The sequence below is a fragment of the Streptomyces sp. NPDC020965 genome, from assembly GCF_044333555.1.
GTDB lineage: Bacteria > Actinomycetota > Actinomycetes > Streptomycetales > Streptomycetaceae > Streptomyces.
Window position 1 is genome coordinate 1 of sequence record NZ_JBIRRE010000006.1, and the last position, 115,343, is coordinate 115,343.

General features: G+C 67.9%; 101 protein-coding genes, 1 tRNA gene, 3 pseudogenes and 1 CRISPR repeat array (1 of these 106 running past the window's edge). Of the genes and pseudogenes, 47 read left to right on the forward strand and 58 right to left on the reverse strand.

Annotated elements, in window-relative coordinates; translation table 11 throughout:
• Positions 1–89 precede the first annotated feature (89 nt).
• From ACH4S7_RS19060 to ACH4S7_RS19095, 8 genes are all read right to left on the reverse strand, one after another.
• A complete protein-coding gene (locus ACH4S7_RS19060; RefSeq protein WP_398522376.1) occupies positions 90–461 on the reverse strand; it encodes a hypothetical protein in 372 nt (123 codons plus the stop codon).
• Complete coding sequence (locus ACH4S7_RS19065; RefSeq protein WP_398522377.1) at positions 458–1,108, reverse strand: hypothetical protein; 651 nt, start codon at positions 1,106–1,108, stop codon at positions 458–460. The genes ACH4S7_RS19060 and ACH4S7_RS19065 overlap by 4 nt, the downstream gene beginning before the upstream one ends.
• Positions 1,109–1,112: 4 nt before the next feature.
• The gene (locus tag ACH4S7_RS19070; RefSeq protein ID WP_398522378.1) at positions 1,113–1,676 is read right to left on the reverse strand and encodes a hypothetical protein; all 564 of its coding nucleotides are present in this window, start codon (positions 1,674–1,676) and stop codon (positions 1,113–1,115) included.
• The gene (locus ACH4S7_RS19075; protein WP_398522379.1) at positions 1,669–2,835 is read right to left on the reverse strand and encodes a hypothetical protein; all 1,167 of its coding nucleotides are present in this window, start codon (positions 2,833–2,835) and stop codon (positions 1,669–1,671) included. Before ACH4S7_RS19075 ends, ACH4S7_RS19070 begins: the two co-directional genes overlap by 8 nt.
• Positions 2,836–3,192: 357 nt before the next feature.
• A complete protein-coding gene (locus tag ACH4S7_RS19080; RefSeq protein ID WP_398522380.1) occupies positions 3,193–4,716 on the reverse strand; it encodes a UvrD-helicase domain-containing protein in 1,524 nt (507 codons plus the stop codon).
• A complete protein-coding gene (locus ACH4S7_RS19085) occupies positions 4,713–5,189 on the reverse strand; it encodes a hypothetical protein (RefSeq protein WP_398522381.1) in 477 nt (158 codons plus the stop codon). Before ACH4S7_RS19085 ends, ACH4S7_RS19080 begins: the two co-directional genes overlap by 4 nt.
• Positions 5,190–5,192: 3 nt before the next feature.
• A complete protein-coding gene (locus tag ACH4S7_RS19090; protein ID WP_398522382.1) occupies positions 5,193–6,053 on the reverse strand; it encodes a DUF6083 domain-containing protein in 861 nt (286 codons plus the stop codon).
• 170 nt (positions 6,054–6,223) lie between these two features.
• The gene (locus tag ACH4S7_RS19095) at positions 6,224–6,487 is read right to left on the reverse strand and encodes a helix-turn-helix transcriptional regulator (RefSeq protein ID WP_037775690.1); all 264 of its coding nucleotides are present in this window, start codon (positions 6,485–6,487) and stop codon (positions 6,224–6,226) included.
• Between the two features lie 348 nt (positions 6,488–6,835).
• On the opposite strand from ACH4S7_RS19095, the gene ACH4S7_RS19100 reads away from it, so the two are divergent.
• The 4 genes from ACH4S7_RS19100 (at position 6,836) to ACH4S7_RS19115 (ending at position 15,139) form a co-directional block, all read left to right on the forward strand.
• Positions 6,836–7,696 (forward strand): hypothetical protein, encoded by an 861-nt coding sequence (locus tag ACH4S7_RS19100; protein ID WP_398522383.1) that lies wholly within the window; start codon positions 6,836–6,838, stop codon positions 7,694–7,696.
• Between the two features lie 265 nt (positions 7,697–7,961).
• Complete coding sequence (locus ACH4S7_RS19105; protein ID WP_398522384.1) at positions 7,962–10,436, forward strand: preprotein translocase subunit SecA; 2,475 nt, start codon at positions 7,962–7,964, stop codon at positions 10,434–10,436.
• A 775-nt stretch (positions 10,437–11,211) separates the two neighbouring features.
• Entirely contained in the window at positions 11,212–12,543 is a 1,332-nt protein-coding gene (locus ACH4S7_RS19110; RefSeq protein WP_398522385.1) for a hypothetical protein, read from the forward strand.
• A 424-nt stretch (positions 12,544–12,967) separates the two neighbouring features.
• Complete coding sequence (locus ACH4S7_RS19115; RefSeq protein WP_398522386.1) at positions 12,968–15,139, forward strand: CHAT domain-containing protein; 2,172 nt, start codon at positions 12,968–12,970, stop codon at positions 15,137–15,139.
• A gap of 1,983 nt (positions 15,140–17,122) precedes the next feature.
• Here ACH4S7_RS19115 and ACH4S7_RS19120 read toward each other — a convergent pair.
• The 4 genes from ACH4S7_RS19120 to ACH4S7_RS19135 form a co-directional block, all read right to left on the reverse strand.
• The gene (locus ACH4S7_RS19120) at positions 17,123–17,812 is read right to left on the reverse strand and encodes a LuxR C-terminal-related transcriptional regulator (RefSeq protein ID WP_398522387.1); all 690 of its coding nucleotides are present in this window, start codon (positions 17,810–17,812) and stop codon (positions 17,123–17,125) included.
• Between the two features lie 72 nt (positions 17,813–17,884).
• The gene (locus tag ACH4S7_RS19125; RefSeq protein WP_398522388.1) at positions 17,885–20,101 is read right to left on the reverse strand and encodes an MMPL family transporter; all 2,217 of its coding nucleotides are present in this window, start codon (positions 20,099–20,101) and stop codon (positions 17,885–17,887) included.
• A gap of 190 nt (positions 20,102–20,291) precedes the next feature.
• Complete coding sequence (locus ACH4S7_RS19130; RefSeq protein WP_398522389.1) at positions 20,292–20,903, reverse strand: TetR/AcrR family transcriptional regulator; 612 nt, start codon at positions 20,901–20,903, stop codon at positions 20,292–20,294.
• Positions 20,904–21,364: 461 nt separating this feature from the next.
• Entirely contained in the window at positions 21,365–22,333 is a 969-nt protein-coding gene (locus tag ACH4S7_RS19135) for a hypothetical protein (RefSeq protein ID WP_398522390.1), read from the reverse strand.
• A gap of 137 nt (positions 22,334–22,470) precedes the next feature.
• Here ACH4S7_RS19135 and ACH4S7_RS19140 point away from each other — a divergent pair, with 137 nt between their 5' ends.
• Positions 22,471–23,055, forward strand: coding sequence for a hypothetical protein (locus ACH4S7_RS19140; protein WP_398522391.1), 585 nt, complete (start codon positions 22,471–22,473; stop codon positions 23,053–23,055).
• A gap of 258 nt (positions 23,056–23,313) precedes the next feature.
• On the opposite strand, the gene ACH4S7_RS19145 is transcribed toward ACH4S7_RS19140, so the two are convergent.
• The 3 genes from ACH4S7_RS19145 to ACH4S7_RS19155 form a co-directional block, all read right to left on the reverse strand.
• Complete coding sequence (locus tag ACH4S7_RS19145) at positions 23,314–25,416, reverse strand: calcium-binding protein (RefSeq protein WP_398522392.1); 2,103 nt, start codon at positions 25,414–25,416, stop codon at positions 23,314–23,316.
• A 543-nt stretch (positions 25,417–25,959) separates the two neighbouring features.
• On the reverse strand, positions 25,960–26,274 hold the full coding sequence (locus tag ACH4S7_RS19150; protein WP_398522393.1) for a hypothetical protein: 315 nt from the start codon (positions 26,272–26,274) through the stop codon (positions 25,960–25,962).
• A 212-nt stretch (positions 26,275–26,486) separates the two neighbouring features.
• Complete coding sequence (locus ACH4S7_RS19155) at positions 26,487–26,735, reverse strand: hypothetical protein (RefSeq protein ID WP_398522394.1); 249 nt, start codon at positions 26,733–26,735, stop codon at positions 26,487–26,489.
• Positions 26,736–26,777: 42 nt separating this feature from the next.
• Here ACH4S7_RS19155 and ACH4S7_RS19160 point away from each other — a divergent pair, with 42 nt between their 5' ends.
• Together ACH4S7_RS19160 and ACH4S7_RS19165 are read left to right on the forward strand one after the other, a co-directional pair.
• On the forward strand, positions 26,778–28,415 hold the full coding sequence (locus ACH4S7_RS19160; protein WP_398522395.1) for a hypothetical protein: 1,638 nt from the start codon (positions 26,778–26,780) through the stop codon (positions 28,413–28,415).
• 348 nt (positions 28,416–28,763) lie between these two features.
• Positions 28,764–29,159 carry a lipocalin/fatty-acid binding family protein gene (locus ACH4S7_RS19165; protein WP_398522396.1) on the forward strand — a complete coding sequence of 132 codons (396 nt, stop codon included), beginning with the start codon at positions 28,764–28,766 and terminating at the stop codon, positions 29,157–29,159.
• Positions 29,160–30,042: 883 nt separating this feature from the next.
• Here the strand turns inward: ACH4S7_RS19165 and ACH4S7_RS19170 are convergent.
• The 4 genes from ACH4S7_RS19170 to ACH4S7_RS19185 form a co-directional block, all read right to left on the reverse strand.
• Complete coding sequence (locus tag ACH4S7_RS19170; protein WP_398522397.1) at positions 30,043–30,642, reverse strand: RICIN domain-containing protein; 600 nt, start codon at positions 30,640–30,642, stop codon at positions 30,043–30,045.
• Positions 30,643–31,116: 474 nt separating this feature from the next.
• A complete protein-coding gene (locus ACH4S7_RS19175; protein ID WP_398522398.1) occupies positions 31,117–31,716 on the reverse strand; it encodes an RICIN domain-containing protein in 600 nt (199 codons plus the stop codon).
• A 528-nt stretch (positions 31,717–32,244) separates the two neighbouring features.
• Positions 32,245–33,015 (reverse strand): hypothetical protein, encoded by a 771-nt coding sequence (locus ACH4S7_RS19180; protein ID WP_398522399.1) that lies wholly within the window; start codon positions 33,013–33,015, stop codon positions 32,245–32,247.
• A 1,014-nt stretch (positions 33,016–34,029) separates the two neighbouring features.
• On the reverse strand, positions 34,030–34,308 hold the full coding sequence (locus ACH4S7_RS19185) for a hypothetical protein (protein WP_398522400.1): 279 nt from the start codon (positions 34,306–34,308) through the stop codon (positions 34,030–34,032).
• A gap of 475 nt (positions 34,309–34,783) precedes the next feature.
• On the opposite strand from ACH4S7_RS19185, the gene ACH4S7_RS19190 reads away from it, so the two are divergent.
• Entirely contained in the window at positions 34,784–35,071 is a 288-nt protein-coding gene (locus ACH4S7_RS19190) for a hypothetical protein (protein WP_398522401.1), read from the forward strand.
• A gap of 336 nt (positions 35,072–35,407) precedes the next feature.
• On the opposite strand, the gene ACH4S7_RS19195 is transcribed toward ACH4S7_RS19190, so the two are convergent.
• On the reverse strand, positions 35,408–36,235 hold the full coding sequence (locus ACH4S7_RS19195; RefSeq protein WP_398522402.1) for a helix-turn-helix transcriptional regulator: 828 nt from the start codon (positions 36,233–36,235) through the stop codon (positions 35,408–35,410).
• Between the two features lie 124 nt (positions 36,236–36,359).
• Here ACH4S7_RS19195 and ACH4S7_RS19200 point away from each other — a divergent pair, with 124 nt between their 5' ends.
• The 3 genes from ACH4S7_RS19200 to ACH4S7_RS19210 all read left to right on the forward strand — a co-directional run bounded on the left by ACH4S7_RS19200 (position 36,360) and on the right by ACH4S7_RS19210 (position 38,175).
• Positions 36,360–37,097, forward strand: coding sequence for an SDR family oxidoreductase (locus ACH4S7_RS19200; RefSeq protein ID WP_398522403.1), 738 nt, complete (start codon positions 36,360–36,362; stop codon positions 37,095–37,097).
• Positions 37,094–37,600 (forward strand): nuclear transport factor 2 family protein, encoded by a 507-nt coding sequence (locus tag ACH4S7_RS19205; protein ID WP_398522404.1) that lies wholly within the window; start codon positions 37,094–37,096, stop codon positions 37,598–37,600. Before ACH4S7_RS19200 ends, ACH4S7_RS19205 begins: the two co-directional genes overlap by 4 nt.
• A gap of 200 nt (positions 37,601–37,800) precedes the next feature.
• A complete protein-coding gene (locus ACH4S7_RS19210) occupies positions 37,801–38,175 on the forward strand; it encodes a beta/gamma crystallin domain-containing protein (RefSeq protein WP_398522405.1) in 375 nt (124 codons plus the stop codon).
• A gap of 1,148 nt (positions 38,176–39,323) precedes the next feature.
• Here the strand turns inward: ACH4S7_RS19210 and ACH4S7_RS19215 are convergent.
• The 3 genes from ACH4S7_RS19215 to ACH4S7_RS19225 all read right to left on the reverse strand — a co-directional run bounded on the left by ACH4S7_RS19215 (position 39,324) and on the right by ACH4S7_RS19225 (position 42,543).
• Positions 39,324–39,962 carry a hypothetical protein gene (locus ACH4S7_RS19215; protein WP_398522406.1) on the reverse strand — a complete coding sequence of 213 codons (639 nt, stop codon included), beginning with the start codon at positions 39,960–39,962 and terminating at the stop codon, positions 39,324–39,326.
• An 885-nt stretch (positions 39,963–40,847) separates the two neighbouring features.
• Complete coding sequence (locus tag ACH4S7_RS19220) at positions 40,848–41,339, reverse strand: RICIN domain-containing protein (RefSeq protein WP_398522407.1); 492 nt, start codon at positions 41,337–41,339, stop codon at positions 40,848–40,850.
• A gap of 319 nt (positions 41,340–41,658) precedes the next feature.
• Positions 41,659–42,543 (reverse strand): serine protease, encoded by an 885-nt coding sequence (locus ACH4S7_RS19225; protein ID WP_398522408.1) that lies wholly within the window; start codon positions 42,541–42,543, stop codon positions 41,659–41,661.
• A 1,170-nt stretch (positions 42,544–43,713) separates the two neighbouring features.
• Between ACH4S7_RS19225 and ACH4S7_RS19230 the strand changes: the two genes are divergently transcribed.
• Positions 43,714–46,458, forward strand: a complete 2,745-nt coding sequence (locus ACH4S7_RS19230) for a hypothetical protein (RefSeq protein ID WP_398522409.1) — start codon at positions 43,714–43,716, stop codon at positions 46,456–46,458.
• A 304-nt stretch (positions 46,459–46,762) separates the two neighbouring features.
• On the opposite strand, the gene ACH4S7_RS19235 is transcribed toward ACH4S7_RS19230, so the two are convergent.
• A complete protein-coding gene (locus ACH4S7_RS19235; RefSeq protein ID WP_398522410.1) occupies positions 46,763–47,197 on the reverse strand; it encodes a hypothetical protein in 435 nt (144 codons plus the stop codon).
• Positions 47,115–47,552 (reverse strand): hypothetical protein, encoded by a 438-nt coding sequence (locus ACH4S7_RS19240; protein ID WP_398522411.1) that lies wholly within the window; start codon positions 47,550–47,552, stop codon positions 47,115–47,117. Before ACH4S7_RS19240 ends, ACH4S7_RS19235 begins: the two co-directional genes overlap by 83 nt.
• A gap of 370 nt (positions 47,553–47,922) precedes the next feature.
• Between ACH4S7_RS19240 and ACH4S7_RS19245 the strand changes: the two genes are divergently transcribed.
• Genes ACH4S7_RS19245 through ACH4S7_RS19255 form a run of 3 tightly spaced genes read left to right on the forward strand, consistent with a single transcriptional unit; the run spans position 47,923 to position 49,144 of the window.
• The gene (locus tag ACH4S7_RS19245) at positions 47,923–48,468 is read left to right on the forward strand and encodes a TetR/AcrR family transcriptional regulator (protein WP_398522412.1); all 546 of its coding nucleotides are present in this window, start codon (positions 47,923–47,925) and stop codon (positions 48,466–48,468) included.
• Positions 48,465–48,830, forward strand: a complete 366-nt coding sequence (locus ACH4S7_RS19250; RefSeq protein ID WP_398522413.1) for a DMT family transporter — start codon at positions 48,465–48,467, stop codon at positions 48,828–48,830. Before ACH4S7_RS19245 ends, ACH4S7_RS19250 begins: the two co-directional genes overlap by 4 nt.
• The gene (locus ACH4S7_RS19255) at positions 48,827–49,144 is read left to right on the forward strand and encodes a DMT family transporter (protein ID WP_398522414.1); all 318 of its coding nucleotides are present in this window, start codon (positions 48,827–48,829) and stop codon (positions 49,142–49,144) included. Before ACH4S7_RS19250 ends, ACH4S7_RS19255 begins: the two co-directional genes overlap by 4 nt.
• A gap of 40 nt (positions 49,145–49,184) precedes the next feature.
• On the opposite strand, the gene ACH4S7_RS19260 is transcribed toward ACH4S7_RS19255, so the two are convergent.
• From ACH4S7_RS19260 to ACH4S7_RS19270, 3 genes are all read right to left on the reverse strand, one after another.
• Positions 49,185–49,751 (reverse strand): DUF4291 domain-containing protein, encoded by a 567-nt coding sequence (locus tag ACH4S7_RS19260; RefSeq protein WP_398522415.1) that lies wholly within the window; start codon positions 49,749–49,751, stop codon positions 49,185–49,187.
• Between the two features lie 457 nt (positions 49,752–50,208).
• Positions 50,209–50,325 (reverse strand) — tRNA-Arg (locus ACH4S7_RS19265).
• Positions 50,326–51,079: 754 nt separating this feature from the next.
• Positions 51,080–51,802 carry a ribonuclease H gene (locus tag ACH4S7_RS19270; RefSeq protein WP_398522416.1) on the reverse strand — a complete coding sequence of 241 codons (723 nt, stop codon included), beginning with the start codon at positions 51,800–51,802 and terminating at the stop codon, positions 51,080–51,082.
• Between the two features lie 304 nt (positions 51,803–52,106).
• Between ACH4S7_RS19270 and ACH4S7_RS19275 the strand changes: the two genes are divergently transcribed.
• Both ACH4S7_RS19275 and ACH4S7_RS19280 read left to right on the forward strand, forming a co-directional pair.
• Positions 52,107–52,430 (forward strand): PqqD family peptide modification chaperone, encoded by a 324-nt coding sequence (locus tag ACH4S7_RS19275; RefSeq protein WP_398522417.1) that lies wholly within the window; start codon positions 52,107–52,109, stop codon positions 52,428–52,430.
• Positions 52,412–52,978: an EF-hand domain-containing protein gene (locus ACH4S7_RS19280; protein WP_398522418.1), complete on the forward strand. Its 567-nt coding sequence runs from the start codon at positions 52,412–52,414 to the stop codon at positions 52,976–52,978. Before ACH4S7_RS19275 ends, ACH4S7_RS19280 begins: the two co-directional genes overlap by 19 nt.
• A gap of 70 nt (positions 52,979–53,048) precedes the next feature.
• Here the strand turns inward: ACH4S7_RS19280 and ACH4S7_RS19285 are convergent, their stop codons facing one another.
• The 3 genes from ACH4S7_RS19285 to ACH4S7_RS19295 form a co-directional block, all read right to left on the reverse strand.
• Positions 53,049–53,606: a DinB family protein gene (locus ACH4S7_RS19285; RefSeq protein WP_398522419.1), complete on the reverse strand. Its 558-nt coding sequence runs from the start codon at positions 53,604–53,606 to the stop codon at positions 53,049–53,051.
• A 1,155-nt stretch (positions 53,607–54,761) separates the two neighbouring features.
• On the reverse strand, positions 54,762–55,631 hold the full coding sequence (locus ACH4S7_RS19290; protein ID WP_398522420.1) for a phosphotransferase: 870 nt from the start codon (positions 55,629–55,631) through the stop codon (positions 54,762–54,764).
• A gap of 912 nt (positions 55,632–56,543) precedes the next feature.
• Positions 56,544–57,488 carry a MerR family transcriptional regulator gene (locus ACH4S7_RS19295; RefSeq protein ID WP_398522798.1) on the reverse strand — a complete coding sequence of 315 codons (945 nt, stop codon included), beginning with the start codon at positions 57,486–57,488 and terminating at the stop codon, positions 56,544–56,546.
• Positions 57,489–57,611: 123 nt separating this feature from the next.
• Between ACH4S7_RS19295 and ACH4S7_RS19300 the strand changes: the two genes are divergently transcribed.
• From ACH4S7_RS19300 to ACH4S7_RS19315, 4 genes are all read left to right on the forward strand, one after another.
• The gene (locus ACH4S7_RS19300) at positions 57,612–59,132 is read left to right on the forward strand and encodes an alpha/beta fold hydrolase (protein ID WP_398522421.1); all 1,521 of its coding nucleotides are present in this window, start codon (positions 57,612–57,614) and stop codon (positions 59,130–59,132) included.
• Between the two features lie 181 nt (positions 59,133–59,313).
• Positions 59,314–59,568 carry a hypothetical protein gene (locus ACH4S7_RS19305; RefSeq protein ID WP_398522422.1) on the forward strand — a complete coding sequence of 85 codons (255 nt, stop codon included), beginning with the start codon at positions 59,314–59,316 and terminating at the stop codon, positions 59,566–59,568.
• An 808-nt stretch (positions 59,569–60,376) separates the two neighbouring features.
• Positions 60,377–60,883: a hypothetical protein gene (locus ACH4S7_RS19310; protein ID WP_398522423.1), complete on the forward strand. Its 507-nt coding sequence runs from the start codon at positions 60,377–60,379 to the stop codon at positions 60,881–60,883.
• Between the two features lie 451 nt (positions 60,884–61,334).
• Complete coding sequence (locus tag ACH4S7_RS19315; RefSeq protein ID WP_398522424.1) at positions 61,335–63,077, forward strand: exo-alpha-sialidase; 1,743 nt, start codon at positions 61,335–61,337, stop codon at positions 63,075–63,077.
• Positions 63,078–63,104: 27 nt separating this feature from the next.
• On the opposite strand, the gene ACH4S7_RS19320 is transcribed toward ACH4S7_RS19315, so the two are convergent.
• Positions 63,105–63,299, reverse strand: coding sequence for a hypothetical protein (locus tag ACH4S7_RS19320; protein ID WP_398522425.1), 195 nt, complete (start codon positions 63,297–63,299; stop codon positions 63,105–63,107).
• A gap of 846 nt (positions 63,300–64,145) precedes the next feature.
• On the opposite strand from ACH4S7_RS19320, the gene ACH4S7_RS19325 reads away from it, so the two are divergent.
• Positions 64,146–64,385, forward strand: coding sequence for a polyprenyl synthetase family protein (locus ACH4S7_RS19325; RefSeq protein WP_398522426.1), 240 nt, complete (start codon positions 64,146–64,148; stop codon positions 64,383–64,385).
• A 118-nt stretch (positions 64,386–64,503) separates the two neighbouring features.
• Here ACH4S7_RS19325 and ACH4S7_RS19330 read toward each other — a convergent pair whose 3' ends face one another.
• Both ACH4S7_RS19330 and ACH4S7_RS19335 read right to left on the reverse strand, forming a co-directional pair.
• A complete protein-coding gene (locus tag ACH4S7_RS19330) occupies positions 64,504–65,760 on the reverse strand; it encodes a cytochrome P450 (RefSeq protein ID WP_398522427.1) in 1,257 nt (418 codons plus the stop codon).
• A gap of 334 nt (positions 65,761–66,094) precedes the next feature.
• Complete coding sequence (locus tag ACH4S7_RS19335) at positions 66,095–66,256, reverse strand: hypothetical protein (RefSeq protein ID WP_398522428.1); 162 nt, start codon at positions 66,254–66,256, stop codon at positions 66,095–66,097.
• 379 nt (positions 66,257–66,635) lie between these two features.
• Between ACH4S7_RS19335 and ACH4S7_RS19340 the strand changes: the two genes are divergently transcribed.
• The 4 genes from ACH4S7_RS19340 (at position 66,636) to ACH4S7_RS19355 (ending at position 70,828) form a co-directional block, all read left to right on the forward strand.
• A complete protein-coding gene (locus tag ACH4S7_RS19340; protein WP_398522429.1) occupies positions 66,636–67,364 on the forward strand; it encodes an SDR family oxidoreductase in 729 nt (242 codons plus the stop codon).
• Positions 67,365–68,105: 741 nt separating this feature from the next.
• Positions 68,106–69,707 carry a hypothetical protein gene (locus ACH4S7_RS19345; protein ID WP_398522430.1) on the forward strand — a complete coding sequence of 534 codons (1,602 nt, stop codon included), beginning with the start codon at positions 68,106–68,108 and terminating at the stop codon, positions 69,705–69,707.
• A gap of 13 nt (positions 69,708–69,720) precedes the next feature.
• The gene (locus ACH4S7_RS19350) at positions 69,721–70,038 is read left to right on the forward strand and encodes a hypothetical protein (RefSeq protein ID WP_398522431.1); all 318 of its coding nucleotides are present in this window, start codon (positions 69,721–69,723) and stop codon (positions 70,036–70,038) included.
• A 400-nt stretch (positions 70,039–70,438) separates the two neighbouring features.
• Positions 70,439–70,828, forward strand: a complete 390-nt coding sequence (locus ACH4S7_RS19355) for a hypothetical protein (RefSeq protein ID WP_073797238.1) — start codon at positions 70,439–70,441, stop codon at positions 70,826–70,828.
• A 219-nt stretch (positions 70,829–71,047) separates the two neighbouring features.
• Here ACH4S7_RS19355 and ACH4S7_RS19360 read toward each other — a convergent pair.
• The 11 genes and pseudogenes from ACH4S7_RS19360 to ACH4S7_RS19410 form a co-directional block, all read right to left on the reverse strand.
• Positions 71,048–71,495, reverse strand: a pseudogene (locus ACH4S7_RS19360) (transposase).
• A 306-nt stretch (positions 71,496–71,801) separates the two neighbouring features.
• Entirely contained in the window at positions 71,802–72,719 is a 918-nt protein-coding gene (locus tag ACH4S7_RS19365; RefSeq protein ID WP_398522432.1) for an ArsR/SmtB family transcription factor, read from the reverse strand.
• Between the two features lie 49 nt (positions 72,720–72,768).
• Positions 72,769–73,551, reverse strand: a complete 783-nt coding sequence (locus ACH4S7_RS19370) for a hypothetical protein (RefSeq protein ID WP_398522433.1) — start codon at positions 73,549–73,551, stop codon at positions 72,769–72,771.
• On the reverse strand, positions 73,551–74,714 hold the full coding sequence (locus ACH4S7_RS19375; protein ID WP_398522434.1) for a phosphonoacetaldehyde reductase: 1,164 nt from the start codon (positions 74,712–74,714) through the stop codon (positions 73,551–73,553). Before ACH4S7_RS19375 ends, ACH4S7_RS19370 begins: the two co-directional genes overlap by 1 nt.
• On the reverse strand, positions 74,711–75,850 hold the full coding sequence (gene aepY / locus ACH4S7_RS19380) for a phosphonopyruvate decarboxylase (protein ID WP_398522435.1): 1,140 nt from the start codon (positions 75,848–75,850) through the stop codon (positions 74,711–74,713). The genes ACH4S7_RS19375 and aepY overlap by 4 nt, the downstream gene beginning before the upstream one ends.
• The gene (gene aepX, locus ACH4S7_RS19385) at positions 75,847–77,154 is read right to left on the reverse strand and encodes a phosphoenolpyruvate mutase (protein WP_398522436.1); all 1,308 of its coding nucleotides are present in this window, start codon (positions 77,152–77,154) and stop codon (positions 75,847–75,849) included. The genes aepY and aepX overlap by 4 nt, the downstream gene beginning before the upstream one ends.
• Before the next feature lie 28 nt (positions 77,155–77,182).
• Positions 77,183–78,178 (reverse strand): FomB family phosphonate monophosphate kinase, encoded by a 996-nt coding sequence (locus ACH4S7_RS19390; protein ID WP_398522799.1) that lies wholly within the window; start codon positions 78,176–78,178, stop codon positions 77,183–77,185.
• A 16-nt stretch (positions 78,179–78,194) separates the two neighbouring features.
• Complete coding sequence (locus ACH4S7_RS19395) at positions 78,195–78,995, reverse strand: hypothetical protein (RefSeq protein WP_398522437.1); 801 nt, start codon at positions 78,993–78,995, stop codon at positions 78,195–78,197.
• A 4-nt stretch (positions 78,996–78,999) separates the two neighbouring features.
• Entirely contained in the window at positions 79,000–79,632 is a 633-nt protein-coding gene (locus ACH4S7_RS19400) for a DUF402 domain-containing protein (RefSeq protein WP_398522438.1), read from the reverse strand.
• An 81-nt stretch (positions 79,633–79,713) separates the two neighbouring features.
• A complete protein-coding gene (locus ACH4S7_RS19405) occupies positions 79,714–80,307 on the reverse strand; it encodes a helix-turn-helix domain-containing protein (protein WP_398522439.1) in 594 nt (197 codons plus the stop codon).
• Between the two features lie 17 nt (positions 80,308–80,324).
• The gene (locus tag ACH4S7_RS19410) at positions 80,325–81,950 is read right to left on the reverse strand and encodes a B12-binding domain-containing radical SAM protein (RefSeq protein ID WP_398522440.1); all 1,626 of its coding nucleotides are present in this window, start codon (positions 81,948–81,950) and stop codon (positions 80,325–80,327) included.
• A gap of 559 nt (positions 81,951–82,509) precedes the next feature.
• Here ACH4S7_RS19410 and ACH4S7_RS19415 point away from each other — a divergent pair.
• Complete coding sequence (locus ACH4S7_RS19415; protein ID WP_398522441.1) at positions 82,510–83,094, forward strand: hypothetical protein; 585 nt, start codon at positions 82,510–82,512, stop codon at positions 83,092–83,094.
• Positions 83,095–83,244: 150 nt separating this feature from the next.
• Here the strand turns inward: ACH4S7_RS19415 and ACH4S7_RS19420 are convergent, their stop codons facing one another.
• Positions 83,245–84,465, reverse strand: coding sequence for an MFS transporter (locus ACH4S7_RS19420; RefSeq protein ID WP_398522442.1), 1,221 nt, complete (start codon positions 84,463–84,465; stop codon positions 83,245–83,247).
• Between the two features lie 48 nt (positions 84,466–84,513).
• Positions 84,514–85,515: a diiron oxygenase gene (locus ACH4S7_RS19425; protein WP_398522443.1), complete on the reverse strand. Its 1,002-nt coding sequence runs from the start codon at positions 85,513–85,515 to the stop codon at positions 84,514–84,516.
• 413 nt (positions 85,516–85,928) lie between these two features.
• Here ACH4S7_RS19425 and ACH4S7_RS19430 point away from each other — a divergent pair, with 413 nt between their 5' ends.
• The 3 genes from ACH4S7_RS19430 (at position 85,929) to ACH4S7_RS19440 (ending at position 87,785) form a co-directional block, all read left to right on the forward strand.
• Positions 85,929–86,390 (forward strand): NUDIX hydrolase, encoded by a 462-nt coding sequence (locus tag ACH4S7_RS19430; protein WP_398522444.1) that lies wholly within the window; start codon positions 85,929–85,931, stop codon positions 86,388–86,390.
• A gap of 18 nt (positions 86,391–86,408) precedes the next feature.
• A complete protein-coding gene (locus ACH4S7_RS19435) occupies positions 86,409–87,197 on the forward strand; it encodes an inositol monophosphatase family protein (protein ID WP_398522445.1) in 789 nt (262 codons plus the stop codon).
• A 108-nt stretch (positions 87,198–87,305) separates the two neighbouring features.
• Positions 87,306–87,785: a DOMON-like domain-containing protein gene (locus ACH4S7_RS19440; protein WP_398522446.1), complete on the forward strand. Its 480-nt coding sequence runs from the start codon at positions 87,306–87,308 to the stop codon at positions 87,783–87,785.
• 59 nt (positions 87,786–87,844) lie between these two features.
• On the opposite strand, the gene ectB is transcribed toward ACH4S7_RS19440, so the two are convergent.
• Both ectB and ectA read right to left on the reverse strand, forming a co-directional pair.
• A complete protein-coding gene (ectB, locus tag ACH4S7_RS19445; RefSeq protein WP_398522447.1) occupies positions 87,845–89,107 on the reverse strand; it encodes a diaminobutyrate--2-oxoglutarate transaminase in 1,263 nt (420 codons plus the stop codon).
• Between the two features lie 12 nt (positions 89,108–89,119).
• Positions 89,120–89,683, reverse strand: coding sequence for a diaminobutyrate acetyltransferase (ectA, locus tag ACH4S7_RS19450; protein ID WP_398522448.1), 564 nt, complete (start codon positions 89,681–89,683; stop codon positions 89,120–89,122).
• Between the two features lie 564 nt (positions 89,684–90,247).
• On the opposite strand from ectA, the gene alr reads away from it, so the two are divergent.
• From alr to ACH4S7_RS19465, 3 genes are all read left to right on the forward strand, one after another.
• Positions 90,248–91,276 (forward strand): alanine racemase, encoded by a 1,029-nt coding sequence (alr, locus tag ACH4S7_RS19455; protein ID WP_398522449.1) that lies wholly within the window; start codon positions 90,248–90,250, stop codon positions 91,274–91,276.
• Between the two features lie 27 nt (positions 91,277–91,303).
• Positions 91,304–92,236 (forward strand): D-alanine--D-alanine ligase, encoded by a 933-nt coding sequence (locus ACH4S7_RS19460; RefSeq protein WP_398522450.1) that lies wholly within the window; start codon positions 91,304–91,306, stop codon positions 92,234–92,236.
• An 89-nt stretch (positions 92,237–92,325) separates the two neighbouring features.
• Positions 92,326–93,456, forward strand: a complete 1,131-nt coding sequence (locus ACH4S7_RS19465; protein ID WP_398522451.1) for an MDR family MFS transporter — start codon at positions 92,326–92,328, stop codon at positions 93,454–93,456.
• On the opposite strand, the gene ACH4S7_RS19470 is transcribed toward ACH4S7_RS19465, so the two are convergent.
• Positions 93,422–94,063: a C39 family peptidase gene (locus tag ACH4S7_RS19470; RefSeq protein ID WP_398522452.1), complete on the reverse strand. Its 642-nt coding sequence runs from the start codon at positions 94,061–94,063 to the stop codon at positions 93,422–93,424. The genes ACH4S7_RS19465 and ACH4S7_RS19470 overlap by 35 nt on opposite strands.
• A gap of 110 nt (positions 94,064–94,173) precedes the next feature.
• Between ACH4S7_RS19470 and ACH4S7_RS19475 the strand changes: the two genes are divergently transcribed.
• Positions 94,174–94,455: a carbonic anhydrase gene (locus ACH4S7_RS19475; protein ID WP_398522453.1), complete on the forward strand. Its 282-nt coding sequence runs from the start codon at positions 94,174–94,176 to the stop codon at positions 94,453–94,455.
• On the opposite strand, the gene ACH4S7_RS19480 is transcribed toward ACH4S7_RS19475, so the two are convergent.
• The 4 genes from ACH4S7_RS19480 to ACH4S7_RS19495 form a co-directional block, all read right to left on the reverse strand.
• Positions 94,427–94,612, reverse strand: a complete 186-nt coding sequence (locus tag ACH4S7_RS19480) for a SpoIIE family protein phosphatase (protein ID WP_398522454.1) — start codon at positions 94,610–94,612, stop codon at positions 94,427–94,429. The two genes, ACH4S7_RS19475 and ACH4S7_RS19480, sit on opposite strands and share 29 nt — an antisense overlap.
• Positions 94,609–94,896 carry a SpoIIE family protein phosphatase gene (locus ACH4S7_RS19485; protein ID WP_398522800.1) on the reverse strand — a complete coding sequence of 96 codons (288 nt, stop codon included), beginning with the start codon at positions 94,894–94,896 and terminating at the stop codon, positions 94,609–94,611. Before ACH4S7_RS19485 ends, ACH4S7_RS19480 begins: the two co-directional genes overlap by 4 nt.
• 256 nt (positions 94,897–95,152) lie before the next feature.
• Positions 95,153–95,365: direct repeats of the CRISPR family, unit length 29 nt; unit sequence GTGGTCCCCGCGCACGCGGGGGTGTTCCC.
• 132 nt (positions 95,366–95,497) lie between these two features.
• The gene (locus tag ACH4S7_RS19490) at positions 95,498–95,677 is read right to left on the reverse strand and encodes a hypothetical protein (RefSeq protein ID WP_398522455.1); all 180 of its coding nucleotides are present in this window, start codon (positions 95,675–95,677) and stop codon (positions 95,498–95,500) included.
• A gap of 120 nt (positions 95,678–95,797) precedes the next feature.
• A complete protein-coding gene (locus tag ACH4S7_RS19495; RefSeq protein WP_398522456.1) occupies positions 95,798–96,772 on the reverse strand; it encodes a helix-turn-helix transcriptional regulator in 975 nt (324 codons plus the stop codon).
• 80 nt (positions 96,773–96,852) lie between these two features.
• Between ACH4S7_RS19495 and ACH4S7_RS19500 the strand changes: the two genes are divergently transcribed.
• Complete coding sequence (locus tag ACH4S7_RS19500; RefSeq protein WP_398522457.1) at positions 96,853–97,587, forward strand: alpha/beta fold hydrolase; 735 nt, start codon at positions 96,853–96,855, stop codon at positions 97,585–97,587.
• Positions 97,588–97,613: 26 nt separating this feature from the next.
• Positions 97,614–98,690, forward strand: a complete 1,077-nt coding sequence (locus ACH4S7_RS19505; RefSeq protein ID WP_398522458.1) for a winged helix DNA-binding domain-containing protein — start codon at positions 97,614–97,616, stop codon at positions 98,688–98,690.
• Between the two features lie 55 nt (positions 98,691–98,745).
• On the opposite strand, the gene ACH4S7_RS19510 is transcribed toward ACH4S7_RS19505, so the two are convergent.
• The gene (locus ACH4S7_RS19510; RefSeq protein WP_398522459.1) at positions 98,746–99,009 is read right to left on the reverse strand and encodes a hypothetical protein; all 264 of its coding nucleotides are present in this window, start codon (positions 99,007–99,009) and stop codon (positions 98,746–98,748) included.
• Positions 99,010–99,033: 24 nt separating this feature from the next.
• Here ACH4S7_RS19510 and ACH4S7_RS19515 point away from each other — a divergent pair, with 24 nt between their 5' ends.
• The 4 genes from ACH4S7_RS19515 (at position 99,034) to ACH4S7_RS19530 (ending at position 103,067) form a co-directional block, all read left to right on the forward strand.
• Positions 99,034–100,155 carry a site-specific integrase gene (locus ACH4S7_RS19515; protein WP_398522460.1) on the forward strand — a complete coding sequence of 374 codons (1,122 nt, stop codon included), beginning with the start codon at positions 99,034–99,036 and terminating at the stop codon, positions 100,153–100,155.
• Positions 100,115–100,402, forward strand: a complete 288-nt coding sequence (locus tag ACH4S7_RS19520; RefSeq protein ID WP_398522461.1) for a hypothetical protein — start codon at positions 100,115–100,117, stop codon at positions 100,400–100,402. Before ACH4S7_RS19515 ends, ACH4S7_RS19520 begins: the two co-directional genes overlap by 41 nt.
• A 238-nt stretch (positions 100,403–100,640) precedes the next feature.
• A complete protein-coding gene (locus ACH4S7_RS19525; RefSeq protein WP_398522462.1) occupies positions 100,641–101,351 on the forward strand; it encodes a hypothetical protein in 711 nt (236 codons plus the stop codon).
• Between the two features lie 903 nt (positions 101,352–102,254).
• Positions 102,255–103,067, forward strand: coding sequence for a DUF4253 domain-containing protein (locus tag ACH4S7_RS19530; protein ID WP_398522463.1), 813 nt, complete (start codon positions 102,255–102,257; stop codon positions 103,065–103,067).
• Positions 103,068–103,278: 211 nt separating this feature from the next.
• On the opposite strand, the gene ACH4S7_RS19535 is transcribed toward ACH4S7_RS19530, so the two are convergent.
• On the reverse strand, positions 103,279–105,243 hold the full coding sequence (locus ACH4S7_RS19535; RefSeq protein WP_398522464.1) for an FG-GAP-like repeat-containing protein: 1,965 nt from the start codon (positions 105,241–105,243) through the stop codon (positions 103,279–103,281).
• A 297-nt stretch (positions 105,244–105,540) separates the two neighbouring features.
• Here ACH4S7_RS19535 and ACH4S7_RS19540 point away from each other — a divergent pair.
• A pseudogene (locus ACH4S7_RS19540) lies at positions 105,541–105,693 on the forward strand (transposase); the annotation flags it as partial.
• A gap of 22 nt (positions 105,694–105,715) precedes the next feature.
• Positions 105,716–105,874, forward strand: a pseudogene (locus ACH4S7_RS19545) (hypothetical protein); the annotation flags it as partial.
• A gap of 56 nt (positions 105,875–105,930) precedes the next feature.
• Here the strand turns inward: ACH4S7_RS19545 and ACH4S7_RS19550 are convergent.
• On the reverse strand, positions 105,931–106,134 hold the full coding sequence (locus tag ACH4S7_RS19550) for a hypothetical protein (RefSeq protein WP_398522812.1): 204 nt from the start codon (positions 106,132–106,134) through the stop codon (positions 105,931–105,933).
• 91 nt (positions 106,135–106,225) lie between these two features.
• Between ACH4S7_RS19550 and ACH4S7_RS19555 the strand changes: the two genes are divergently transcribed.
• Complete coding sequence (locus ACH4S7_RS19555; protein ID WP_398522465.1) at positions 106,226–106,570, forward strand: hypothetical protein; 345 nt, start codon at positions 106,226–106,228, stop codon at positions 106,568–106,570.
• 88 nt (positions 106,571–106,658) lie between these two features.
• Here ACH4S7_RS19555 and ACH4S7_RS19560 read toward each other — a convergent pair whose 3' ends face one another.
• Positions 106,659–107,051, reverse strand: coding sequence for a hypothetical protein (locus tag ACH4S7_RS19560; RefSeq protein WP_398522466.1), 393 nt, complete (start codon positions 107,049–107,051; stop codon positions 106,659–106,661).
• Between the two features lie 735 nt (positions 107,052–107,786).
• On the opposite strand from ACH4S7_RS19560, the gene ACH4S7_RS19565 reads away from it, so the two are divergent.
• The 4 genes from ACH4S7_RS19565 to ACH4S7_RS19580 all read left to right on the forward strand — a co-directional run.
• On the forward strand, positions 107,787–110,978 hold the full coding sequence (locus ACH4S7_RS19565; protein ID WP_398522467.1) for a lantibiotic dehydratase: 3,192 nt from the start codon (positions 107,787–107,789) through the stop codon (positions 110,976–110,978).
• Entirely contained in the window at positions 110,975–112,294 is a 1,320-nt protein-coding gene (locus tag ACH4S7_RS19570) for a lanthionine synthetase C family protein (RefSeq protein WP_398522468.1), read from the forward strand. The genes ACH4S7_RS19565 and ACH4S7_RS19570 overlap by 4 nt, the downstream gene beginning before the upstream one ends.
• A gap of 41 nt (positions 112,295–112,335) precedes the next feature.
• On the forward strand, positions 112,336–113,346 hold the full coding sequence (locus tag ACH4S7_RS19575) for a thiopeptide-type bacteriocin biosynthesis protein (RefSeq protein WP_398522469.1): 1,011 nt from the start codon (positions 112,336–112,338) through the stop codon (positions 113,344–113,346).
• Between the two features lie 227 nt (positions 113,347–113,573).
• Positions 113,574–115,343, forward strand: partial view of an ATP-binding cassette domain-containing protein gene (locus ACH4S7_RS19580; RefSeq protein WP_398522470.1) — the 5' portion only. The gene runs 192 nt beyond the window's last position; 1,770 of the gene's 1,962 nt are visible here — the first part of the coding sequence; its start codon is at positions 113,574–113,576; its stop codon lies beyond the right edge, outside the window.

Below are 115,343 nucleotides of genomic sequence, written 5' to 3' on the forward strand. Positions count from 1 at the left end.
GACACCAAACTTTCCTGGCTTCCCAAGGGATCAACAACCCATGGGCAGAGACATTGGAATGAGAAGCATGCCGGGCAACGGCGTGAGAGTCAGCAGGCCGGTTCGTCGGGGTGGGCGAAGACACCGACGATGTAGCCGTGAGTGACCGGGGACGCCTGGTGAGCCTGGCCGACGCCTGCTGCGTCGGGGCGGAACAGGATGCCGCTGGCGTGCCGGCCCCCGTTGGTCTCCAGGCGCCACTGCGGATCGGCCAGCAGCAGGGAGACCGCGATGAGGAAGCTGGTCTTGCCGGAGCCGTTCGAGTCGTCTTTGGGGCCGAGACCGGAGATGGCGATGAAGGTCTCCGGGACGATCGGGACGGCGTGTGCCGTGAGCCGGGCGATGTCGAAGGCCTGGACAGCGATGAGCTGGCGGTCGCCGACGATGCCCCGGGACAGGTCGGAGGTGGGCAGGGTGGTCATGATCTGTCATGCACCTCGTAATCAAGAGCAGTGGCCGTCGGCGCGATGGGGCGGGCGCGGCGCCGGCGGATCGATTCGGCGAGAGCACTGTCGGGATCGGCGAGCAGGATCAGCTGTTCGAACAGTTCGGCGCCCACAGCCGGCGTCAGCCGCAGGAACTGGTGGCCCAGGACGTAGCCCGCTCTGGTCCGGCGGACCAGGTCGGCGTCGGTGAGGCGCTGCAGCGCGCTGGTGAGAACGACGTCGGACACCTGGCAGCCCCTGAGCTGGTCCCTGGGCACGGGGGTGCCCAGGGACCACAGCTGCTCGGGCAGGGCGGTGCCGGACGCTCGGGGAATGGCGACGCTGAACAGCAGGATCAAAGTGAGGACGGCGCGGTCGTCGCGCGGCAGGACTCCGATTCCTTCGTGCGCCAGACGTTGTCTGATCTCGTCGGTGTAACCGGAGAGGTAGCCGCCGCCGACCGCGAGCAGGGTGCGTCCGGATGCGGCCAGGACCTGTTCCACCACAATGCGCAGCGGGATCTCGGCGAGGGCACGGTAGTGGACGGATGGTACGGGGATCACGGCGGTCTCCACGGCGCAGACCGCCGCTCGGACATCGGCCCGCCGGTTGTGGGACAGGGCTTGCAGTGCCGGTACGTCCACGGGCTCACCCCTTCCTCGGAGCGGGCAGGATGTCGTAGCCATTGCGCAGTTCGGCCACATCGCGCTCGGACCACAGCGCGACCATGGGGCCGAGGCGGATCATGCCGTCGCCGACGTCTGCCGCGAGGTGTCCGCAGGCACGCAGGAACCGCAGGGCCGTCAGGAAGTGCCCGGTCTGCCCCAGCACGGCCGCGCCGTCGCGGGGCGCGAGGGTGTCCTGGAGAGGAGTCAGGGCGGCGAGGACGTCCTGCTGCGAGGCGGGTTGTCCCGGGTACAGCGGCTGGCCGGGGTCGGGCCAGCAGTGGCGGATGCAGCAGGCCAAGGTGAGCAGGCGGACAGGCGAGGCGGTTCGGTGGACGTCGCTGTCGCCCAGCGCGCCACTTGCCGGTTCCACATCGGGAGCCCAGCCGGTCATCAGCTCCTGGGTCCCGTCGGGGGTGACGACATCGACCAGCCGGCGCTCCACATCGTCGGCGGCGCAGCGCAGCTGGGTGAGTTCTGCGCGGTCCGCCGGGACAGGGACCGTGTGCAGGGCTCGGGCCCGTGCCAGCAGGTAGGGGTCACTCATGGGGGCTCTGCGGTGCGGCTTCGGTGTCGTCGTTCACGTCTTGTGGGCTGTCGGGAATGCGGTACACGGTCACCGGCGAGGCGTAGGTGACCGGTCCTGCGGCGTCCACGATGACCTCGCGGGAGATGTCGAGCATGAGCGGGATGGCGGGGTCGGCTGCGGCGCGCAGCATGTCGACCAGGTGCTTGACCGCTGCCTGCCAGGGCAGGGCACGCAGGCGGGCGGTGACGTCGGCTTCGTCCTTTCCGGCCATGAGCAGGGTCACGGTGGCCTCTCGCCGCTGCCGTGCGAGCGCGGCCTTGGCGCGTGCGGTCTCGACCGGATCCGGGCCGGGCGGCTGCGTCGGGGGGCGCGGCAGGCGCTGCCGCGGCGGCGGGGGCTGGTGGTCGGCTGCGGCGGTGAGGATCTGGCCCGTGGTGATCTGGACGTGGGGCGGATCGAAGACGGTCGTGGCGAACACCTGCGCGAGCGTTTCCGTGGAGGAGCGAAGGGCCGCAGTCAGGTACTGCTCGGGTAGGAGCATGCTGAAGTCGCGCCGGATGGTGGCTTGTTGCATAAGCCGGTCGTGGAACTCGTGGACGGCTCCTGTGTAGCGCAGGGCTTCCCGGATCAGGCGGGTACCGCCGGAACGCAGTGCAGGGTACTGCTCGGCGACGGCATGGACGAGGTGTTTCGCTTCCTCGAGCGATGTGGTGTGGGCGTGGTGGTGACGCTGGCCGAGCAGTTCTTCGATGGGCCTGGTGCGCACCAGCCGCAGCAGGTGGTTGGTGTAGTTCGCAAGGCTCCGCCGGGCCTGGGCGATCTTGGCGGCCAGTTGTTCCTCGGTCAGGGAGCCGTTCAGGATGCCTTCGCGGGCCCGGTCCAGCAGCATGGTGATCTCCTGGACACCGCCGGCCTCCCCCAGGCGCTCGTACACCAGCAGTGCGGCACCGCTGGTCGGGTTGAACACATACCGCTGGTCGTATGACTTGCCGTGCAGCGACTCCAGCAGACGAAGTTTGATGAAGACCCGGAATCTTGAATCGAACTTGTCGGCGGAGGCCACCGCGGCGCAGGCCTGGGCTATCTCCCCGCGGCTCAGACCGTGTTCAGAGCCGAAGTCGCCGAACACGTCCCGGACGGCCTCGGCGATGCGCAGTGCCACCGGATCGCGTGTCACTGCGCTCGGTGCAGCAGCGACCGGTGCCACGAATGGCGGTATGTGCTCTAGACCCTCCGCGTCGTCCTCCTGCTGCACGGAGAACAAGTCAGGCTGATCCGGCAAGTACCCCTCCACCCCCGCATCACGCGCGTCCCTGGACCAGCATGACCGCTACCGGGCTCAAAGGGCCTGGAAACCACAAAACTTGTCTTTGTCCTTCCCCAGCCCCAGCCGCAGCAGTGAGCGTGTGTCAGGCGCATCGGGATCGCCGAGGTGTCTATCGTCCGTCGCGCTGGAGCGGGGCCTCGCGTCGAGCCTGGCCGTCCCGGAAGGGGTGCGGGCCGGCCGGCAGGCCGATCTGGCGGCCACCCGGCTTCATGCCCTGGCAGCGGCAGGAGGCTGTGGCAGCGCCGGTGGACGGGGGCGGTCGTGGCCGACCGGGGGGCCGTCGGGATGGTCGTGGATCCAGGACAGTCCGCCCAGGTCGAGGCGTTGGCGGGTGCGGGTGACCGCTACATAGGCCAGGCGGGCTTCGGCGTCGTCGATGGGATCGGGTGTCGGCGGGGGGCCTGTCTGCTCGTCGGGCGTGTTGTCCTTGGGACGGGCGAAGTCGTCCGCGATGAGCACGCGGGACCATTCACGCCCTTTCGCCTTGTGGGCGGTGGAGACGGTGACCTGGGCGTGCGGCTCGGGGGCAAGGTGGGCGACGGCCGTGAGGATGGCCTCGGTGCCGTGGGTGTCAACAAGGTTGACCAGGGGCTGCAGGTCGCGGCCGGCCGGGTCGTGGGCGGCGTAGTCCTGCAGATCGCCCCATGAGGGGAAGAGGATCAGTTCGGGGTGGTGGGTGCGGCGGCCTTCCTTCAGGTCGCGGGCCGCGAGCGCCAGGGCCTGCAGGCTGTCCCCTCCCCCGGCCAGGGCGACCCGGCAGCTGGCCGCCATGAGGGTCATGACCTGGGCCATGGCGCCGACGTTGGTGCGGCACAGCACAGCGTCCGGCTGGGTGACGGGGCCAAGTTCGGTGGACACGGCAGGGGTGCCAGTGAGGCGGATCGGGGCATCGGCGAGATGCAGCCAGCGGTTGGCCTCCGCGGCGAGGTCGGGGCCGAAGCGGAAGGACTGGGAGAGGGTCAGCTGGGTGCCGTCGAAGCCGGTCATGACGTCTTTGGCGCCGCGCCAGTGGTAGATGGCCTGGGCGGAGTCGCCGACCATGACCAGCTGGGCGTGATCGCGCTGGGCGAGGAAGATCTGTTCGACGACGGGGTTGGTGTCCTGGGCCTCGTCCAGCAGCAGGAAGTCGGCCTGGATGCGCGGCCGGGCAAGAGCCCAGATCTTGAGGTAGTGGTCGTGGTCGAAGCGGACGGAGCCGCCGTCCGGGTACTGCAGGTCGGCCCAGGCCTTGCAAGCGAACGGCACGATGTGGGCGGCGAGTTGGGCGTGGAGATCAGGGTCGTCCAGGCCCCGCAGACGGGGGACGTGGTGGCGGGTGATGGCCTCATCCGCGGTATGACAGAAACGGGTGACGGTGCGCAGGGCGGCGTTGGACAGGGCGCGTTGGGAGATCTCGCGGTCGCCGATGCGGACGGCTTTGGTGAGGCCGAGGGCTTGACCGGTCTGCCAGGCCGGGCGGCGGGGTGCGTTCAGGCGGCGGGTGTAGCGGTGGCCGACGGCGGCGTAGGCGAGGGCGTGGGCGGTCTTGCACTGCACGGTGTTCGGGAAGCGGGCGGCTGCGTCCTGGGCGATGGCCCGGTTGTAGGCGAAGTAGCGGCCGCGGCGGGTGGTGGCGCGGGCGAGCAAAGTCAGGGTGGTGGTCTTGCCGGTGCCAGCGCCAGCCTGCAGGGCGAGGTGGTGGCCAGCGTGGAAGGCGTCGGCGGCTGCCGTCTGTTCGTCGGTGGGGTTCACGGGGTGGGCCTCTCGGGGAGCCGGGTGAGTGCGTGCCCGACAGCGGACAGCAGGTAGGCGGGGGTGGTGTGGGCCAGCAGTTGGGACACCGCGCGGTCGAGGCGGTCGGTCTCCCGGTCGGCGTGCTCGGCCAGGGCCCGGCGCACGGCCAGTTCCAGGAAGCGCTCGGGGTTCTGCCGGGCGCGGCGGGCGTCGGCGGTGAGGGCAGCGTGCACGGCGGGCGGGAAGGCGACGTTGAGCAGCACGCTGTGGTCGGCGTCCGGGTAGTGGGTGGTGATCACGTCGATGGGCAGCCGGGTGCCGAGGCGGTGGCGCAGCCGGTGGGCGGCGCGCTGCGGTGTCTTGGCGGCGACGAGGGCCATCAGGCGGGTGGCGTCGTGGTTGGCGGCGAGCGGCAGCAGGCGGGCGGCGCGGTGCAGGACGGGCGGGGGCAGGGGGCGGGTCAGTGTGATTTCCAGAGCGTGATGGGGCACGAGTCATCCCCTTCGGTGCGGGCGGGGCGGGGGGTGGGGCAGCCGGGTGTGGATGTGTGCCGCGTGCAGGAGGGGGTCGAAGGGTTCCCAGCAGGCCAGGGCGAGGTCGGCGGCGCCGGGGACGGCGGCGTGTGCCGGACAGCGCTGGGTGCGCCAGCGCAGCTGTTCGCCGTAGGAGAGGTGGCTAAGGTCGTAGATGGCCATCAGGGCATCAGGCAAGGCAAGTTGGCCGTGCCGGGCGGTGGTGGGCAGCAGTTTCCACATCCCGGCCGGGCCGACGGAGGCGAGAACGGGGTTGGGGCAGCGGTGACGGTGGCGGGTCTGGGCCACGCAGCGCAGGTCCTCGAGCCGCTGCTGGGCGAGGTAGCGGCACAGCAGCAGCTGGACGACGGGGCGGTCGGGTCCCCCGGTCGGGGGGACGGGCTGCGGGGTCGCGGGTGGGGCGGGGATGAGAACCCCAGTGTCGATGAGGCGGCGGGTGCGAACGGCGAGTTGGCGGCGGATCGCCTCGATGCGGGAGCCGGCCTGGCAGGTGGGGGTGCGGTGGGGGCAGAGCACGGCATGTGGGATGCGGCACCAGGCGCTGTTGTCGCCGTGCGGGTAGGCGATGCCGCCGCTGAGGTGCCAGCGGCAGGATTCCGGGACGTCGGCGGTGGCCAGTTCGGCAGGGTGCAGGGCGATGGGCCGCTGGCCGTGGCGCTGGTAGAGGTCGATGCGGTAGCCGCAGCGGCGGCAGCGGCCGGTTTGGCCGGCGCACAGCAAGCGGCTGGGGCTGGTGGTGGCCACCCGGAGCGGGCGGGGGCGGTGGGGGGCGCGGGGGCTGCCGTCCCAGTGGCGGCCGTCGGGGGCGGGCGTGGGGCACATGGCCCGGACCGTGCCAGGCGACACGCAGGCATGAGCAACGTGTCGGGGATATGTCCCACGGCCGGCCCAACGAGCCCGCACGCATGAGCGTTACTGCGGATGGCTGTTCTATGCCTGCTTGCCCGATCGGGTGATTCCCGGCGTGGTGCGCGGCGGGACGGAGCAGGGGTTCAGGAAGTGGCCGTGCCGGGCGGGGTGTGGTCGTCGCACAGGGCGCCCAGGAAGCGCTCGATGGGCACGTCGAAGGTATGGGCGAGGGTGTGCCAGGTGGTGACACTGCCGGTGGTGCGGCCGTGTTCGAGGTCGATGAGGGTGCGCCGGGCCAGACCGCTGCGGTCGGCGAGTTCGTCGAAGGTCCAACCGCGTTCGGCCCGCAGGCGCGCGAGCACGACGCGCAGCGCAGTGAGGTCGGGGTCGGGCGGCAAGATCGTCACCTGACCATCCGACGGTGCAGACCCCTGCCCCGTCAGTGCGGGTTTCTGCACTTTCGCCAGGGCAGAGGGAGGCGAAATCCACGGTGCGGGAATCTGCACTACAGTGCGTCCGTCCCGGGGGCCGTCATGGTGAACCCCGCCACGAGAAGGACAGACGGACGGGAGGACGACCAGCCCATGAGGCTCGGTGGCGCACATGCCGCAGTGCGGCGCATCTGGACAGTGGAACTGCGCCCGCAGGCGGACGGCCCTACACTCGTCTGCCCCTCGTGTGCCGCCCGCACCTTCCCCCTGCAGGCGTCCTCCGCACGGTCGGCCGCCCTGTCCCATCTGGCCTGCCACGCCCGTGTGGACGCGTTGCCGCCGCACCTGCGCAGCTGCCAGTGCCGGCTGCGGGGCTGCGTCTGGCATCCGCGTCATCGCGGCTGTGCCGGGCGGGTGCTGCTGGCCCTGACCCGCGACCTCAGCGGCCGCACCTGGCGGCTGGCCGACGCATGCGCGGCCTGCGCGGCGGCGACCAGCCACACCGCCGTCGTACCGGACACTCTGCTCAGCCCTCACCGACCGGCCGCATCAGCCCCCGTCCGGCCGCGGGCGCACGGAGACGAGCCGCAACGGGTACGGGAGATGCTCACCCACCTCGCCTCCGCACTCGGCTGCGTCACCTCCCCCGCCGCCCGGCTGCTGGCCCTGCAATGCGCCCTGCGCGCCGACACACACGGCTGCGCCCGGCTGCCAGTCGGCGTGCTGCGCGGCATGCGCCTGCACCGGCACACCGAGGCGTGGCAGGAGCTGGTGCAGGACGGCTGGCTCGACCTGCCCGATCCCCGGGCAGCGCCTTTGCAGGTGCGGCTGCTCGACGACGCGGCGCTGGACCAGGCCCCGGGCCGCAGCGCCCGTCGGCGCGCCGCCCATTGGGCCCTGCAGCCCACCTCACTCAGCGTTCCGGCGACGGCAAAGCCCGCAGAACGGCTGACTGCCTTGGTCCTGGCCGCCCACACCACCGCGGCCAGCCCCACAGCCGACATGGCCGTTGTTGCCCGTCTGTGCGGGCACTCCCCCCAGCAGACCGGAGTACTGCTCGACCGGCTGGTCGCTGGCCGTACCCTGGCGGCCTGGCACCATCAGCGGGACACCGACGAGGTGCACTGGCGGCCGGCTCCCTTTAACCGGCCCGTCTCCGGCTCCGCGGACTCGTCTGCGCGCTGACCGCCGCCAGGTTCGGTCAAAGAGCTTGGAGTAGAAGGCGATCGAGCCTTCCAGCTCGGCGAACGCAGGACCCATGACATGGCGGTCTTTCATCCAAGATGATGCTTCATCGACAGTCGATACAGCCTCTCTCAGTTGGGACCCCCAGCCCGGCCGCCGGTCGAATCCACGAGGCGAACGGGGAGAGCGGGCGTGGATGCACCGGCTGATCGAAGCGGATCCGAACCGTTCGCTGATCGGTCCCGATATGTGGTGAGGTTGGCTCATGGGTTCCCGATCGAAGCGCCGTAAAGCGCGCAACAGGAGGCAGCGCCGTTCCGGTCCGAAGTCGCCGGCGTTCGACCCGCACGCGCAAGTGATGGTGGACTCCTTGACTGCCTTGATGGCGCTCATGGCCACGTTCGCTGGCGATGATCCTGCGGCGGCGGTCGACGCAGCATTCGACAAGGCTGTCGACGAGTTCGTCGCGAAACTGGGGCGGTTCGACGCGATCCGGCTCATCGAGGTGGCTCGTCAGCGGTTCCTGCCGATGGCGCGCGAAGGCGAGACGCCCGTCACTGCGGAGGCGGGCGCCGCGTACCTGGAACTGCTGGCGCTGGTCGCTCTCGCCGCCCGGCAAGATTCGGCGACTGCTGGTGCCCCCGCAGTCGAGGACCAGGAGATGAGCCACTTCGTCTCCGAGGCGAAGGACGAACTCGACGGGATCCTCCGCCTTGCACAGATACGGTCCATCGCCGCCGTTGACCCGACCGACAAGCTTGCCCTCGTGTCCATGCTCATTCGTGGCGCCGAGGTATGGATGCGCAACTCGTCCTACCCGGAGATGGTCGCAACGACCAACCTGGCGCTTCTCGACGGCAACCCGAGCGTTCGCGCGGCGCTGAATGCCGAACTCGGCTTCGACGCGACCGACGCCCTGGCTGTCCTCGACGCATGCCACCACCTGCAGGAGGCCGGTCTGAATGACCGCCTCAAAGCGATGGGGGACGCAGTGCTGGACGCGATGGCCACGGAGGAGGCGGGCCGGGCGGACGACGGGCCGGCAGAACTCGCCAGGTCCAGTGTCATGTCGATGTTCGAGCCCGACGGCGACCAGGCCACGGTCGCGATCGACGACGTCGTCGCGCGCACGGGCATTGCTGTTGAACGTGTGGGGGCCGTTGTCGAACGGTTCCGCCTCGACCTCGGGACGGCCAACCCTGCGGACGTCATCGATGCGTTCACCACCGGCAGGAACCCGCTGCGTAGCCGGCCGCTCGTCGTCGCCGACAACGGGCGCTTCATGCTGCCGCACCCGGCGTTGAGCGTGTTCGCCGTCCGGGAGAACCTCGAAGAGCATCTGAAGACGTTGCCCGTATGGAGCCAGTACGCGAAGCATCGCGGAGACCTTCTCGAGTCCCGCACGCGCGACGCGCTCAACCGCGTACTCCCCGGGGCTCACTTCCGGGACGCGTTCGAGTACTACGTGCCCGCGAATGGCAACGAAGCCAAAACTGCTGATCCGGCGAAGTACACCAAGCGCGTCGAGGGCGACCACCTCATCGTCCTCGACGACGTCGCCCTCATCGTGGAGGACAAGGCCGTCGCGTTGAGCGCCCTGTCCCGCGGAGGGAAGACGACACGGATCCGTACTGATCTGACCGGCATCATCACGAAAGCAGCCGAGCAGTCCGGCCGCATGCGGGATGCAATCGAGCGGGACGGTGGCCTACGTATCGAAGACGAAGGCTGGGTCAACCTCAGCCACATCCGTGAGATCCACACCATCGCCGTCAGCCTCGACGACCTCTCGACCGTCCTGACCGCCACCGCAGAGCTGGTGCAGGCAGACCTGCTCACCCCCAACAACATCCCCTGGACGGTGTCCCTGCACGACCTTGAGCTGATCACCGAACTCGTCGCACGCCCGGCCGAGTTTCTCCTCTACCTGCGTCGGCGCCGCAACCCTGATGTCACCGTCATGTTCCATGCACCGGACGAACTGGACCTGTTCCTGTACTTCTTCGAGGCGGGCCTTTGGGTCGAACCCGACCCGGCACAGGTGTGTGCCGCGTTCCCGTTCCTCCCTGAGCCGACCACGGCCGAGCTGCGCCGCTACAGGGCACAGAAGCCGACCTTCCTGACCAGCCGAACCGACGTGCTCGACAAGTGGTTTCACACCAAGGGACGTGATGACACGGGTTCCGGATCCGCACCCAAGCCGGCGATGGTGCCCTCGCCACTCGCACCTCTCCTCGACCAACTGCAGTCATGGAACGTAACCGGATGGCTCAGCATCGGCGCGACGCTGCTATCCCTGGCAACGCCCGCCCAGCACAAGTTCGCGCGCCATGGTGACATCCTCCTCAACAACCCGCGCCCGAACGGCCAGGGCCGCAGCATGACGGTGCCCGTCACGGCCAGCGTCGATCCGGCCGAAGGATGGTTGTTCGTGTGGGCGACACGCCCAGCTGGACAGGACCCCGACGACGCCAAGAAGAGCCTCCGTGGCTACCTGCGAGCCAAGAAGCATCAGCTCGGCCTGCCGCGTGGCGTCGTCTTCCTCTACGACGAACCGACTCGCGATCTCGTCGGGGCCCTCTGCGACGGACACATCGGGCCGCTCGACGCCGCGCTGACCGCCACCTTGCAGTCGTTGCGGCCTGCGTCAGAACTTCAACGCTCGATCCACCCGAACGCCAAGCGGCCACCACGCGGCACGAAGGACACTCCCGAACAGAGGCAGAAGCGAAAGCAGTAGCCCCTCGCGCCAGGGCTGCCGAACATCACAGAAAAGTCATCTCGGCAGGCCGCCAAGGCAAGTGGCACGCGGCCAGCGCCCGTGCGAGGAGAGGCTCTGTCTCGCGCAAGGAGGCGGTGCTCCGGCCGGTGTTTGCGCGGCTCGGCCTGGACGCCCCCGCGCGGCGCGGCGAGCGTAAGTCAGGCGCGGCGCACCTGGTGAACCAGCCGCCGCAACAGATCAAACGTGGCCGGCCCGAACTGGCCGGTCTGCAGCTCCTGGAAAGCCCCGCTCGCCACAAGCCACCCCAACCCTCTGCTTCCCCGCTCGGCACCTGCAGCCACCGCCCTTCGAGTCTGCATACACCAACATCCACACCCCAGCTGTGCGACGCGCCCCGAAACTCCGCCACGCTGCTGTGGCCGCTCTGCCGCCAACCCGTGTACCGGGCAAGACGCCACGGAGACCGGAGAGTTGAAGGCTGTGCTCTGCGACCCGCTGCACCGGGCGTGGGGCAGCGGCCTACTGTCGGCGGGCGGGGAGCGCCCTGTCGTGGATGGAGGGTGCGGTCAACTGCAGCCTAGTCCCGGTGTGTCGCGACCCATCGGGCGGACCTGCCGGCCCGGCCGCCCGATGCAGCGGCGTGGCTCGTCCCGGGCTCCAAGGGCCGGGGCCCTCCCAGAACCGCAGCGTGACGTAGATCACTTGAAAAAAGTGCGGGGTGATTGCCGGTTCGCCTTCAGGCCGGCCCTTAGGGATAGCAGCCTCATCATGCGCTACAGGTAAGGAGCTTCACATGGTCCTGCTGTGTTACTCGGATCTCGAGGACGATGACCGCGTCGGCGTCCCAGCGCTTCATGCCGCGTTGGAGAGCTGGGTGCTTCGCCTGCTGGTCGACACCCAGGACCGGGCCACGCGCCTGCCTGCCCGCTTCGCCTCACCGATCGAGGACTGCACGCCCGAGGACGAGGCACTGGCGTTGCGGACCATCCGGTTCCTGCGCTACGCGCAGGAACAGCTGATGGACCGGAACGCCCGCCTTCGCTACCTCTGTCCGGACTGCCCCCGCGATGGGCAGGCGGGCTGTCCGGCTCTCAACCGGCCGAGCCCGAGGGGAAAGACCGTGCACGAGGCGGTGTATGCGGTGCGAATCAAACCGGTGCCCGTGCAGCACGGGACCTGGCTGGCGCAGGCTCGGCCTGCGGCCTCCCGGGTGCTCGAGCGGCTGCGCCGGATGGCCAGGCAAGTAACCACACCCGTGCCCGGCGCCGGTGAGGAAGCCCGCAGGGCTGTCGTGCGCCACCTGTATGAGATGGCGCGCATGTGGAGGGCACGGGGTCTGCCCGATGACGCCGTGAACGTCGACCAGGAACAGGACGGGGCCTTCTCCCAGGACGTCTGGATCGCCTTGATGGAGAGGGGGCGGCGGAGAAGGGACACCGACGCGAGGCACTCCCCCGTGAACTTCATCGCTGCCGTCCTGCACACGCTCGCCCAACAGCTCAGTGGACCAGAAGCATTCACCACCCGCGAAGCCGTCATGGCCGCGCTGGTGGCACGTAACGCCTGCATCGAGGGTGACACGGCAGCCGTGGACGAATTCTCTCGGACGTGGCTCCATCTTGGCCGACCGCACGCGTGGCGCGCGGCCGTGGAGATGGCCCTGCTGGGTGACTGGGTTGAGGCTCTTGGCCGGCACCTGAGTGGGGATGCCGAGATCATGGAGCTGCTCCACCGTCATACCGAACGGGAACATCGCTGTCTGCAGCCGCTCTGGGAGCGAAAATCCGGCGGCCGCACGGTGCGGCTGCTGGAGGCCCCGGTCGCGTCGGGAGTGTCCTTGAGAGATGTGGTCAGCGATGACCGGCGCCCGGAGAACGGCCTGTTGCACGGCGAGGTGGACGATTGCCGCGTCCTTGCCGTGCTCGCGGATCTGCCACCCATGGAGAGAGCCGTAGCCATGACCTACGGTGCGCAGCGCGTGACATGGGCCCAGGCCGCGGCTCTGGGCGGCGCCGACGATCCGGATGCGTTCGGCAACCGGGTGCGCCGCAAGCTGAGACGACTGGGGCTGCGCCACCGTGCTGCGGCAAGCCCGTCCACCCCGGTGCCGGCGGCCGGCCAGTGAACATTCTCGGCGCAGCCGCAGCCGAATATCTAGCGAGCCTTGCGGCAGCACTCACGCTGGTCGCAGCGCGCAGCGTCAGGCGGCGCTTCAGGCAGCGAACTGGTCTCGCTCCGGGCGCGCCGGCCGCAGATGCGACAGCCGAGCCCCACTCGGGACCGCGCTGACGCCCGGCTGCAGGATGTGTACGACGCCTCCCTGAGACAGGAGGCGTCGTACACCCGGGCTCGGCACCCTTATGTTCGCGCCGCCGGGTCCGCGTGGGCGCTGGACGACCTGAGGGCCGCAGTGTCACCGTGCTCGCGGGCGACCGAGGCACCTACCTCGCCATCGACGGAGGACCTCCGGCCGGAGGTGCCCTCCTTGCAGGATGCCGCAGGCGGATAGGTGAACCCCGGGAGCCCTTGCACAGCACTAGGCTCTAGGAGTGACGACACCAGCCCCGCAACCCCCAAATGCTGGCAGACATCTGCTCTACCTCGTGGTGTTCGACCCGGAGGACGGCACGGCTCCCTCAGAGATCTCGCCGGTCATCGACGCACCGCTTGAGGACCCCGATCAATTCGCCATCCCTCACGCACTGGCACGCGACGTGGCCCGGGCGTTGCCCGGGTTGTGGTACTGCCTGCATCTGCCGCAGTCACGAGGAGACCTGGTCGACCTTGAAGCGTGGAGGCTGAAGGGCCTGCAGCAGCTGGCGATGGGACATCACGTGATGCCCGTTCCCGTCACCGCGCTCGACAGCCTGGCTCTGGCCCCGTGGTGGCGGCCGATGCTGGCGTTGTGCCCGGACGAGCTCGTCGAGCGGACCGCACGGGGAGCGGTCGCGCTGGGCGTCGAACTCCCCGTCGCCTCCTTCTCATCTCTGGGCGACGCGAGTCTCGAAGAACACTGGCAGGCCATCCAGGAGCGCGTATACCCCGACGTCCCTCCGCTGGCGAGGAAGGTCAATCTCAGCCACCGCCTGGACCTGGCCGCGTTGGACCTGCCCTGGCGTCTCATGGCTCGCCGGATGGGCTGGGACATCGATGCGCCCGCCGATGAGGAACCACGTACGCTGCTTCATCGCACCCTGCAGGGGCACACGCTCGTCGCGGCCACCGCCCGACTGGAGCGTCAGGGACTGACTGTCGAAGAAGCCGAACCGGTCTTTGGACAGACGGTCGTTGAGGAGAAGGCACGACTACGGCTGCCGGTTGCTCTGGCGCTGCCTGGGGTCGCCCCCGCATACATACGCGGCGCCTACCCCCCTCAGCTGCGCAAAGCCCGCGTCCGCCCGCTCGCGGCCCTGGACGCCGGCGACACCTGGTCGACCGAGATCGGTGAACGCGATGATGCCCACGTCGAACGGGCGGCCATCGAGTACACGCTGACCCACCGGGCCGTCGCCAACGACAGCCTGGGACTGATGATGCCTTCCGTTCCCCCCAGCGCGTTCACGCTGCTGGCCGACCTGGAAAAGCACTTCCGGGACTCTGCCGCGGACCGCCCCCGCTCGGTGGAGAAACTGCTCAGCCGCCTCAACGCTGTCGTCAGGCCCTTGTTCACCGAACCGGTGATGGAGGCCATCAGCCGGGCGTCGATGCTCACGGTGCTCTCCAACTTCCCTCTGGGCCTTGCCACCCTGCCGGGCGACACCGCCCCGCTGGCGGCGCGCCTGCCCCTGACGTACGAGCCGCTGCTGCCGCTGACCCGCACCGTGCAGAAGGCCGGTGCCGTCGCCGTCGGTGTCGAGTGGAAGAACCGCATCCGTGTCCTGGTGGCGGAGTGCATCCCCGCCAGCGACCCGGTGGGCCGAATCTCACGAGACGGTTGGCGGATCACTCAGGACACCCTGAAAGACGTCGAAGGGCTGAGTATCCACGCGGTGCAGACGCTCTCCCTGGATGCCCTGCGCGAGGCCGTCAGCGAGCACACACCTGACCTGCTGATCATCAGCGCGCACGGCACCCTCGTTGCCAACACGGCGGCCATCGTCATCGGCGACGAACCGCACGTCGAACTCGGCCTGCAGCACACTCCACCCGTCATCGTACTCAGCGCATGTCACGTCGCTCCCCGGGGATCCAGCGCCGTCTCCATCGCCGATCTCCTGCTGCGCGAGGGCGCACTGGCCGTACTGGGCACGCAAGTGCCCGTGGACGTGCGCCGCAACATGATGCTGACCGGCCGCCTGCTGACCAATCTCGCCGACCATCTCATCAACCAAGGACGTCACGCCACACTGTTGGAGGTGTGGCATCACACCCAGACCACTAACACCGTCAACGACATCCTCATGTCCACACCGTCGCTCAGCAGTTGGGGACGGACCCCCGGCCCGGGTGGCGGGCTGGCCCCACTACAGGAATTCATGATCAGCAGATCGGCCGGGCGGCTGCGCGGTGCCCACATCTACCAGGACACCGAACAAGTCCTCGGCGAGATCGCAGATGATCAGGGACGCGGCGAACAGGTCCGCAACTGGTTCCGCCGCCCGGGCTACGTTCCGGAATCACTCTTCTACCTCTTCGCAGGCCGTCCGGAACGGATCCTCATCTCCTCCATGGAGGAACGCGTCGCGGCGCTCTGGCCGGACTCCGACACTCCGGGCAGATAACGCCACTGACCAGCGCAAACCCAGCAACCGCTATAGCAGTCTGCACGAGAACGACATGCCCCATCGTCAGTCATGTCAGTAGCAGATGAGCACCGCGCGTCAGCGCCAACCGCCAGGTCACCAGGCTTGCGCCACTGACACCTAAATGACGACGTCCAACTGACACTCCCCTGCAGACCAGCACCGGGACGGTTCGGCGTGCGATGCCGTGCGGACTGGTGCTTGCGCAGGGACCGGGGTCCCGGATCGCTGGCTACGGACAACGCCGCCAAGCTGGATGGCCTTGGTCTGGAGAGGGCAGCCACACCGGAACCAGTTCGATCACCTCGAAGGGACGGCGGTCATCTCCATCGCCTGCCCGATGGGGACCAGGCTACCGAACCCGCACGCTCCGAGTTGGCCCAGGTCAGCGAGCGTCCATATGTCTACCGGCCAAGAGAGTAGCGATCGGGGTTACTGACGTGGCGTCAGACCATCTTGTTCGGGGTCCACCAGGAAGACAGGGTTCTGGGGTATCGGAGACCGTCGTCCCCATGTGTGGGGCGGCGGTGACTGTTCAAGAAGGAGCATCATGAGGAACCGGATCGGTCTCGCTTCCCTGACACTTCTGGCCGCGGCACTTGCCGCTCCCCCGGCCGTGGCCCAGGCCAGCGGCCCCGGGGAACCGCCCAACTGGAGCCCCAACGGAGCAGCGAACTGTTCTTCCCACTCCCACCGCAACATCGACGACACCGGCGGGCTGACGACCGACGTCAATACGCTGCGCCGCAGCGGCCCCCATGCGGACTGCGGCAGCAACCGCGTAGGAACCCGAGACGTCGACTATCACTGCTACACGTATAACGAGTCCGGCAACTCATGGACCTACGTGACAGTCCGGGCCAGTGGCGCCCAGGGCTGGATATGGGACGGCAGCCTGACAAACGGTGGCAGTCAGAGGATGTGCTAGCCGACGCCGTGCCCGCCAGGTGAGTCAGCACGAGAAAGGGGGGTGGCCCCCCGGCCGGGGAACGGCACGGCCGGGGGGCCACTCCTCTTCTTTTCCGGCTCGTACGCCGCCGCTAGCCGCAGCGTACGAGCCATCAGCGAGGAGACACCGTGACGCCAGGTTCGCGGCGACGCTGCGCGGCGCGACCGGAGCAGCCCCACCACGGGCCCCGGGTGCACACGTGTGCGCCCGGGGCCCGTGGTGGGGCTGGGGTCAGCTCGGTGTCGTGCGGGTCGGTGAGCCAGTCGACGACTTCGGCGTCGGTCATGACGATCGCCTGCGTCTCGTGGATGGGCCTGTCGTGCTGGATGACGTGGAAGCGGCCGGGGTGCCTGCTCGGCTTCGGGACGGGCCGGGCGGCTGCTTCCACCAGCGCCGGCAGCGGCGTCGGCCCGCCGCGCCCGGCGCCCCTCTCCGGCGCCGGGATCGAAGTGCGCCATCCGGTCCACGCGCGCCTTCCAGGAAACGGGCGGCGGAGGCACGGGCGGTCTGCTCGATGGCGTCGGCCGCTGCTTGGACGCGGTCGCGGACCAGGGTCGGGGGTGTGGGCGGCGACGACCAGGAGGTCGACGGGCGCGGCGACCTCACCCGCACCTTCATCCTGCCCGCCGTGCCCAGGAGCACCGACGCTTCGCGGATCCGGTGCTCGGCCAGCGCCCGGGCGGCCGGAGTGACAGCGAGTTCGCGGCATTGGCGGACGCGAGGCGGGGGCAGGTCGTGGACGAGCGTCGATCCGGCGAACCATACGAGGCGGGTGCCGCCGTCGGCGCGGTCCGCCGGGGAGCACGACCGCGTACTCGACGGGGGTGCCGTCGTCGTCCCGGCGTTGGCGCACGCGCAGCCGGCGTCGCGGAGCCGGTCGAGGAATCCGTGTCGTCGTGGGCGAGCGCAGCGGCCTACCCGGCACCCACCGACCAGGACAACCACACCCCGATCCTGCTGACGCCCACCCGCTGCCACCTCACCACGCTCTCACCAGGAGAGAGCCGGCGGCTTCAAGAGTCCTGGTCAGGGCGGGGAGACCGGGTGCGGCTCCCGGCGCCTGCCGCCCCTGTGTCGGCCGGAGTGCCTGGGATGATCAAGCGGCCTTCGTAGGCGAGTACGACGAGCTGAGATCTGCTGGACGCCGCGAGTTTGTGCATGATCCGGTTGATGTGTGACTTGATGGTGAGGGGGCTTACGTCGAGCGCTTTGGCGATGGCGGTGTTGTCGGGCTGCGTAGCGATGAGCGTGAGCACTTCGCGTTCGCGCCGGGTCAGTGGTGTCAGTGTTCGGTGGACGGTGGGCGGCTGGGCTGTGTGGGCGGGCGCGGGCGAGATGACCATGGCGCCACCGCAGATGACATCGAGTGCGGTGAGGAAGTCGTCGGGTGCGAGGTAGGGGCCGAGCACGCCGGTCACACCAGCACTCGTGAGGAAGGACAGTTCGGCCGGAGGGACGTGTCCGAGCACAACGACTCGGGTGCACGCGGCGGCGTGGAGCAGCCGTATCTGGGCTGCGGCGGACGGACCTCGGATGAGTTCCTGGGTGTCAACGAGCAGAAGGTCGCAGGTGTTCAGCCCGGTCAGGGCATCGGTGAGGGTCGCTGTCTGGGCGGGGCGGGCGAAGGCGGGGGATGCGGCGATGACGCGTGCGTAGGCGTCCCGGACGAGGGTCGGGCCGCCCGCGAGGAGTACTCGGTGCATCGGCGCGTCCTTCGGTCAGGGGGCGGGCCCGCGGTGGCGTGGCGACCGCGGGCCCGTGGGGTGGTGGTGTTGTCAGTGGTTGTGGTCCGTGGAGCCCGCGTAGACCGGTCCCGGGACGGTGCGGGCGGCGGGGGCGTGCTCGGCGAGCTTTTCGCCTTCGATGTCGACGTTGGGGAGGATGCGGTCGATCCAGGTGGGCAGGGACCAGGCGCGCTTGCCGAGAAGGGCGAGTGCTGCCGGGATGATCGTCATGCGGACGACGAAGGCGTCGAAGACGACGGCGACAGCGAGGCCGAATCCGAGCGATTTGATCATGGCGTCGTGGGAGCCGACGAAGCCGGCGAAGACGCTGATCATGATGAGGGCCGCGGCGGTGACGACGGTGGCGCTGTGCTTGAAGCCCGTCTCGATGGCGGTGCGGGCGTCGGCGCCGTGGACGTACGCCTCGCGCATGCGGGTCACCAGGAAGACCTGGTAGTCCATGGCCAGGCCGAACACGATGCCGACCATGAGGACGGGCATCAGGCTCATGACGGGGCCGGTCTGTTCCAGGCCGATGAGGTCCTTCAGCCAGCCCCACTGGAAGACCGCGACCAGGGCTCCGAAAGAGGCCAGTACGGAGAGCAGGAACCCGAGGGCCGCCTTGACGGGGACCAGGATGGACCGGAAGACGAGGATCAGCACGAGGACGGCGAGGCCGACGACGAGGATGAGGTAGGGCACGATCGCGGCGCTGAACTTGTCGGAGATGTCGATGTTGAGGGCCGTGGTGCCGGTCACGAGGGAACGGGCACCGCTGTCGGACCAGAGGTCACCGGCCAGGGTGCGGATGTCGGTGACGAGGCCCTTGGTGGCGTCGCTGCCCGGTGCGCTCTTGGGGATGACGGTGATGATCGCGGTGTCGCCGCCCTCGTTGAAGGCGGCCGGGGTTACGGCGGCCACGTCCGCAAGGCCGGAGAGGGACTTGCCCATGTCCTCGGCACCGCTGCGGGCGACGTTCGGGTCCTGGTTGTCGATGGTCACGGTGAGGGGGCCGTTGAAGCCGGGTCCGAAGGACTCGGACAACATGTCGTACGCCTTGCGCTGGGTCGACGACGCGGCCTTGGAGCCGTCGTCCGGCAGTCCGAGTTCGAGTTGAGTGGCCGGGAGTGCGACCACGCCGAGAGCGACTACGGCCAGGAGGAGCATCCGGGTCGGCTTGCGCAGGACGTAGGAGATCCAGCGCTGCCCCGGCCCCGGCTTGGCGGGGTCGGCCACGGGGGCGGGCCTCTTTCGGTTCTTGCCGCGGACACGTTCGCCTGCGAAGCCGAGGAGGGCGGGGACCAGGGTGGTGGCGACGAGGACGGCGATGACGACGGCGCCGGCTGCGGCGAGGCCCATCGCGGTCAGGATGGGCAGGTTCACCACCGCGAGGCCCACGAGGGCGATGACGACGGTCAGTCCGGCGAAGACGACGGCGGAACCCGCTGTACCGTTGGCACGGGCGGCGGCCTCGCGGGCGTCGTAGCCGTCGGCGCGCTCCGAGCGGTAGCGGGAAACGATGAACAGGGCGTAGTCGATGCCGACGGCGATGCCCAGCATCGTGGCGAGGGCCGAGGCGTTGCTGTTGAGGTCGAGCGGGCCACTGAGAGCGGTGATGGCGGCCATGCTCACACCGACTCCGACGAGCGCGGTGAGTAGCGGCAGGCCGGCGGCGATCAAGGAGCCGAAGGTGATGAGGAGGATGACGGCCGCCAGGGCGAAGCCGATGACCTCAGCGGTGTGGCTTGCCTCGGGGGCGGCCAGCGCGTCGCCGGAGGCTTCCACTGTCAGACCCTGGTCACGGCCGGATTCCAGGGCCTTGTCCAGGCCGACATGCTCGCCGTCGGTGAGGTCGGATTCCTTGGCGGCGTAGGTGACCTGCGCGAAGGCGGTGTTGCCGTCCGCGCTGACTGCCGCAGAGGTGAAGGGGTTGCTGATCTGTCCGATGCGGGAAGAAGAGGCCTTGATGCCGGCCAGAGTCGCTTCGAGAGCGGCCTTGTTCTCCGGGGCGCTGATCTTCTCGCCGTCGGGTGCACGCAGCACGACGCGGGCCGTGGCTCCGCCTGCGTTGGCCGCCGGGAACTTCTCGCCCAGCAGGTCGAAGGCGCGCTGGGCTTCTGTGCCGGGCAGAGTGATGCTGGCACTGGCGGGGCCCGAGCTGGTGGAGGCGCCGATTCCCACGGCGCCCAGAACGAGCGCCCAGAGGAGGACGACCAGCCAGCGCCGCTTGAACGCGGCTCCGCCGATCTTGTGCAGGAAAGTTGCCATGAGGAAAACGCTCCTGGTCGAGGGTGTTTTCGGACGTGCGGTGCCCTGAGCCCGGCCTGTGGCGGACGCGGGCTTGAAAGGGCGTGCGGAAGGGGACGAACGGCGTCAGTCCGTCGTCAGGGGCGTGCGAGGTCGCCGGTAGCGCTGGAAGGCGCGACCGGGAGGCTGCAGGCGGTGGGCCGGGGTCGGGTCAGGCGGTGGCGGGCCGCGCGGTGAGAGCCGGCAAGAGCACCAGCTCGACAATGGCTTCCATCAGCTCAGGGGTCGCCTCGGTCCCGTGAACAATCATGTGTGCGATCCACGGGGCGAGCAGGATCTGGTCCGCCAGCTCGATGACGGGGTTTCCGGCCGCGATCTCTCCACGGGCGACCGCGCGCTCGAAGATCTGGGCCAGATCTCGCAGGACCGGGTGGATCAGGATCTCGCGCACGATCTCCATCAGTGCCTCGTCCTGGGCGATCGCCGCCGGCAACGAGGTGAAGGGTTCCTTGGCCGGATCATCGGCTACCCGGAACCGCGCGACCTCCATCAGGTCGCCACGCAGGCTGCCGGTATCGATGCTGGACAGGTCCTTCCTGGTCTCCGTGCTGAGAGCCTTCCACGCCGAGATCACCAGACGCGGCTTGCTCTCCCACTGCCGGTAGAGGGTCGCCGTGCTGCACTTCGCCCGCTGCGCGACAGCGGCCATGGTCACCTGCTCATAACCGACCTCGCCGACGAGTTGGGCTGTCACGTGCAGCAACTCACGCTCCCGCTCCGGAGTGAGTTTGCGGCGGCGCGATACCGCGGGTTCCTCGGTCATGGCTGCTCCTGATCCGACCCCTGGCTGACACAGGAACTGTAGCCACCCCATGAACCGAAAATCAAATTTTCGAAACATGCGTTTTCGAATCTGAGGTTTTCGATCAGGGTGGGGCCCGGCTCTACCGCCGCCCGGTGTGCTGTGCGCGGCCGCGCTGACCGCGGGTCCGGCGCGGGCGGCGGACCCGGCATCGTGCCGCCGCGTCTGCCCGAAGGAATGGAGGCGCGATGTCAGCAGGTTGCTCTCCTCTCCCACGACGATCCCGTCCCCGTCCGCGCGGAGGACGGCCTGGAACCACACCCCGGACCGGGGCCCCGCGGCTGCCGTTCTCTCCCCCGCCAGACCTTCAGGAGTTCTCCATGGCGTTCCGCCCCTCTGACGACGCGATCGCGATCGTCGGTACCGCCTGCCGGCTGCCCGGCTGGGATCAATGGCACCGATGGGCTGTGGGACGCGCTCACTCAAGGGCGTGACCTGATCGGCGAAGCCTCGCCGGATCGTTTCGACGCCTCGCGCCGGCTCGATGCGAACCGACAGCGTCCGGGGTCGGGGGCAAGGACGGCGAGTGGCCTAACCGGCCGCGGGGTCACGGCGAACCAGCTGTCATGAGTCAGGTGTCCCGCTTCGCTGGAGTTGAGGTACGGCGGCTGTCTGACCTGGTGTGTCTCAGGTTGAGTGAGATGCCGAGTGTCCGTCCGCCTCGCCCAGCTGACGTCTGAGTTGCGCTTCGTGGAGCATCCGCGTCCGGATCCAGGCTTGCTGGAAGGACTGGGCCGCACGGCCGTCGGTACCTGTAAAAGCCTTCGCCCGGGCCGCCGCCCGGATGATGAGGTGGCACGGTGATGAACCACCTCGTAGGCGCCGTCGCTGGTCAGGAGAAGCCGGCCGGGGCGGGCCGGGCCGTGGACGGATTCCACGGCGGGGTGGCCAAAGCGCTCTTCGGTCTCCTGGTCGTCCCAGCCGTCGCCGAGACAGGCGGTGAGGACGTTGCGGTCTCCGTAGCCGTTGTAGGCGCGGCGTTGGTTGTGGTCCTCGGTGATGAGGCGGAGGTGCCCGTCGAAGAGGAGGTAGGCGCGGGCGTCGCCGGACCAGGCGAAGGTCAGCATCCCACCCGTGCCGCCGGCTGCGGGGGTGTGGACGACGACGGCCGCGGCGCACGGCAGCTGGGGTCCGTGATCGCAGTGGCGGCCGGGTTCGGCGGCGTACCGGGCGCGCTCGGTACGCAGGCCGGCTTCGGGGTTGGCGTGGAGGGCGGCGGTGCGGGCCAGGCGGCGGGCGGCGGTCCGGGTCCAGGCCCGGACGGTGGGGGTGTCGCCGACACCGTCGAGGAGGACGTAGGCCCGAGCCCGGCTGGGGGCCGTCCACACGGCGGTCGCGTCGCACTGGTGGTCACGGTCACCGGGCAGTTGAGCGGTCCCATAGGAATCCACAGCAGGGTCCCCCTTCGTTCCTCTCCACCACCGCGAGCCGGCTGCGGGCGGTTTCGGTCTCTTCGGATGCGACGGGCCGGAAGGACGGGCTTCGCGGTGACAACGACCAGCGGACGGCGGTTGCCACGTCCCGGGCGGTGTTCGTCCGCTGCGATCGGGACGCCGTGGAGGCGCTGGACGCCGGCGCCATCCGGGCCGCGATGCCCGTCGCGCCCATCAGCGGACGCGCGGCGGCGGACCGGATCGCCGACGCGCTCGGCACCCCGAACCCCACCGCGTACGGCGAGAAGTCCCGGGTGACCGCGTTTGTCGTGCGCCGGTTCGTCGACCGCGGACTTCTGGTCGACCTGAGTGCGGACCCGGACGGGACGCTGCACCACCACGACCAGGTTGACCAGGTCTGCCGCCGCGAGGACTTGGCGGACCTGGTCGCCGCCGACACCCCGCTCGGCCCCGAACAGGCCGCAACCCGTCTCCGCGTGCGCCGTGCCGACTTCGACCACATGGTCCGGCTCGGCTGGCTCCGCTCCCCGCAGTCGGTCGAGGTCCGCTTCGGCACCAGCCGGGCCGGCGCCGTCGACGTCGCCCTCTACACCACCGCCTCCGTCGACGCGATCGTCCCCGACCACCCCGACATCGACTGGAAACAGCTCCGCGCGGTGGAGAAGGGCCAGCGCTCCCCGCTCGCCGCCCTGCACCCCGCCCGGGCAGCAGCCGCCTGAGCCAGCGGGTCCGGCACTACGCCCGCGCTGCTTTCCCCACCCGCCGCGCCCCAGCCGTCGAGGAAGGCGGCCAAGGCGCGGCGTTGCGTTTCCTCGCGGGCGAGGACGGTGCGGTCGATGTAGATAGAGGTCGACGGGCCGCCTGTGTTGGCTGCGGCACCGCGGTTGCGGGTTGGCCAGGTTCGGGCCCGGACCCGGCGGGGTGCCGTCGGGTCCGGGCCGGCCGGGCGTGGTTGCTGCGGCTGGTTGTGGTGGTGGTCAGCAGCTGGTTGTGGTGTCTCCGGTGTCGACGGTGCAGGTGTCGCTGCCGAGGCCGCCGTTGGCGGTGTCGCCGCCCGCGCCGTCCTGGACGTTGATGCTGTCGTTGCCGAGGCTGCCGCTCATGGTGTCGGTGCCGTCCGTGTCGACGAGGGTGTCGTTGCCGTTCTGGCCGTCGAGGTCGTCGTTGCCCGGCCCGCCGTAGACGTGGTCGTTGCCGTTGTCGAACAGGTGGAGCAGCGACCCGAGGAGGGTCTCGCCGTAGTTGGTGTCGTTGCCGGCCTCGCCGTAGAGGTAGTCGGCGCCGTTGCCGCCGCCCATGATGTCGTTGCCGCTGCCTCCGCGGAGGGTGTCGTCGCTGTTGCCTCCGTCGATGGTGTCGTTCCCGGGCCCGCCGTGGAGGGTGTCACTGTTGTTGCCGCCGTTGATGGTGTCGTCGCCGCCCAGGCCGCAGATGACGTCGCTGCCGTTGGTGCCGTTCAGGGTGTCGTTGCCGTTGGTGCCGGTGATCGTGCAGCCCAGGGAGTTGTCGACGGTGGTGTTCTGGGCGGTGGTGTTGTTGCCCGGGGCGGGGTCGCTCTGGTCGGCTTCAGCGTTCGCGGTCGCGGTGACCGTCCCGGTCGCGGCCGGGGACAACACGACAGTGATGGTCGCGTCGGCCGAGGAGGCGAGGGTGCCGAGCGAGCAGGAGACGGTGGGCGCGGACACGCTGCACGACCCCTGGGAGGAGGTGGCGGACACGATCCAGGCAGACGCTCCGGACAGGGTCACGGTCGTGGTGGTGCCGGTCGCGGTGGCCGGGCCGTTGTTGGTGACGGTGACCGTGTCGGTGAACGTGGTCCCGAGCGGGGCCGGGTCGGCGGAGTCGGCGACCGACACCGCCAGGTCCGCGCCGGGGACGACATAGGTGTACTCGCCGGCCGGGGCGGGGGTGCTGGTGCCGCCGGGGGTGGTGACCTGGACGTCCACGGTCCCAGCGGTCCCGGCTGGGGCGGTGGCGGTGCAGGAGGTGTCGGTGCATGACACGGCGGTGGCCGGGTTGCCCGGGCCGAAGGTGATCGCGGTGGCGCCGGTGAAGTTGGTGCCGGTCACCGTGACCACCGTCCCGCCTGCGGTGGTGCCGCTCGCGGGGCTGACCGAGGTGACGGTGGGCGGGTCCTGGGTGAAGACGAACACGATGGAGCCGTCGCCCGCGTTCGAGCCATTGACCAGGGTCGAGGTCGCGCCGGGGTAGGTGCTGGTGATCAGGCTGGAGCCGCCACCGCCGGAACCCCCGGCACCGGCGAAGGAATTGCCGTTGGCGGTGCCGGTGCTGCCGCTGCCGCCCTGGCCCCCGGCCCCGTAGCCGGCCCCGCCGCCCCCGCCCGCGCCCGCCGGGGAGGGGACGCCCAGCTGGCCGGGTTGGGCGTTGCCGTTGGGGAAGGTGCCGGAGGCGCCCGCGACCGAGGTGGTCTGGCCGATCCCGCCCGCGCCGCCGGCGCCGCCTGCGGTGGCGGTCCCGGCCTTGCCCGAGACGCCGCCACCCGCGATCCCCCCGGTGCCGCCGCCACCGAGGCCGTTGCCGCCACTGTTGGCGCCGACGGACCCGCGGGGGGAGAAGACGCTGCCGGTGCCGCCGCCGCTGGCTCCGCCGCCGGACCCGGCGGTCAGCAGCGGAGTGCCGGTGTCGCCGGTCACCGCGACCAGGTCCCCGCCGAGCCCGGCCGTGTTGGCCGCGGGCAGCCCGGATCCGGTGTCCAGGGCGCCCTTCCTGCCGACGGTCGCGTTCAGGACCTGCCCGGGGGTGACGGCCAGCGCGGCCACCACATGGGCGCCCTTGCCGCCGAGCACCCCGACCCCGTTGGCGGACCCCCCGGCACCGTCCAGTGTCACCACCACGCCGGAAACCGCCGGCGGAACGGTGACACTGCCGGTCCCCCCGGCCGAACAGGTGACCGTGGTCGTGGCACCCGAAACAACCGGAGTCCCGCACACCCCGTCCGCCGCCGCGGCCGGAGCCAGTGCCACCAGGCCGGCACCCGCGAGCGCGGACGCTGCGGCCAGGGCCACGATCCGTCCGGGCCATGACGTACGCAATGAACGGGTCCGTGCTGACGAAGTCATGGACTTCACCCCTCTCATCGGTCCGCACCGCGGGGGCGGGCAACCAGCGGGCTCCCCTTCAACCACTGCGGCGCGGCAGCGCAACGGCCGGAAGAACCACAGCCGCGAAGACAGGCGGGCACACCGGCCCTGGACATCAACTCGGCTGCACTACTGAGGACTTGGGCATCAGGGCCGTCCCACAGACCATGGCACGGACGCAACACCGGCCGGAGGGGAACAGCCATACCGGCCGACAGAAGTCAAACTGCCCCACAAGGCGGCAGCAAGCATTCACCAATTGCTCTCACCCGATCAGATAGCACCAGGCCCGACCACTCCCAACGGAGTGGGATCTCTGGCTCGGCGTACGGGACGGAAACCAGCGCGGCAGGGCCGCGACGCTCACCCCGGAACGGGCAGAGCAGCTGTCCGCGATCGGGATGCGGTGGGTGCAGCCGAAAGCGTGGAGGACTCGAAGTCACCGGCCTATGGTCGAAGCGTGAGCGCCTTCACCCCTTCCCCGAGGCTCTGCAAGCTGTTGTTTGGGCGCGCATCCCACCGCTACGACGTCCCGCCCGCCGCGCCCCAGCCGTCGAGGAAGGCGGCCAGGGCGCGGCGTTGCGCTTCCTCACGGACGATCTGTTCGTTGAGGACGGTGCGGTCGATGTAGGGGGTGACGGCGGCGAGGACCAGGCGCTGGAGTTCGTCCGGCTCCAGGGCCTCCACCTCCCACTGCACCGGGCGGGCGGGGTCGAAGCCGTAGCGGCGTGCGAAGCCGGGCCACCGCGGGGCGCCGCTCTTGCCCTCGGTCGCGGGCGGGGTCGTACCGCTGGACCTGTTCGCAGGTGAGCAGTACCCGCTCGCTGTTGCCCCCATGGAGGGCGCACTGCCCGGGGCTCAGGCGGCGACATTTCTATCCGTGCGGTAACGGGAGGCGGAAACCGGCTGCGCGGTGAGCGGCAGGTGGTACAGGGTCGGGGTGTGACGGGACTCGAGGGGCGCCGCCAGGGGCATGTGTGGCTGCTGGTGGGTGTGGTGTGTGCGGTAGTGGCGTTGGCGTGTGCCGGGTATGTGGGGCGGCAGCTGAGTCATGGAGGGTTGAAGGCATCCGATACGGCGGGGTTGGCTGCGGTCGGTTTGGCGGTGGTGGCGGGGTTGGTGGCGGTGGCGGCGTTGCGGAAGCAGTCGCAGGCAAATACCGCCGCGTTCGCGGACGTCGCGCTCGCCCGGGGCTGGGCCGGCACGCTGGCGAAGCAGGTGGAGACCGGGGAGGGCGCGGTGCTGCGGCGCTGCTGGGTGATGACACCCGGCGCATCAACCTCGTCTACCGTCTCCACCCCGCCGGGGCGCGCCCGGCTGTGGCGCCGGGCGCGGGGCAGTTGTTCGCAACCGGCCCCGGAGGGCCGACGCTGCCGGACATCGCCGGCTACTACCGGCAGACCCGGCCGGACCGTCTGGTGATCACCGGCGCCGGAGGGGCCGGGAAGACGGTGTTGGCGCTGGAACTCCTGCTGGCGCTGATCGAGGGGCGTGGGGAGGCGGATCCGGTGCCGGTTCGGGTTCCGCTGTCGCGGTGGGACACCGAGCGGCACGCGCTGCCGGGACTGCTGGTGGAGCGGCTGGTGGAGGCGTACGACTGGCCGCGGGGCATGGCGGAGGGACTGGTCCGGTACGGCCTGGTGCTGCCGGTCTTGGACGGCCTTGACGAGATGGATCCGCCAGGCCCCGACGGGATACCGGACCCGGCGGCGCCGCGGGCCACTGCGGTGGTGGAGGCGCTGAATGTGTATCAGCGGGGCAGGGAGGCCGGGCCGCTGATCCTGACCTGCCGCACCGAACACTACGACGTGCTTCATCCGCAGGCGGCAGTGGTGGACGCGGCCCGGATCGAAGTCGCGCCTGTCGGTGTCACCGATGCCCGGGAGTACCTGGCCGGCCGTGCACTCGACGAACTCCGGTGGCAGCCCTTGACCGACCATCTCGCCGCCGAACCCGCCGGGATGCTGGCCGGAGTGCTGTCGACGCCGTGGCGTCTCGGCCTCACCGCCACCGTCTACCACCGCGAAGGCGACCCCGGCGACCTCCTCGCGCTGCCCGACACCGGGGCGGTCGACGAACATCTCCTCGCCCGCTACATCCCCGCCGCAGTACGCACCGCCCCCACCCCGTGCCGGTACACGGCCGAACAGGTCCACCGGTGGCTCCACCACCTGTCGGTCCACCTCGACCCCACCGGCAGCCAAGCGGCACCAGGCACGCCGGGCACGGCAGGAGCCACCGACCTCCTCCTGCACGAACTATGGCCCCTCGCCGGACGGGCACGCGTTTGGGCAACCGACTTCCTCCTGAGCGCCCTCGCGGTCCTCACCGTCCTGGCCCTCACTCAAGCCCTCACGAACCCGCTTGGCTTGGTGATCACTGTAATAGCGGCAGGGGCATACGTCTTCGGGACGAACAGGCCTCCGCAGCGCTGGACGAGCCCGTTCCAGAGGGCCGGGGCCGTGCGCCGGATCGCGGGCGCGATCGTGTTCGGGACCGCGTTCGGGAGCGGGAACGGAGTCGTGGGCGTAATCGGAACCGGATTCGCCTTCGGGATCATGGCCGTAGTCACGGTCGGGATCGTGAACGAGCCGGGCACGAACCGCAGAACGAGGGCCGCTATGAGGAACGACGCCCTCCTCGGTATCGCGACCGGGGCCGCGACTGGAATCGCTCTCGGGCTCGTAGTGGGGATTGGGGGCAGGAGCTCGGACGGGATCAAAACGAGAATCGCGGTCGTGCTGATAATCGGGATCATGGTCGCGATCCCGGCCGCACTGGTGGCTGGTGCTTCACGCAGGTACCTGGCGTTCCTGGCCCTGTCCCGCGGCCGCCTGCCGTTCCGGCTCGCACGCTTCCTGGACTGGGCAGTAGGCGCTGGGCTGCTGCGGTACAGCGGAGCGGGGTACCAGTACCGCCACCGCGAACTCCAGCACTGGCTCCGCCGCGACCCAGTCCCGCCGCCCCGCCTGCCCTGACACAGCCCTTGGCTCACCGCAACGAGACACGGCAGACGCGACAGCAGCATGTGCCGACAGAGCCCGGAACCGGCACCGTGCGGCAGCACGCACGCCGGTTCCAGCCGGTACATCACCTGCCGCAGCGTCACACCGCCCTCGTAGCCCTTCACGGTCTCCCGCGCCCGGTCCACCACGACCGGCCACCGCACCGCTCACGCGCCATAGAGGTACATGTACCCAATCCTCGGAGGAGGGGCGGGGTGTGCAAGATCATGCCCTTGTTGGTGATCTTGGTCGGTAGCGTGAGAGGCGGCGCCGATGCGGTCCGCGCCGGTGCGTATCGCATGACGATCAGGAGGGTTCCCCATGGCCATTGAAGCGGGCAAGTGGGAGATGACCAGCAGTGACAACTACGGCGAATACCTGAAGGCCGTGGGCGTCGGCATGATCAAGGCGAAGCTGGCCGAGAAGGCCATACCCACCGAGGAGCTCACGACCGGGGACGGGCCTTGGGAGCTGTCCGTCACGTCTCCGCTGAAGTCCACCAAGCTGTCGTTCACGCTCGGCGAGCCCGTTGACAACACGACGGCGGACGACCGCGTCGTGACGTCGACGTTCACCACGGACGGGGACAAACTGATCCAGGTCGACCGCCTCCCGGAAGGGGAGAGCAAGGTGATCAGGGAGTACAGCCCCACCGGGATGGCCGCCACCTACAGTGGCAAAGGTGTGACGGCCACCCGCGTGTTCAAGCGCCTCTGAGTCCGTCCCGGCGTATGGGCTGCGGACACCCGCGCGGGGCAGGGCAATCTCACGGCCGGGCAGCGCGGCGTGCTCGCCGAACCCGGCGCGCAACGAGTTCGGCAGAAGGCCGAAAGGCCCGTCCCCGGCGGTCCGCCGGCTTGCGGAACCGTCAGGGACCGGCCGCGGGCCCCGGGGAGGCCGCGGACCCCGGCTGTCCGGCAGGTGCCCCTGATCGAGGGGCAGCGCGAGCCACTGAAGGCCGCTGACGGCGCCCCGCGGGGCCCGGGTTCGAACGTGCGCGCGGAGCCGTCCACAACGCCCCCGACGACTGGTGAGAGAACACGTTCACGGCGCCGCTTCCGGAGTGGTGCGGGCGGCGTCGTGAACACGGCGGCAAGGGGCCCGGGCGCGCTGTGCGCCCGGGGCTGTTTTGCTGCCTGGGGTCGGCGGCAGCCCGGCCCAGGGCCTACACACAGGTCAGGGCGATGCGGCTGCTCAGGGCCTGGCATCGCCCTGGTGTTCGCGTAGGCCCTGGGATCCTGGGGCCACTCCCCCACGTCGTGAACTGCGTTGCAACCGGGGAGGGTTCGGCAAGACGGTCCAGCCGCGTGCCGGGGGCCAGAAAGGCGGACGCGGTTCTGGGCGCGGCAGGCGGTGGCTTCCAGCGGCTGCGGATAGCCGTGCGTCGGCTTCGCGGAGGATGACTTCAGCGAGGGCGCCACGGCCGTCGCTCCTGGCAGGGCGGTCGTCCCGGCATGATCGTGATGCCGTGGGCATTAGCGGTTCGGCTGGGTGTCCCGGCCGGCCGCGTGGTGGCCGACCGGGACACCGCGGTGGCAGCGAGCTCGGACTTCCGGCCCAGGCCGGGCTGCTCACCGTGCGGAGTGCGGAGGGGGCGAGGTCAGACGGGCCGGAGTTCGAAGTACTGCCCCGGCCGGTTGCAGACGTTGAAGAGGAGAACCGCGCCGTCGTTGTTGCTGCCGCCCTGGACATGGAGGCACGGCTGCTGGAGTCCGCTGTTGATGGTGGAGATCATCCAGGTGCCGTTAGGCATGGCGTAGAAGTGAAGCCCAACCCGCTGCCACCATTCGCGGCAGCCGACGGTGCGGACGGGCTCGTCGATGGGCCAGCCCCCGGGACCCCCTCCTTCGGTGGCGCCCCAGCACCAGCCGGTGGAAGTACCGACGTAGTGATAGTCCCGTCCCTGATCCTCGCCGACCCGCACGATGTAGACGCGCTGGGTGGGCCGTCCGTCGCAGGGCTGCTGCACCAGCAGAATGCCCCACTCACGCCGGTCGTCCTCAGGACCGAGACACTTCCCGGAATGAGCCGCACGAATGGTGTACTCACCCTCCGCAGGCCCCTGCACAACCGCCCGCGGGACGGGAGCGGTTGTGGGTTCGGCGCCGACGCTGGGGGCGGCGGCGAGCGTGAAGGCAGCGAGGGCGGTCAGGGCGAGAGCGCAGGCGGCGGCGCGCCAGCGGGCGGGAACAAGGGACATGGCTCACTCTCCGGTTCAGGGGCAGGTGGTAGGGGCCCGGTGAGGGGTGACTCGGGGTTCCCTGCCGTGATGGCCGACGAAGTAGGGCGAAAGTTGGGCTCCGGCGGGTACGGGATGCGGAGCGATCCTGTTCGGATGGTTCCGGTGGTGATTGTGTGGCCTGCCCCGCTCGCACCGCTGGCGTCCACCCACCTGGCCGGGGTTGCCGACTCCCGCCCGTGTCCGTCCAGGCAGCGGGACACAGGCCGGGGCGCGGTGACGGCCGGCGCAGAACACGGCCGGGCCGTATTCCGTGTCCCCCGGTGGTCGGTGCTGTACGGGTGGGTGCTGATGAAGGAGCGGCGCGGCCGGGCGGCGCTGCTCCCGGTCCGGGAGTTCGGCCGTCCGCTCCGGCCGGGCGACGGGGCGGGCGCCCTGGTCCGACGCCTGTTGCGGGCCGGGGCCTGATGTCCCGGGCCGGAGCGTCAGGGCCTTCTAGACGGGCCGGAGTTCGAAGTACTGCCCATCCCGGTTGCAGAGGTTGTAGAGGAGGCCCGCGCCGTCGTTCATGCCGGCGTCCTGGACGTGGAGGCAGGGCTGATTGAATCCGCTGTCGACGGTGGAGATCATCCAGGATCCGTTGGGCATGGCGTAGAAGTGAAGCCCGACCCGCTGCCACCAATCGCGGCAGCCCATGGTGCGGACGGGCTCGTCGACGGCCCAGCCCCCGGGGGCCCCTCGTGAGGCACCGCCCCAGCAGTAGCCGGTGGAGGTGTAGACGTAGTGGTAGTCCTGTCCCTGGTCCTCGCCCATCCGGGCGATGTAGACGCGCTGGGTGCGGCGGCCGTCGCAGGGCTGCTGCACGATCAGGATGCCCCACTCACGCCGGTCGTCCTCCGGGCCGAGACACTTCCCGGAATGAGCCGCACGAATGGTGTACTCGCCCTCCGCAGGCCCCTGCACAGCCGCCCGCGGGACGGGAGCGGTGGAGGAAGCGGCACCGGCAGCCGGGGCGGCACCGAGCGTGAAAGCGGCGAGGGCGGTCAGGGCGAGAGCGGCACGGGCAGTACGCCGACGGGAACGAACAGGGAGCATGGGCACTCTCCAACAGGAGGAGAAAGGGGTGGGGGATGCGCAGCGGCGCTCCAGCCAGGAGGGACACCGCCCGGGGCTCCCGCTGAGCTGATATGAAGTATGGCGAGACCCGGGCTGCGGAGAGAGAGCGGCGGACAGTCCCCTTCGGGTGAATCCGGGGACGGGCGTACGACACCGCGGCAGCGGCGGCGAACACACCCGCAGCAGAACCGCCCGATCCGCACCCGTGACCACTCACACCCATCACACCGACACCGCCCGGACTCCGGGCCCCCATCCCCAGCGCGGACCTGCCCCCGGGTCTCGCTGGGCTTGTCCGCGCCGCCAGGTGGGGCCGGACCGGGAACAGTCAGGTGCGGAAGGGTGCGAGCCCGGCGGCCTTGCGGCGGAAGGCCCGGGGTTGCTGAAGGAACTGCAGCGCCCATCGTGTGCGCCACGGACCGGCGTTCCGTCGTGGAACAGGACAGTTCCACAGGGGCGGGCCCCGGGGATGGTGACTGATCCCCGGGCCCCTGGCGTGGCCGGGGGTCAGCTCTCGTTGTCGTGCGGGCCGGTGAGCCAGTTGACGACTTCCGTGTCGGTCATGACGATCGCCTGCGTCTCGTGGACGGCATCGTGATGGATGACGTGGAAGCGGCCCGGGTGCCTGCTCTGTTTCGGGGCGGGTCCGGCTATGGGGGCGAGCCTGCGCCAGGTGTCGGCCGTGAACCGCGAGAGGATCACCGTGGCGAACTGCTCGCGGACCTGCGTTCCGAGGACACCGGCGGTGGGGTGCCCGTCGGCGATGACATGGACGCGGGCCGCGCGTCCCGCCCAGAGGGCGTCCTGGAGCACGGTGACAGCCGGGGACATGGTCGGGTCGTCCTGCTGCCGGAACGACACCCGCGCAGCGAGGGGCAGTCCGTCGAAGGCGGCGAGTCGGTAGGCGAGGGTGCGGCGGAGCTCGCGTTCCTCATCGGTGACCCCGTCGGGGTGAGGGGGAAGACCGCGGCCTGGTAGACCACGATGGCGGCGAGGACCCCGTCGGCGATGCCCTCCGCATACCCGTCGGCCCCGTACCGCGAGAGCCACGGGCGTGGGCACGGGCTGGAGGAAGGTCGCCATGTGGCGGCGGGAGAGCCATGAGCCGATCCCCGCGCCCAGCCCGGCCACTCCCCCGGCCACCAGAGCCGCCGTCCGGCCGCCCCCCAGCTGCCCGAACACGGATCCGCCTGCCGCCCCGCACATCACCAGCACGAACATCATCATCAGGTGAATACGGGTCACGATCGAGAACGCCATGCCAGGCAGTACGCCCACCCGCCCCTCCCCCACCTCAAGCCCCCGGACTCACCCCACCGGCCCCGGCCCTCCCCTGGAGCTGGGCACACCATCCGTCCGGGAACCGGATTCAGGCAGCCGGGCAACAGGCGCGGGCAGACCCTTGTATCCGGGCCCGAGGCCACACCGCCTCGGCCGGGACCGCGACGCCGTCCCGGGACCGGTACAGACCACAGATACAGCCGCATCCCCGGACGCAGCGGTGTCAGCGTCCGCGGGGAGACCCAGCCGACGACGCGCCTCGGCGGTTGCCGCTATCACGGCCGCGAGCGCCTCCGCGGTCTCGGGGCTAATCCGGGAGAGGGCGGTGGCCAGCACGTCGATCGCGTCCAGCACGTCCTCGGCCGCCCGCCTCACTCCAGGCAGTGGGCATGACCGCGTCGACCAGATGACAGGCGCTCTCGACCGCCAGCTCGGCCCGGTGCTCCACCCCGTGCGCAGCCTGCGGGTTCAGTCCCATGCCCGGGTTCAACGATGCTGCTGGCGGAAATGATCGCCGCCTTCGCGCCGATACCGATCCGCTGTCCGAAGTGGTCACGCCGTCTCCGGCCGGGTAGACAGCCCGGCCGGAGACGGAAGCTGCCCCATGGCGATCCCGGCCGCGTGAGCAACAGTCAGGGCGTGTTGCCGGAGTAGTGGAAGCGGCACACCACACCCGGACCGCCCGGCGAGCGCGGGTCGTCGGGGAGCGAGTCGTACGGCGCCCAGCCGCCGGGCCACCCCCCAGCTCGGTCATCAGGGCGGCGCCGTCGTCTATCCCTTCCGGCCGCCAGCCGGTGATGTCGAGCAGCAGTCCGTCCAACGGCCCGCCGACCAGGACGGCGTACGTCTGGTGCGGCAGCGGGCCCGGGTGGGGATGGTCGCGGCCGCAGCCGTACACCCGGCCGCGCAGCAGCTGCTCGTCATCGGCGTTCATCCGGCCAGCCTCCCCGCCACCACCAGCAGGCCGCCGGCGCCCGAAAGTCCAGCCCTCCCGCCCGGCGGGCGTCAGGCTCAGGGCAGACGGTCGGGGACGGGCCAGTCGATGCACACTCCGCGGCGGATCAGCGCGGTGATGCTGTCGACCTGGCGCGCGGGCGGCTGCTCCTGGGCGAAGCGGCGCAGCGCCCGGTGGATGCCGTCACGCAGTTGGCCGTCGGTCATCGTGGGCGCCTGCTCCTGGAGGTCGTCGAGGAGCTGCGCGGCGCGGGCCGCTCGGGACAGTGCGGCGTCGGCGAGCGGTCCTTCGGCGAAGCCGTCGCGGACGTACAGGCCGGGCTCGATAAAGGTCATGGTGATCTTCCTTTCCGCCCGGCCGCGCGTGGTCTCCCGGGTGGGGACACGGTTCGCAAGTCCGAGCGAGCGGGAACGTAGAGCACCGAGTTCGTTAGCGTCGCGTCCTCGCGGCCGGCCCTGGGCCCGTGGGTAATCTCCCGTGCCTCACCGCGCCTTCGGCAGCGTGGCCAGGATGCGGCGCTCCTCGGCCGTTGCCGACGATCCTGAAGCACGGTGACGGCCGGGGACGTGGTCGGGCCGTCCTTGTGCCGGAACGTCTTCCAGTAGCGGGCGAGCTGCCGCACAGTGGCGTCGGCCTCGTCGAGCGCGACGATCAGGCGCGGCACACCGGTCAGGTCGCCGTCGAGGTCGAGGCGGCGCTCAAGTTTGGTGGCGAGGCCGGTCAGGGCGTCGTGGATGCCGGCGATGTTCCTGCGATGGGTGACCGTCGGCAGCGTTTTGGCCCACAGGTGGGAGATCCGCTTGGGCGGCTGTGCTGTCCGACCCGGAGGTGCAGGAGGCGCGGGCACAGGTCGAGGCGGCGGGGACGGAGTTCGGCAGGGAGCTGTGCGCCCGTCTCCAGCCGTTCCAGGACCGCTACGACCAGGCCGTGGCGGAGGGCGATGCGGACGGGCTCGCCGAGGTCTGTGCCGGCAGGCACGGCCGCTGGGGACGGATCTGCGGCCTGGACGACGGTCACGAGATGGAGGAGCCGCACTCGGGTCGTACCGGCGAGGGCCGGCCGGTCGCGTGGGTGGGCAGCGCACCCGACGACTGGTGAGAGAACACGATCGCGGTGCCGCTTCCGGACTGGTGCGGGCGACGTCGTGAACACTGCGGAAAAGAGCCCCGGGCGCGCTGTGCGCCCGGGGCCGTTTCGCTGGCTGGGGTCCGCAGCACCCTGTCCCAGGGCCTACACACACAGGTGCAATCCGGGACTGGTCGCCCCGGTGGGGCTCGGCAGCCCCAGGGCGGCGGTGGCGGAGGCGAGGGTGCGGGGGCGTGGTTGGTGAGGGTCACGGTGTAGTCGATGCGGCCGTTGAGCAGGCCGGGACGGGGCGTGGCGGTCAGTCCCACGCCGAGGTGGGCGGCGCTGCAACATCGGCCTCCGTTTGCGTCATTCCTGGTGCGTTGTGGTGTGCGTGGCCCCGAGGATCCTGAGGGCTTCGGCGCTGGGGCTGCCGAGTTCGGCGTGGTAAATGATCAGTTGCTGACCGGGTGCTTCGCGCACATCGAAGGCGTGGTAAGTGAGGGTGATGGCGCCGGCGTCCGGGTGGCGGAAGTACTTCTCCTCCCGGGTCTTGCCGCGCACCGTGTGGGTGCGCCACATCCGTGCGAAGTCCGCGCTGTGATGGTTGAGTTCGGCTATGAGTTCACGCGGCTGCGCGCTGCCTGGATCGATGCCGTACGCCTGGCGTAGATGGCCCACTACCGTCTCGGCCGTCTGGTCCCAGCGGGAGTGGAACGGCCGACCCGCCGGGGTGAGGAAGACCATGCGGGCCAGGTTGTCCATCGGTTCGAAGGGGGAGTACAGCGCCTGAGCGGGGGCGTTGGCGGCCAGGACGTTCAGGCTCGGGTCGATGACAAAGGCCGGGGTGTCCGGGTAGCCGCTCAGGAGGACGCGCAGTGCGGGGTCGACACGGGCGCTGGTGGCGGCAGGCTGCTGGGAGGCCGTGGTTCCGGCTAGCTGGTGCAGGTGGGTTCGGGCATCGGTGTCCAGCCGCAGCGCGCGGGAGAGTGCGTTCACCACCTGTGCGGACGGGTGGCGTTCGCGCCCCTGTTCCAGGCGCGTGTAGTAGTCCGCGTTGACCCCTGCCAGTACGGAGACCTCCTCGCGGCGCAGTCCGGCCACCCTCCGCACACCGTGGCTGGGCATCGCGACATCCGCCGGCCGAACGGCGGCCCGTCGCGCCCGAAGGAACTCCCCTAAGTGGTTGTCGGCCATGCAACCAGGTTAGGTCCTGGGCCCCGTGTGCTGCCTGGGTGCACCACACCCGGGCAGCACACGGCCTGGGTCGCTCGGCAGCCCGGGACCAGAATCGGTGTCCTCCTGAGAGAAAGGGTCGGCCGTGGCAGACACGACGACGAAGGTCGTAGCGATCACCGGTGCCAGCAGCGGGATCGGTGAGGCGAGTGCTCGGCGGCTCGCCGTCGACGGGCATCACCTGTTTCTGGGAGCACGGCGGACCGACCGTGTGGACCGGCTGGTGGCGGACATCACCGCTGCGGGCGGTACGGCGGTGGCCCGCCGCCTGGACGTCACCGAGGCCGGCGATGTCCGGGACTTCGTGGCAGCGGCCAACGAGCGGTACGGCCGGGTGGACGTGATGGTCAACAACGCTGGAGTGATGCCGCTGTCACCGCTGGAAGCGCTCAGGACGGAGGAGTGGGATCGTATGATCGACGTGAACCTGCGGGGCGTCCTGCACGGTATCGCCGCCGCGCTGCCCGTGATGAGGGCGCAGGGTGGTGGGCATATCGTGAACATCGCCTCCGTCGGCGCGTATGAGGTTTCGCCGACCGCCTCCGTCTACTGCGCCACCAAGTTCGCGGTCCGTGCGATCTCCGAGGGCTTGCGGCTGGAGTCCGCCGGTGACATTCGGGTGACGCTGGTCTCGCCGGGTGTCACCGAGTCCGAACTCGCGGACCGCATCTCGGACCCGGAGGCCCGGGAGGCCATGCGGAGGTACCGAGCAGTGGCCCTGCCTGCATCTGCGATCGCGGACGCCATCGCCTATGCCGTGTCCCGGCCTCCGCAGGTGGATGTCAACGAGATCGTCGTGCGGCCCGCAGCGAGTTTCCGGTGACAGCAGAAAGCGGCAGTCATCACGCCCCCAACCACACCGCCGCCCTCGGCGATCTGGAACGCAGAGTACGCGCCCTGGAGGACCAGGACGCCCTGCGCGCCCTCATGGTTCGCGGCTGGCGGGCACTGGACCGCAAGGACTGGCGGACCTGGTCCGACTGTTGGGCCGAGGACGCCGTACTGGAGTTCGCGCCTTGGGGACAGACCAGCGGGAGGGAGAACATTCGTGCGAAGGTGGAGGCGGCCGAGTCGCCTTATGCGAGCATGCAACACCACATCCTCAACATGCACGTGGATGTCGAGGGGGACCGGGCGACCGGCATCGGCTACATGTGGTTCGTCGCTGTCACCACTCCCAGGAGAGCCTCCACGCCCTACTCCATGGGTGGCCCTTACGACTGGGAGTTCCGCCGGGACGGGAGCGACTGGCTCCTGGTCCGGCAGCGGATCCGGGTCTGGTGGACCGACGGAGAAGACACCTCGGGAGCCTTCGGGGCCCAGTGATTCAAGAGTGACGTCGCTCCCGCGTGGGCCGCCGCCGGCCACAGCGTGACCGCACCCGCCCGGATGGGCGTGTGAGCCCCCACGGCGTGACTCGTCAGGCCGGAGCCTGAACGAACAATTCGCCGACAGAGGTGCACTGAACAGCCGAAATGTGCGTGTCACGGTTCGGGACGCATGTCCACAGACAAGAAGGAGTAAGTATGAAGCTGTCCTTACGACGGTCACTTGGAGTCGCTGCCGCCACGATGGCCGTCCTCGCAGGCGCGGCTGTACCTGCCGCTGCGAGTGCTCCCCCGGACGACTTCTCCACGCTCATCAACGGCGTGCCCTGCAACCAGACCGACTTCCTGGAGATCCACAACAACAACGGCCAGAGCGTTCTCTGCTTCGCCAACGGCGGGTGGATTCCCGTCGCTATCTACGGCGTCAACTGGGTCGAGTCGGGCAACAACAGGGTGAAGCTCCAGTTCCAGCGGAGCCTGAGTAACCCGACACTCGAAAGCGTCACCCTCGCAAAATGGAGTACGTGGAACCCCGGCCACATCCACAAGATAATTCGGATCGAAATCTACTGATATCCGAAGGGGGACGATCCTGGGACGGCGCCGTCGAGCAGGCGGGCCAAGACCCACCGGGGTCAGCCCGGGCGTGGCCGGGGCTGACCCCGGGCCGGCCGTGTCGGTCTCGATGACGACGCGGTCGGCCCGCATTCCAGGACCTACCCCTGACGACGACCGCTTCTCCCTCGCCTCCGTGCTCCAGCGCGAACTTGAGGTGTACCTCCTCGCCCACGGCGCCACCGACCGCCCCGCACATCACCAGCACGGAAGTCTTCATCAGGTGGATACGGGTCACGATCGAGAACGCCATGCAAGGCATTACGCCCACCCGCCCCTCCCCCACCTCAAGCCCCGATATCCGGGCCCGAGGCCCCGCCGCCTCGGCCGGGACCGCGACGCCGTCCCGGGACCGGTACGGGCCACAGATACAGCCACCCCACCGGGCGCAGCGGTGTCAGCGTCGGCGAGGAGACCGAGCCGGCTGCGCGCGTCGGCAGTGGCCACCACCACGATCACGAGCGCCTCCGCGGTCTCGGGGCTGATCCGGGAGAGGGCGGTGGTGAGGACGTCGATCGCGTCCAGCGCGTCCTCGGCCGCCCGCCTCACTCCAGGCAGTGGGCATGACCGCGTCGACCAGATGACAGGCGCTCTCGACCGCCAACTCGGCCCGCTGCTCGACCCCGGGCGCGGCCCGCGTGTTCAGTCCCATACCCGGGTCCAACGAAGCCGGCTGCGGAAATGATCGCCACCTTCGCGCCGATACCGATCTGGTGGTCCCTCACGCACGGTCCGGGGTGTTCACGCTCTCTCCGGCCGGGCTGTCTGCCCGACCGGAGAAGGAAGCCGCCCGCAAGGGGGCGGACCCGGTCGGGGCCTTCCGGATCAGGGCCGGTGGGTGTGGGTGCGTTCATGGGCACCGCCTCCGTTGCCGGGTGCGTCGGTGTCGTTCGACGCTACGGAGACTGGCGCTCCGTCCTCAACGAGATTGCGGGAAATTACGTATCTTCACCCCAGGGTGTCGATCGCGGCCGTGATGAGGTCGCGGGCGGCGTCGCCGTCAAGACGGCCATCTGAGCGAGGCCGGTGAACACCTTGGCGTAGTCGGCGTGCGTCTTCCCAGTTCCGGGACACGGTACAGGCCCAGCCCCTCGCGGGTGCGGGTGTCAGGGCCGGTGCAGTACGGGGTTGCCGAGTACGACGGTCGCCGTATGGCTCTCCGGCTGCTCCGCCTCGATGTGGAAGATGGCAATACCGGTGAGGTCCACGGACACCTGGACCGGACGGTTGATCTGTGCCGTCACGGTCTTCAGTGGCTTCTCACGGTCCGCGCCGCCGCTGAATTTGACGGTGATGGGATAGGCCGGGCTGTCGTCGTCGAGACCGACGGTGAGAGTAAGGGATTTGTAGCGTTCGTTGATGCTGTAGATGACCCGGTCGTAGGAGCCGATCTCGGAGACCATGGCGCTGTCGAAACGGGTGCCGCCCGTGACGGCGGAGGTGGTCTGCCAGCCCTCGCCGGAGTCGTAGAGGGGCGCGATATCCGTCAGCGGTACGTCTTTGGTCCCGGAGGCAACCGGGGACGGTGTTCTCCCAGTCCCGGTGCCGGGCCCTCCTTGTCCCGAACCGGCAACAGGCGCGGGAGTGGCCGTCACGGTCGCGGTGACCGTCGCGGTGACGGTGCGCGCGGTCGGTGATGTCACGAACGTGGAGACACCGAAGAAACCGAGCAGTAGTCCGGCGACTCCCGTGAAAGCCGAGACGATCGCCGCCGTCTCGGCTCGTCGGCCACCACCCGACGGCACAGGCGGCGGGGGAGCCGAGGGGGGATCGGGGAACGGCAGAGATCCCGGCGGACGCGGCGGTAACCCCGACTCTGACTGCCCAGCACTCATCAGCGACTCTCTCTGTCCGACAACTCGCACGCACCACCACCAGGGCCCGGTCCCGGGGAACCATTCCCCGGACTCGGGCGCTGACAGCCGACCGGCCAGCCGTGTGTCATTTCCCGCCCGGATTCTCACCCCTGCCCCGGCCCCCGGACAAGGACTTGCACACCACCACCGCGACCCCGGAAACAGACAACAACGCACACACAAGACCGCCAGCCCACAGCCAGCCTGCCGACCGTGCCAAGCCGCGATCCCACCCCTGCGGAAGACCGCCGCCCTGAGCAGGGCACCCCCGGGTCCACACCCGTATCCCACGACACCACCGACGTGCGAAGTCGGCAATGGCCGCCGCCAAAGTGGCGAGCGCCCCGAGGGTCTCGCAACTGATCCCGGACAGAGGCAGCGGCCGGGATGACGATCGCGTCCTCAGTCGCGGCCGTGCCCCAGGCCGTGGAAGTGACCGCATCGGCGAAATGACAGCCGCCTGTCGACTGCCCGGTCGGCCATCCACTCGGCCCCGGGCACCGCCTGGGAGTTCAGTCCCATACCCGGGTTCAACGAAGCCGGCTGCGGAGATGATCGCCACCTTCGCGCCGATACCGAACTGGTGGTCCCTCACGCACGGTCCGGGGTGTTCCCGTCCGTCGTCTCCGGCCGGGGCCGTCTTGCCCGGACGATCGGGATCCGCTTCCGGGGAGCCGGCCCGGGAGCGGGGCGACTACCGGCGCCGAAAGGGCGGCGGCTCTGGCTCGACTGCCGGTAGCCCCGGACGGTTGGAGGAGAGAAAAGGCGCGGGGCTCAGGGCGCGGCGGTGAACGTCCAGCCGGTTTCGAAGGCTGCCCCCTCGCTGAAGGTGATGAGGGTTCCGGAGGTGGGGGTTGCGTCGACGGGGTCGTGTTCGAGGATGCGCAGGCGGGTGCCCTTCGATCCGGTGGGGTGCGGCTGGGAGGGTTTGGCCGGTTCGTAGGTGCTGCCGTTGAAGCCGGGGTAGCCCATGGCCCACATCTGCCGGCGCCCCTCCGGCTGGCCCGCGTCAGCGTGGGGCTGCTGAGTGATCGTCCGGTCCGGCTGGACGGCCAGGACCAGTCCGCTGTGGACGTTGACGATCCGGAAGAACGTGTACCTGGTGCCGTGGTGGTCGACCTCGAAGCGCCACCGCTGGTTCGCACCGTTGTTGCCACGGTAGGGAGCCCGGCCGCCGCTGCCCAGAACGCCAATCCGGCCATCCGGCCCACCTGCGGGCGGGAAAGCGCGACCGTCTCGGGCTGGCAGACAGCCACCGGTGCTCACTATGCCGTCGTGGCCGGTGGTGAGGGAGCGGCATGCGACTGGGTGGCCAACGGGGACAGGGCGGGAGAGGCGGTAAGGGAAGCGGTAAGGGAAGCGGTCGGGCCCTGGAGCAGACCGCCCCGGAGCAGCCCGTGAGGGCGGTGAAGGCCGGTGGGTGCGGGGCTACGGCGAAAGCGGGCCGGCATGCCCGGTCGACGCGCGACTGTCGGGGCCGTGTCACGTCCACGACCTCGCCCTACAGTGCGGTACGGCCGGACCGGACGGCAGGCCGTGCATCAGCGCGGCCGGCATCGGCCCCTGGGTTCGTCCGCCTGTCTGGTCAGATGCCGGTCTTGCCGGCGATCCAGAGGCGGTGGCCACCGGCGTTGGTGTGGACGGACGGGTAGCTTCCGCTGCAGTTGGAGGGGCCCCAGCTGACAACGCCGATCAGGCGACCGTTCCGGGCCAGCGGGCCACCACTGTCGCCGTTGCAGGCGGACGGGCCCGCCGCCCCGTCGTAGGTGCACAGGTGGTTCACCGGGCTCAGGTTCCCACCGGGCCAGCGCAGCCGGCATTCGGGAATGGGCAGGACCGTGACCGTGGCCTGCTGAAGGATGTCCGCCCGCCCTCCGCCTGCACTGACACGCCCCCAGCCGGTCAGGACCGCGCTGCCGCCTGGGACATCAGGCAGATCCTGGAGCGCGATCGGCTGGGTGCCCGGGTTGAAGTGGATCGGTGCGCTCAGCTTCAGGAGGGCGATGTCGTTCGGCATACCGGCGGCGCCGCCGTTGTAGTCCTCGTGACCGATCGCTTCCGCCACCGGATACACGGTGCGATAGAGCGTGGGAGCCGCGAGGGAGTTCGTCCCCACCATCACCCGCATGCCGCTGACCGGACTCCCCAGGCAGTGGGCCGCGGTCAGCACCCACCGGGCGCCGATGATCGACCCGCCACATGTGTGGAACCACCCGCCGGAGCGCTGGACCTGCAGCGACGCCTGGTAGGGGTAGGCGTTCTCAGGGGCATCCGTCCCGCCCACGACCTGGGTCACCGGCGGCTCGACCGGCGGCGGTGCCGCCGATGCCGTGCCCGCCCCGCCGGCCAGACCGGCGGCCGGCAACACCCCCACCACACCCGCGACCAACCACCCGGTCCAGCCCCTGGCCATCACCACGCCCGCTTGCCTTCCCTCGGTACGGGTGAACAGGGAAGACAGAACGATCAAGACACGTAAGCGCACAGGAACCCCTCTCGGACGAGATACGGGCAGGACCCGGCACGGACCCCGGGAAGTCGGATCGTATGCCCGCCCCGAAGCCCGCAACGATCCCCCGGAAGAGTGACCACCACCCCCACACTTACCCCCGGGCAGGAACCCGAGTGGGAGCATTCGGAGCCCGGAACTCCTGCGGCGCGTTCCGGGAATCCTGCCCGGGTGGGTCCCTGCCCGCCCGAAACCGCTCGGACCGCTCCGGCGGGGAAGCCGGACACGGTCGTCACGGCAAGGGCGACCGCACCGGCCCGGCAGGCCGCGGTTCCGGAGCCGGCCGGGAGACGCAGATGCCGGCGCGCGTCGGTCGTGGCCACCACCACCGCGGCATCACATCGACGGGTTCCGGTCGTTCTTGTGGAGCCGACGGGGGGTGACGGAGGTGTGCGGCTTCGTGCGGACGGGGTACCGGACGACCCGTCGCGGAGTTCCCACCCCCGGTGGGCACATGGCGCACATCCGGGCGGTCGGCCGTTCGGGCCGGTGGAACCGGGGCCGGGGTGGAGCGCAGGCGTGCCCGACGGCATCGGGCCCCGGGGAACGTCCAGGATCCTGGGGCGGCCGGACGGCACGACATGGGGGAGGTATGCGCCATTCCGCCTCTGTGCGACGGCAATGGGCTTTATGTTCGATTTCCGGTGAACGTGAGGTGTGGTCTGCTGTGGCCGGCTCGGTTTAACCGATTCTTTACCCGCTGACCGGCCGGCGGCCGATTTCCCGCGCACCGGTGGCGGCTGCTCTCCCCTGCCCGGCATTCGTCTCACCCGACAGCCCGCCTCACCCCGCTCCCGGCTCGGGGGCGATGTCGAGAACGGATGGTCCACAGCCATGGCTGACCGAGGCTTTGCGGAGATACCCGGCGACCGCACCGGCACCTGTGCCGCGACAAGTCCTCGCCGGACGGCGGCCCGCGGCCCGTCCGGGCCGAGCCGGCCGCTTGTGCTGCGACGGATCACGCGGGACGGGCTGCCGGACGGGGCGTACCGGCCGGGGCTGTGCGCGGTGCCGCAGCTCCCCGGCAGGGCGGGGGCGGTCGTTCACGGGGTACGGCGTTCCGCCGGACTGGACGGGCGGGGCGGGCGATCCGTCCCCCGGTTTTCGCATTCTCTGAGAGGAGTACAGGTCATGGGGTTCATGCGGTACAAGACGACGGGCTACAACTGGGTGCAGGCGTATCCGGAGGGCGGTGAGTGGCGGCTGTTGTTCGGACGGGGTCTGCAAGGCGCCCTGATCAGCGAGCAGCGCCTGGTCGGCTGGGACGCGTTCAACGTCATCGTGCCGAAGGTGTGCAACGAGAAGAAGCTGAGCAACGGTGACTTCGCGCTGACGCTGTCCCGACCCGGTCAGGCGCCGCAGAGTCTGTTCATCTCGGGCGACACCTACGAGTGGTACGACTGGGAGCAGAAGACCACCCTGAGCGAGGGGTCGTGGACCGGGCTGGCGAACTGGGGCACTGCGCTCCCGGCCGGCTACCGCTCGCAGAACGACGCCCTGTTACCGGCGCCTGACGGGGCGGGCGGAACACGGCAGACGTACTTCTTCAAGGGCGCGCGGGTCCTCACCCTGAACTGGTCCACCGGCGTGGTGCGTGAGGCGCTGATCACCGAGGGCCCCGACGCGTCGGGCTCCGCGGGCTGGGCGCAGCTGCCGCAGGACTTCCGCGAGAACCTGGACCATGTCGCGCCGTACAAACCGGCTGCCGACGGGACCCGGCAGAGCCTGCTGATCAAGGGTGCCCAGGGCGTTCTGCTGAACTGGAAGACCGGGGTCCTGGCCTCCGGAGCACTGGACCAGCTCCGCGTGGCGGGCCTGGCCGCGCTCCCCGAGCGCTACCGTACGCCCAACCGTCCGGTCACCGGCCGCTGGACCGGCACGAACGGCAACCAGCGGATCGAGCTCCGCGTCGACCTGGAGGGCGAGCGGTCACTGGGAATGATCAGCGGCGATCTGTTCACCGGCGACACCTGCACCGATTCCTTCCGGACCACCGCTGCTCTGACCGTCATACCGAGCCCCGACCGCTTCCTCCTCCACCAGCCGGGTCTGTCCTGGGCCAACAACTCACCCCTGACCAACCTCACACTCACGCTCCCCCGGCTCGCCGTGAACAGCGGCACCGGCAACGCCGTCATCATCCTCGACGCACCCGGCGGCACCCAGACGTACTTCAGCTGCAACTACGCCGGCCCGGCCCTGCGGTCGGTCGAGATGGAGACCGACGCCACGGCGGGCACCCAGGTCTTCCAGAGCTACAACACCGCCGTGGGCAATGTGCCGCGCGGCTACCGCAACCGGGTCCTGACCATCGCCTCCGCCTATGCCGAGGCCGGCGTCGAGCTGAAGAACGCGGGCCGGGTCAATGTCGTCGCCGACACCACGGGCGCCGATCTGAAGTGGTCGGAGGCCGAGCTGCATGCGGCGATGGAGACCAACTTCAGCCTCCACCAGGACACCGAGCAGTGGAAGATCTGGACCTTCGTGGCCACCTACCACTCCCTCCACGACAGTGTCGCCGGGGTCATGTTCGACCAGATCGGCAGGCAACGCCAGGGCATGGCCGTCTTCCACAACGCCCTGCGGGACCTCAACCTGATCGGCGACTCCTTCGAGCTGTTCGCCTATGTCCACGAACTCGGACATGTCTTCAACCTGCACCACTCCTGGGAGAAGCATCTGTCCACCCCGCCCGCCCCCCTGGGGCCGAACAACGGCCTCGGCGAACTGTCCTGGATGAACTATCCGCAGGTCTACAGCAACGGTGACAGGGCCGGGTTGCAGCACTTCTGGCAGGACTTCCCGTACTCCTTCAGCGACAACGAACTGCGCCATCTGCGCCATGGCTTCCACCGTCACATCGTCCCCGGCGGCGACGCCTTCCTCAGCAACACGGCACTCGACCTCAGTGCCACCGCACCGGCGTTCACCCTGCCGGGCGCCGGTGAGGACCCGGGGCTGGCACTCTCGCTCGGCGGGAAGCAGTTCTTCGGCTACGGCGAGCCGGTCATGGCCGAGTTGAGGCTCTCTCGTACCGGGATACGCGGGGATGTGGAGGCCGCCGCGGCGATCGGCCCGAAGGGCGAGCGCACCGCGATCGTGATCACCGACCCGTACGGCCGCACCCGGGCCTTCCGCCCCATCGCCCGCGCCTGCGCCGGACACGGGGAAGTCGAACGCACCGTCACCCTCACCGAGGCGAACCCGGCCGTCTACGAAACCGCCTACCTCGGCTACGGCAGCGACGGCCTCTACTTCGCCGAACCCGGCACCTACCGGATCACCGCCGTCCACACCGGTCTCGACGGCGCCCGCACCGTCTCGCCCACCCGCACCATCCGGGTCCGCACCCCGCTCGACCGGGCCGACCAGGAAGTCGGTGAACTCCTCACCGGGGACGACCAGGGCACACTCCTCGCCTTCCTCGGCTCCGACGCGCCCCACCTCACCACCGGCAACGACGCCCTCCAGGAACTCATCGAACGACACGGCGACCACCCTCTCACCGCCTACGCCCGCCTCGCCCGCGGTGCCAACGCCGGACGTCACTTCCAGACCATCGGCGACGGCCGCCTCCAGGTCCGCCCGCCGGACATCGCCGAATCGGTCACCCAGCTCACCGAAGCCATCACCACCTCCCGCACCGACCAGGACACCGGCCTCGACAACCTCACCCTCAACGCCGCGTTCCGCCGCCTCGCCACCGTCCACGCCAAAGCCGGCGACCTCGAACGCGCCGAAACCACCCTCGACACCCTCACCGCCCACTTCCACGACCAAGGCGTCCCTGCCCACGTACAACAACACATCCAGCAACAGGCCGACACCACCCGCGCCCAGATCCGCGAAACCACCGGAGAACAATCCGGCTCCTGAACGGCCCACCCCGGCACCATGACACGACAGCCACCGAACCCCCAGCAAGGGCCATCGGATCCTCACCGGCGTCAACACGAACCCCCCGCCGGCTCGACTCGTTGCCCGCCCCCGGGCGCGGCCCGGGAGTTCAGTCCCCTACCCGGGCTCACCAACGCCGGTGGTGAAGTGATCGCCTCTTCGCGCTAATGCCGATCTGATCCTTCACGTTGCTGTCCGGGGTATGTGCCTCCGTCTCCGGCCGGGCTGTCTGCCCGGCCGGAGACGGAAGCCGCCCCGGGGATCCGGCCCCGGGGCGGGCCGGCTACCGGCGGCGTCCGAACAATCCGCGGCTCTTCCTCACTCCCGCTTCCGCCGCCGCGCGGGCCGTGGCCTCCTCCGCCTGGCGGCGGGTGAGACGTTCGGCTTCGATGCGGGCGAGGTCATCCTGCTCGCACGGTCCGCACAGATGATCCCGTTTCCCGGGCCACCCGGAGGGCCGGACCTGCTGCCAGCGGTCGTCGCTGAACCGGTTCCCGCAGGCGGTGCACACCGGCCGCCGTGCCTCCCGCTCCGGCGCCTCGCGCTCCGCCAGGCGACACCGGGCCTCCTTGAGCTGGGCCGCGTAAAGCCGGTCGCCGTCGGGGTTGTCCAGCGCCTCGCGCAGCGTCTGCCACTCATCCCGCCCGGGCCTGCGCCACACCGCACCGGCCGCGCCCTTGAAGTCGGCGGTGATCCGCTCCAACTCGGTGACGACCACTGGCACCGCCTGGTGGTCGTCGACAGCCGTAGTCCCCGCGGCCCGGCTCGGGGTACGGCTCCCCGGCGAAAGAGGTGTGGGCGGCCTGCTCCAGGCGCCGGATCCGGCTGTCGCGCTGCTCGACCGTTTTCCCGGTGAACACGAACGCGACCAGGACATAGCTCCCGGCAGGTAGCCGGGGGTAGAGACGCGGCCACAGCCGGAAGCCGTGCACCGCCGCGCCCTCCCAGCGGGCTGCCCGTTCGTGGTCCGGGTCAGCCTTCGGCGCCAGGAGTTCGAACCACTCGGTGTAGCGGCGCACCTTGGCCACCAGGTCGTCGACGGGCTCGTTGACCCGGTCGATCTCCGGAAGCATCGCGGGCACATCCGCGTCCGGGGCACGCATCGTCAGGTCGGCGTACTGGGTGTAGCCGTAGGGGAGCTTGTGGGCGATCTCGGTCTGCCAGCGGGGTACCGAACCCGGCCGCGGTCAGCACCGCCGTGGTCGAGGTGACGGCGGCGGCGTGCTCGTCATAACGGGTTCTCCCTCTTTCGTGTGGCTCGTGAGCGATGACTCCAAGCGCGTGGAATCGCGCGACTGCCCGATGTCCACCTGCGCCGCCCCGGCTGGCTCGGACTGGACGGTTACTGAGCGTATGGCGGAGCGTGCTCTTCGCGGCGGGCGCGGAGCCGGAGGCCCGGCCACGTCGACTTTTACTTTACCAACCGGTTGGTAAAGTAGAGTCATGAGCAACACATCCCGAGAGCAGATTCTGGAAGCGGCCCTGCGTCTGGTGCGCGCTGTCGACGGCGGGTCGATAACCCTGGCGTCCGCCGCGCAGGAAGCCGGGCTGAGCAAGCCCGGGCTGATGTACCACTTCCCCACCAAGACGGCACTGATGAACGGTGTGGTCGATCATGTGGCCGCCCGCTGGGAGCAGGCCATGATCGCCGCCCTGGACAGGCCGAGGGAGCAGGCGAGCCCGTCGGAGCGCATCGGCGCCTACGTGCGGGTCGCGCTGTCCGGGAGCCTGGACCGCGCGGACTTCGCGATCTTCACCGACGCCGTCTACAGCCCCGCCCTGAAGGACACCTGGATCAAGCGCCTGAGCCCGTGGTTCGCGCTGCCCGAGGACATGGCCCTGGAGGAGCGCGGACGACTCACCGCCGCCCGGCTGATGGCCGACGGCTACTGGACAGCCCTGGCGGCAGACACGTTCGTCCCCCGCGACGGCGAACGGGAACAGCTTCTCGCTCTCGCCGAGCAGCTCCTGAAAGAAGGCCCCCGATGAACAAATGGGCCCTGCTCACCCTCGCCGTCATCGGCGAGGTCTCCGCGACCCTCGCCCTGCGCGCCGCCTCCGACCACCCCGGGTGGTTCGCGCTCACCGCGGCCGGCTACATCGGCGCCTTCGTGCTCCTGGCCGCGATCCTGCGCACCGGCGCCTCCATCGGGGTGGTCTACGGCATCTGGGCCGCCTGCGGTGTCGCCCTGACCGCCGTGCTCGCGTACGTCCTGTTCGGTGATCCCCTCACCTGGGTCATGGCCGCGGGCATCGCCCTGGTCGCCGCGGGCGTCATGATCGTGGAGACCGGCTCCACGCACGCGGGCCACCCCGCCCCCGCCGGAAACGGAACGGAGGACCACCGGTGAGCTGGATCTATCTGACCGCCGCCATCTTCTGCGAAGTGAGCGGAACGACCTTCCTCCGGATGTCAGAGGGCTTCCGGCGCACGAAGTGGATCGCCCCGTTCGCACTCCTGCAAAGCGTCTCCTTCCTCTTCCTCTTCCTCAGCCTCGGCGAAGGCATGCCCATCGGCGTCGCCTACGGAATCTGGGCCGCCGTCGGCATCGCACTCACCGCGATCGTCGCCCACCTGCTCTTCCGCGACCCGCTCACCCGCCGGATGGGCCTGGGCATCGCCGTCATCGCCGCCGGCGTCCTCGTGATCGAACTCGGCCACTGACCCGTCACCGTGGGCCCGCGCATACGGACCGTGCCTTGAGCTATCCGTCGATCCTCAGCCTCTTGGCCGCCTCGGGCCCGACCGGATAATGCCGTTCGGTCGGCAGCAGCCGCTGGGCCTGGGCGGAGCGGCCCGACCGCACGAGTGTGGCGGCCTTGCGGGTCTGCGCGGTGATGTCCGCGAGGTCCACCAGCCATTCCTCGTTGAAGCGCTGAATCAGCTCGCGGCCGATGCCGACCTGGATGCTGTAGTGATTCAGTGCGGAGCCCCGCAGAGTGCGCTCTGGGTCCCACTGCACATGGACCGGAGCCGTGGCCACCGCTGGTGGATCGGAGGTGGTCAGTACCCCTGTGGACAGGGCCTCCTCCCAGCCCTCCCGGGTAATCCGGACCGCCAGCACCCGCTCCTGGCCGGGTTTCTGGGCCCAGTTGCTACGGTGCATCAACCAGAGGAACGAGGGTTTGATCCAGGTCATCCGGCCAAAGGAGAACGGGGTGACGAAGCGATTGGCCCGCACGGACGGACCCGCGATGGCAGGCGAGTATGCCTGGTACACGACGATCGTCCGGGAGTCGTACTGGGCGCGTATCTGACGCTGTGGAACCATGCGTCGCAGCCTGCCAGTCGGCGTCTGCCGGAGACGAACCGTTTTCGCTGATCCGGACCAGGCCGACGCACCGCTCGAACATCGAGGACTCAGGCGGATGGAAGCGGAACTGGTGGGAGCAGACCTCGGTTTCACAAGTGGCGCAAATTCGGTGATCACCGTCTCTGACCGTGTCACAAGTCGCGGCCTTGACCCAATGCGACCGACCGGCCGGTCCTCTTCAAGTCGTCATGCACGGCATTCTCTCTCACGACCACCCCGCGACATCAGACCGCCTCGACCGAGCCCAAGGGCTGGGGCGGAGCCCAGGGCCACTCGGGCCGTAACGATGGTCATGTCAGGCATGAAGTGGGCCCACCCAGACCGGGATCGTGGGGCCAGCCCGGAGCTCTGGCCCAACCTCTTTGGCAGGTCTGACGAGTACTCCCGTGCGCCTGGCCCAAGTCGAGGTCGGCTGCGATGACGACGGGATTCGAACCCGCGGACAGATAGGAGCAAGCCCGCCCCGTCTCCGTCAGTCGACGTGAGGGGGCCTCCCCACGCCGATCGCAATGGGCCGCTCTGCCACGCCACCGCAGCCTGCGGGAATGCGCGCTGACCCGCTCCGCTCAGGGTAGAGACATCGTCCTCTACAGATGAACCCTTTTCCGGAACGGGAAGGCATCCCTGCCACAGGCCCACAGAAGTGGGGCAGTGGCCAATCCGAACCGCTAACGCCAGCACCAGGTCCCGGCCTCCTCAGGAGGCCGGGACCTGGGTTGAGCGCTGGGCATGCCGTGCACCTGCGTCCCCCACGGGAAGTGGGGTGCCTCTCCTTGGACCACCAACGCCAGCCCCGCAACCGGCGATCCCGGTCGTAAGCACAAGATCAATAGATCGCAGGAATCCCCCACTGCGGAACACCCTGGGAACGGTGCACAGCCCTCAACGACACCCGTTGCGAGCCACGTTGGCACCCGAGTGACACAACCCTTGCCTGCGGAGCCCACAGTCAGCCCACACCCTCCGACCGGGATCGCCGAGGCACCTTCCGGATCGGGAGCCCCGGCCGCAGCGAGGAATCAGTCAGGTTACCCAGCCCTGCGGATCGAGCATGCGACCCCACACAGGTCCTGAAGCGGCCCACCTTCACCACCGGTCTGTTGAAGGCCCAGACCGCCTGGTACCGCGTCTACCGGGAGTCCACGGACGCGCCGCCGCCAACTGCTCGCACTGTCGACGCGAATGGCCACACACCGCGGCCAGACGTCCGCCACCCGGAGTGCCGTCAAGAGGCTCCGCCCTCCCCCGGAAGGGGCGGGAGCCTCGCTGCGTCGATCCTGGCGGGTTCACTGGCCGGCGCTCCCTTCCTCCTTCGTCCGGCAGTCCGGGTGTCCCCATCCCGTACCGATTTTGGTGATCTTGCTTCCGGCCTCGTAGGCGGCGCCGCAGGCGCACCGGCCGGGGAACTTCGCTGTGATGGTCCGGATACCGCCTCGGTCGGGACTGCCGCTCTTCTTACGCTGGGCGGGAGCCTTTTTCGTCCCACGCGAAGGAATGGCCCGTTCCGGTGCGGGGACGGGCAGGTCGTGGCCGTGGGCGGTTCCGCCTGGCTTCTGTGTGGCGGCCGCGTCGCTCGCGGCCTGGTCGGCGATGGCGTTCAGTCGGTCCCCGCCCTCCTGATGCGCCGGGACGTACACGAGGTTGACCTCGCGCCCCGTCAAGAGGGTGTCGATCCGCTCGACCAGGTCGCGGTTGGCGACCGGGCTGCCGCTGGCGGTCTTCCATCCGTTGCGTTTCCAGCCGGGTAGCCACTGTGTGACCGCCTTCATGGCGTACTGCGAGTCCATCCGCACCTCCAGCGGGGTATCCGAAGGGGTGGCCTCCAAGAGGCGCTGCAGCGCCGTGAGTTCGGCGGAATTGTTGGTGGCGGTGCCCAGTGGGCCGGACTCCCAGCGCTGCGGGGAACCATGCGCGTCGGCGACGACCCAACCCCACCCGGCCCGACCGGGGTTCCCCTTCGACGATCCATCGGCGGCGGCCACGATGCGTTCATACATGCCCCCGATCATGCCACCCGCGCACACAGCGACTCTGCCGCGAGCGGCAGGTACCCGGCCGGCCGAGCGGCACCCCGCAGGATTGGGCTCACAGGGAGCAGTCTCGATCGGGTGGATGCCTCGAACGTGCGGCCGGGCGGTCCAACGGCCCTTGCGGGGCCGCCCCTGATTCTTCGCGTCAGGCCGGGAAGTGTCGTCTTCTGTCCGAAGCGAGGGAATGAACGCCGCCTTGGTGCTGGCTGCACCGATCCCTTCGGTGGGGGGACTGGGTACGACGATCCTCAGTCGTACCCTCACCAGGGGTGCCCGGAGAGGCATGGTGCTCCTCGACGAACGCTCCGGACGTGACTGGCAGCTCAACCCCACCGGCGCGCTGATCCTGCGGACACTCCTCGACGGCAACACGGCAGACGACGTGGTACGCCGACTCCAGAACGCGACCGGCAGCGGGGCGGGGCGGAGCCCGGACCGCGGTGATTCCGGCCGGATGGGAGCCCGCCGCGGCACGGGCCCCTTCCGGCTGCGCGGGAGAGGGCCACGACTTTCCGGATGCCCCGGACGGCCGCCGTGCCCGCCTGGTACGAAGGAGGGCACGGATACCCCCCGACCGAGAGGCGCCGCATGTCGGACGAGCTGCTGATACGGAAGATCGGCCATGGCTTCGACCATCTCGACCGTGACGGTGACGGCCGTCTGACGGAGCATGACCACACCCTCATGGGACAGTCCGTCGCCGCCTCCCTCGGACACCCCGAGGGGTCGCCGGCCGGACAACGGGTGATCGCGGCCTATCTGGCGATCTGGCGCGAGCTGCACCTGCCGCATCTGCCGCCGGGAGCGGACGCGGTCAGCCGCGCGGAGTTCATCGCCTCCACCCGGACCCTGGCCGACGACCCGGCGGCGGCCCTGGCCACGCTCGGCGGCCTCGCGGAGGCGTTCCTCGCGGTGGCCGACACGGACGGCGACGAAGCGGTGGACGGGGAGGAGTTCTTCGCCTTCCAGCACGGGCACTTCCCCGCACTGACGCGGCAGGCGGCCGCCGAGGCGTTCCGGCATCTCGACCGGGACGGGGACGGCACCCTGTCCCGGGAGGAATTCATCGGCGGCATGGTCGAGTTCTGGACCAGCCGCGACCCGGCGGCCCCGGGCACCTGGTGGACCGGCACGACCGACTTCCCCCCTGTCTGAGCCCCGATCGGGCCCCGGGCCGCGCCCGGCCCCTGTCTCAGCTCCGGCCCGGGGTCCCGCCCGACGCCTCTCAGCCCATGCTCTTCGCGCCGTCCAGGGACTCGCGGATGATGTCCGCGTGGCCGGAGTGCTGAGCGGTCTCGGCGATGATGTGGATCAGCACCTGGCGCACCGACCACCGCGCGCCCGGCTCGAACCACGGCGCCTTCGGCAGCGGCTGCGCGGCACCGAGGCCGGGCAGCCCGGCGACCAGCTCGTCGGTCCGGCGGGCCGTCTCCGCGTAGTCGGCCAGCACCCCGACCAGCGTCTCACCGGGCAGCAGCCGGAACTCATCGGCCCGCCTGGCCCAGTCGGCCTCGGTCAGGGCGGTGAAGTCCCCCATCGCCGACGGCCCGTCCGTGATGAACGCCAGCCAGCCCCGTTCGACCGCGGTGACGTGCTTGATCAGGCCGCCCAGACACAGCTCACTCACGGTCGTCCGCCGGGCGGCCTGCTCATCGGTGAGGTCCCGTGTGGTGAAACGCAGCAAGTGCCGCTGGGCGGCCAGCATCTCCAGCAGCTCGGCACACTCGCCGGTGACGGCCGGCGCAGCGGCGGGGTTGAGGGGCGCAAGCTTGTGCACGGTCATGGTCTCCGCCTTCTGGTGTCTCTGTTCCGTTCCTCGGTGTTCACACTAAGAGTCATATGGGTCAGTTCCTGTCCTCGATGACGGGACGATGAGCCTGTGTGTTCCAAGACCTCCGCCGTGTCCCGCGGGCAGGGGCGGGCGCCGGAGCGGGCCCGTCCCGGACCTTGCCGGGCGGTACGCGGGGTCAGGGCCCGGGGCACGGAACGCTCACCACACAGAACCCGGTCAGCAGCGCGAACCCGGGCGGGACCCATCGCAATCCCCCGGACGGCGGCGACAGCTCCGGGCCGGGGCGGAGACCGGTCAGCAGGCGGTGCAGCGCGGCTGCGGAGAACAGGGGCACAGAGGCGTCCCCACCAGATCGGGATCCCAGCGCACGAGACGTCCCGTCGTCAGGTGCCCCAGTGCCAGTCCCGCCCCCGCCGCCAGGAGAACGGGCGGCAAGATCCTGGACATCAGCGACCGGCCGGAGGATTTCCCGGTGGCAGTGATCTTGCAGAAGGGCAGCGTGGTCGCCGGCTCGTTGCCGCGGGCAGGCGGCTGCGAGGGGTGGCCGCTCGGCACACCCTCGACGCAATGGCCTTCGCCCCTCTGGGAAGGACAGGCCCTACAGGGCGATGGGGCCGTTCCTCTTGTCCGGGTGTGCCAACAGAACGTAGCGGTGGCGGAGAGGTTGGACAGGCCGAAGAGCTCCACCAGTCGGGCGGGGTCGGCGTGTGGCGTGCTTCGTCGACGATCCGGTCCACGCGCAGTCGGCCCCGGCGGGAAGGCCGACGCGTTGGAGGAGCTGCTGGACCATGGTCGTGCTGATGGGCGGGGCCGGAGTCGTCGACGGCGGTGCCGATGACCCCGGAACGACGATCAAGGGGCACCCGTCGACCGGACCCACACCAGCCCGGCACGGTCACGGCGATCGGTATCGTGAGAAACATCCATGCGCGCAGTCTGCCGCCGCCCACCGACACCGACCGGAGGCCGGAGCCTGGTCGACTGTGCCGGGCCCAGGCAGTCGGCACCAGTCGGGCTCCGTGACCCGGGGCCCGCAACGGCCCGGCGCACCCGTCGGCATCGTCTGACCAAGATTCTTGGGCCTCGGTCATGAATGGCCACATCTACCGGCACCGGCGCCCCGTTTCAGCACGGGACCTTCGGCGATTACTCCAGGCCGCCCAGCCGCTTGTTCATCGTGTCGAGTGTCGGCCAAGGAGGACCACCGCGCAGGGCGCGCAGGAACTCCTCTCCCCAGCGCCTCCCGTTCGGAAACTGGTCGCCCAGCTCCCAGCGCCACGCGGCGACCATCGCGAGAACGAGCTGTCGGCACTCGTCCACAAGCTCCTGGTCGACGTTCGGGTAGTGCTCGCAGACCGCCTCGGGAACATGGGCGAGGTCGAACTCGACGGGTCCACGACAGCACGTTTCAAGGTCGATGAACAAAGGGCCGCTCCTTGTGCTGAGCACATTGCCCGGATGCGGCTCGCCGTGGAGCAGTTGCTCCACGGCGCCGCGCCCCTCGATCGCGTGGCGCAGGCCGGCCAGCCTGCCGTTGAGGAAGACGCGGTCCGCGTCGGCGAGCTCCGGTGAGCGGTCCGGGTCGGCGACAACTTCTTCCGCCTCCGTGATCCGGTCCGTGAACCTCGGGCTCGGCACATCGACGCTGCGCATGCCGGCGTGCATCCGCTCCAGCGCCTTGGCGTAGTCGACCGGTGAGAAGTGAGGTGCCACGGGCTCGTAGTAGGTCCACAGCGTCACTGCGAAACCATCGCGCGTGTACACACGCGGGTCCGCCCGAGGCTCCAAAGGGCACACTGGGCATCCGGCCTCGGTGAGCCGCTGAGCGAGCTCGACTTCGAACTGCGCGACCTCGTGTCCCACAGGGGCGACCCGGGCGAAAACGTCACATGGAGTCAGCCGCAGTGCCAGCTTGTTCGAGTTGTGGAGAACGATCACGTCGTCAGCCGGCAGGTCGAGCAATGCGGCGACCGAAGTCGCAGCCGCGATCGCACGCGTAACGTCGGTGATCTCCACCCTCGAATCTTGGCACAGACGAGCGAGGGTGGTGCCAATAGCCGGGGCTCGTCTTGATGAGGACGTCACCGTGGTGGCGGGGGGGCACGCACGGCCGGCGCACATGGTCCAGCCGCGCGCGCCAGCCTCAAGCGCCGGTTCCTCACCCACAAGCACCCCGACCTCAAAGACGCTTTCCTCGCCCGCCGCGCCACTCCGGCGACACCGTCCCCCGTCATCAGCCGACCACCGGATCTCATCGGCCAACTGCCGCGTCCGGGCCCTGGAGCGCCACTGCGGGATGGCGCGCAGCATGTCGGTCGCTGGTGTCTGGTCCCGGGGGGGGGCAGCGGGGCGGCATTCTCCCACGCGTCGCGTAGGTGTGCGGCCGATGTGCTGTCGAGCGGGAACCGGCGACGGATTTCCTCGCCGGTCACGGTGGGCTCGGCTTCCTCTGCCGGGGGGACGACGAGGTAGACGTCGGGGTCACCGCTGTCGAGGCCGTGCTCGTCGGCGCAGGTCAGCACCTCGTGCGGAACATCGAGGCCGTGAAGACCGGGATCGAGGGCACGGGTGGTCGGGGATTCGCCTCGGATGACGAGCCACCCGGCGGAAGACTGCTCGGACATGGGACCTTCAGGAGAGAGCGCGGCGGCCGTCTGACCGCCATGGATCGGCCGGGGCCCTCCTGGGCGGATGAGGTGCAAAGGGTAGCGCTGTCGTCGCACCGACGAGGAGTGGCACGCGACGAGCGCCTCGGGCCGAGAGCCAGCGGCTTCCCGAAGGGGTGCACGTCTACACCCAGGCCATCGCCACCCTCCGTACCGACCCCAAAGTGCGCGCCGACGTGCCCCGGCCGGCCCGGATCCGGAGGTCCCGCGAGTCTGCTCGGCCTGCACGAGACCGGCCGACCGCGGGGCCTGCGGCACCGGTCTACGCCGCCGTGGCGTTGTCCCCCTCCAGCGCCGCGCGCAGCCAGTCATCCGCGGAACCCGGGGTCGGCTCAGGCCGGCCGCCCGGCTGCGTGAGCACCACGGCCGCCAGCTCCCAGTACCGGTCCAGCCGCGGTTCGGCCGCGAGCCGCTCGGCCAGCCAGCGGCGGAACGCACGGGTGTCCCGGCCGCCGTACGCGCTCGCGTACACCGCCACATAGGCGTCCAGCGCCTCACCCGGAAACGGCTGCCGCGCCCGGCGCACCTGCGGGCCCGCCAGCTCATACGCCTCGGCGAGGCCCGCGTACAACGTGGCCGCGCCACGGGCCCCGGCCGCCCGGTGCACCTCCGGCTGGGGCTGCGTGCCGCCGGGGCAGGGAGCCGTCGTCAACGCGTGCAACCGCATGAACGCGAGCACCTGTGCCGGGTCCGGCTCGTCGGGCGGCTGCGGAACGGCCACCTCCAAGAACGCCGCCGTCGCCCGAGCGGGCATCCGCGCCGGCAGCCAGCCACGCCAGAACCGGGCCAGCGGCGCGGTGCTCGGCGGGCTGCTCACCGCGCCGATCAGCCGCAGCCGGTCAGACCGCTGCGCGGGTGGACACTCCCGCACCAGCCGCAACGCCGCCTCCCGCCAGCGCAACGCCCTCAGCTCACCGCCCAGCTCGCGCAGCCGGACCGCGACGGCGTCCTCCAGCACCCGGCCCGCTGCGCCCTCGTCCTCCAGCACCCGGCGCACCTCGGGCAGCGGCAGATCGAGGGCGCGCAGCGAGCGGATCAGCCGCAGCCGCTCCAGCGCCTCGGGGCCGTACCGGCGATGACCGCCGCCGCTGCGGTGCGCCTCGGGCAGCAGGCCCTGGTCGGAGTAGAAGCGGACCGTCTTCACGGTCGCGCCCGCCCGCTCGGCCAGCTCGCCGATGCTCCAGCGATCCTCGTGCGACGTGGACAGTTGAACCTCCCTTTGGGGGAGTTCCTACGGTACCGGCAGGCCACCGGGGCGAAGGCGCCGGTGCGCGGCAGCACGGCGCGCGCGACCGACGCGACGTCGCGGAACGGACCCGAGGAGACGGCCATGACCGTATTCATCATGGTGGCAGGCGTGTTCACCGGCGCTCATGTGTGGCAGAGAACCACGGAGCGGCTGGTCGCGACGGGCAGCGAGGCGCACGCCGTCCCGCTCACCGGAGTCGACGCGGGCCGCCCCGCCGGGTCAGCCCCCGTCGATCTGGAGACACACATCGCGGACGTGATCGAGGCGATCGACGCGGTGGACACGACATCCGGCCGGGATCTGGTGCTCGTGGGCCACGACTACGGCATCCACCCGGTGCTCGGCGCGGCCGATCGACGCCCGCAGCGCGTCTCCCGGGTCGTCTACCTGGACTGCGGAATGCCGCAGAACGGCGTCCCGGCGTTGGCCGCCGTACCGGACCAGACCCTGCGCGCACGGCTCGCCGAAGTGGCCGGGCGCGAGGCGGCCGAGGGCGAGCTGGCACCGCCGACGCGTGACGGGTGGCAGCGCTGGGGCAGCACCGCCGATGTCTCCGACGCGGTACTGGACCGGCTCACCGCCCTTGCCGCGCCGCAGCCGCTGGGCACCCTGACCCAGCCGCTGCGCCTGACCGGAGCGGCTGCCGCCGCGCCCACCACCGGGGTGCTGTGCACCCTCAACGGTGTCGGCGTCGATCTGGTGCAACAGCTCGTCGACCTCGGCGACCCCGGGCTCGCGGCACTGGCCGACCCTCGGGTCACCTTCTTCGAACTGCCCACGGGGCACTGGCCGATGCTCTCCCGCCCCGCCGAACTGGCGGACGTCCTGCTGCGCGCCGCGGCAGGCGAGGGACGCCGGCTGCGACCGCGCCGCGCCGAAGCGCCGCCCGCCCCGCCGCGTCCGTTCCCGCTCGATGTGCCCGAGCTGCCCCGGGACCGGAAGGGACATGTCGACCTGTACGTCCCCGACGCCGAGGGGCCCCGACCGGCGGTGGTCTTCGTGCACGGCGGACCGGTGCCCGCCGGGGTCCGCCCGACCCCGCGCGACTGGCCGACCCTCATCGGATACGCCCGGTTCGCCGCCGCCGAGGGCGTGGTCGGCGCGACCCTCGACCACCGACTGCACGACGTCGCCGACTATGAGCGTGCCGCGGCGGACGTCACCGCCGCGGTGGAACTGGTGCGCGCCGATCCCCGGGTGGACGCCGACCGGGTCGCCCTGTGGTTCCTCTCCGGCGGCGGCCTGCTCGCCGCGCCCTGGCTGACCCGGCCCCCGGCCTGGCTGCGCTGCCTGGCCGCCTCCTACCCGATCCTGGCGCCGCTGCCCAACTGGGGAATGACCGACAGTCGGTTCCACCCCGTCGGGGCGCTCGCCCACGCGGGTCCCCTTCCCGTGGTTCTCCTCCGCGCGGGACGGGAGACACCCGAGATCGCCGCCACCGTGGAGGCGTTCGTGACCGCGGCCGAGGACCACGGGGCGCGGCTGGAACTGGTCGACGTGCCAAACGGCCACCACGGCTTCGAGACCCTCGACGCACCTGAGGAGACCCGCCCGGCGCTGCGCCACGCCATGCGCTCGGTGGTGACCCATCTGACCGGCTGACGCCGACGCGGGTCGGTCGGCGGCTCGTCGAGAGCTCGCGGGCGACTGGAGAGCCGGGCCGTCTCTCCAGGATCCCCGCGCCGCCCGAAATCTGAGGAGACACGCGCCGCCGCGACCCATGAGTTCCGCTCCTGTGTGTGGTCGACACCGGTGCAAACAGGCACACGGATGGGAGCAGCACATGGGTGAGCTGGTCGTGGTCAACTTCGTCTCGTTGGACGGTGTCATGCCCTCGGTCCTCTCGGCCGACGAGGACCGGGACGGTGGGTTCGATCAGGGCGGCTGGGTGCTGCCCTGTGTCGACGAGGTGGTGGAGCGGTTCATGAGCGAGGCCACGGCTGGTGCCGGGGCCTGCTCCTGGGCCGCAGAACATACGAGATCTTCACCGCCACATGGCCGTACGCCGCCATGGACGACCCCGCGGTGGCCGCGCTGAACGCGATGCCCAAGTACGTGGCCTCCCGCACGCTCAGGGATCCGGGCTGGGCGAACACCGCGAGGCTCGGTGCGGATCTGGCGGCGGAGGTCAGCCGTACCAGGCCAGCCACGTCCGACAACGAGACGGTGGTGCTGGGCAGCGGAGGGTTGCTCGGAACCGGCTGTCGACGACGCACTCCTCGCCCCCATCTCCCCGGCCCACAGCGAGAACGTCAACTTCTTCGGCACCATCAACGTGGCAGTCGAAACGGAGCTCACCAAACTCGACCCCCCGCCGGACACTGGCCCCTGCGGGCACGGCGACCCGAAGGCGCGTAGACGGTGTCCGCTCACGCAGACGGGCACCGTCCCCGAGCACGGCGGCGGCCAGGACGACGCAGCGCCGATAGATCCGGACGAGACGAAAGGAGAATCAAGCGAACTCCGAAAACACAGTGCGGCACGCAATGATCTCGGCCCTCGCCAAGCGAACAGGAGAAATTACGTGGTGGCAAAAAGCTGCAACCGGGCGGAATCCACCCACATTATGCGCCCTGTGGTGCGTATGTGGCGTGGGTTCTTCTCGATCTCGTACGTGGTGGATCCTGTCTGGATGAGGCAGTTCCGACTGTCGTGAATGCTGGCATTATTTCGTACTGCCCTTCGCTGCCGGTTTCCTCCGGGCGGGCATGGACCTCAGGCCCGTAACTCCAGCATGTCCGACGTTGGGCACCACGTGAGGGGGATGAGAAATGCGTTACGCGATCCGTGTTCGTCCGGAGTCGCCGGCCTCTCCGCGGAGCGGAGGGCGAGCGTTCCGCACGCTGATGGCGACGGCCGCCTCGCTGATCCTCATCGGCGGGACGGCTTCAGCCGCGGGAGCTGAGAACAGTGCTGTTCAGAGCCCCGATGGTGGTCTCTGTGTCCAGAGGGTCGACGGAAGCGCCCGCTGCTACGACAGCGAGGCTGCCGCCCTCGACGCCCCGGGAGTCGCGACCCGTGCTGAGCGAGACACGGTCTCGCCGGTATCCCTGGCCGACTGCACGTTGGGCCGGTTCTGCATCTGGGAGTGGACCGACTTCAACTCCAACGGTCTCTGGCGATGGCGCATCGGCGCCGGGACCTGGCAGTTGGTGGAGGGGGACATCATGAACAAGGGAACGAGCGCGTTCAACCACCGCTATGGCACGGTTTTCCTGATCGACAGCGCCTGCCCGGAATGGGTGTACCGCCTCGACCCAGGCGAACGCAACGCCGACCTCGGCAAGGAGTCGCGCCCTGCCCCCTGTGGGGGCAACTGGAACAACCGGGTCGACAAGGTCAGACTCTTCTGACGGCGGGGAATCGGCGTACCGTCCGCCGTGATCCGATACCGCCAGGCCGTTCCATCCGCGAGCCCCCGGCACGAGCGACAGTCGGCACCGGAGGTTCGCCTCGGCTTCCACCGGTCAGCGCTTCAACCGGTCAGCCTGGACGCGCTCAATGACGCGGGCGCCGACATCTTCATGACCATCTGGTGGGCTGGGTGGAGGGGAGACACTGACGGGCGGCCCCTCTCCGGCTATGGCGATCGTGCCAGGGCGACACTCCCGGCCGACGACCCTTGTGATGGGAGACACGGTGCTTTCTGGTCCGACACGACTGCACGGATGCCTGGCTCTGACGGCGCTGTCTCTTCTGCTCTCCCTCCTGCCGTCGCCCGGGTTGTACGCGGCCCCGGTCTCCCAGGCGGTCGAAGGCACGCGACCACGACACCACGGAGGAAAGGCCGCCTTCCCGGGAGCGGTGTCCACACCTTTCACCCACCACACTGAGGGCTATGCCTGCTTCCGGATCCCCGCGCTGATCACCACCACCTCCGGTGCGCTGCTCGTCTTCGCGGAGGGCCGTGTCGACGACTGCAGCGACATCGGGCACATCGACATCGTCATGAAACGCTCCCTCGACGGAGGCCGGACCTGGGGGCCGCTGAGCGTACTGAGCGGCGCGGGCGACACCCTGGCCCACGGGAACCCCGCGCCCGTCGCCGACTCGGCGACCGGCCGGATCTCCCTGCTGTACGCCTCCGGCCCGTGGAGCGTCGGGGCGGACGTCACCCGTGTTCGGGGCCCGCGCGCGCTGCACGCCCTGAGCAGTACGGACGACGGCGTGAACTGGAGGACGAGGGGCCCGCTCAGCCATCTCAAGCCCGCGGGCTGGACCTGGGTCTCCACCGGCCCCGGCCACGGCATCCAGCTCGCCGGCGGCCCGCACCGCGGCCGACTCGTGATTCCGGGCGACCATACGACCGACGACGCCCAGGGCGGCGGGCAGCTGTACTACAGCGACGACGGCGGTCTGAACTGGACGCTCGGCGCCGTCCACCGCGTCCCCAGGACCTCCGCCTACCCCTCGGAACCCACCGTGGCGGAGAGGAGAGACGGCTCCCTGTATGTGAACGCCCGCAGCTCGGCCACCTGCGGCACCGACGACCACCGGATGACGGCGACCAGCACGGACGGCGGCCTCAGCTTCGCCACTCCGTTCACTCCCGTGCCCTCCCTGGAAACGCCCCCCGTGTTCGGCTCCCTACTGCGCATGCCCTCCTCCGGCCCGAACCGGCCCCGCCTGCTCCTGTCCGCCCCCTCCCGCCCCGGCGCCCACACAGTGGAGGACCGCCGCACCCTCGCCGTCCGCTCCTCGTTCGACGAAGGCCGGACCTGGCAGAGCGCCGGCACCGTCGTCGACCCCGGACGGGCCGGCTACTCCGACCTGACACTGCTGCCCTCCGGCGCCATCAGCCTGGCCTACGAGACAGCGACCAACACCCCCCACGGCACCATCCGCTTCACCTCCTTCACCGAGACCCACATGGATACGGAACGCGAGGAACTACGCCTCCCGCGCACCTCCGACAGCACCGGAAACAGCAACCACGCCGTCGTCCACGGCAAAGCGGTCCTGGGCAACCGCGGCTCCGGCAAAGCCATCGAACTCGACGGCCAGGACGACTACATCCGCCTCGTCAACTGCGCCCCGTCCCTGCGTCTAGGCGGTGGCGACTTCACCGTGACCGCCTGGTTCCGCCACACCGAGACCAGCAGACCACAGCCCATCGTCTGGGGATACGGCCAGGGCGCAGGCGCTCGGCAGTTCTGGCTGAGAGCGGAACCGGGCAGCGGAACCGTGCGCGCCGCCATCGACACCGGCACCGCGTCCGCCTCCGTGGAAACCCCCTCGTCCTACAACGACGGCGCCTGGCACCATGTCGTCTTCCAACGCCAGGGCAGCCGACTACACCTATCCGTAGACGGTGGCCCGGTCCGCACCACCGCCGCTCCCCCAGGGGACATCACCCCGCCGGGGGCCTTCACCATTCATCTGGGGGCACGTCCGGACTACGAGCAGCTTTTCCGAGGCGGCCTGGACGACATACGGATCCACGGCCGCGCCCTCACCCCCGCGGAGTACGCCCGGGTCCGCGACGGCGCCGTCGACGTGGCCGTCGAAGAAGAACGCGTCCGCCTGGGATTCACCACCTTGTGGTGAGCACCGGACACGGAGCGTTTTCCAACCTCACGATGAGGCGTGGTGAAGGACCAGGACGGCTTTCACGACGTTGGTGATGCGGTTGGTGCTGCAGCGGAGTTCCCACAGGAGGTGCCAGCCCTTCAGGGGCGCCATCGCCAGCTCACCGACACAGCGGATCTGGGCGTGAGTGGTGTGGTGCCAGCGCTTCCATCGCTTGAGCCGGCGGCCGCGAAACGGCACCCGGACATGGGCCGAAGACCCGGTCGGCGCCGTCCGGCACGCCGCGTCAGGGCCGTTGCCGTCCGGCCTGTGGGCGATCCGCCGTGACCGCCGACCGTAGCCGGCAGCAGCCGGGGCAGAACGATCAGCCCCTCAGCCACTCGTGGCGCGCATCCCCGATTTCCCGTTCCCGCCCTGGCCGTGGCTGCGTGCACAGAGCCGCCAACGCCCGGTCCTCTGTGGCAGCGCCCACACTCGCCATACACGTATCCGACGACGGACCGGGGTCTTGCGGGTTCTGACATGCACCTGTTCTTCTGTAGGGGATGCGGTGACGGCTGGGTGCACCGTGGCTCCTGAGGGAGGAGCTCATGACGACAGCGGCTCAGTTGTCCAGCCTGACCCTGGCGGTACAGCCGCCCCGGACGGGCTGGGCACGCCAGGCGCGGACCGATGACCGTCACCGTCGGCGAGGTTCACCGGGCCGTACGAGGCCGGGCTGTCGGGGGCGATGTGCTGTACGCGGCAGTTGCGTCGAAGACCGTCGACGCCTCGTCGGGCGGAGCGCCGGGGACGGCTGGACCCCCGTGCGCGTCACGGATGCCATCGGGACGGGCGGTGCGGTATGACCGCATTGACGCGGGCCGATGAGTTGTCGTCGAAGCGGGGCGCGGTGGATCTCTCCGCGGCGCAACACCAGGTCTCGGCGATCCTGGCCGCCTTCGTGGATGAGAGGACGGAATCCGCCTTGGCCCGGGGTTTCCCCGTGGATGTCCCCGTGGCACTGGGGGATTTCCTGAACGCCGGCGGCAAGCGGATCCGCCCCCTGCTGTGTGTGCTGGGATGGCACGCCGCCGGAGCGGACCCGTGGAGCCCGTGGTCCATATCGGGGCGGCGCTGGAGATGTTCCACGCCTTCTGCCTGATCCACGACGATGTGATGGACGACTCGGACACCCGGCGCGGACGGCCCACGGTGCACCGTGCCCTGGCCGAACGTCATCGGAACGGACGCCCGTCTCGGGCGGCGGAGCGGGTGGGCGTGAGTTCCGCCATCCTCGCCGGTGACCCGGTCCTTGCGGTCCAGCAGAGTGGACGAAGCGAGTGAAGCGGGACATGGCAGCAGGCCCTTCGTATCTGCCAGCACTCTGGAGTCGAACAGGGCGGTGAGGGCGGTCCCGCCACATGATGCGCGTGGCATCACCGGACCGGCCCCGCCGCTTCTATCAGCCGGAGCCGGAGGGGGCGGTCTCCTGCGCGTGGATGATGACGGGCAGTTCGCTGTGGCCGTTGGAGATGAAGCTCGGTTTGGGGTGCAGTCGGTTCGGTGGTACAGCGAGGGCGAGTTGAGGGAAGCGCGTGAAGAGGGCGCGCAGGGCGATTTCGGCTTCGAGGCGGCCGAGGGCAGCTCCCAGGCAGAGGTGTGTTCCGTGGCCGAAGGAGAAGTGGGTTTTGTCGCTCCGGGTGGTGTCGAACTCGTCAGCAGTGGGGCCGTGCAGGTCCGGGTGGCGGTTGGCGGCGGCGTAGGAGGGCAGGATGGCGTCGCCCCGTTGGATGGTCACGCCGTGTTCGGGGAGGGGGATGTCCTCGACGGCGAAGCGCATCGGCAGATGTGCGAGCGGGGCTTCGTGGCGGAGTGATTCCTCGACCACGTCTTTCCACTCGGCGCGTCCGGCACGGACGTGGGCGAGTTGCCTCGGGTTGGTGAGGAGCGCGGTGATGGCCTGGTCCAGGAGGTTGACGGTGGTTTCGAAGCCGGCGTTGATCACCAGCAGCAGGGTGTCGAGGAGTTCGGCCTCCGTCAGGGGCTCTCCGTCGCCTTCGATGTCCCTGGCGGCGATGAGCGCCGAGGTGAGGTCGGGTCCGGGCTCGGTGCGCTTGGTGGCGACGAGGTCGGCGAGGAGCGCGTACAGATCCTGGACCGCGGCGGTCGTCTCCTCGGGGCTGTGACTGGTGGAGAAGATCACGTCGACGGTGTGGCGGAACCGGGGCCGGACGGAGGCAGGAAGGCCGGCGAGATGGCTGATGACCCCGATGGGCAGCGGATAGGCGAAGCGCTCCCGCAGATCGGCCGGCTCACCGGGCGGTGTGGTGGCGAGGTCGTCCAGCAGCTCCGCGACGAGCTGTTCGACGACCGGCGCCAGCGCGTTGATCCGGCGGGCGGCGAAGGCCGGTCCGATGGTACGGCGCAGTCGTCGGTGCTCCTCGCCGTAGGCGGTGAACATGTTCTCGACCGCCACCCAGAGAGCAAGTGGCCAGACCCCGACGATCCGGTCGGGGAAGGCAGGCCAGTGCTGCCGGGCGTCCTTGGAGACCCTGGGGTCCAGGAGGAGCCGTCGCAGCAGTTCCGGTGCGGTGACCGACCACGCCCGGACTCCGAGGACGTCGACCCGGGTCAGGGGGCCGCGGGCGCGGAGGGCGGCGTCCTCGCCGTGACGATCGCTGCCGTGGGAGTCGAGCACGAACACGGGTTGCTGGTCCATGAGGTCTCCTTGAGAACAAGGGGCGGACGACGGTGACGACCGTACGGCCGGGGAGCGGCATCGGGCGGGTGTGCTGCCGATGCCCTTCGTCCGAGGCAGGGGGGAAGCTTCGGACCTTGTGGATCCCGGGTGGTTGCGGATCGAGTCCGTGGAATCCGCCCGGCCTATCCAGTACGGGAGAATCTGGACGCTGTCCATGGCGGCTCATCACCTCGTCCCGCCGCCCGGACCCCGGTGAAGACGCGTAAACATGGCTGTCCCGCGACTCCACTGTCGCGTACGGCGGGCGAGGGCCGCCGTGCCCGGCACGGTGCGGGAGCTCGGCGGCGCTGGGTCAGCGGAAGAACGAGTCCTGGCCGGTTGTCGCCGGCACGGTCCAAGCGCGGCGCTGGACCGCGAGCAGTCCGATCAGCCCGTCTCGCCAGCGGCGGGCCGTGGCCCCGGACACGTCGTCGCCGCCTGCCATGTCGGCCAGGAGCTGATCATGCCGGAGCACCGCAAGGACGATCACCGCGATCTTCCCCGGCGGCAGGATCCGCCACCGTGGCCGAGTCGCCGTCAGATGACGCCTGAGCAGCTCGGCGAGGTGGTTGATAGTGGGCGTGGACAGCGGCAGACGGCACGGGTAGGTATGCGGGGAGGTGCCCTCGGCGCGTTCTCAGGTACTCGTCTCACGCTTCCAACGGCCTCCGGAGGTCATCCGGTTACGCCTCCAAAGCATTGATGGCGGTCGTTGAAATCCGACTGGGTGATGCTCACGTCCGCCCCAGACCTGCTCAGTGGATCTCCCCAATCGCGCTTCGGTTGAGGGAGAGGTCCATCGTGGTCGACGCCACGGGTACGCTCGCGGTGATCAACGCAGCGGAGGTACGTGCATGGATCTCACCGGGAGCACGGTGGTCATTACCGGGGCCGGGCGTGGGTTCGGGCGAGCGTTGGCCTTGAACGCAGGCCGGTGGGGGGCGCGTGTGTTCGTCTCCGCACGCTCTCAGGCCGCGGCACAGAAAGTGGCCGACGAGGTGGCGTCCGACAGCGGCGCGAGAGCTGACGCGTTCGGCTGTGACCTGGCCGAGCCAGCCTCCATAAGGGCGTTCGCCGAGGAGGTCGCCGCCCACACCGACCATGTGGACGTGCTGATCAACAACGGGGCCCGCTACCTCACAGGCCCCGATCTGTGGGATGCCGACGACGACGCGATCACCGACACCATCGCATCCGGAGCCACCGGCACCCTACTCACGGTCAAGCACTTCCTCCCCCTGCTGCGCGCTTCCACTGGCGCCGATGTGGTCAACCTGGTCTCCTCGGCCGCGGAAGCCCAGAACCACCGCTCTCAGGCACACCCCGCGTTCTACGCGGCCAAAGCCGCGCAAGCCGGCTTCGCCGACGTCCTCTCCCACCGACTCCGCCCCGAGGGCATCCGTGTCATCTCGCTCTACCCACCGGACTTCACGGACGGCGACCCACTCGACGCCGCCTGGGAGCACGCCTCCCGGACAGCAAGTGACCCACTGACCGCCCAATCCGTGCTCGACTGCGTCCTCTTCGCAATCGGCCAAAGGCGCGACTGCTTCATCCGCTCCTTCCACTTCGAGCAGTTGTAAGCACCCGCGCGGACCCAACACCACCAGTGCAGATGCTCACCCCTCACCTGTTCGCTGAGACAAACCCACAAAGGGACGCGGGCGGTCCTGTTAACAGGCGGGCGAGGAACCGGCGGTCGGGCAATTTCCGCAGCCAGCCGCGATCGACGTAGTCGGACCTGCCTCCCGAGCCCGGCAGCCACGACGACGTCCACCAAGGCGCGAACCGACGGGGAACTCCCGGACCGGCCACCGAACCGTCGGCCGCTCCGCCCCCGGATGCACGAGCACGGGCGGCCCTGCCCCGGCTAGAACCAGGGCCGGGGTGTCCAGTCGTGACGGCCGGGACCACTGCGGCGCGCGGTACTGCTGCCGGGCGGCGGGAGCCCGTCTGGCGGGACGGGAACCGAAGTCACCGCGCCGGCTCCGGGGGGGGCAGCCGGCCGGTCGCCCCCCCCCGGAGCCGGTCTGAGGGGTGATGGTGCGGGGACCCCTTCCTCGTGACGGGCCCGCAGTTGAATACCCCCGAGGAGTGTGTGGCTCGCTGCGGGGCCCGGCCTACCGACAAGTTGTGGGGGTTCCGAGGGGGGCGCAGACTGAGAGGTGGCGTCGGGGGTCTGCCAGGCTCGCAGAGCCGAGGAAGCCGACATCGTTACGAAGGGCTGACTTCTCATGCCCTGGGAACACAACGTGCCCAGCGAAGGCCAGGCGAAAGTCGCGTCAGGTACCAGCCCCACAAGTTGGTACACAGCCAATGACAATGTGCAGCACATCGTCTATCTCGGCGACGACATACGCCTCCATGAGTCCATCTTCCGGTTCGTACGCGGAGGCTTCCGCTGGGAACCCGGCGGCCTCACCAACATGCCGGCAAGAGCCGCGGAAGACTGCAGCCCAACGAGTTGGTACACGCCCACTCAGGCCAGTGGCCAGGCGCAGAACATTGCCTACGTCGGGGAAGACCGGAACATCTATCGACTCTTCTTCCGGTTCGTCAGAGGCTTCCGCTGGGAATTCGACACGCCCAGCAGAGGCCAGACAACGGCCACGCCCGCCCCCACCAGCCCTACCAGTTGGTACAGCCCGGCGGACAACGCGCAGCACATCGCCTACGTCGGCCACGATCAGCAAATCCACGAGCTTTACCAGCGGTTCTCGCCAGGTGTTTCCCGGTGGCAGCACAACGTCCCTAACCTGGGCTGGCCGAATGCCTCCTTGTACGCCAGCCCTACGAGTTGGTACACGCCTTACGACGACGTGCAGCATATTGCCTACATCGGAAGCGACGCACAGCTCCACGAGCTCTTCTTCCGGTTCGCGCCCGGAGGTTTCCGCTGGGAACACAACATCATCAGCGCGGGCCAGCCAGGGGTCGCGGGCATCGGCCTCACCAGTTGGGTCACGCGTTCCGACCGTACGCAACACGTTGCCTCCATGGGAACCGACGAACGGGTCCATGAGGTCTTCTTCCGGTCCGCTCCAGGAGGCTTCCACTGGGAGCACAATGTTCCTGGCGCAGGCCGGCCACCGGGGGTGATAGGCGCCGCCCCCACTAGCTGGGTCACAGGTTCCGACAACGTGCAGCACCTCGCCTACCTGGGAGTCGACGAGAAGATCCATGAAGCCTTCTTCCGGCTGGCGCCCGGAGGCGGTCGCTGGGAGCACAACGTTGTCAGCGGAGGCGGGCCGAAGGCCAGGGCGGGCACGAGCCGCCCCACTAGCTGGGTCACGCGTTCCGACAACGTGCAGCACGTCGCCTATGTGGGAGTCGACGAGAAGATCCACGAGGCGTATTTCCGGTTGCCGGGTGAAGACCTCTCTCTCGATCACTTCACATTCGAGGGCAATATCTCACCGGCAGACCGTGATGCGGTGATCCAGCGCCACAGATTTGCCGTGTCACGCGTGTCAGGGTGCACCAACCTGTCGGACGAGGAGCGGCAACGGCTTCGTCAGGCATACAACCGGCCCATCCACCACACGGTAAATACCGACCCTGCTCAGAATGGGAGTGCATACGTCGACGGATCGGAGGTGAGTGTCAACTTCGGAGTCCTCTTCCCGCAAGGAAACCAGGAAATATCACAGACACTGGTGCATGAGATGATGCACTGCGCCGGGTACGACCATCCCACGCGACGCCATCCGCCCCCGGGGAGAAGTTGCCTTAGCCCCGACCCGGCCATCTTCGACTGCCCCTTCGACAACGGCGTGTACTACGGAACGCCACCCTTGCGGTCGGAGCTCTGCATTGCCGGAGATCAAACCCTTGCAATCGCCAGGCTGGAACGTAAGGCCGACCGGGAAAGCTGCGTCATTGACGAGGACGGGCTGGCCACCATCCACACCGACCTCACAGCTTGAGTCATGGCGGCCGGTGGACGGGTTCCCAACCGCCGAGTCCGGCGAGGGCGCCGCCGGTGAACGCTTCGGGGAGGCCAACGTGCTCCTGTGCCTCAAGCATGAGCACCTCGCCGCGATCCCCACGGTGAGCTGCACCGTCTCCATCGACGCCGACGGCTCCCTCGCATGCGATCTCACTCCGGGAGACTGCGTCGTGTTCGACGGAGCGCTCACGCCGCACGGCCGGACGCCTCTCGGCGCCGGAGAGAACGTCATCCTCGTCAGCTTCGGCTTCCGCGCACGCGAGCAGGCTCCGCCTACGGTCGCCCACCTCCCACCGGCACCACTCTGAGTACCGCGCAGCGGGGCAGAGTGGGGATCACCCGCCACCGTCCGGCTGGGCGGGCACCCGGACATATGCCCTGCCTCAGCCGCAGCGGGTGGGTGGGGCGGCCCGCACCGCCCTCCGCGAACCCCGCCACGCGCGTGGGTAACCCGGACGGCCCGGGCGCCATTGAACCGGGCGTGACCACGCCCATGCGGCTCACGCCCGTCATCGGCGTGCAGCAAAGTAGCGGTGAAACGGTTCCTCGACCCGACCTGGAGCCGATCTTCGCCGAGCTCGCCGCGCGGTGTGCCAGCGCCTCCACCTCGACAGTGGTCGTAGCCGGCCCGGCTCCCGCCTCGGATACCGTGTTCCTCTACGGGGTGCCATAACGGATGTGACGCCCCCTACCGGAGGTAGTCAGCGTATGAGTTCAAAGCGCAGCAAGAATCCAGCCCTGCCCGTACTTGACGACGCATTCCGACTCGCGTCGGTCAAGGACGCCGAAGAGTCCACCCGTGACTTGGCCGCGCGGCTGGCCACCACCGAGCTGCGCCGCGTTTCCCACCCGGGCCGGGTCACCTGGGAGCCCACCGATCAGGCCGAGCCCGTACCGGTCCCGCCGACTGTGGTCGACGGTGACGGGGACCTGTGGCTGCGGGACCGGGGCACTGGCACCTGGACCATGCCCGAGTTCAACCCGAAGGAGTTCCCGGCCCGCTGTGGCGAGGTTCTGACGTGGAACCAGCTTGCCTGCGAGTTCGGCCCGCTGACCGCACTGGCCGACGACCGCCGCATCGGCGGCGGCCGGCGCTGACCGCGCAGCCTTCTGCGATGACCACGCCCCTGAAGCGCCCGTTACAGGTAGCTGGGAGCTCCAGCTACCCGCCGAGCTCGGCGCGGGCGGCGAGCAGGTGAGCGTGGTGGTGGCGTGCGACGGAGCCCCCGCCACTGCTGGAGGACAAAGTTGCGGGCCCCCCGGCGGTTGACCGCCGGGGGGGCCGCCACCGTTCAAGATCAATCCTTAGACCGTGTCCTATGTGGTGAGGCGGAGAAGTCGTTTGTAGCAGCAGAGGGCGGCGGCGATGCCGAGAAAGGCCAGGTAGTTGCGTTCGTAGCGGGGGTTTAGCCGACGGTAGCCGATGAGCCAGGACATGGTCCGCTCGATCACCCACCTGCGTCGCCCGAGTCGCTCGGAGGGCTTGATTCCCTTGCGGGCGATCCGGACGCCGATGCGTTACCCCGGAGTCATTTCCGCAGCTCAGGTATGTCGTACGCCTAGTCGGCATGCCGACGCTGGGGCTTGAAGTGACGCCCGCGATGGGGGTCGTGTCTCGGTTGGTGACCGAGCACCATGGGTTTCAGGGCCCGGTGGCCGCGAACAGTGTCTCATCAGGCGTGCCCTGCGTCCCGCCGCCCTGCGGACGCTACCTCGACGGAGGAATCAGCGGCTCGGCGATCTCCCACAGCACGTCCGGAACAATCCAACTCCACGTACCCCCGCATCACTGGTTTCCGCGTTCGACTCTCGGACGCCTATTCGCCTCAGAATATTCGAGTACGAAAATTGGACCTGGCGCGGCGGGCCGTCAACAGCCTCTCAGCAGCAGGAGGGCGTCGATGCCGTAGCCGTCTCCTCACCTCTCTCCATCGACCGACACACTCAGTGACAGGTAACGGGCCAGGTGATCGTCCTCACGGAATGTGTGCCTGGTCCCAGCAAACACCTACAAAGCCAGCGAGCCGCTTCTGACGTCATCGCCCAGAAGGGCCGCATGGGCGCATGGGCATCAGAGCCCGAGTTGCCGCAGCAAGGCGTGGCCACTCTGGTCGAGTTGGTAGAAGACACGTCCGCCCAGCCGTTGTTTCCAGACGATTCCCGTGCTGTTCAACACGGCCAGGTGCTGGGAAACGGTGCTCTTGGCCATACCCAGCGCCTCCGCGACTGTGGTCGTCGTCTTCGGCGCGTCCAGTGCGCGAACCACCTGAGCACGGCCCTTGCCGAGCAGGAGAGCGAGCCGGTCCTCGGTCTCGGGTGCGGATCCCCGCGCGGTGAGGACGTGGAAGTATCCCGTCGCCCGCGCCTGGTAGGACATGGCCACCACGCCGTGCTCCTGGAGGAAGAGGCGGATGCCGCCGGCGAACACGGTCGGCACGAGCAGCAGCTTTGACTGGCTGACCGCGATGTCCAGATCCCGGTGGTACGGCGCGGTCAGAACGGGCCGCGACCACGCGATGCGCCCGCCCAGTTCGGTGAGCATGGGCTCGGCTCCCTCCACAGCGAGCGTACGGCCGCGGAAGAGGATCTCCTCCTCCAGTGAGGATCGGATGGACGTCCAGTGCGGGGCGATCGCCCAGTCCCAGTACTCCTCCAGCAGCCCTATGAGGCGATCGGCGCCGGGATTCCCGGGGTTCATCTCCCGGACGTGGTCCAGCTCCGCCGCCAGACTGTTGCGGCTCGGGTCGGGAACCGGCACGAAGCCCGAGGGGAAGAGCGGTGGATCCGACTGCCGCAGAGGTTCGACCAGGTTCCGGATGAGGCCCAGTGGCAGCCGGGCTCGTACCCGACGTGCCCATTCCGTGTACGGAGAGGGTGCCGCACCGCGGTAGCGCGCCAGGATGCCGAGGCTTCCCACGGTCTCCCACAGCGGGCTGAAGGTGAGCCGTACGGTGCTGAGGCTCGCGTCGTCGAGGGTGAGCCGTATCACGACATGGCCCGTCGGGACGATCGCCTGTCCCGCGGGATGACCCGTGTCATCAGACCTCCACCCGTATCGCGATGTCCTGGCAGATGGTGAGCACGTCCTTGATCCACGGACGCGGGTCGGCGGAGTCGTACCCGTGCATCGTTTCGATCTTCCAGTACTCGTCGAAGGGGAGTGCACGGGGAACGCAGGCCCGGAAGCGGTTGGGCCGCCACTTCGGCATATGGCTTCCGTACTCCCCCTTGGACTCCAGCAGTGCGTCCGTGGCGTGCCTGAAGGCCAATCGCGCGGAGATCGTGGCGCTCTCGAGGTCGCCCGCCTCCATCTGCCCCAGGGCGTCCTCCACCGCGTCATCCGTGGCGCTGAGCGATCGGACGACGACGAAGGACCGGAAGGCGGAGTCCACCAACCGCGAACGCGTCCGCGTTGTCCAGTCCTCTCCGAGGATCGGGAAACACGTTCCCAGCTGGGCCAGCAGCAATTCCTCGCGACGGGTCAGCGCCTCTTCGGTGACCTGGCCGGCCTCGTACGCCTCCCAGGAGACCTTGGAGAGAATCTGACCGATCTGCTGTTCCAGCCAGTACGTGACCTCCCAGCGCCTCTCCTCGTGGTAAAAGATTTCGCTCTGCACGTACGGGGGATCCAGGGGAACGGGGCTGGACTTGCCGGTGGCTGAGAGGCGTTCGCCCTGGGTGACGATGTAGATGTCGAAGTCGCTGCGCGCGTTGTGCCAGCCCCGGGCGGCGGAACCCACGACGAATGCCGCGACGGCGTCCTCGGGCACGAGGCCGTTCTCCTGGAGCGGGGTCAGCCACTGTGTCACCGACTCGTTCATCAGCACCTCTTGAGAAGATCGGTGAGTTCGTCCCTGGAGAAGCGGACCGGGTTGTTCCGAAGTCGTTGGATGTTCACGGCGGCGGCTAGTCCGCGCAGTTCGGCTGCCGAGGTCACCCCCACGTCGGACAGGCTCATAGCCAGACCGATACGCCGTGCCAGCGCGACGAAGCGACGGCCTGACTCGACGGGACTTGTAGCACCCAGCAGTCCCGCGATGTCGTCGAGGGCTCGCTCGTGCGTGGACAGCCGGGCCGCCGATTGGAGGTCCGAGGCGCTCGCCCGGGCATGGGCATCCAAGAACGCCCCCAGGGTGAGCGCCACGGCGTGCCCGTGGCTCACGCCGTATCGGCGCGTTAGCGCGTAGGACAGCGCGTGCGCGCCGGTGGTCCTGGAGATGTTGATCGCACGCCCCACGAGATGGCTGCCTACCGTCATGGGCCGTGCGGCGGCGTGCGGAGAGAGGACGAAGTCGTCGATGCCCGACAGCAGCATCCGCACGCCCCGTCGAGCCAAGGCACGGCTCTCCTGGTCACCCTGGACGGCCCACAGGCTCTCGATGCCCTGGGACAGGGCGTCCACGCCGGACGCGGCTCGCTGATGGGCGGTACCGCTCTCGCTGAGCGCCGGGTCGAGGACGGCGGCGTCCGGGCGCACGGCCGGACCAGCCACCGAGTACTTGTCATCGCCGATGTATACGACGGCGAAATGCGTGGCCTCACTGCCCGACCCCGCGGTCGTCGGCACCAGGACCAGCTTCATGCGCCGTGCGTCCATCGCCACCTCGGAACGAATGTGCTCCGCTAGGTCGGCGGGGGGAACCGCTTCCAGCACGCACAGGAGTTTGGCCATGTCCATGGCGCTACCCCCGCCCACCCCGACCACGGCGTCCGGGCTCAGCTCCCGGACCCGGGCGAGCCCCTGCTCCAGCTCGCGAATGTCCGGGTTCGGGGAGAAGCCATGCCACTGCCAGACACGTGTCCGGCGTCCGAAGGAGGCGAGCATCGTCGAAGCGCCGGACTCTTCGAATGATCGCCGACCGTGCACGATGAGGACCTTGTCCGCAGAGAGGGTCTCCAACATGGCCGGCACCGTCTCCACCGCACCTCGGCCGTATCGGACCGTGGGTTCCCCCTGCTTCACGGCACCGCACGCTCGCTTCACGGCACCGTCCGTCCGGCCAGCCCGCGCATAACGGCCTCCTTGCTCTCTGTCGGTGTCGCGCTGGGCCGGCCGAGGCCGGTGCGGCTGCCCGGCCTGACGCGGACCTCCAGCAGAGCCGGCCCCCCGGCAGCACGTAGTCCGTTGAGCTCCTCCCCCAACGCGTCCACCGACGACACGGCGACCGCGTGCCGGTATCCGCAACTCCTGGCGAGTGCGGGCAGGTCCACCTGGTCGATCGAAGTGGGCTGCCCTCCCACACTGTCGTGCACCCCGTTGTTGAAGACGACGTGAAACAACGTGCGCGGGGCGTGTCGCGCGATGACGGGCAGGGCCCCTAGGTGCATGAGCAAGGATCCGTCTCCGTCCAGACACCACACCTCCCGCTTCGACTCGCGCAGGGCGATGCCCAGGGCAATCGAGCTGGTGTGCCCCATGCCGCCCACCGTGAGGAAGTCCAGCCCCGCCTCGCTCCCGGTCCGCTCTCGATGCTCACCGAGTTCTCGGCTGAGCATTCCGGTGCTGGACACCAGCACCCGGCCGGCGCCGAGTTCCTCCACCAGGGCGATCAGCGCTTGCTCACGGGTGGGCAGGCCGGTCTCTTGCTCGGCAGCTTCGGTCCGGGTGCGGTCGAAGGTTCCCTTCTCGACCAGGAAGACGTACGGCGTACGGGAATCCATGGAGCGCGCGATCGCCTTCCGTACGGCCTCGCCGGCGGCGTCCGTTTCCTGCGGAAGCACCGACCAGGGCAGCTCCAGGGCGTCCAGTAGCGCCGCCATGATCCTGCCCTGCTTGCGGTGCTGAGGTTCGTCGGGGACGCCCGGCCTCCCCCGCCAGCCGACGAGGAGGAGCATGGGGATTCCGTAGACCTCGGGGTCGGCGAGCGAGACGAGGGGGTTCACCGCGTTGCCGAGGCCGGAATTCTGCAGATAGACCACGGCCGGTGTGCCGGTGCGCAGATAGTGACCGATGGCCAGGCCGATGGCGTTCCCCTCGTTGGCGGCGATCACATGCCCCGTCCCGGAGGTCAGGGCACTGACACAGGCGTTGAAGTCCTTGAGGAGACTGTCCGGCACCCCGCAGTAGAGCGACACACCCTCCGCCGCCAGTTGGGCGGCGAAGTCCGCGGGGCGGATCACGCCGCATTCTCCGGAATGATGGAGAGGGCCTCCTTGATCGACGCCAGCATGGGCTCGGCCTCCAGGGCGCGACCGTGCTGGAGGATCGACTGGGCGACGCGGCTCATCTGCGGATAGACGGCCCGCATGAGGTGATTGGCGTAGATCACCATGTTCACACCCGCGTCGACAAGTTTCTCCTCGCGCACGCCGCTGTAGCTGGTCGGGACCACCACCAGCGGCACCCCCCTGCTCAGCTTGTTGAAGTGCTTGCAGAACTCGAACACCTCGGAGGGCTCTGGGCGCCTGCTGTGGATCATGATCCCATCCGCTCCGGCGTCGATGTATGCCTCGGCGCGGGCGACGGCGTCATCCATCCCCTTGTCGAGGATCAGGCTCTCGATGCGTGCGATGACCATGAAGTCATCAGTGATCTGTGCCCGCTTGCCGACACGGATGCGTTCGCAGAAGTCCTCCACTGGCGCCTGGCTTTGCGGAACGTCCGTGCCGAAGAGTGAATTGCGTTTGAGTCCGTCCTTGTCTTCGACGATGACTGCCGAGACGCCCAGCCGCTCCAGGGACCGCACCGTGAAACCGAAGTGCTCGGGATTTCCTCCGGTGTCGCCGTCGAACACAAGGGGCTTAGTGGTCACCTCGAAGAGTTCGTTCACCGTCTGCAGCCGTAGGGATACGTCGACGGCTTCGATGTCGGGCTTGCCCCGGGCGATGGAATCGGTCAGAGACGACGACCACATCCCATCGAACTCGCGCGTCTGCTGGTCTATGACGACCTTCGAGTTCTCGATGATCAGCCCCGTGAGGCCGTTGTGAGCCTCCAGGATCCGTACGATCTCCTTGCTCTCCAGCAGGCGACGGAGCCTGGCGAGTCGGATGTTCGGCGTCGTACCGATCTCCTTGACCGACCGGTGCAACTGGGTGGAGGAGATCCCTGTCGTGTAGGGGACTTCCACCAGCTCACCGCCCCACTCCGCCAGGACGTCGATCACGCGCTCACGCGTGTGCTTCTGCACCCCGGTGCGCCAGTCGTCGCCGTGGAGGACGAAGTCGGGCCTGATCAAGCGCAGGTTCTCCGCGTAGTCCAGCGTGTGCTGGGGCACCACCGCCGTAACGCCCTTAAGATTCTTGACGACCGCTTGGCGCTGCTCGAACGTCATATGAGGGAGCCGCTTGTAACTCGCGATCGCCGCGTCGGTCAGCAGGCCGATGGTGATATCGCCGAGATCACCGGCACGCTGGATAATGTTGATGTGCCCAGGGTGGATCAGGTCGGCACTCATACCTACGTAGACGACTGGCCTACTCACACGAATTCCTCTCCCATGGACGTCTGATTCACTCGGTAAGTTGTTTCAGTACGGCGTATCGAGAATCGCTGTCAAGCATGTCGGCATTGACTCGGTAGCACCGCGCATCCTCGACCAGGTCCGTCAGATGTTTTCGCATACGGGCCAGGGAGTCGACGTACGAGTCGAAATCTGAACCGTGATGCGCCAGTAGATCGTCCTTCAACCCGTATGTGGTGACCGCGAACGAGAACTGGTCCATGAAGGTCTCGGCTGCACGGGACGAGATGCGGTTGAGACCCTGTAGTGATGCGGGGTTGTAGTCGACGATGACGACGTTCCGCACCGGCGCGCTGTCGGTCGGCGGGCTGTCGAAAAGGGTGGACGCGTCGGTGACGTAGTCCCCTGACTCCATGTGCGGGGTCAGCCTGTGTCGGTCGATCAGCTCGCCAAAGCACCTGTCGCGGCGGATCCGGATCGAGGACGGTACGCCATGGACCACCCCGTCACGTACCAAGGCATGTGTGTTGCTGATGAACTGGGCGCCACTCAGACATGCCTGCGCCAGGAAGACTGTCTTTCCAGCACCGTTTCGACCGATCAGCAGCGTCGCGCCCGCTCCGGGCAGTTCGAACGCGGCGGCCTTGAGGTGCAGGAACCCCTGGTCCGCCGCGAAGATCGTCAGAATGTGCTTGACGAAATAAGGCCAGACCGTTTTCTCCAAGGCCCTGCCGAACACGTAGAACGTCTGGCCGACCGTGACCAGATGAGCGGGTTCACCGAAGTAGTGCACGAGGTAGTAGCCGGCCTTGAAGCGCTTACTCCTGAATGTTCTGTCAACTTTCTCCGCATAGACCGACTCCGGCACGTCGTCCCGGTCCAGGTCGATACAGATGACCTCGTAGTCCGCCGGCAACGACTGGTTCGCACAGAAGGACGAGAAGTAGGAGTAGGCGGAGAAATTCTCACGATTGGAGGAAACTCTGACTCTGAGTAGGTTGAGATTCACGAGCCGGCTGCTGCGAATGGTGAGGTTCTCCATTATTCCGCGCGCCCTTTCTTCATGCGGGTTCCGTCGCAATGATGCGTGTGGAACGTACCTGCGACGGCCATGAGCGGTACGGAGTGGTCAGGAAGTCCAGCTCTCCTGCGGGGTCTCCGCGCATGATGAAACACTCTGCTCCGCCACGCGCGCACGCGACGAGGGCATCCAGCTTGGTGTGCATGGCACCGGTGGCATCCCACTCGCTGCTCCCCCACAGCGCCGCGTAAGCCCGCTCCGGTGACCGGGCGTCCACCTCCCGAAGAATCTGGTCTCCACCAGCACCATCAGTGGTGATCCCGTCGACATCCGTGAGGGTCACCACCCGCAGTCGACCGGAGACCATCGGCAAGATCACCTCGGGCACACGGTCGCTGGAGAACGTGTGCAGCCGACCGTCATCGCCGAACAGTGCGTCTCCTGCCAGGACCGGCAGGACCCCGCGGTCCAGTAGCTCCCCCAGGATGGAGGACTTCAGTTCCGGGACGCCGTTTCGGAGCGTGCACACCGCCGCGAGCTGCAGCGGAAAGGCATCCGCCCCCGCCATGCGGAGCTGCTCGGCCCATACCTTCTTCACCTCGAACGTAGCCTCGGTCAAACTGGCGAGCGAGAATGAGTTCGCCGTGTCATGAGCACGAATGGCCCCATGCCCGAAGGCCCCTCCGCCACTGATCAGGACCATGCGCCCGCGAAGCGCGTGGCTGAGTCGCGCGAAGGTCTTGGCGAATTGCGCCACTGCCATCTCGTCCAGGTTGCCTGGTTCATCCTTGCGTGAGAACAGGCTGCCGCCGACTTTGACGGCCAAGAAGTCTGGAGTCATTCCCTTAAAGTCCTTCGGTTTCGGGAGTCTGTAGGGACAGTGGACCCCAGTCGTGCGGTGCTTCCCAGGACGACCAGCTCGACTCCCACCACTGAGTGCCTGTGGCGACTGACTGCGCGACGCTCGCCGCCTCCACTCGTATCGCGACCGCTTCTGCGGGAGAGAAATGCCCGCGCCGCACGCGCTGTTCGAACGTGTCGAGGTCCTTCCATCGGCACGAGGTGGTGCCCGACGGCACGATGAGGTCGATCTCGTGGTCGAGCGTGCTGAACCCGGTGGCGTTCCTCCTCAGCGGTGCTTCGAGGTTGATGTACCACTTCTGGAACGCACCTGTGTCCCGGTCCTTCCACACCCATACGGAGTGCGCGAGACCTGGTTGGTGGAGCTGGAGGACCCCGGCGCCCTGCCAGCAGTCGCTTATCTGCTGCCAAGGGTGTGCCCCCCACCTGAACGTGCCTCTTCCAAAGCGGAGCTGGGTCCCGCGGGAGAGGTAGAGCGCCACCAACCGCGGGCTGTCGATCACCACCCGCACGGGGTAGGAGAGCCACGGACGACCGTCCAGTACGTCCCGTCGTTCAACAATCGCCCCATGGCCGAAGCCATGAGCCGCCGGGTTCTGGTCATCGGCTCCGGCCATCGCGCCGCGCCCCTCCCTCTCCTCGACAGTTCCCTCGGGGTTCGGCGTCACGGATGGGGCGACCACCCGTGACGCCGACGGTCAGAAGTTCACGGCGATGAGCTTCGCGGTGCTCGTCCCCCTGGCCGCGGTGAAGGCGTGCGGCACATGCTCCTCCACGAACATGCTGGCTCCGGTCGGCAGCACCGTCTCCTGTGGGTCCTTGGGGTCGCCCCACTTCATATGGATCTCCCCTTCCAGCACGAAGAGGAACTCGCTCCCGGCGTGGCCCGCGTTGAACTTCGCCTCATCCGGATTGTCCGTCAGCACGTCGACCACCAGAGGCACCAGGGAAGGCACCCTCTTCGTGCGGACCAGGCAGTGGTAGACGTAGTAGTCGACGTCATCGCGCACGCCCTCGAGGATCGCGCGATCCGCAGGAAGCTGGATGACGACGCCGTCGTTGAGATCGTTCTCCGCTGGCGGCGTCAGCGCGCCGATCGAGGTACCGAGCACGTCCGCGATCTTGGCGAGCTGTGCCAGCGTGAGCTCTCCCCCCTCGCCGACCTCCCAGGCGGCGACGGCCTCCGGTGTTTCGCCGAGAAGCGTTGCCAGGGCCGCGTGATCCATCTTGACCTGTTCGCGCCGCTGCTTGAGCCGCGCTCCGAAGCCGTCCGCCGTCATGGTGCTGCTCACTCGATTCCTCCCTGGAGTCAGTACTGCTCTTCGTCCCACTGCTTTTGCGGGGTGTAGGCACGTTCCCGTCGCGAGTTGAAGTCGCGATTGAATTGCGCGGCAAGATCAGCGATCTCTTCACCGCCCCACAAACCGGGAACGTTGATGATTCCCTGCTTGTAGGTCATACGGTAGAGAGACTCCTCTGGATTCACGAAGTTCTGACGAATACACTCACGGAGAAGTTCGGAGCCGACGATCGGCGAAGCCGCGAAGAAAGAGGCGCTGCTGAATCCGGCCTCTTCTGCATATTCATAGGATGCCTGCATCTCCTCGATCGTCTCGCCGGCGTTCCCGAACATCGGCGGCATACCGATGATGAAGAAGCCGTGCACGTGCATACCCAGGCTGCGGGCATACTTGATGAGGTGTGAGGTGCGTTTGAGATTGAGTGGCTTCTTGATCAGATCCTTGAGGACGCGCTGAACCCCGCTCTCGATGGCAAACGTCACCTGGTACGCACCGGATGCCGCCATCAGGTCGAGCAACTCCTCGTCCATCCGCCATAGGGCGGTCCCCTGCGGTGTCGCCCAAGGCAGGCCCACCTCGCGGAAGGCGCGGAAGAGTTCACGGGCGTGATCCATGTCGTTCGTGATGTTGTCGTCCTGAATATGGAACTCGTCGATTCCATACTCGTCCCGCAGTCTCACTACTTCGTCCACGACATTGTCCACGCTCCGCCTCCGGAGCTTCTGTCCCCAGAAGTGAGTGGTCGTGCAGAAGGTGCAGTGCGCTGTGCACCCGCGACTGCTGTAGAGCTGTCCCACTCGGGAGCCGACCGTGTACGGCGATTGGTAGGCTTTGATCTCGAAGTACTTCTCCATGTTGTAGTGGTGCCAGGCGGGGAACGGTATGTGATCCAACTCCCCGGCCATGCTCAACATGGGAGACGATTTTCCGTGCTCGGGTCCGACCGGCCGCATGGAGCTGATGAGCGGCAGCTCCGGTTTGATCAGGATTTTACCGTCCGCGTTCCGCAAGGCGATTCCGTGCACTTCCTCCTCGTGCACCGTGCCATTGAGGTACTCCATCCACAGCAGGAACGTCATCTCCCCTTCCCCGAGGAACACGGCGTCGAGGTCAGGATCCTCCAGGCACGCCTTGGGGAAGTAGCGTGCGTGGGCGCCGCCGATGGCCGTGGCGGCATCGGGTGCCACCTGCCCCGCCAAGCGGAGCAGGTTGTGGACGTTGTCGGCCTGGTTGCTGAAGATGCTGGACACGCCGATGACGTCGGGTGCGAACTCACCCATCACCTTGATGACCTCATCGTCCGACAGCCCGTAGCGCAGGAACTGCGGGTCACCTTCGACCGGCCGTGCGTCGTAGTAACCCTCGGCGAAGACATCGAGGACCTTGACTTCGTAGTCGTACTTCTCCAGCACGGCCGCGATGTACCCGATGCCCAGCGGATATGTGCAACGCGGCAGGTCATGTCGGTACAGGGTGGCCGCGGGATTGAGCAGCAGGACCTTCTGATACCTCCGTGCGGACTTCACGCCGACCCGCTGGGGTAAATCTCCCCACCTGATGGATGGTTTCCCATGCAGGGCGAACTCAGCGGAACCCAGTGAACCTATCGTCAGAAGATTTCGTGCATCACTCAAATGCGCCCCCTTTCTCTTGTAAGAACCTCGTTCCCAGGGAGCTGGAGCCCATGGTGAAGGATGACTCGAACTACTCCCGTGTACTTAAAGACGAGGCCGATGCGCAAGAAGGATCAAGGTTAACCCTCATGTGAAATCTCGTCAACGTTCAACCCAGGCTGCCTGTCGAATCCTTTTCGCCATTTCATGGCGCATTAGTTGCGCAGTGCCGGCGGGCGCCATTGAAGGGTTGTTTCCTGCTGTCGCGGGACGGAGCGCCTGCTGAGTGCGAGGGATTCGGTCCTTAGCGAATCATTATGCACCGACATCTTGCTGGCGATATACTCGATCATCCTTTCCTTCTGAAAAGGGATCGCTGATGCGAATTGACGCAAGTCGGACACTGGAGATGATGAGGGGCCGGCAACTGGTCCCGGACACCTGCCAAGCGGTCATGCTCGTCGGGTCAGTTGCTCACGGGTGGAGCAACAGCAAGAGCGACCTCGATTTCTGCGTGGTCTCCACGGAGCCATGGTCGGGGCCGGAGCGTGTCGCGGTCGCGGTACCTCTGGAACCTTCGGTGGTCGGGTGGCACTCGTTCTCCGCTGACAATCGCAACTGGGATCTCGCCTACTGGCTGGACACGCATTTCGACCAGATGCTCGCCAAGGTCTCCTGGGCCGAGTTCGATCAGGTCCGGGCCGCCAGTGGGGACGCTCTCGCACCGCGGGAGGAGATACTGCTCGGGCGGCTGGCGACATGTGTGCCGCTCGCCGGCAAGGACTGGTTGACGCGTCGTCGTGCCGAACTCGACGCCTCGGCTTTCCGCTCGATCCTGGTCATCCGGTCGCTCGGCGCAATGGACAGGGCCGTCGAAGACGCCCTCGGGCAGCTGGAACATGGTGACCTCACGAGTGCCGTGCTCTCGGCCCGGATCGCCCTCGGTCACATCATCGACGCGTTGTTGGAGGAGCAGGGGCAGTACGGAAGTCACCTTCCCAAGTGGCGGGCGCGCCGGTTCCTGGCTGCCGGCTCTGTGACGCTCCCCTTCGCCACGTACTGGGAACTGGAGACGATGCGGGACTTCGATGCTGACGACCCCGCCAAATGGATCAAGAATGTCCTCACCCTCTGCCAGGACTTGTCCTCGAAGATCGAGGTCTGAGCGAGAAGCGGTGTCCGGGATCCCAGGGGTGCCAGCCTGTGGTTGACCCGGGGGTGCAGTGGGCGGCCCCGGTTCCTCGCGAGGTGGGCGACCTTGGTGTCGCCCACCTCGTCATGCGCGGAGTCTGATCCGCACGGGCGACGGTGGGCGTCAGTCGCTCCTCCGTAGATTGCGGATCGCCGGTACGGCGAGCAACAGCCCAACGGTGACGAAGAGCATCGCGGAGGAGAAGAACAACACCGGTACGGCGCCGACCCACAGGGCGGCCGGGCCGGCCGCCATCTGGCCTACCGGTCGCATGACGAGGGAGCCGGCCACGTCGTAGGCATGTACGCGGCCCAATACATCGGGAGGAATCTTCGTCTGTACGCTTGAGTGGAACATGACCAGCCAGAATGCCGTACCCGCTCCGTGCAGGGCGTAACCGACCGCGATCAGGGGCGGGGCCAGGTCCAGGGCCACCGCGAGCAGACCGAAGACGGTGCCGGCCAGAGCGATGGCGCCGGCTCGCAGGGGATGCGGCGGCTTGAGGCGCGCGGCGGCCAGACCGCCGAGAACGGCCCCGAGGCCGAACATCGACATGATGAAGCCGAGAGTGCTCTCGCCGTGCTCGATGGTGATGAGGCTCTGTGCAAGTGTGAGGAAGGGCCCGTTCACCGTCATCTGGTAGAGCATGAAGATCACGATGACGCCCCAGAGCCAGTTTCGTGAACGAAACTCCTGCCACCCCTGGACGAGGTCGCGACGGATCGCTGTCCGCTGCCGTGAGCGAGGAATCTTCAGCCGCATGGCGATCAGACAGGCGGCGCTGACTCCGAAGGTCATGGCGTCGATCGTGACGACGACAGCCACGGACGAGAAGGCGAGGAGCAGGCCGGCGATGGCGGGTCCTGCCACGGTCACGAGTGATTCAGCAACGCGGATGGCCGCGTTGGCCTTCTGAACGTCGCGGGCGGTGCGCGGAATGATGCTCACGTAACCGGGTTGAAAGGCGGCCGTGCCGATTCCGCTCAGTGCGAGCAACGTGATGATCAGCCATAGGCTGGGCTTGCCGACCGCGAAGGCCAACGCGAGCATCCCATGGAGGATCAGCCGGGATAGATCCGCGATGACCATGACGCGCACGGGAGTGAATCGGTCGACGAGAACGCCGCCAAGGATGACGAAGGCGGCCAACGGGGCGGTATGGGCAGCAAGGGCGTACCCCACGCCGGTGACACCGTAGCCCGCCTGCAGCACCGCGACCGTGATGGTGGTCGGAACGAGCATCTGGTCGCCGAGTATGGAAGCGGTCCTGGCGGCGAAGAGGAGAGTGAAATCCCGATTCCAGAGCTGCTTGGGCGGTTGAAGTTTTTCGGGGGGTTGCAGCACCAGTGGACTATCCTATTCCCAGGGCATGGACGAGCGAATTCGAGTTTGTCAAACCATGCCCCTGGTCCGTTGCGGTGCCTTGTTCGTGAAGTCGTACTCGACGCGATCCTCGATTTCAAGGTCACGAACCAGGCGCTCCACTGTGGAGAAATCCGTCAGCATCATGTCCGTATCTGGTGCACTGCGGGTATCCATGAGGATCTCGGTGACACCCGGGACCCCGACGAATTGGAGAATATGAGACCAGATCCCGTAGTCCTGTGCTCCGAGTGCCGTGATCGCGTCAGGCAGTGTACGAATGAAGAGTTCGCGCTGTTCCTTGTTGAGGTGGACGAAGATGTCTTTCATGATCTCCGCCACGATCGGACCGTGCGCAGCTTCATCCCTGGCGTGCAGGCGGGCCACCAAAGCGTGCATGGGATGAATCGTCCGGTCGTGTGCGAGTAATTCGAGAAAGTTGTTGATGTGCAGCTCGCCGACTACCGTCCACACCAGGAACAGTATGTCCCGCTCCCACTTTTCACTGCGCTCCGCAATGAGCTCGAACAGGCGCCTGTTCGTCACCGGGTGAGAGTAGTCCGGCTCTACGGAGAGGTTGCGCGCCTCTTTAGTGCGCTGCATGGCCGTCATATGCATATAGGTGTGCCACACCTCATCGATGTGCGATTGCCGTACCGCCTCTTTAGCCTCGTACTTTTCGACGCCCGGGAACACCCCCCGCGTCAGCATTTCGAATGTCGGATTAGCGACGTATTCTTCCGCAGCGATCACGCGGGCGTTATATGCCTGCCATGCCAATGTGTTCACGAGCTGACGTGACTCTTCGGAAGCATCGAGGAAGCGTGGGTGCTGGGCGAAGGGGATGAGGTGTAAGGGGTAGTCCACCGCGCCCGACGCATTGATTTCAGCCCCCATGAAAGCGGCCATGTCCGTACGGACGGTGGATCGCCGGGGCCATGCCGCGACAAGACGCTTGAGGGTACTCGGCCCGATATGGGGCTCATGGCTGGAATTTTCGAAAACCGAACCCTGGGGCTGGACATGATTCACGAGGGTGCTCCCCACACTTCTGGAGAAGAGGATGAACACATACCGTTGCACAGGCCGCGGATGGTCATATCCTGGGCATCTTTCTTACCGGTCCGAGTTCGAGATCGTGAGGCTATCGGGATCCCCGATCGACCGAGCCAACGTCGTACGGTATCCCCGGACAACTCATCATGCTTATAGTCGGCGCCAGGTTGTCAAGACGTCCGGATCAGGATTTTTTCGAGTGCATCTGGATGGCGTCGACCGCATCGGAAAGGACATAGGTCAAAACGGGAGATTCGGTCCGAAGCGAATCACTATGTGTCGGCCTGTGGGCGTCGTTATGCTTGCCCTCGCAGATGCCGCAGATGAAAGTGGCTGCTGACGCAGTCCGCTCATTACTGAGCCGCATTTCATCGACCAAAGGACCGCCGATGAGCTATATCCCAGAACTGCGTGCCCTGGTGGGTACGCGACCGCTCATTCTGCCCGGCGCCGCTGTGATCGTCCTGGACTCCCCCCGTCATGTGCTGCTCCTCCAGCGGGCCGACACCGGAGGCTGGGGGCTTCCTGGCGGGTTCATGGAACCAGGGGAGTCGCTGGAGGAGACGGCACGGCGCGAGGTCAGGGAGGAGGTCGGCCTGGAGCTTGAGGAGTTGACGCTGCTGAGCGTCTTTTCCGGTCAGGAACAGCGCTTTCGGTATCCGAATGGTGATCAGGTTTTCAATGTCACCACCGTTTACACAGCGAAAGCATGTGATTGGAACTTCCGTCTCGATCCCCTGGAGGCGAACGCAGTGCGCATCTTTCCTGTGGATGACCTTCCGGCCGACTTGATCTTTCCGGAGGTTCCGATCATGGAGCATTACTCACGAACCGTCATTGATTCCCGCTGAGTAAGGGAGCGTACGTCGATGGCCTACGCGAACTTCCTGGAATCTCTACTCGCGGATGCCGGGAAAGCGGTCATGTCCTTTCCGCGGAGCATGACGTCACGTATCAAGGGTGCGGATCCCAACCAGGTGGTGACACCTGCCGATGTCGTCATCGGAAGTCGGCTCAGGGGTCAAATCCTCGCGAAATTCCCTGAGGATAGCGTCATCGACGAAGAGTCCGTCGCAGTACGTGGCACGTCATCCGTCACCTGGGTGATCGATCCCATCGACGGTACCTCCAACTTCGCAGCGGGCAGTCCGCTCTTCGGTGTCATGGTGGGGATTCTCCGTCACGGCAAGCCAGTGGCCGGCGGGGTGGCTCTGCCTGCTCTTTCCGAGATGTACGTAGCCGAGGTCGGGCAAGGCGCCTACGGGAACGGAAGCAGGTTGAAGATCGAGACGGACGGCCAGCTGGCGCAGCAGCTAATCGCTTACGGTATGGACATCCATCCGTCCGAGATAGCCCTCGACTGCCGAATATTAGCCGATATCGCATCCCGCTGCCGCGGAGTCCGTATGAGCAACAGCATATTCGACTGCATGATGGTCGCCAGAGGGGCGTACGGTGGCTTCATGCATCGCCGCAATCGCATATGGGATTGCGTTGCCGCGCACGTAGTCATTGAAGAGTCCGGTGGAACTTTCTCCGCCATGGACGGCAGTGCGCTGGACTACCCGAATCCGCTGACGAAGACTGCGGAGAACTTCTCGATTCTGGCCTGTGCTCCCGGTTTCCATGAAGCCATGACGGATATGGCGAAACAGTAGGCGCCGGGCAGGGCAGCTCCGGCCATCAACCAGAAACGCGTTGCCATGTCCTTACGGTTCCCTCGCAGTGCCTCGCTCCAGCCCTTCGCTCCACCCGAGAACGGCATCGTGCGCCGGCTCGACGTGCGCGTTGAGGAACGGACGCCGGGAATCCTCAGCCTGCGGTACGTATTGGATGCGGAGCTCTCCCGACTGCGCATCCCCGCTCCTCGCATTCCGCGCCACACGGACGGGCTGTGGAAGCGTACCTGCTTCGAGATGTTCGTGCGCAGGGCATCGGGCTCTCTCTCCTACTATGAGCTGAATTCCTCACCCTCCACGGAATGGGCGCTCTACTCCTTCGACGACTACCACACACATATGGCGCGGGTCTCTCCGATTCAGTCTCCTCAGGTCCGCGTCACCCGCGATCCGCATCGACTGTGTCTCGATATACGGGTCGACCTGCGCGGCCTGGCGCACGCGGGCGAGCTTGCGCTGGCTGCCGTGATCGAGGATGACCACGGCAGCCTCGGTTACTGGGCCCTGGAGCACCCCGGTCCGAGACCCGATTTCCATCATCCCGGCGGATTCCGTCTCCGGCCGTGAGTGGGGCTGCGCCGTACGGTGTCGATCGGGTGCGGAGTTGACGGGGTTGGGCGGGCAGGTTACGCCGTCTCGCGCACCGCACGCACGAGAATGCGTAGCCCGTCGTCCAATTCCTCGGGGGTAATCGTCAGCGCCGGGAGAAGCTTCACGACCTCGCTCTCGGGGCCGGAGGTCTCGATGAGCAGTCCGAGTTCGAAGGCGCGGCGGGCGACACGGTTAGCGCGCTGCTTGTCGTGGAACTCAAGTCCCCAGACCAGGCCACGACCTCGATACTCCTTGCAGCCCTCCGTGCGGATCTCGGTCAGTGCCTCCAGGACCTGTTCGCCCCGGGCGCAGATCTGCTTCTCCATCGACGAGCTGTCGGCCCAGTACGTCTCCAAGGCCGCGGTGGCCGTGACGAACGCCGGGTTGTTGCCACGGAACGTGCCGTTGTGCTCGCCCGGTTCCCACACGTCGAGCTCCGGCTTGAACAAGCAGAGAGACATGGGGAGACCGTAGCCGCTGATGGACTTGGACACCGTCACGATGTCCGGCACGATTCCCGCCTCCTCGAACGAGAAGAACGTACCGGTACGACCGCAGCCCATCTGGATGTCGTCGACGATGAGGAGCATGTCCCAGCGCTCGCACACCTCGACGAGCCTGCGCAGCCACCCGACACGGGCGACATTGACGCCACCCTCGCCCTGCACGGTCTCGACGATCACAGCGGCGGGCTGGTTGAGGCCCGAGCCCTGGTCCGCCAAGAGCCGCTCGAACCAGATGAAGTCCGGGGTCTTGCCGTCGAGGTACTGGTCGAAGGGCATCGGAGTGCCGTGGACCAGCGGGATTCCGGCGCCCGCCCGCTTGAAGGCGTTGCCGGTGACTGCCAGCGAGCCGAGTGACATACCGTGGAAGGCGTTCGTGAACGACACGATCGACTCGCGGCCCTTGACCTTGCGGGCCAGTTTCAGCGCCGCCTCCACGGCGTTGGTACCCGTCGGCCCCGGAAACATGACCTTGTAGGGAAGGCTCCGCGGACGGAGCACGATGTTCTGGAACGAGGTCAGGAAGGTCCGCTTCGCGGTCGTCGACATGTCCAGGCCGTGTACGACGCCGTCGCGCTCCAGGTAGTCGACCAGCGCGCGTTTCAACACGGCGTTGTTGTGTCCATAGTTGAGGGAACCCGCCCCGGCGAAGAAGTCGAGGTACTGGTGACCGTCCTCGTCGTACATGTGGCTGCCCTTCGCGCGGTCGAAGACCGTGGGCCACGCGCGGCAGTAGCTGCGAACCTCTGACTCCAGGGATTCGAAGATGCTCAGGTCAGGCTGGGTGATGGTCATGGCACCGCTCTCTCAGGAGGACAGGGGGGCGATGTGGTAAAGGACTTCGGGTTCCTGTGCCGTGCCGTCAGGGAAGTGCTTGTCGTTGAAGAGGTCCTCAGGTCTCACCACGGCTCCATGGCGCTCGGCGAAGGATGTGAACAGCCGCTTCGACGCGGTGTTGGTGGGGGTGATCGTGGTTTCGACGGCGCTTAGTCCGTGCGCCTGGACGGTTCGCATGGTCAGTTCGTCGAGCAAGGCGCCGGCCAGGCGCCGGCCGCGGTGTGCCGCGTCCACAGCTATCTGCCAGACCAGCAGTGTGTGCTGTCGCTCGGGGCGCAGGTAGCCAGTGACGAACCCGACCGGCTCGTCCCGGCCGTCGCACACCACCAGGGATGTGCCGGCGAAGTCACGGCACCACAACAGATAGCTGTACGGCGAGTTCAGAGCGAGGACCTTCGAGTCACGGGCGATGCGCCATAACGCGGCGCCGTCCTCGACTCTCGGGGGGCGGATCGTGAACTCCGCTGCGGAGCCGGAGTGGTCACCCGCCGATCGTTTCAGCGAGGACTTTCCGATCGGTGCGTTCGCGGGCATGGGGGTGGACCTGACCTCTCTCAGGGTTCCTTGGGGCTGCGAGAACCGCGTCCTACCTAGCAGGTTCCTCGTCAATGCGGCGGCGAGGGTGGGCGGGCGGACACATGTCTGGGTTGCCTGGCGCCGCGCACAATGCGCTTGTCGCTCATTCGGCAGACCTCTCGCCGCTCATTCCAATCTACAGATCATGGATCTTCTGCATAGGCTTTAATTGCTCAAGGAATGGCTTGATCATGAGGGAGTCTGCAAAGGCGCCAGTTTTCCTGAAATTTCGACCGAACCGGACTCGTGTCGGGAGCTCGCCTCTTATTCATGGCCCATCAGGTCACCCAAAATATGCACTGTTGCACGTGAATTCAGCCCCGGCCGGTGAGTTATCACGGGCCGATCCCGACCGGCCACCACCCTGCTGAAGTGCCGATATAAGCGCTGCGGGGCGTGGTGGCGGCGAAGTCCGGGGAGGGTGGGATCCAGTCAGATGGCTGACAGTCTGTTGACAGTGAATCGGCTTCCGATGTTAGTTTCGTGGGGCATTGATTGCCGGGTTAGGAGTATCAGTTCGATATGCACCGTTCGGAGATATCGATTGACCTGGATGCAATTAGAAGTAACGTTCGACAGGTTCTCGGCATCATCGGCGCCAGTGAGCTCTGGGCCGTCGTGAAGGCGAATGCGTATGGGCACGGTGCCGTTCTCGTGGCCCAAGCGGCCTTGGATGCCGGGGCGAAGGCCCTGTGCGTTGCGACTGTTGGGGAAGGGGAGGAGTTACGCCGTCATCACCCTGGTGCGCGCATCGTCGTCATGGGACCGGTCCACCCTCGGGAAGTGGCAGACGCGAAGGCGAGTCGGTTGGAGTGCATGGCCTACGACGATGCCAGTCTGAGAGTCCTGGCCCGTGAGGTGTCGGTACACATCAAGGTCAACCTCGGCTTGAACAGATGGGGGTTCACACAGTTACCCAAGGCGCTCCCCTCCTCCGTCGTGGGACTGTTCGGGCAGTTCTCACACGCTCACTCCGACCGCCGACTGACACTGAAGCAGTTGGACGAGTTCACGACCCATGCCGAGTCGATGCCGGGTGGCATCCGGCATGTGGCGAACAGCTGTGCCACGCTCGACCTGCCCAGCAGCCATCTGGATGCGGTCCGTTGTGGCAGCTCACTGTTGGGACTCTCGCTGTCCGCCAGCGCATCGCAGAGGGTCGACTTGCAGCCCGCGCTGCGTTGGACGAGCTATCTGGCACAGACCAGACGGCTGGTGCCGGGAGAGGTGGTCGGCTACGACGCCACGTTCGCCGCCAAAACCCCCATGCTGATGGGTGTCGTACCCGTCGGCTACGGAGATGGCTTCTCGGGCCGCCTCACGGGTACCACCGTTCTGGTGGGTGATGAGCCCGCGCAGGTCATCGGAGCCGTCTCATCCGATGCCTTTGCCGTCGCGCTCCCGATGGCAGCGCCCGTCGGCACTCCGGTGACACTCGTCGGAGACGGTATCCGTCTCGAAGACCATCTCGCCTTCGCGCACATGACCAACTGGGAGTTGTGCACCGCGCTGCCCAGCGACCACCAGCGAGTTTATCGTCGAGCCGCTTGAGGCACTGATACGAGGAGGAACGGAAGCATGCACGTAGGAGTACTCGCCGGAGGCCCCAGCCCGGAAGGCGAAGGGTCTTTCCTGTCCGCCGAATCAGCGAGCAAGGCCCTGGGAGATCTGGGGCATACCAGTGAACTGATCGACCTGTCGGAGCCCGGATTCTGGTCGCGGCTCAAGAAGGTGGACGCGGGTTTCATCGCAGGCCATGGATGGTACGCAGAAGATGGAAAGCTGCAGGGTTTGTTAGAGGTGCTCGGCGTTCCCTACACCGGTCCGGGAGTCCTGGCGAGCGCCCTGGGGATGCACAAACCGACATTCAAGCAGCTGCTTGTTGGCAAAGGGATCCCGACGCTTCCGTGGGCTTCCCTCACCAAGGCGGCGAGTCGTGAAGAGATCGCCAAAGTCATCGACCGACTGGGCCTTCCACTGTTCGCCAAACCCGCTTCCAATGGGGAAAGTTTTGAAGCCGGCATCATCAGGAGTATGGATGACCTACAGGAACTGCTCACATCCGATGGATTGTACTCGTCCCATGAGTACATTGTGGAGCCGTTCGCGACCGGCAACACTCTCACCATTGGTATCTTGCAGGACGGTGACCGACTGATACCCCTGCCCGTGCTGGAAGCCGTTTCACACAACGAGTTCTACGACGCCGAGTCCAAGCAGAATCCGGACCTTCACGAATATCTCTGCCCAGCTCCCGTCGCCCCGCACATCACCGATCGGATCACCGAGTTGGCGCTGCTGGCCTGGCAAGCCTGCGGTTGTCATGGGATTTCCCGCTTCGACTTCATGCTCAACGAACAAGGGCCTGTGATGCTGGAGATGAACACCGTGCCAGGGCTTACCCGTCAGGGAAACCTGGCGGCCATGGCGGAGGCGTCCGGCCTCGGCTTCAACCGAATCATTGAACTCATGCTGAACAGTGCCTCCAACCGGCCCACCTACTGCCCGTGACACCGGCCGAATCCACGCGGCCCGCCACAGCGCGGGTCCGTGGGTGGGCTCGTACCTGGGGATCCGGATTCAACCGGACCTTCTGGGCGGTGTGGGCGGCGCTGCTGGCCAATCAGCTCGGCTGCATGGCCATCCCGTTCCTCGGCTACTACCTCACCCAGGACCAGGGCCTGTCCGTTGCCGCAGCCGGAATCATCCTGACGGCCTGCGGAATCGGAGGAGTCGCCTCGCAGTGGGCCGGAGGGCTCCTCGTCGACCGCTTTGGATACCGGGCGACTCTGGTCGGTGGCATGATTGCGGCCGGCGTTGCGCTCTTCGCTCTGGGGCTCAGTCAGAACATTTACCTCATCGGCTTCTTCGCGTTCCTTGCTGGGGCGTCCGGTGAACTGTGGCGGCCGGCTTCGGCCGCCATGGTCGCCCATTTCTTCAAGCAAGATCAACTACCCAGAGCCTATGGAATGCTCTTCTGGGCCGTGAATCTCGGATACGGCTTCTCGATGGTGCTCGGCGGTGTGCTGACGCGCCACGGGTTCACCCTGATCTTCGTCATCAACATCGTCACCTGCCTGCTGGGCGCCGTGTTGGCATGGCGAGCGCTGCCCGCCAGCGGGCGGAGGAATGGAAAAGCTGAGGCGACCTCGGGTAGTTATGGAGACGTACTCCGTGACCGACTCATGGTGGCCTACCTGGCGGCGACGTTCTGCTACGCGATCGTGTTCCGGCAGGCAGGTACGACACTGCCCCTGGCCATGAAGGTGGACGGGCTTTCGTCATCCACCTTCGGATTCATCATGGCGATCAACGCTGTGATCATCGTCATCGTGCAGCCGCTGCTCTTGCCCACGATCGGCAAGTTGCGCGAGAGCACCGTCCTCATCACGGGCACCGTGCTCATCGGCATAGGGTTCGGAGCCACAGCGTTCGTGTCATCCCCAGCCGGCTACACCGTGACGGTCGGGGTCTGGTCGCTCGGCGAAATCGCAGTCTTCTGCGTCAACCAGGCCATTGTGGCGCATCTGGCACCAGAACACCTCCGCGGTCGCTACTACGGCCTGTACGGCATGGCCTGGGCCGGAGCGATGCTCGCAGCACCGCTCCTGGGCACCCGCCTCCTGGAACACAGTGCGTCCCTTTTGTGGACGGTCTGCGCCGTGCTGTGCTTCATTGCGGTGGCAGCGCAAATGGCTACCGCTTCAAGGATTCTCCGGCGCCAAGGATGACACCTCGACCGGCATAGAATTTTTCCAGCTTGTCCCACGGCACCCGAACGTACTGCTGTGATGTGGCTGCGAATCCAGAGGGGTTATGGATCACCAGATGGTCCGCCGTGGCTCCGATTCCCAGCACCAGATGTCCCCCGGTATGCGAGGGCGCACTGTTGAGATGACGAATGGACGGATTGACGGACAGCATCACAAGCTGCCCACTGGCCAGGATCGACGGAATTTCGGAGGCCATGAGCTGGGGACGTACCTTCGCGACCAGCCCGAAACGATCCTCGACCCATGAGGCGAACGGCGCATAGATGAGTCCCCGCAAGCCATCGTCCTGCTTGACGTAGCCGCCTGCCGCCATGCAGTCGGTCGCCAGCTCCATCGCGGGCGGCACCGAGTGCCCGAAGTGCTCCAGTGCCATGCGCAGACATGCCATTCCGCAGAGTCGCCAGGACCACCACTCGTACTCTTCCGGGCTGATTGCTCCATAGTCGGGCCAATTCGGATCCGCACGTGCCGAGATCTGGCCCGTCACGATGTCTTCCACCAGGTGGGGAGAGACCCACTGTGCGTAGTAGGGGACCGAATGCACGGTGGCGATCACGTTGCCCATGGCTGGAGATCCTATCGGGTGCAACACATCGCCAGCGCCGGGCCCGTCTCAGGGGCTCGGAGACATCTTCGTGGTCCGGAGCGAGCGCAGGTGAGGTACTGGACATCGTGGTGTCCGGCAGCATTCGCTACGGCGTGGTCGAGTTGGCCGTGCCCCTCATGATCGTGCTGGGGCACGAGTCCTGTGGCGCGGTGAAGAGGGCGCTACGGGTGGTCGACACGGATCCAACACTGCCGCCGATGCCGAGCCCTCAGCGGCACCTGGTCGACCAGATCACCCTGACTGTGAACCGCGACCCGAACATTCCGGAGCGGCTGAACAAGGCGATCGACCCCAACGTCCGGATGATCCGGAACACGATTCTCACGGAGGGGCCATGTCGTCGTCGGTGATCCCGGCCGAGGAGCGCCGTACGTCGTCGACGAGAGTGCCGCACAGGCGGGCGGGGGTGGAAAGGGTACGGCCTGACAGGCGGAGCATGGGGTCGTAGAAGGTGCCGGACGCGTCCCGGGCCTCCGAGAGGCCGTCGGTGTAGAGGAGCAGGGTCACGTCCGGGGGAATACCCAGATGTCCGGCTGGTGTGATGACGGGGCGAGGTCGGAGAGCCCGAGCGACAGTCGGAAGACGGTGGGCGTGAGGGCGGGAATGTTCCCGTCCCTGGTCGGGAGCAGTGGTGCGGGGTGGCCACAGTTGAGTACCCGTACAACCCGGTGGTCGGGCGAGATCTCGGCGAGGACACAGGTGACGAAGGTTTCCTGGTCGTAGCCGCCGTCCCCTTCCGCGCGCGATCGCGTTCCAGCGCTCTTTCCAGGCGGGTGGCCACCTCGGCACAGTCGGAGGACGAGGGGCGACCCGTGTGGATGACGACCGTCTCTCCGCGTTCTGAATCACGTACAAGAAACGGGACGATGTGCCCCTGGGGCAGGGTCGTCTGTCTATCGTTGGTGCGGGCCCCCGTGGCTTCGGGCAGCGTGATTCACTCATGGCGTCGTCGCGCGACCCCTCAATGCGCTGGAAGTGAAATATGTCCGAATCTTCGGAAGTTGACAAAAACAGGCATCCGTCGAGGTAAAATCGCAGGTCGCGAAGGGTGGTCCCCGCGCACGCGGGGGTGTTCCCGGCCGGAACGGTGTCGGCGTAGGCGGCCAGACGTGGTCCCCGCGCACGCGGGGGTGTTCCCTCCGCGCGGCCGAAGGAGGCCAGCCGTGATCCGTGGTCCCCGCGCACGCGGGGGTGTTCCCTCGCGCCACAGTTCGGCTTCGGTGCGCCGGACGTGGTCCCCGCGCACGCGGGGGTGTTCCCGGCCCCTTCGCGGGATGTGGCCAGCACTTCCGGCAGTGCCGGGTTGTCGATCGCGGCGACGGGGAAGACGGGCGGCTTCGCGCCCCGGCGGGCGGGTCCGGTCGGTGCTGGTTCGCCGGCGAGCATCCTTCCTCATGTCGTCAGTGAGATCCGGTAGATCCGCGCGGAGGACTTCGCGATGCCCGTGCCGGTGAGGTACTGCTCGACCGCCGCGGTGTACGACGCGGGCGGGGCGGACAGGGGCACCACCCGGGCGCGCGGCAGCCGGAGCGCGCCCCCGCTGCCGATTTCGGTCACCGGTTCGATCGTCATGCCCACTCCACCCTTCCGGCACTGCCGCAGTAAATGCGTACACCTCACCCCGGCAGCCGGAATGGTCCGCCGCAGGTCGCGCTGATCACGGTAGGGGCTCAGCCGCAGCAAATCCGGTATCTACCGCGGTAGATCTTCCGGTCCCCGCTGGGCGGCTGCGGTGAGCTGGGCGGCCAGATCCTTGAGCGCCTGCCGTAGTTCGTCGGGCTGGTGGATGGTGAAGGGCCACTCCAAGGAGGCGAGTACGCGGGCCATGCCGTCCAACCGTTCTGCCCGTGCGTGCATGAGAACGCCGGTGGGCTGGGCGGTGAGGGTGACCGCTGAGCGAGGCAGTCGGCGGGCGATCTCATCGAGGGGACCATGGATCGTCACCTCGACCCGCCAGCGGTAGGACCCCTGAGCGAGGCTTGAGGTCAGGTGGGCGACGGAGTCGAAGCCGTCGGGTGCGGTGAAGCTGTCGACTCGGGGGGTGACGGAGGCGATGCGGTCGATTCGGAAGGTCCGCAGGCTGTCGCGGAGGTGGTCGTGGCCGACGACGTACCAGCGGCCGGTATGGAAGACCACGCCGTAGGGGTCGATGTCGCGTTCGGTGTGTTCCTGGCGCCAGGACTGGTGGCTGATGCCGACCGTGATCCGGGCGCGGGATGCCTGGGCCAGGGCAAGTAGGACGCCGGTCCCGGGTGCCTGCCCGATTACGGCGTTGGCGGTGAATGAGAGAGCCTCCCGCATGGCGGCGAGCGGTTCTCGCATGGCGTGCGGGAGCACCCGCTCGATCTTGGCCAGGGCACCGGCACTGGCCGGTGCGGTCGTACTCATACCCAGACGTTCCGCAGCGAGCAGACCTAGTACAACGGCGAGAGCCTCGTCGTTGGTGAGGACCAGGGGTGGCATCCGGTATCCGCGGGCCAGTCGGTAGCCGCCGTAGCGGCCGCGTTCGGCCTCCACGGGGATGCCCAGTTCCCGCAGGTGGGCGGTGTACCGGCGCACCGTGCGGACGTCAGTATCCAGGCGGTCTGCCAGCTCTGCCCCGGTGAGTCGGGAGTTTGACTGGAGGAGTTCCAGCAGGGTCAGCACACGTGTCAGGGGATGCGACATGGATCACTCAACATTTCAGGGCGGATTCTGTCCTGTATCGACTCTACGCTCCGAGCAGCACCTCACTTCAGGGAGATCACATGGCCACCTTCGTACTCGTTCCCGGCGCCTGGCTCGGGGCGTGGGCCTGGGAAGACACCGCCCGCGCTCTGCGAGAGCGCGGCCACACAGCGCTGCCGCTGACACTGACCGGCCTGGCCGAACACGCAGACCAGGGTGGACCCCAGACGGACCTGGACACGCACATCGCGGACATCACGGGATTCGTCGAGCGGAACGATCTGCGCGACGTCACGCTGGTCGCCCACAGCCACGCGGCTGCCCCGGTGACCGGGGCGGCCGGACGTCTCGGCGACCGGCTGGAGCGCGTGGTCTATGTGGACAGCGCCCCGTTCGCCGCGGGCATGTGCATGCTCGACCTCATGCCACCGCAGGCAGCGGACGAGCTGCGCCAGCAGGTCGCCGCTTCTGGCGACGGGTGGCGGCTACCGATGCCGCCGATTGAGGTCCTGGGCTTGTCCAGCAGCCTCGACGGGCTCGATGAGGGCCAGCGGGACGCTCTGCGCTCGCGTGCCACCCCCCAGCCGTTCGGCGCCTTTACCCAGCGTCTCGACGGCCCGGCCGAGCCCGGTCCCGGTGTAGACCGAGTCCTGGTCGCCTGCCATGACTTCACGGGACTGCTGGATGCCGGGGTGCCGACGTTGGCCTTCCTGAACCAGCCGGCATGGCGGCGCTTCGACCTGCCCACCGGGCACTGGCCGATGCTGTCCGCGCCCGCCGAACTCGCCAGCATCCTCGACAAGGCAGTCTCCTGACCGCGCTAGATGAGAGGCACAGCCCGATGCATGACCACGAAAGCCTCAGCAGGCTGCGGGCCCACGCCCAGGCCCTGGCCGGCGGAGCACGGGAGACATCTGCGGAGGCGGTCGTCCGACGGGTCTTCGCCATCCAGTCCCAGGACGCCACGGCCGCCGCCCTGGGTATCCGGGTACGCGGCCGGGACGTCACCGCCCAGGCCATCCGTACTGCATACGAGGACGAGCGGAGCATCGTCCGCAACTGGTACATGCGCGGCACCCTGCACACCATCCCCAGCGAAGACGCCCGCTGGGTGTTGCAGTTGCTGTCCCCGCGGATTCTTGCCGCAACCAGCCGTCGCTACCAGCAGCTGGGCCTGGACGACGATCTGCGCCAGCGCGCCGACCAACTGATCCGGCGCAATCTTGCCGCGCACGGCCCGCTTACCCGAGCCGAGCTGACCGAACACCTCACCACCCTCGGTATCTCGCCGGACGGGCAGGCGCCTTTCCACCTGATCCGCCACGCGGCACTCACTGGCGTCCTCTGTCACGGCCCGCAGCGCACCGGTGAGGCCACGTATGTACTGCTCGACGACTGGCTGCCCACCACCGGGGGCGCACAGTGGGAAGGAGACTCTGCCCTCGCCGAGCTGGCCCATTGCTATCTGGCCGCGCACGCCCCCGCCACCCTGGAGGACTTCGCCGCCTGGTCCGGGCTGCCAGTCACCTGGGCCCGCAGGGCCTGGAAAATGCTGGCGGAATCCGGCGCGATCACCGTGCACGGCGCGTTGACCATGCTCGCTGGGCGGGTGGAACCACCGATGGGTACACCCGACGCCCCAGACGTTCGCATGCTGCCCGCCTACGACAACTACCTGGTCGGCTACCGCACCCGCGAGGCGTCCGTCCCCGCTCTCCACCAGGCCAGCGTCTGGCCAGGAGGCGGAACCATCCGGCCCACCGTCATCGCCGACGGACTGGCCATCGCCACCTGGACTTGTGGCTCCGGCTCGCGCTCCATCCAGGTGGATGCGTTCGAACCTGTCCCGCATCAGATCGAGCAGGGAATCAACATGGAGAAGGAGGCCGTCGTCCTCTTTCTGCAGCCCACCGCATAGCCGACTCGCATCCCGATCTCACATATGAGGCGGCCACGTAGGCGAGAATGTTGGGTCAAGCGGCCTGACCGAGGCCGTCGGCGGTCAGACCCTGCTCACGCAGTGGGTGAAAGTCAACGTCGAGCTTCGGGTCGTAAGCGTCGGGCTGGATGCCTAGTTCGTGCGTGCTGTATTCGCCGAACTTCTCTACCCAGTGCGGGTGTTGTCGCATGTGATGTTGCACAGCGCCCGCGCTGCCGGCCCCCGCCGAGGATCTTCCCCAGGCCCGAACCCCGGTGGTGCTGAACCAGCCGGTGAAACCCGGCACCGACGCGGCCATCCTGTCGGTGTTCGCCGAGGACCGGTGGGAGCTGACACCCGCCTTCTCGAAGAGCACGTCGCGGCGACCAGCCTGAACTTCGCCGCGGTCCCCGCGCCATTGCGGCGGATGGCCAAGAACTACGTGTGGCAGCTGCTGAACTGCCCGGCCCCGCCCGCTCTGCGGCGCTTCACCCGCACCCGCCTCGCCGTCCGCTCCGTCGTGTCGATGTTCCCCTCGCTGACCGCGTTCCTGATCTGGCTGGATGTCCGCGACATCTGCGCACTGGCCGACATCCGCCATGCCGACCTGGACGCTTACCTCTCCGACCTGCGCGAGAGCGGCCCGTCCCGCGGCACCCTGGGCGAACGGATCATTACCGTCCGGCGACTGTGGGCCTGGCGCAACGTGCTGCCGACCGGGGACCGACTCCCCGAGTCGCCGCCCTGGCAGGGGGCGGACGCCGATGAGCCGATCGGCAGGAAACCGCGCGGCGGGGAGAACCGAACTCCGCGCATCCCGTCGGCGACCATCGGCCGGCTGCTGCTGTGGTCCCTGCGGTTCGTCCACGAATTCGCCGACGACATCCTCGCCGTCCGGGACGAGTACGCAGCCCTCCGCCCCGCGCAGTTTCACCGCCCGGCATCGGCGCGGCGGTCACCAGGACCCGCGCACCCCCGCCATGTTCCATGTCGATCTGGAGTCGCTGCTGCGGCGCATGGCCTGCGAGTGCGCGGCCCTCCCGGGCAAGCCCGGCCCGACGGCCAGCCGGTCCTCGACCGCCGGCACCTCGCCCGGATGTTGAACTGCCCCACCCACTGGCTCAAGCGCAACGCGAACAAGGCGGCCCTGGCCACCTGCGGCCTGCCCATCGCGGACGCCGCCTACCTGAGTGCCCCGATCCGCGGCCGGTTCGACGGCCGGCCTTGGAGACCGCATCCGATCACCTTCGCCGAGGCCCCGCATCTGATCCGCCACCTATCCACAGCCTGCGCGGTCATCGTCACCTACCTCTCGGGGGGCCAGACCCGGGGAAGTGCTCGCCCTGCGTCGCGGCTGCATCCGTCACGACGCCACCACTGGCCTCTGGCTGATGCAGGGCCGCAGATGGAAGGGCGCCATCGACGTGCGCGGCACCAAGAACCCCGAGGGCGAGGAACGCACTGACCCGTGGGTGGTGGTCCGCCAGATCGCCGATGCGATGTCCGTTCTGGAACGGCTCCACGACCGGGACCTGCTGTTTCCGACCACTCTCTTCGACACCCCGCTCACCGATGCCCTGGCGCGCGAACGGCTCGGCAAAGACCGCACCACCCAGGTCCTCACCCATCACATCAACTCGTTCACCGCCTGGATCGACGACTACTGCACGCTCACCGGCCGGGACGAGCGCGTCCCGCCCGATCCCAGCTGAAGGCCGCCGACGCCGAACGGCAGACGCTGACCGAGTACTACGCGCAGGTCATCAATGAGCTCTCCACGGAGTTGGAGCGTGTCACCTCAGATCGGGATGAACTGCTCGGGAACGTCCGTTCGATCGCCCTGGCGCCAAGCCGCAGATCGACTGATTGACCGCACCTGTCGGCGGTCAAGTTGAGCGACAATCGTCTTTCCCCGGGGCCAGCCATGCCCTGATGAGATCGAAGTATCGAGTGGACATCCAGGACTCAGTCGACAACTACGCCAGTGCCATTGAGCACTGCGACAACCTGATAGCAGTCCATCGATCGGCAGGCAATGGCGGCCGTGGTCGTCGGACCACCGAAACCTCGGTCAACCGCGGGACGATCGTTCTTGCCGTTGCTGCCTGGCAGGCATTCATTCAAGACGTTGCCCAAGCGCTGCGCGATGCAGCGCTTGCTGAGCTAAGCAACGTCTCAGGAGCACATCTGCTCGTCACCGCCATGGGCCAGTGGGAACGCGACTTCAACTCGGCGCTGGAGAAATTTTCCACGCCTGATCCGGAGAAGTCCCGGGTGTTGCTCAAACGGGTCGGCTTTGATCCTCGCCCCAGTTGGACCTGGGTCCAGAACGGTGGACAGGGCACCACAGCTGTCACGGTGGAGCCGAAACACGTGGACGAGGTGATCAAGCAGTGGCTTCGAGTCCGCCACGACATTGCTCACGGTCACGCAACCATCCACTCGCTGGCCGTCCTGACAGCTGTCCGCGACCCCAGGTCTTCGCAGAAAGCCAAGGCCGCCCCGACCTTGCGGCTTACCGATGCGATTGACTGCGTCGGGTTCTTCAGCGCCATCGTCCGACTCACAGCAGCCGAGGCAGCTAGGCACCTTGGAGTGCGTGCGCCTACCTGGCAGACGCTTCCCAAGCTCAAACTCGGACTACACGTCTCGCACCTCTAGCACTCGCCGGGACGGCCTGCATCATGCCGAGATCTTCGGTCTGAACGAGGTTCATGCGCGGTGATCAACCGCTTGAACCGCGGATACGCGGTACGTTCAATCGATGTCACAACCCACCCAGGTCCCAGACGACGCTCAACATCACCACCGACGACACTGAGTCGAATGGGTGACAGCCGACGGGCGATCAGGGCTTCAAGATCATCTCGTTGCCCCTTTGGCGTGTATCTCGGCCACACCCTCGCGTAGGTGGAGCGGACGTCCCTCCGCTCTCGCGGCACGGACAGCGCCGTCCTCCTTCGACCCACGCGGACGACAGACAGCACCTGGCGCGCGAGGCCGACAACGCCCAGCCTGGAGCTCACACGCTCGCCACCCAGCTAACGTCGGCGTCCAACAGACACGACAAGCTCGGACAACTGGCCACCCACGGCGCAACTGCGACCTACTCGGACCGGCCCGACTACCCGCTGCTCACGCCACCAGCACATACTCGATGGTGCGCTCCCGGACCCATGGCAGCGGCCGCAGTCACGACGACGACAGCCACACTGTTCAGGCTTGTACCAACGGCGCCCCCGCTCGGTCTGGTACGCCTCCTGAGTCTCCGCCTGAGTGTCACATAGTGCGGCAAAACCGAACGCAAACGCCGCCGCGACAAGCTCGTCGAACGACCCTCGCGGGGCGGGGAGGACGGCCCGGCTAGCGTCCGGCTCCGCGTCCCAGAGGAGCTACCCCCGCGCGGGCGAGGCGGACCTTCACGACCTGCGGTGTTGTCACGTGATCATGCTGTTTTGCTTTATGGGTGCCGGTCGTCATCCTTGACGTTGTGGGGAATGACGATTGGCATCGGAGTGCCGCCGACCGCGCGGCTATGTCAGTCCCCAGGGCTAGCATCCGCGCATGACCTCTGAACCCCGCATGCTTCTCGAAACCCCGCTGCCGCCTGGCCGGACGATCTCCTCCGAGGACGGTAGCGGAGTCGACCAGTCCTTCTGGCTGAGTGACGGTCCGGCCCCCGCTGGACTGTGGGCCCGGATATGTGCCGAACACGCCCGCACCGGGCTGTGGCCCCTCCTGCTCGACTCCCGGGATCCCGACGACAGTGAGTTCCGGCCCTGGGCCTCAGGGGAACTGTCCCCCGAGCGCATGTCTTCGCCCGGGGCTCACGACCCGGCCGAACTCCTCGCACAGTGGTGGGGCGAGTACACAGTCACCGGCGAGGACGACGACATGCTTCCGCCCGGCGAGCGGGCGGCCGTCACCGCGCCCTTCGGGCAGCGATGGCCCGGCCTTGCCCCCGCCCGGGCGGCAGGACCCGATCCCGACAAAGAGGCCGCCGAGTACGCGGAGTTCTTCGCCTCTCTCCGGCCCCATGTCCATCTCGGGCTGGTACCCGCGGCTTCAGGCGCCGACGCGCTCACCGCCGTCGGATGGGACGGGCCCGCCAACTACGACAACGACACCGCGAAGTTCTCCGCCGTTCTGCGGACCTGGGAACAGCGCTTCGGCGCACGCGTCGTCGCCGTCGGGTTCGACACCCTCCACCTCAGCATCGCCACACCCCCGACGGAGCCACAACACGCCCTCCTCGTCGCGGCCGAGCACTTCGCGTTCTGCCCGGACAACATCTGGCAAGGCTCCCGCCCCCACACCCTGACCTCGTACGCAGAACGGCTCGTCGATGCCCACTCCTGGGAATTCTGGTGGGACTGAACCCACATCACCTGGGAAACGATCTCCACGACTCGGCTTCAGCCCAGCTCGATAACCCTCGTGAACACCCCCGCGCGGGCGGGGACGGCTGGTCAGGGCGGATTCGCAGCTCCTTCCTGCACTTTCCCGCTGATCCGGCCGTGGAGCGGCATGCGGAAAGCACCGGGCCGCGAGGCGAACTCCATCGCCTCCCCCGCGGCCCGGTGCAACGTCAGACGCAGCGTCCGTCCATCCAGTCGGTGAGGCCCTTCGTCCACGAGGTGGCCAGCCGGGTCGCATCGGCGTCCAGCGCCCGCTGCCAGGAGGCGTAGTTGCCGGAGGCCGGCGGGGGCGGCTCCTTCCAGTCGACGACGTCGTACCAGTTGGGGAAGCCGGTGAGGGCCGCGGAGATGCCTGCGGCGCTGACCCGGCTCCGGAGCTCTGGAGCCAGTTCCTCGTCATGCGTGTAGATCATGATCTCCTGGGACGCAATGCGCTCCGCGATCGGTGCGAGCACCTCGTTCCAAGCCGTCTCTCGGACCGACGGGTCGCTGTGGAGGAGAGACTGCTTCGTTTCTCCCTTCACCTCCACCATCACGACCATGCCGCGGGACTTGGCGCTGTCGAGCCACTCGCGGAACGTGTACACGGTCTCACCCGTGTAAGGGCCGCGCGTGATGGTGCGCCCCTTGAGCGGGTTCGTCCCGCTCGCCCACGGCAGCTCCGAGACGGTACCGAGCGGTCCGGTCAGCCCGTTGGTGCTGGCGTTGTGCCACATCACGGCCTTGGTGCCGTTCTTGGTCAGCCGGAGGTCGGCCTCCACCCCGGCCGCGCCCCAGCTCTTCTCCTGGGTGAGGCCCCTGGGGTGGTTCGGTGCACGGATCTGGTCGAGTGCCCCGGCTTCCGCCTGCTGGGGATACCCGCCGTGCCCGAACACCGTTGGGCAGTAGGACAGCGTGGTGGGGCTGGTGTACCCCTCGATCATGTGGACCCGGCTGAAGGTCCAGTTGCCGGGCTGGGACTCCCAGCTGTGCAGGGGACTGTTGAGGGCACCGTCGGACCTGGCGGTGAAGGTGATTGTCTTCACCCGTCCGTCGGAGTAGCCGTAGAGAGTGGCCAGGTCGTCGCGGCCGTCCCCGTTGAAGTCACCAGTGACGATCTTCATGCGCGAATGGTCGTACGAGCCCGCCGGGAGGACCAGCATGTCCCGCCGGTTGCCGAACTTTCCGTCCGTGCCGAGACGGAAGCCGATCACCGCATCACGCCCGTCTGCGTAGTTGTACCAGGCAGCCAGTTCGTCACGGCCGTCACCGTCGAAGTCACCCGCGTGCAGACTCGGCTGCCGGAACGTCCAGCCCGTGGACTCCCAGCCGTGTACGGGCTCGGCGAACCCGCCATCGGTCCGACCGGCCCAGTACATCAGCTTCACACTGCCGTCCCGGTACCCGTACAGCGCCGCGAGGTCGTCACGGCCGTCCCCGTTGAAGTCACCGGTGGCGAACTTCATGCGGTTGACGTGCCAGCCATCCTCAGGGGCCCGCTGAAAGGAGGAGAAGTGCCCGCCGAAACCGCCGTCCGGGCGGGCGAGCATCGTGAAGAGTTTGTCGCTGCCGTCCCCGTAGGCGTACCAGACGGCGACGTCGTCACGGCCGTCCCCGTTGAAGTCGCCGGCCTGGGCGGTCATGGCGTCGAAATTCCAGTTGCCCGGCTCCGCGGTCCAGGAATGGAGAGGACCCGCGAAGCTGCCGTCTCCACGGCCGAGCCAGGTCAGCAGGGTAACCCGGCCGTTCTCGTAACCGTAGAAGGCCGCGAGGTCGCCCACACCGTCCCCGTCGAAGTCGCCGGTGAGGCGCTTCATATTCTCGGCCCAGTAGTTGCCCGCGGGGGTCTCCCAGCCCACCCCGGGCGCGGCGAAAGCGCCGTCCGGGCCCGAGAGGAAGGTGCGTACGGCGTCGTGCCCGTCTGCGTAGTCGTACCAGGCGGCCAGATCGCTGCGGCCGTCACCGTTGTAGTCGTGGCGGACACCGGTGCCCGGTCCGGCCGCCTCACTGGTCGGCGCGTCCGCCGTGCCGTCAAATGCCGTGGTCGTCCCTGCTGGTTGCCCGGGCGCGGCGGTCGCACCTCCGGTGCCCGTGGACAGACCGAGCAGAGCGAAGCACAGCACGGCCGAGGCCACTGCTATGGAAGGTCTCCTCATCCAGCTCTTCACATCCCTTGCCGTCGAACGAGAGAAATGCACCCCTCGGCGGGGGTGCATGGGGAGCGAGCCTCGCCCGACCTGATCGTTCATCTCGCCGCAGCCATGGCAAGACGACGACCGACGCCTGCGGGGCCGGTCGGTCATTAGATCATTCAAGATCCTTCTGGGGTAGGTGAAGCAGGAGACCGGGCGTCCCCGAGGGGCTGGGGTACGGGCCCACCGTGTCACTGATACCGGTTCAGCCCGCCCACTGAGGCTGATCCTTTGGAGTGGACACCCTGGCAATGGCTCTTGATGGTCCAGGGAGGATGTCCCGCTGGGACGGGGCCTCCGTATCCGGAGGAGTTCAGGAAGGACGCAGTCGCGCTCTATCGCGCCGCGGTTGGGAAGCGGACGTACGCGGCGGTGGCAGCGGATCTCGGTATCACCGCCGAGTCGCTGCGGACGTGAGTCCGCAAGGACGAGAGCCATGCCTCGCCCGAGAACCTGCCTCGCAGCCGGCCCCGGCGGGACCGCCTGGCTCTCCGTCTCCCGCACCCGACCGGCTCTCGGCAGCCGGACGCTGACTCGCGACGAGGCCCGCCGCGCTCTGGCCGATGGGCTGCCCGAGTGCTCGGACTGCAAGCCGGATGTCGCTCTGGCTTCACCGACTGACCGCGTGCCACTCGGCGTCCCGGACGGGCCTCATCGTTGGTGCGCGGCCTTCTGGGCCGCCGGGGCGGCCGAGGACCGGTCGAGCTGGGTCCATCGGCTGCCGATGCCGTCGGGCTGGATGCTTCGGCACCCGCTGAGCACCGCGCCGAGCGTGGTGCGGGAAGCCGCCGCCCGAACCGCCGCGAACTGCCGGCAGGCCCTGGGCTCGGTGCGGGTGAGTGGCGCGGGTTGCATAGTGCTTGGCGCGGTGTGCGAACGACATTGACGGGCACGTCGCCGAGAGTGGGTCCGTACCAATCGGCACCACGCTCACTGAAGGAGAGTCATGCCCGCACGTACCGCAGGAGCCATCCTTACTGCCGCCGCCCTCACGCTGGGGGGCCTTTTCGCCGGGGTCTCCCCGGCCGCGGCCTCGGGCGGGGGCATAGCGGCCCTCAAGGTCGCCGCTCCCCACTGCGATGAATGGAAACACGGCTTCAGCGGATCCGCGAAGTGCACCGGGCTGACCAGCGGCTCGGAGTTCCGGGTCGTGGTGCTGTGCGGCTACCCCAATGGCAACACCTTCTACACCCGAGGACTCTGGAAGAATTCGGGTGGTACCTCGACGGCGACCTGCCACCCGAACGGTGCTTCCATCCCGATCACCGTCGCCACCCAGATGAGACCGTAGTCCCACCCCGGGCCGGGCCCGGCCCGGAGCACCGTCGCCCGCGGACCACGCCCTCCAGCCAGCCGCCCGCTGCCTGACCACGAGGCGGCTACCGGCGGCGGCCGTTGCCGGTGCGGTAGCGGGTGAGGATGTCCAGCCTCGCCTGGTGGGATGCGGCGGGGAGCGTGCATTCGGCATCCGGTTTGGCGTGGCACACCGGACAGGAGATCTTTATCAGCTGGTAGTAGGGGACCATGCTCGCGCTCCCCCGCTGAGTGCGCCGGTCCTCCGGTTCGCGGGCCTTCCTGGCCTTCGTCGCCGCCTCGCGTTCCTTCACGATCTGCTCGATCCGCTCGTCATGACCGTGCTCACGCTTGACGGCCTTCCCGCCGCCCTCGCCCGGGTCGGTGCAGTCCTGGCCGGCCTTCGCATCGCAGACCGGGCAGCGGCGGCGGATCCTGGAGGCCGGCGGAATGTTCTTCGACGAGAACCTGATGCACACCCTCGTCTCCGTCCAGGCCGTGACCGATGCAAACAGACGGTCCGATGCCCGGGCGGCCGTCGCGGCCGGCTTCTCTGAGCTGCCCCGGCAGGCGAGTCCTCTGGGATTCGCCGACGAGTCCCACGGGCGCGCATGAAAATGATCCGCGTTCGCCGCATACTGGAAAGAAAGACATCGAATTTCGCGCTGAAATGACTGGGCAGAATTCCCGCCAGACATATTTCATGTATCGTGAATGTTTACGCTAAACGGAAAATGTGTTCAATGCGGGATGCTGCATCCCCGAGATGTTTCGCGTGATACCTGCAACGGGAATGAACTTCGTGCTACGTTCATTTTTCGCGTCGCCGACGCGGCCGGGCAATTGAAATATCGGTCCGGTTTGAGGTGCTGCAAGTGAATTGAAGGAGATGATTCCATGCCTGCTGTGCTCCTTACAGAGAGTGATTCTCAAGAACTGAGCCTGGCCGATCTCGATCTGGACATTCAGACGACTGTGGTAGGTGGTGCAGACCGTGCGTTGCGGCCCGAGATGATCACACAGGTCACCTGTGAGCCTGGTGGGACGACGCGTACGTCGTGCGGCCTCACCACTCGATGCAACCCCTCGTGCTGTTGATTTCGCAGCGACGAGAAAAGGTTCGTGAATACATCTGATGCGTAGGTGCGGGGATGCTGCGCTTCGCCATGTTGCGCAGCGTCCCCGCATTGCTGGAGTGAGGGCGGGGCTGCTCGATGGAGAGATATTCGCATTTCGTGGCCACAGGGCCGGTGATTCTTCGGGCGTCTACCTTGCCGAGCGATTCCCTCGATTCAGTAATAGCTGAATTCGGGAAGGGGTCCATACCTCCTGATCGCGAAATTGTGGACTATATTTCCCGCCTTTACGGGGGTGCTGTGCTACGAGAGGCCGTCGCCGTTTCCAGTGACGCCTTGTCGGAGGAGCTGGACAAAGTCGTGAGCCGCGTCGCGCCAGTCAGCCGCAAGAAGCTGATGCGCATGGCGGTTTCACTGACCCGCTACGCCCGTCGGATCACAGGCCGGCCGACCCCGTTCGGCCTCTTCGCGGGTGTGTCCCAGATCGTGAGCGACCAACGCGGAAGCCATGGGGAGCGTTGCACGGGTGTGAAGGCGGCCCGGCCGGATGCGGGCTGGTTCGACGGTCTGGCGGCGCAGTGGCAGGCCGATCCGCGGCTGCGCGGGCCGTTCCGGGTTGTCACGAACAACCTCTGCTTCGTACGCGGGGACCGAATGGTCTTGCCCTGCGTGCGAGGTCGCGAAAACGCGGCGGCGAGGACCATGGCCACCCGGGAGCCGCCCCAGGAACTGTCCACCCGCCACACGCCGCTCCTTGCGTGGGTCCGAGCGGCGGCGGCTCGCCCCATCGCCTACGGTGATCTGCTCGCCGCCGCAGTGGCAGCCCACCCGCAGTTGGGAGAGGAACGCCTGGATGTGTTCCTCGGCAACTTGATCACTCACGAGATTCTGCTCAGCGAACTGAACGCGACCAGACTTGACGGCGCCTACCTCCAGCGCCTGGAGCGGAAACTTCCCAGCGATTCACGTGAACGATCCCAGATCGCGGCCGTCCGCAACGCGCTCGAGGACTACAGCCGAACCGAGGTCGGTCAAGGGCTGACTCAGTGGCGCCACGCGGTAGAGGTCTCAAGAAAGGCTCACGCGTCACCGGCCGTTGCACCGCAGGTTGACCTCCGGTGGGAGAGGGCCGTCGGTCTCCCGATGTCTGTGCGGCGCGAGGTCGAACAATACGCCGGAGCAATATGGACGATAACCTCGAATATCAATGCATTCCCACACATGCGTGACTACCGTCGAGCCTTCATAGACTTCTACGGTCAGCACGGGGCAGTCCGCCTCGAAGAGCTCGTCGACCCCCACCGGGGCATGGGGTATCCCGCCACGTATCTCCACCCGCGGACCAACCCGTTCTTCCCATCGCACGAACAGCGTGACGTCCCCCACGAGGACAAGGCCCGCACCCGGGCCCTGGCGGACGTGCTCCACCGCGGGTTGGCGAGCGGAGGGTGTGAAGTGGTTCTCACCGACGAAGACATCCGGCGGCTCAGCGTCACGACCGTTGCTGGCGCCCCTTCCTCTTTGGAGCTCTGCTTCCAACTTCTCGCTGGCGGCCGACGGGAACTCGACGCGGGCGACTTCGTCCTCCTCGCCAGCCCTGTCACGGGCGCGCTGACTGCTGGTTCGATGGCCGGCCGCTTCGCCACGCTGCTCGGCAACGAGAAGGGCGTCGGAAGCCTTCTCGACGATGCGGCCGGCACACTGCCCGCCCAGGTGGACTTCACGCCCGTGCTGCCTCGAGCCCTCAATGTCATGCAGGTCCCCCGTCTCCTGCCGCACTCGATCCCGGTAGGGGCCTACCACGACCCCCAAGACGCCGGCTGTATCGATTGGCGGGACCTGATCGTGGCCGCCGACGGCGACATGCTGCGCCTCTACTGGGAGAAGACCGGACGCGAGGTGAGTCCAGCGGTCCCGCACGTACTCTCCTTGCAGGCCGGCGCGCCCAACCTGGCCCGACTGCTCGGCGAGTTGCCCTACTGCGGCGAGAGCAAGGTCTGGCAGCCTTGGGACTGGGGCGCATTCCAGGACATGCCCTGCCTGCCGCAGGTCAGGCTCGGACGTGTCATCGTGTCCCCGAGGACATGGCGGCCGACTGCCGCGCTGCTGGAACAGGCCCGCGTCCCGACCGGCTGGGATGCGGCGGTCGGCCGATGGCGCGATGAACTCGGAGTGAGCGATCAGGTGAACGCCGGCCGCCACGACCAGACAAGCGAGCTCGATCTCTCCAACACCTTCCAGCGGGAGATGTTCCGCCGGGAGCTCCAGGGGAAACCCCTTACCGTCACCGAGAGCCCAAAAGGATTCCCCGCAGCCTACGGCTGGCTCGACGGGCACAGCAATGAAATCGTCGTTCCCCTGCGCGGCCAATCCCAGCCGGAGCGTGCAAGACCATCATCTCGCGAACTGGACCGGCAGCGGGTCAGCAACACCCAGGAAAGCGTTGCCAGAAGGCATGGTTCCGAATGGGCCTGTGTAGAATTGCACGCCGTCGCCGAGGTGCACGAAGAAATCATCACCCGGCATATTCCGCCTCTGGTCAAGTCGCTGAGCCATGTGGTGGATCGCTGGTTCTTCATCCGCTATCGGCAGGCCGGCGACCACATCCGGTTGCGGATGCACGGTCACCCCGAAGACGTTGCCACCACCGTCTGGCCCGAACTGCTCAAATTCTGCGACGGTCTCGAACGCGACGGGATGATAAGGGACCACAAGATATCCCCCTATGTGCCAGAAACCTCCCGGTACGGCGGTATCGAAGGAGTCCGGCGAGCGGAGAATTGGTTCCATCTCGACAGTCAGGTCGTGACCGGCTTGCTGGCGGCTTCGCGGCCTGTCGGTGGAATGCCCGCCAGGAACGATATGATCATCGCGGGATATGCGCATCTCCTGGAGTCGCTGGGAATATGGGACTGGCGTTCATGGCTGGATCGCTGTGTCCCTCGCAAAAAGGACGAGATACCGGTACGCCGAGAGGTCGAAGTCGCCGTGCGCCTGGCGCGAACCGGGGCGCCTTATGAATTCCTGTCCGACCTGTTGGCCGAGCCATACCGGTCGGCACTCCCGCAGCTCACCGAGGCTGCACGCGGAGTAGGCAAAATCCTCCTGCCCGGAATCAGCCAGGACGAGGGAACGGGCTGGCGGGACACGGCCGTGGCCAGCCTCCTCCACATGCATCACAACCGGCTCTTCGGCCTCGCACCCCGAAACGAATCGGCCAGCCTGGCCCTGCTGGCCCACGCGGCCCGTACCCACCTGTCGGCAGCGAGGCACGAAGCGCGCACTGAAGACCGGAAGACGGCAGCAAGCGGAAAGGGATCCGGCGCATGAGCCAGGCTGTTGAGACTCGGCGACACCGAGACAGAGCCGCAAAGCTGTCCGATGCCCTCGCCGAGCGGCTGCGGGACCCCGGCTTGCTCACGCTCGCCCACCCGGCGGACGACACCAGCGTTCGGTGGAAGACCACATCGCTCGCCACTGGGTACGCCGGCATCTCTCTCCTGTTCAGTGAACGGTCCCTCACCGAACCCTCCGAGCGTCTCGCCGCTCATCGATACCTGGGCCTGGCGGCCCGGGCACTGAAAGTCCAGCCCCACCCCTACCACGGCCTCTTCTATGAAATCGCAGGACTCGGCTTCGGGCTGCACATGGCGCGCCAGGCTGGCGGAGGGTACGGCAACGCGCTGGAGCGACTCGACACACTGGCCAGGGAGAGCGTTCGCGGGCTGTGCCACGTGATGGACGCGTCGCCGGTCGGCCCCATGGATCGATTCGACGTCCTCGACGGGCTCGCGGGCATCGGCCGCTATCTGCTTCTCCGCGGACTGGGGGAAACCGCCGAGATGGAGCTGCTCTTGAGCCGTCTGGCGGCCATGGTTGAGCCCGTCGGCCACGTCGGCCGCCAAGTGCCTCGCTTCTGGTCCAGCACCCCACCGAACTGGCTCCCTTCCACCAGCGACTCACTGCGGGCGTCCGGCCACCTGAATCTCGGCCTTGCGCACGGCATAGCCGGACCTCTCGCCCTGCTGTCGATCGCCCACCTGCAAGGAGCGACGGTCAGCGGGCACCAAGAGGCCATCGAGTCACTGGTGGACCTGCTGACCCGGTTCGAGCGGAAGGACCAGTACGGCCCCTATTGGCCGGCAGCCGTGTCCCTGGAGACCTACACGGGCGGAGCATGGGAGTTGGAGCCAGGCGAAGACCGGGGCCGCGTCTCATGGTGCTACGGAACCCCGGGAGTCTCCCGTGCCCTGCAACTCGCCGGCCGCGCCCTCCGGCGGGAGGACTGGCTCCGGCGTGCCGACGCTTCGGTGGCGGCCGTCACCCGTATGCCCCTCGGCGATTTCGGAATCCACCACTGGTCTGTATGCCACGGCTGGGTCGGTGCCATGATCATGCTCGAACACTTCACGGAGGGGCCTGACGGACACCGGGTGCGTGATCTCATCGACACTATCGCCGGACAGGTCATCGACGGCTTCGACGAACGCGGACTCCCACCCCTGCAGATCGGGTCCGAGGGCTTCAGTGACGGTCATGAGCCAGCCGGCTTCCTCGAAGGTGCCGCAGGTCTCGCACTCGCTTTGAACTCCTACTCACGTCCCGGGCAGGGACTGCCGTGGAACATTGCCCTTGTGGTGAACTGATGACATCTCGAACGAAACCCGTGAAGGTACCGAGCACCGCAATGGACCCGCAACCGTACCTCGGCAGGCCCATTCAGATCGGTGAACTGCGGTTGACTCTCCCGGATTTCCTCCGAACGGTGGCCGCACACCTGGAGGCACCCGAGAAGGCGCCACCTGCAGGGCTCCTGCTCGCAGCCGAACGCTTCCTGGGAGCGGGCTTGCCCGCACTTCACGACCATGACGGCAGACATACCTGGCTCGAGTACCGACTACGGACGGAAACAGCGGCCCGACATCCACCGGACCTGTACCGAACACTCCTTTCCACAGCAGAGCTGTCACTGCAGGACGGCCGCGTGGACGACTTCTACTTCGTACACAAACCGCCCGGGCTGCGTGTACGCCTCCACACCACTCCGGCCCACAGGGAAGAAACCGCAGTCCGTCTTCAGCAGACCTGGGACGAACTGCAGGCCCGGAACATCATCGCCCACTCAGGCCAGGCCGTGTATGAGCCGGAGCAGCAACTCTTCGGCGGACCGACCTCCATGCGCAGCGTGCACCGGATCTTCACGGCCGACTCGCTGCTGTGGCTCCGGTACCTCTCCCTGGAGAAACCGCCGAGCCCCGTATGGGCCCTGTCCCTGTCCATGATCCGCTCCCTGCTCAATCAGCTCCGCATCACCGAGCTGGAGGACCGCGATGTATGGGACCGCGTGCGCTGGCAGGCCGGCCGCAGGTTCCAAGGACGTCCGCCCGAAGGATGGGCATCGACCGCCGCCCGGCTCAACTTCACGTGGCTCTCTCCTGGCAGGCTGGACACGCTGCGAGAAGAAGCCATCCAACCTGCCTACGAAGACTTTCAGAGATCGATAGCCGAGGCATGCGCACAATGGCACGCTGAGTACTTCGCCTCGCCCGAGGCCCGTGTCGGCCCACGTGAGGCGGCGGCCTTTGTTCTGGTCTTCCACTGGAACCGGGCACGACTTCCGAAGGAATGGCAGGTGGGGATCTGCGAAGCGCTGGCCCAGGGGCCATCGTACGAGGCAGGAACACACGATGAATCGTGAACCTGACAGTGCCGCTCTGCGCCAGCGCGACGCCTTCGGATCCATGCTCTCGGTGTCGTCGCCGTGGTCACAACCGCGGAGCCGCCCACGACCCGCCCGCAGATCCTTTGCGTGTTGCCGAGGGGCGGCGCGGCCGGAACGGCCTCTTGGGGCCCGGCTCTCCGTCACTCGGTGGCACCCCAATCGTTTCTCGCTGACCGGTACTTTCCAACGCCGGGAGGAGTCGTATGAGCGCCGTGGGCGATGCCGACAGGGCGGGCACCAGGGTATCGGTGTCCGAACAGCTCCTCTTTGGTGGAGAACTCGCCTACGACTTGGGATGGAACAAGCATCAGGGAGCATGGCTGAAGCTGGGGCTGGGTGCGATGGCCCGAACACTGCCACGCGTGATCGGGATCGCCGTACGTCTGGCGCACGGGGCCGATCCTCGAGCGCTGAGAACAGTTCTAGCCGCGGAGTTCATCCGGGGCGCTGCGGCGGCGGGGGGTCTCATAGCTGTCAACACAGTCCTTGGACACCTGTTGAGCGCCGGAACAATGGAAGACCGACTCGCCGCCGCTTCGCCCTCCCTTTGGGTAGTCGCCCTGTGCGCGCTGGCCGGGTCCTTGCTGAGATCGGCCTCCACGGCCGCTTCGGGTTCGCTGGAGCCCAAAGTTCAGCGCCACGCCACAGAACGGTACTTGCGGCTTGTCGCACGCGTGGAGATGTCGGCGATCGAGGACGATCAATTCCACCGGCTGCTGGACTCGGCCAGCTATGGTGCTGAATCGGCCCGCCGAATGGTCATGTGCTGCACAGTGGTGCTGGCCGGCTTGATCTCACTAGGTGCCGCAGCCGGAGTTCTGACCGTTCTTCATGTGGGCCTGCTGCCCCTGCTCCTTCTGATTGCGCTGCCGACGGCGTGGAGCTCGCTGACGATGGCCAGACACAGATATGTGTCTTTTCACCAGTTCGCGCAGCATGTTCGGGCCGCACACCTTCTAGAGCGCTTGCTGATCGGGCAAGAGGCCGCTGCGGAGGTCCGTGTCCATGATCTCGGACCCTTCCTACTCAAGCACTACAGGGGAATGGCGGAGACCAATGAGCGGGAGCAGACGCGGCTAGCCAGGCTCGCCGCCCGCTCCGGGCTGATCGCCGACGGCGCCCGGGGGCTTGCGACTGTGCTTACCTACGCCGTTCTGGGCTTGCTCCTCGTCAGCGGGCGAATGGAGCTCGCGGTGGCCGGCACAGCGGTTCTGGCCATTCGGGCGGGTTCCTCTGGGCTCGGCCGACTTGTGGAAGAAATCGCCGACCTACACCAAGAGGCCCTATTTGTCGCCGACTACGACAAGCTCTGCGACGAGGCGGTAGCACGAGCTATGTCCGCAGACGGGGTTGACCTGCCCCACAACGTCGACGAAATAGCCTTCGAGAATGTCACCTTCACCTACCCGAGCTCCGGGGTGCAGAACCTAGAGCCGACCCTCCGCAACGTGAGTCTCTCCTTCCCCGCAGGCAAGGTCATCGCTCTGGTCGGTGAGAACGGCAGCGGTAAGTCGACCCTCATCAAACTGCTGTGCGGCCTGTATATGCCGGACGAAGGAGCCGGCAGGATTCTATGGGGCGATGTCGACGCGGCCGATGCTGTGCGCGCACAGATCTTCGACCGTGTTGCACTGATGCCGCAGACTGCCTACCCATGGCCTTTCACCGCACGTGTGACCATCGGAATCGGCCGACACGGCGAGCCGATGAGCGACGCAGCCCTCCAGGTCGCAGTCACGTACTCGGGCGCGGACAGAATCGTGGCGGGCCTCCCACGCGGCCTCGATACCCTCCTGGCCCGTGGCTACAAGGGTGGCCACCAAGTTTCCGGCGGAGAGCGCCAGAAGCTCGCGATGGCAATGGTCCGCCACCGATCCGCGCAGATCCTCGTGGTCGACGAACCCACCAGCGCACTCGATGCCCTGTCCGAGGAACGAGTCTTCGATAAACTTCGCAGCCTCACCAAAGAAGGT

Excerpts from the sequence above, each read along its gene's own strand:
- ACH4S7_RS19060 (WP_398522376.1), bottom strand. The coding sequence starts at position 461 with ATGACCACCCTGCCCACCTCCGACCTGTCCCGGGGCATCGTCGGCGAC.
- ACH4S7_RS19070 (WP_398522378.1), bottom strand. The coding sequence starts at position 1,676 with ATGAGTGACCCCTACCTGCTGGCACGGGCCCGAGCCCTGCACACGGTC.
- ACH4S7_RS19090 (WP_398522382.1), bottom strand. The coding sequence starts at position 6,053 with ATGTGCCCCACGCCCGCCCCCGACGGCCGCCACTGGGACGGCAGCCCC.
- ACH4S7_RS19105 (WP_398522384.1), top strand. The coding sequence starts at position 7,962 with ATGGGTTCCCGATCGAAGCGCCGTAAAGCGCGCAACAGGAGGCAGCGC.
- ACH4S7_RS19110 (WP_398522385.1), top strand. The coding sequence starts at position 11,212 with ATGGTCCTGCTGTGTTACTCGGATCTCGAGGACGATGACCGCGTCGGC.
- ACH4S7_RS19120 (WP_398522387.1), bottom strand. The coding sequence starts at position 17,812 with ATGCACCGAGTACTCCTCGCGGGCGGCCCGACCCTCGTCCGGGACGCC.
- ACH4S7_RS19125 (WP_398522388.1), bottom strand. The coding sequence starts at position 20,101 with ATGGCAACTTTCCTGCACAAGATCGGCGGAGCCGCGTTCAAGCGGCGC.
- ACH4S7_RS19130 (WP_398522389.1), bottom strand. The coding sequence starts at position 20,903 with ATGACCGAGGAACCCGCGGTATCGCGCCGCCGCAAACTCACTCCGGAG.
- ACH4S7_RS19145 (WP_398522392.1), bottom strand. The coding sequence starts at position 25,416 with ATGACTTCGTCAGCACGGACCCGTTCATTGCGTACGTCATGGCCCGGA.
- ACH4S7_RS19150 (WP_398522393.1), bottom strand. The coding sequence starts at position 26,274 with ATGGGGGCAACAGCGAGCGGGTACTGCTCACCTGCGAACAGGTCCAGC.
- ACH4S7_RS19165 (WP_398522396.1), top strand. The coding sequence starts at position 28,764 with ATGGCCATTGAAGCGGGCAAGTGGGAGATGACCAGCAGTGACAACTAC.
- ACH4S7_RS19170 (WP_398522397.1), bottom strand. The coding sequence starts at position 30,642 with ATGTCCCTTGTTCCCGCCCGCTGGCGCGCCGCCGCCTGCGCTCTCGCC.
- ACH4S7_RS19175 (WP_398522398.1), bottom strand. The coding sequence starts at position 31,716 with ATGCTCCCTGTTCGTTCCCGTCGGCGTACTGCCCGTGCCGCTCTCGCC.
- ACH4S7_RS19185 (WP_398522400.1), bottom strand. The coding sequence starts at position 34,308 with ATGACCTTTATCGAGCCCGGCCTGTACGTCCGCGACGGCTTCGCCGAA.
- ACH4S7_RS19195 (WP_398522402.1), bottom strand. The coding sequence starts at position 36,235 with ATGGCCGACAACCACTTAGGGGAGTTCCTTCGGGCGCGACGGGCCGCC.
- ACH4S7_RS19210 (WP_398522405.1), top strand. The coding sequence starts at position 37,801 with ATGAAGCTGTCCTTACGACGGTCACTTGGAGTCGCTGCCGCCACGATG.
- ACH4S7_RS19230 (WP_398522409.1), top strand. The coding sequence starts at position 43,714 with ATGGGGTTCATGCGGTACAAGACGACGGGCTACAACTGGGTGCAGGCG.
- ACH4S7_RS19240 (WP_398522411.1), bottom strand. The coding sequence starts at position 47,552 with ATGCTTCCGGAGATCGACCGGGTCAACGAGCCCGTCGACGACCTGGTG.
- ACH4S7_RS19245 (WP_398522412.1), top strand. The coding sequence starts at position 47,923 with ATGAGCAACACATCCCGAGAGCAGATTCTGGAAGCGGCCCTGCGTCTG.
- ACH4S7_RS19250 (WP_398522413.1), top strand. The coding sequence starts at position 48,465 with ATGAACAAATGGGCCCTGCTCACCCTCGCCGTCATCGGCGAGGTCTCC.
- ACH4S7_RS19260 (WP_398522415.1), bottom strand. The coding sequence starts at position 49,751 with ATGGTTCCACAGCGTCAGATACGCGCCCAGTACGACTCCCGGACGATC.
- ACH4S7_RS19270 (WP_398522416.1), bottom strand. The coding sequence starts at position 51,802 with ATGATCGGGGGCATGTATGAACGCATCGTGGCCGCCGCCGATGGATCG.
- ACH4S7_RS19275 (WP_398522417.1), top strand. The coding sequence starts at position 52,107 with ATGGTGCTCCTCGACGAACGCTCCGGACGTGACTGGCAGCTCAACCCC.
- ACH4S7_RS19280 (WP_398522418.1), top strand. The coding sequence starts at position 52,412 with ATGTCGGACGAGCTGCTGATACGGAAGATCGGCCATGGCTTCGACCAT.
- ACH4S7_RS19285 (WP_398522419.1), bottom strand. The coding sequence starts at position 53,606 with ATGACCGTGCACAAGCTTGCGCCCCTCAACCCCGCCGCTGCGCCGGCC.
- ACH4S7_RS19300 (WP_398522421.1), top strand. The coding sequence starts at position 57,612 with ATGACCGTATTCATCATGGTGGCAGGCGTGTTCACCGGCGCTCATGTG.
- ACH4S7_RS19305 (WP_398522422.1), top strand. The coding sequence starts at position 59,314 with ATGGGTGAGCTGGTCGTGGTCAACTTCGTCTCGTTGGACGGTGTCATG.
- ACH4S7_RS19310 (WP_398522423.1), top strand. The coding sequence starts at position 60,377 with ATGGCGACGGCCGCCTCGCTGATCCTCATCGGCGGGACGGCTTCAGCC.
- ACH4S7_RS19330 (WP_398522427.1), bottom strand. The coding sequence starts at position 65,760 with ATGGACCAGCAACCCGTGTTCGTGCTCGACTCCCACGGCAGCGATCGT.
- ACH4S7_RS19340 (WP_398522429.1), top strand. The coding sequence starts at position 66,636 with ATGGATCTCACCGGGAGCACGGTGGTCATTACCGGGGCCGGGCGTGGG.
- ACH4S7_RS19355 (WP_073797238.1), top strand. The coding sequence starts at position 70,439 with ATGAGTTCAAAGCGCAGCAAGAATCCAGCCCTGCCCGTACTTGACGAC.
- ACH4S7_RS19370 (WP_398522433.1), bottom strand. The coding sequence starts at position 73,551 with ATGAACGAGTCGGTGACACAGTGGCTGACCCCGCTCCAGGAGAACGGC.
- ACH4S7_RS19395 (WP_398522437.1), bottom strand. The coding sequence starts at position 78,995 with ATGACTCCAGACTTCTTGGCCGTCAAAGTCGGCGGCAGCCTGTTCTCA.
- ACH4S7_RS19400 (WP_398522438.1), bottom strand. The coding sequence starts at position 79,632 with ATGGCCGGAGCCGATGACCAGAACCCGGCGGCTCATGGCTTCGGCCAT.
- ACH4S7_RS19430 (WP_398522444.1), top strand. The coding sequence starts at position 85,929 with ATGAGCTATATCCCAGAACTGCGTGCCCTGGTGGGTACGCGACCGCTC.
- ACH4S7_RS19435 (WP_398522445.1), top strand. The coding sequence starts at position 86,409 with ATGGCCTACGCGAACTTCCTGGAATCTCTACTCGCGGATGCCGGGAAA.
- ectB (WP_398522447.1), bottom strand. The coding sequence starts at position 89,107 with ATGACCATCACCCAGCCTGACCTGAGCATCTTCGAATCCCTGGAGTCA.
- ectA (WP_398522448.1), bottom strand. The coding sequence starts at position 89,683 with ATGCCCGCGAACGCACCGATCGGAAAGTCCTCGCTGAAACGATCGGCG.
- alr (WP_398522449.1), top strand. The coding sequence starts at position 90,248 with ATGCACCGTTCGGAGATATCGATTGACCTGGATGCAATTAGAAGTAAC.
- ACH4S7_RS19460 (WP_398522450.1), top strand. The coding sequence starts at position 91,304 with ATGCACGTAGGAGTACTCGCCGGAGGCCCCAGCCCGGAAGGCGAAGGG.
- ACH4S7_RS19470 (WP_398522452.1), bottom strand. The coding sequence starts at position 94,063 with ATGGGCAACGTGATCGCCACCGTGCATTCGGTCCCCTACTACGCACAG.
- ACH4S7_RS19490 (WP_398522455.1), bottom strand. The coding sequence starts at position 95,677 with ATGACGATCGAACCGGTGACCGAAATCGGCAGCGGGGGCGCGCTCCGG.
- ACH4S7_RS19495 (WP_398522456.1), bottom strand. The coding sequence starts at position 96,772 with ATGTCGCATCCCCTGACACGTGTGCTGACCCTGCTGGAACTCCTCCAG.
- ACH4S7_RS19500 (WP_398522457.1), top strand. The coding sequence starts at position 96,853 with ATGGCCACCTTCGTACTCGTTCCCGGCGCCTGGCTCGGGGCGTGGGCC.
- ACH4S7_RS19505 (WP_398522458.1), top strand. The coding sequence starts at position 97,614 with ATGCATGACCACGAAAGCCTCAGCAGGCTGCGGGCCCACGCCCAGGCC.
- ACH4S7_RS19510 (WP_398522459.1), bottom strand. The coding sequence starts at position 99,009 with ATGGCCGCGTCGGTGCCGGGTTTCACCGGCTGGTTCAGCACCACCGGG.
- ACH4S7_RS19530 (WP_398522463.1), top strand. The coding sequence starts at position 102,255 with ATGACCTCTGAACCCCGCATGCTTCTCGAAACCCCGCTGCCGCCTGGC.
- ACH4S7_RS19535 (WP_398522464.1), bottom strand. The coding sequence starts at position 105,243 with ATGAGGAGACCTTCCATAGCAGTGGCCTCGGCCGTGCTGTGCTTCGCT.
- ACH4S7_RS19550 (WP_398522812.1), bottom strand. The coding sequence starts at position 106,134 with ATGCAACCCGCGCCACTCACCCGCACCGAGCCCAGGGCCTGCCGGCAG.
- ACH4S7_RS19555 (WP_398522465.1), top strand. The coding sequence starts at position 106,226 with ATGCCCGCACGTACCGCAGGAGCCATCCTTACTGCCGCCGCCCTCACG.
- ACH4S7_RS19565 (WP_398522467.1), top strand. The coding sequence starts at position 107,787 with ATGGAGAGATATTCGCATTTCGTGGCCACAGGGCCGGTGATTCTTCGG.
- ACH4S7_RS19570 (WP_398522468.1), top strand. The coding sequence starts at position 110,975 with ATGAGCCAGGCTGTTGAGACTCGGCGACACCGAGACAGAGCCGCAAAG.
- ACH4S7_RS19575 (WP_398522469.1), top strand. The coding sequence starts at position 112,336 with ATGGACCCGCAACCGTACCTCGGCAGGCCCATTCAGATCGGTGAACTG.